The organism is Streptomyces sp. DSM 118878 (assembly GCF_052936595.1).
In genome coordinates this window covers 2,266,428-2,379,263 of sequence record NZ_CP193622.1, presented here as the reverse complement: position 1 = coordinate 2,379,263, position 112,836 = coordinate 2,266,428, and the positions used below count along the sequence as shown (strand labels likewise).

Sequence of the window (112,836 nt, the reverse complement as noted above, 5' to 3'; positions counted from 1 at the left end):
CCTCTCCCGCCTGCCCGGCAACCTCACCGCCACCGTGCAGCTCTCCTCCGACGAGGCGGCGGGCGTGAGCCCCCGCGGCGCCGAACTCCTCGCCGAGGTCACGCCGCTGGCGGGCCGTGTCCTGGTCGACGGCTGGCCCACGGGCGTCGCCGTCGCCCCCGCCCAGCACCACGGCGGTCCCTACCCGGCCACCACGTCCACGTCGACCTCGGTGGGCGGCACGGCCGTCGAACGCTGGCTCCGCCCGGTCGCCTACCAGAGCACCCCGGAGCCCCTGCTCCCGCCGGAGCTGCGCGACGCGAACCCGCTGGGGCTGCCGCGGCGGGTGGACGGCCGACAGGAGAACGGGCGACAGGAGAACGGCCGGCAGGAGAACGGTCGGCAGGAGTCCTGAGAGATCCGGGGCCCCGGCCGCCGGACCGCCGGACCGCCGGACCGCCGGACTCCTGGAATGGAACACTGACGCCATGGACCTCAACCTCCCCCAGCTCCCCTTCCCCCTGCGCGCCTACGGCCCCGACGGCCATTGGTCGTACGAGGACGGGGTGCTCACCGGCCGGGCGGGCGCCCGGCAGGACCGCTTCGTGCCGCCGACCGGCGAGGCGCTCGACCCGGCCGCCGACGCGCCCCGCCTGCTCGGTGCGCCGGAGGGCGACTTCCAGCTGATCGCCCGCGTCACGGTCGGCTTCGCGGCGCCCTTCGACGCGGGCGTGCTCTATCTGCACGTGGGCGAGCGGGAGTGGGCCAAGCTCTGCCTGGAGCGCTCCCCCGACGAGCCGACGATCTGCACGGTCGTGACGCGCGGCCGTTCCGACGACGCCAACTCCTTCATCGTGGACGGCACGAGCGCCTGGCTGCGTATCAGCCGCACGGGCCAGGCGTTCGCCTTCCACGCGTCGGCGGACGGCGAGCGGTGGACGTTCGTGCGGATCTTCTCGCTGGGGGACGAGGAGTCGGCGGGCGCGGCCCTCGTCGGCTTCATGGCGCAGTCCCCGGTGGGGGAGGGGTGCGTGGTCACGTACGACCACATCGCTTTCCGCCCGAGCTGGCCGAACGACCTGCGGGACGGCTCGTAGGGGAATGAGCCGCTTCGCCCGTGCGTTGACGTCGGTGGCGGAGGCACCCTCCGCACCGACCGTCACGCACTCGCGTACCGCACGACCTGGAAAGAGCCACACATGCGCGTCGAGATCTGGGGCGACATCGCCTGTCCCTGGTGTTACGTGGGCAAGGCCCGCTTCGAGAAGGCGCTCGCCGCCTTCCCGCACCGCGACGGCGTGGAGGTCGTGCACCGTTCGTTCGAGCTGGACCCCGGGCGCGCCAAGGGCGACACCGGGCAGGTCCTTCCGATGCTCATGAACAAGTACGGCATGACCGAGGAGCAGGCCCGTGAGGGCGAGCGGCGGCTCGGTGAGAACGCCGCCGCCGAGGGGCTCGACTACCGCACCGAGGGCCGCGACCACGGCAGCACCTTCGACATGCACCGCGTCCTGCACCTCGCCAAGGAGCGGGGGCGGCAGGACGAGCTGATCGGGCTCCTCTACCGCGCGAACTTTGCCGAGGAGCGGTCCGTCTTCGACGGCGACGAGCGGCTCGTCGAGCTCGCCGTCGAGGCGGGTCTCGACGAGGGCGAGGTGCGTGGCGTCCTCGCCGACCCCGGCAGGTACGCCGACGACGTCCGCGCCGACGAGCGCGAGGCCGCCGAGCTGGGGGCGAACGGCGTGCCGTTCTTCGTGCTCGACCGCGCGTACGGCATTTCCGGCGCCCAGCCCGCCGAGGTGTTCACCCAGGCCCTTGAGCAGGCGTGGGGCAGCCGTTCGCCGCTGACCACCCTCGCGGACGCGGGGGACGGCGAGGCGTGCGGCCCCGACGGATGCGCGGTTCCGCGGGCCTGAGCGGCCGCATAGGTTGATCCCCATGACTTCCACGGAGATCGATCACCGCACCGCCGACCGCACCGGCCACCAAGTCCGTTACGGCGACGAGTTCGCACCGGAGACGGTCTTCCTCAACACCGCGGTCCGCGGGCTGCTGCCGCGCCGCGCCGTCGAGGCCGTACAGGCCCTGACGGCGGAGCTCGTCTCCGGTGGGCGGAGCGGCTCCGGCGACTTCGGCAAGGTCGACGAGGCCCGCGGCTCCTTCGCGCGCCTCGTCGGCGTGGCCCCCTCGCGCGTGGCGACGGGCGGCTCGGTCGCCGTGCACGTCGGTCTCATCGCGGCGTCCCTGCCCGCGGGCGCCGAAGTGCTCTTCCCCGAAGGGGACTTCTCGTCCCTGATCAACCCCTTCGTGCTGCGCGGCGACCTGAAGCCGCGGTTCGCGCCGCTGGAGGAGCTCGCCCAAGCGGTACGGCCGGGGACCGCGCTCGTGGCCTTCTCCACCGTGCAGTCCGCCGACGGACGTACGGCGGACTGCGCGGCGATCCGCGAGGCCGCCGCCGCCCATGGCGCGCGCACCCTGGCCGACGCCACGCAGTCGGCGGGCTGGCTGCCGTTCGACGCGGGCGCGTACGACTACTGCGTGACCGGCGCCTTCAAGTGGCTGCTCTGCCCGCGCGGCACGTCCTTCCTGACGGTGGGCGAGGCGGCGCAGGAGACCCTGACGCCGCTGCACGGCGGCTGGCTGGCCGCGGCCGACTCCTGGCGCTCGACCTACGGCCCGATCGGCGAGGTCGTCGCCGACGCCCGCCGCTTCGACGAGCCGCCCGCCTTCCTCGCCTACCACGGGGCCGCGGCGGCGCTCTCGCTCATCGAGGAGGTCGGCGTCGACGCGATCCACCGCCACGACCTGGCCCTGGCCGACCGCTACCGCGCCGGTCTCGCCGCTCTCGGACACGCCCCGGTGCCCGGCACCTCGCCCATCGTCTCGGTCCCCGGGCTCGCCGACCGCGAGCCGGAGCTGGCCCGCGCGGGTGTCCTCACGTCGGGGCGGGCGGGACATCTGCGGGCCGCGTTCCACCTCTACAACACGGAGTCCGACGTGGACCGGCTCCTGGACGTACTGGCCGGCTGAAGCGTGGTTCCCGGCTGAAGCGAAGTTCCCGGCTGAAACGCGGTACGGGAACTCTCAGCCGCGCTCCGGGCAGTCCGACGTCTCCGTGCAGAGATTCGCCTCCACCTTGGCGAGCAGCCGGGTCAGCTCCGCGCGCTCGGTCCCGTCCAGGCCGGCGAGGGTGTGGCCCTCCAACTGGCCCCAGGCGCCCGTCACCTGACTCAGCAGGCCGCAGCTCGCGTCACTGGCCTCGACGAGCACCGCCCGGCGGTCGGCCGGGTCGGGGCGCCGGCGCACGTGCCCGGCCTGCTCCAGGCGCTGGAGCATCTTCGTGACCGTGGAGGGGTCGAGGTCGACCGCCTTGATCAGCTCGGACTGCCGCACCGCGCCCGCGTCCCAGAGGTGCATCATCACGAACTCCTGGCCGGGGTAGAGGCCCACCCCCCGCAGGACCTTGCCCGCGGCGATGCGGTGCAGCCGCGCCACCCGGCTGAGCGCGTGACTGACGGGGCCCGCCGCGGCGACCCGGGAGAGGCCGGGCCGGCAGACGGGGGAGTCGGCCGTGGCGTCTTGTGCTGGGTCGGCCTTCATCGGGTGCTCCTGCGGCTGGATACGTGAACGTCTTCCAGGAGATTACCTTGGTCGGCCAAGAAATGGGTTACAGTGGCCTTCGGTCAATTGATTGGCCGACCACATAAAAGCTGCCCGGGAGTCCCCATGACCACCGCGTTCGATCCGATCGACCTGTCCGGCACGCCCCTCGCCAACCGCATCGCCATGGCCCCCATGACCCGCAGTCGTGCTGGTCAGGACGGTGTGCCCACAGGGCTGACCGTGGAGTACTACGCCCAGCGCGCCTCCGCCGGGCTGATCGTCACGGAGGGCATCCAGCCTTCTGTGGTCGGCCAGGGATACCCGGATACTCCGGGGCTGCACAGCGCGGAACAGATCGCGGGCTGGCGGAAGGTCACCGACGCCGTGCACGCGGCGGGCGGCAGGATCTTCGCCCAGCTCATGCACGTCGGCCGCATCGGTCACCCGGTGCTGCTCCCCGAGGGCATGGTCAACGTCGCCCCCTCGGCGATCACCCCGAAGGGGCAGGTGTTCACCGCCGAGGGCCCCAAGGAGTTCCTCACCCCGCGCGAGCTCACCGCGGCCGAGATCCGCGCCACCATCGGCGACTTCGCCACCGCCGCGCGCAACGCCGTGGACGCGGGCTTCGACGGCGTCGAGCTGCACGGTGCCAACGGCTATCTGATCCACCAGTTCCTGGCGCCCGGCTCCAACCGGCGCACGGACGAGTGGGGCGGCACGGTGGAGAACCGCATCCGGTTCGCCGTCGAGGTGGCCAAGGCCGTGACCGCGGAGATCGGCGCCGACCGCACGGGCATCCGCCTCTCGCCCGGCAACCCCTTCAACGACATCTCCGAGCCCGACCCGGAGCCGGCGTACACCGCCCTGGTGAAGGAGCTGGCCGCGCTCGACCTCGCGTATCTGCACATGGCGGAGGCGAGCGACATCCGCGAGCTGACCGTGAAGCTGCGCGCGGAGTTCGGCGGCACGTTCATCCTGAACCCGGCGACGGAGGGCCCGACCGGCCCCGACGCGCTCGCCCTCGTCGAGGACGGCACCGCGGACATCATCGCGTTCGGCGCGCTGTTCCTGGCCAACCCCGACCTGCCGGCCCGCTTGAAGGCCGGCGGCCCGTACAACGCGCCGGACCCGGCGACCTACTACGGCGGTGCCGAGAAGGGCTACACGGACTATCCCGCGCTGTAGCGGGAGCGGGCGACGACGTGATGCGGCCCGGCACCCCAAGGGGTGCCGGGCCGCATCACGGGTGTCACCTCACCGGGGTGAAGTCCCGCGCGCCGATGAATTCGGGCCTGCGCACCGGCGCCGCGAACGGCTCCACCGCGGTGTTCTCCACGCTGTTGAAGACGATGAAGACGTTGGACCGCGGGTACGGGGTGATGTTGTCCCCGGAACCGTGCATGGCGTTGCAGTCGAACCACGTGGCCGAACCGGCCTCACCCGTGAAGAGGCGGATGCCGTGGTCGGACGCGAGGTGGGTCAGCGTCTCGTCCGACGGGATGCCCGCGTCCTGCATCTGGAGCGACCGCTTGTAGTTGTCCTTCGGCGTGGCGCCCGCACAGCCGAGGAACGTCTTGTGCGACCCCGGCATGATCATGAGGCCACCGTTGGTGTCATGGTTCTTCGTCAGGGCGATCGACACCGAGACGGTCCGCATGTTCGGCAGGCCGTCCTCCGCGTGCCAGGTCTCGAAGTCGGAGTGCCAGTAGAACCCCGAGGCCCCGAAGCCCGGCTTCACGTTGATCCTCGACTGGTGCACGTACACGTCGGACCCGAGGATCTGCCGGGCCCGGCCCACCACGCGCGGGTCGGCGGCCAGCTTGCCGAAGAGCTCGCTGATCTTGTGCACCTCGAAGAGGGAGCGGATCTCCTGCGACCTCGGCTCGACGATGGAACGCTCGTCGGCGCGCATCACCGGATCGTTGACGAGCCGCTCCAGCTCGGCGTGGTACAGGCCCACTTCGTCCGGGGTGATCAGCTGGTCGATGGCCAGGAAACCGTCCCGCTCGAACCCCGTCAGATCCCCGGCCGAGATCGGCCCTTCGGTACCCGGCTCGGACCACACGACGGGGTCCTTGCGTTCGATGAGCACCTCTTCGGCGCCTCGGGTCGGGTACAGGTCTGTGGTGCGTTCGGGTGCGGTGGTCATGGTGTTGCCTGCCTCTCCTCTCGTACGGCCCTGTGCGGGATATCAGCCGACCTCAGCCGACCGGCGCGCGGCCCTCAGGCCTCGTCGTCCTCCGTGAGCAGCGGGTACACGCCGTTCTCGTCGTGGTCCTCACGACCCGTGACGGGCGGGTTGAAGACACAGATGCAGTGGAAGTCCTCCTTGATCCGCATCGTGTGCTTCTCGTGCCCGTCCAGCAGGTACATGGTCCCCGGCGTGATCGTGTACTTCTCGCCGGTCGTGTCGTCGGTCAGCTCGGCCTCGCCCTTGGTGCAGACGACGGCCTCGATGTGGTTGGCATACCACATCGACGTCTCGGTCCCCGCGTACAGGATGGTCTCGTGCACCGAGAAGCCCACTCGCTCCTTGGCCAGGACGATGCGCTTGCTCTCCCAGGTGCCCGACGCGGACTTCACGTGCCGGTCGGTGCCTTCAATGTCCTTGAACGAACGGACGATCACGGTGTTCTGATTCCTTTTCTCTTGCGGTGCGAGGGACTCGGTCAGCCGCGGGCTCAGGCGGTCTCGCGTACCGCGCGGGCCAGCGTGCGCAGCCCCTCGTCCAGCTCGTCGGGGGTGATCGTCAGCGCCGGAAGGAGCTTGACGACCTCGCCCTCGGGGCCGGAGGTCTCGATGAGCAGGCCCAGCTCGAAGGCCCGCTTCGCCACGGCGCTCGCGCGGTCCTTGTCCAGGAACTCGATGCCCCAGACCAGACCGCGGCCGCGGAACTCCTTGATCTCCGCGCGGTTCTCCTCGACGATCGCGGCCAGCACCTGCTCGACCTGCTCACCGCGGGCGCGGGTCTGCTTCTCCATCGCGGAGCCGTCGGCCCAGTAGGCCTCAAGGGCGGCGGCGGCCGTGACGAACGCCGGGTTGTTGCCGCGGAACGTGCCGTTGTGCTCGCCCGGCTCCCACACGTCGAGCTCCGGCTTGAACAGGCAGAGCGACATCGGCATGCCGTAGCCGCTGATGGACTTCGACACCGTCACGATGTCCGGCGTGATGCCCGCCTCCTCGAAGGAGAAGAACGCGCCGGTGCGGCCGCAGCCCATCTGGATGTCGTCGACGATCAGGAGCATGTCCCAGCGCTCGCACACGTCGGCGAGCTTGCGCAGCCACTCGGTACGGGCGACGTTGATGCCGCCCTCGCCCTGCACCGTCTCCACGATCACGGCCGCGGGCTGGTTCAGGCCCGAGCCCTGGTCCTCCAGGAGCCGCTCGAACCAGATGAAGTCCGGGGTCTGCCCGTCGAGGTAGTTGTCGAACGGCATCGGCGTGCCGTGCACCAGCGGGATACCGGCGCCCGCCCGCTTGAAGGCGTTGCCGGTCACCGCGAGCGAACCGAGCGACATGCCGTGGAAGGCGTTCGTGAACGACACGATCGACTCGCGGCCCTTGACCTTGCGGGCCAGCTTCAGCGCCGACTCCACGGCGTTGGTGCCCGTCGGGCCCGGGAACATGACCTTGTACGGAAGGTCGCGCGGGCGCAGGATGATGTTCTGGAACGACTCCAGGAAGGCGCGCTTGGCGGTCGTCGACATGTCGAGCCCGTGCACGATGCCGTCGCGCTCCAGGTAGTCGATGAGCGCGCGTTTCAGGACCGGGTTGTTGTGGCCGTAGTTGAGCGAACCGGCCCCCGCGAAGAAGTCGAGGTATTCGTGGCCGTCCTCGTCGAACATGCGGCTGCCCTGCGCGCGGTCGAAGACCGTAGGCCAACCGCGGCAGTAGCTGCGCACCTCCGACTCCAGGGTCTCGAAGACGCTCAGGTCGGGCTGGGTGATGGTCACAGCAGATCTCCTGGGAGATGGAAAGGCGTGGGAGTGAGGGGTTGCGGACATGTGGGGGGAGCGAAACCGGTCAGTCGCCGATGGGCCCGATGCGGTAGAGCACCTCTGGCTCGTGCCCGTCATCAGGGAAAAGACCCGCGTCGAAGAGGATCTTCCGCTCGACCGACGCGTTGTGGCGCCGCGCGTACGAGAGGAACAGCCGCTCGGACGCCGTGTTCCCCGGCGTGATGGTCGTCTCGACGGCGGTCAGCGCGTGCCCGGCGGCGACCTTCGCGGTCAGCCCGTCGAGCAGGGCGCCGGCCAGGCCGCGGCCGCGCTGTGCGTGATCGACGGCAACCTGCCAGACCAGCAGGGTGTCCGGGCGCTCGGGCCGGAAGTAGCCGGTGATGAAACCGACCGGCTCCCCGTCGGCGCCCCGGGCCACCACGGAGGTGTCCGCGAAGTCGCGGCACCACAGCAGGTAGCTGTACGAGGAGTTGAGGTCGAGCACCTTGGAGTCGCGGGCGATCCGCCAGATGGCGGCGCCGTCGGCGACGGCGGGGCCGTCGAGGCGCAGCCCCTCCGGCATTTCCAGGAATTTCGCTTGCAGGTCGGTCGGTAGATCGGCTTGTGCAGCGGTCATGCGGAGTGAATTTACCGAGCAATTTCTTGAATTGCATCGGGGAAAGGGGTTACACAAGCGCGCCTCGTGTGTTATCACGCGGGGGTGCGCGCCCGCATGAACACCGAAGCTTTTGTCTTGATTTGACCGGGTCATATCGGGCAAAACAATCACAGTGTGGAGTACGTCACAGAGTCGTGGCCCTTACTCGACGCGTCCGGATTGCGGTGATTGACCCTGTCGGAATCTTAGTGTTTAGGTCCCTGGAAAGCGGGCAGAAGAATACGGGAAGCTGTGCTGATAAAGAATTAAAGAGAATGCGCGAGCAAATTGAAGGAGGGGACGCGGAGAGCGCCGCAATAGTGCGCCTGATTCCGCTTCCGGTTCTCGTCCGCCACCGGCTCGGCGGGCACACCGATGCCCGGGGGCAGGCTGACGCCTCCGGGCACGTTCATGTCCCCGTCACGCCGTCGAGGCGCTCCCTGAGCAGGTCCGCGTGGCCGTTGTGGCGCGCGTACTCCTCGATGAGGTGGACCAGGATCCAGCGCAGGCTGACCACGGCGTCGCCGCCGGTGACGGCCGCCTCCTCGGCGCCGAGCCGCCCCGTGTCGTCGAGCGAACGCCCCGCGCAGATCTCCCGGTTCACGGCGACCTCGCGCTCCCACACCGCGAGCACCTCGGCGAACGTCCGCGACCTGTCCACGGTGAAGCCGCCGGGCGGCAGCCCGTACAGCAGCGGGACGTCGCGCCCGGCGAACACCCGCTGGATCCAGTTCCGTTCGACCTCGGCGAGGTGCTGCACCAGCCCGAACAGCGAGAGGGTGGACGGCTCCACCGGAGTGCGCAGCATCTGCTCGTCGTCGAGCCCCGCGCACTTGACCGCCAGCGTGGCGCGGTGCAGATCGAGCCAACCGGTCAGCATGGCGGGCTCGTCGGCGGTCAGCGCGGGGATACGACGCCCATCCGGCAACGTGGTCATGCCCGGCACGCTGCCATGCGGGGGCGCTACGGGGGAAGGGGGCCTGGGAATCTCCTCCCGCGCGAAGCCGCACGGCGACCGGTCCGCCCCGGGGATCGATCGCCGCGCGGGGCCCGGCTTCAGGCGTCGGGCGCCGCGGTCGGCTCGCTCCAGGCGTCCGTCACCGCGCGGCGGGCCGCTTCCAGGTCCACGGTGAGGCCGGTCTCGCTCATCGCCGCGCCCAGGGCGGCCAGGGAGGCGTGGACCACGCCGCGGGTGGCGTCGGGGCCGTAGTGGTTGACCCGGATCATCTCCTTGGCGAGGGCGCCGCCCCCGGCGACCAGCGGAAGCACCGGGTCCGCGGCGAGCGCGGCGGCGACGAGCTCCGAGGCGTCGACGCCCTGCGGCGCGCGCAGCGTGGTGGCGACCGGAGCCGCGTCGGCGGCCTCGTGCACGTACGGCCGCAGACCGCCGCCCAGCGCGAGCGCGCCCGCGCGGGTCGCGGCGGCCGCGGTGGCGTGCCGCGCCATCAGGGCGTCGAGGCCCTCCGTCTCGATGCGCTCCACGCACGCTTCGAGCGCCAGCATCTCCAGCTGCGCCGGCGCGTGCAGCAGAGCCTTGCGCCCGGCGTCGATCCAGCGCTCCTTCCAGTCCAGGAGGGAGAGGTAGGAGCGGCGGGGCGCCCGCGGGTTGGCGGCGATCCGCTGCCAGGCCCGCTCGCTCACCGACACCGCCGAGACACCGGCCGGGCCGCCCATCGCCTTCTGGGCGCCGATCACGCACAGGTCCACGCCCCACGCGTCGGGCAGCAGCGGCTCGGCGGCCACCGAGGCGACCGCGTCCAGCATGAACAGCGCGCCGTGCTCCCGCACGACCGCGCCGATCTCCGCGACGGGGTTGGTGTTGCCGGTGGCGGCCTCCGCGTGCACCAGCGAGACGAAGTCGATCTCCGGGTGCTCGGCGAGGGCGCGGCGCACCTGCTCGGCGGTGACGGCCGTGTGGAACGGCACGGCGAGGTCGACGACGTCCGCGCCGCAGTCCCGCAGCCAGTTCCCGAAGGTCTGCCCGTACGGTCCCGTGATCACGTTCAGCGCGGTCGTGCCGGGCCGCGCCGCGCCCCGGATGCACCCCTCCAGCGGCAGCAGCGCCTCGCCCTGCATGATCACGACGTCCTGCTCGGTGTCGAGCAGCCGGGCCACCCGCGCCTCGATGGCGGCGAAGTGCTGGGCGCTCAGCGGCGCCAGGTCCAGAAAGGGGTGGGTCACAGTACTGCTCACGTCACTGCTCACTTCGCTCACGAGTTCGTCCGGCTGCGCTGCCGAGCCTACCGACCGGCCGCCTGCCGAGCGCCCGCAGCGCCCACAGGCGCCCCCGTAAGGCCCCGTACCGCCTCTCATCAGCGCCTCCTAAGCTGCTGTCATGAGTGATCGCGCGGTGCTGCACGTGAAGGGGCGGGTGCTGGTCGGGCCCGATGACGTACGGGACGAACTGTGGGTGGTCGGCGGCAGGGTGACGTACGACCGTCCCCTCACCCCGGCGACGGAGACGACCGCCGTCGAGGGGTGGGCCCTGCCCGGCCTGGTCGACGCGCACTGCCACGTGGGCCTGGACGCGCACGGCCCCGTGGACGCCGACACCGCGGAGAAGCAGGCGCTGACCGACCGCGAGATCGGCGCGCTCCTCCTGCGTGACGCGGGCTCCCCGTCCGACACCCGCTGGATCGACGACCGCGAGGATCTGCCGAAGATCATCCGCGCGGGCCGGCACATCGCGCGCACGCGCCGCTACATCCGCAACTACGCCCATGAGATCGAGCCCGAGGACCTCGTCGCCTACGTCGCCCAAGAGGCGCGGCGCGGCGACGGCTGGGTCAAGCTCGTCGGCGACTGGATCGACCGCGAGGCGGGCGACCTGACGGCCTGCTGGCCGCGCGACGCGGTCGAAGCGGCCATCGCGGAGGCCCACCGGCTCGGCGCCCGCGTGACGGCCCACTGCTTCGCGGAGGACTCGCTGCGGGACCTGGTGGAGGCGGGCATCGACTGCGTCGAGCACGCGACGGGCCTCACGGAGGACACGATCCCGCTCTTCGCGGAGCGCGGCGTGGCGATCGTTCCCACGCTGGTGAACATCGCGACCTTCCCGGACCTGGCCGCGGGCGGCGAGAAGAAGTTCCCGCGCTGGTCGGCCCATATGCGCCGGCTCCACGACCGCCGCTACGACACGGTCCGCGCGGCCTACGACGCCGGCGTCCCGGTCTTCGCGGGCACCGACGCGGGCGGCTCCCTGGCCCACGGCCTGGTGGCCGCGGAGGTCGCCGAACTGACCCGCGCGGGCATCCCCCCGGTGGCGGCCCTCTCGGCGACGACCTGGGGCGCCCGCACCTGGCTCGGCCGCCCCGGCCTGACCGAGGGCGCCCCCGCCGACCTGGTCGTCTACGGAACGGACCCCCGCGAGGACGTGAAGGTACTCGCGACACCACGAAGGGTGATCCTGAACGGGAAGGTCGTGGCCTAGACCCGGCAGGGTGGCAGGGCCTCGGTCAGGGCTGGGAGGAAGTGGGATGTGGTGGTGCGGTCGCGGACCGCCAGGCGGATCCAGTCGGGCCCCAGGCCGGGAAACGTGTCGCCGCGCCGCACCGCGAAGCCCGCGGTGCGCAGGCGCGCGCGTACCGCCTCCGCCCCTGGTATGCGTACGAGGACGAAGGGGGCCTCAGCGGGGCCCACCACCTGGACACCGCGGGGCGCCAGCGTGGCAAGGCCCGCCAGCAGGTGGGCCCGGTCCGCGGCGACGCGGTGCGCCGCGTGGCCGGCCTCCGCCAGCGCCCGCGGCGCCACACAGGCCCCGGCCGCCACCAGCGCCGGCGTGGACACCGGCCACAGGGGCTGCGCCCGCTCCAGCGTGGCGATCACGTCGGGGGAGGCGAGGACGTAGCCGATCCGCAGCCCCGCGAGACCCCAGGTCTTCGTGAGGCTGCGCAGCACCACGAGCCCGGGGACGTCCGTACGGCCCGCGAGGGCCTCCCGCTCACCCGGCACCGCGTCCATGAACGCCTCGTCCACCACGAGGATCCGCCCGGGGCGCGCCAGCGCGGTGATCGAGGCCGCCGGGTGGAGCACGGACGTCGGGTTGGTGGGATTGCCGATGATCACCAGGTCGGCCGACTCCGGGACCCGGCCCACCGCCGCCGCGTCCAGGCGGAAGCCGTCCGACTCCCGCAGCAGCACCCGCTCCACCTCGTGCCCCGCGTCCCGCAGCGCCGCCTCGGGCTCGGTGAACTGCGGGTGCACGACCACCGGATGCCGCACCTTCAGGGCGCGCGCGAGGAGGACGAAGGCCTCCGCCGCACCCGCGGTGAGCAGGACGCGGTCCGGACTCAGACCGTGCCGCACGGCCACCGCCTCCCGCGCCGCCCGCCCGTCCGGATAGGCCGCCAGATCGGACAGCGAGGCGGCGATCCTCTCCTTCAGCCAGGCGGGAGGAGTGTCGGACCGTACGTTGACCGCGAGGTCGGTGAGATCCGCCCCGTCGTCCCGCACCTCCGCGTCCCCGTGATGCCGCAGATCCGGCCCCGCAGCCACAGCCGCAGCCGCCGCCGCCGGTTCCTCGCGCGGCCCGTCCCCGACGGGGGCCCCCGCCCGGCGGGCGATCGCGCAGGTCGCCATCGGCGGCCGGCCGACGGGCGCCGACTTCCGCTTGGGGACGAGGAGCTCGCCGCCGCCCCGCAGCGCCGCCGCCTCCGCCACGGACGGCGTGCCCACGGCGGCGCGGGACATCGAGGACGGGTTCGGCACGGGCACCTCCGCGAGGTCCCGCGCCGCGTACGCCACCACCGGCACCCCGAGCCGCGCCGCCGCCCCGACGATCCCCGGCTCGGCGGCCTTGACGTCCACCGTCGCCAGCTCGGCGATCGCCCGCTCGGAGAGGCCGGCGGCGCGGACGGTGTCCAGGATCAGCCCGAGCACCTCCTCCTCAGGGGCGGCCTCACAGGCGCCGACACCCACGACGAGAACCTGGGCGTGATCCATGGAGGGGTCCTTTCGTACGAGGTGGTGGGAGACGGGGTGGCAGATGTGCGCCGCGCGGGTCAATCCGCTAGCAAGGGCGCATGGCGGTGTTCGTGGCGCTCGGCGCCTTCCTCATGACCCTGGTGGGCGGCTGGACGGCCCAGCGGGTCACCGACCGGCGCCACCTCGTCCTGGGGCTCGCCGGTGGCCTGATGCTCGGCGTCGTCGGCCTCGACCTGCTGCCGGAGGCGCTGGAGGCCTCGGACGGGCCCGTCTTCGGCGTACCGGCGGCCCTGCTCCTGTTCGTGGCCGGATTCCTCGTCGCCCATCTGGTCGAACGGCTCCTGGCGGGCCGCCAGGCCGCGCACGGCGCCGGCGAGCACGCGGGCGGCCGGGTCCCCCAGGTGGGGCTCACGGCGGCCGCCGCGATGGTCGGGCACAGCGTGATGGACGGCGTCGCGATCGGCGCGGCCTTCCAGGTCGGCGGCGGCATGGGCGTGGCCGTGGCGATGGCCGTGATCGCCCATGACTTCGCGGACGGCTTCAACACGTACACGATCACCAGCCTGTACGGGAACGCCCGCCGCAAGGCGCTCGCGATGCTCTTCGCGGACGCGGCCGCCCCGGTGGTCGGCGCCGCGTCGACGCTGCTCTTCACCATCCCGGAGCCGCTGCTCGGCGGTTACCTCGGCTTCTTCGGCGGGGCGCTGCTCTACCTCGCCGCCGCCGAGATCCTGCCCGAGGCGCACCACGACCACCCGGCGCGCTCGACGCTGCTGTGCACGGTGGCGGGCGCGGCGTTCATCTGGCTCGTGGTGGGTGTCGCGGGCTGAACCGCGCCGCCGCACGGTCACGGCACGCAGCTCTCGACGAAGCGACGCGCGACGCCGGGCTCCGACGCCCAGTGCGTGTGCACGTAACTGGCGTGCACGTTCCCCTGTACGAAGCCTTCGACGCGGCGCCGGGGCGCGTGCAGGCCCCAGGCGGGCGACGCCCCTGCCCCGGGCTCGACCGCGGTGCGGTGGAACTCATGGCCCCGCATCCGGGTGCCCGCGACCGCGAGGACGCTGTCCGACACGGCCACGGCCTCCCGGTAGCCGAGCGTCAGACGCTCCGACATCCGCGCCGCCGCGTCGAGCACCCCGCACATCGGCTTCCCGTCCAGCTCGCGGGTCAGGTACAGCAGCCCCGCGCACTCGGCGGCCACGGGCGCGCCGGAGAACGCCAGCTCCGCCACGGCCTTGCGCAGCCGTTCGTTGGCGGACAGCTCGGGCGCGTACACCTCGGGGAACCCGCCCCCGATGACCAGCCCGGCGGTGCCGTCGGGCAGTTGCTCGTCATGGAGCGGGTCGAACGTCACGACCTCCGCCCCGGCGGCGGTGAGCAGCTCCGCGTGCTCGGCGTAGGAGAAGGTGAAGGCGGCACCGCCCGCGACGGCGACGCGGGGCCGGTGATCGGCCTTGCCCGCGGCCGAGGCCGAACCCGTCGAAGCCGGTGCTGAGCCGACCGGCCGCGCCTCACCGCCGGCCGCGGCCGCGGGGCGCCACGCCTCACCGCCGAGCGCCGTCTCCGCGTGCCACGCCTCGCCCGGCAGCGGTCCCGCGCCGCGTGCCAGCGCCAGCAGGGCCTCCAGGTCGCACCCCGCCCGCACCCGCGAGGCCAGCGCGGCGACGGACTCCACCGCCTCGCCCTGCCGCTCGGCCACCGGGACGAGCCCCAGATGCCGCGAGGGAGCGTGCACCTGCGCCGCCCGGCGCAGCACGCCGAGCACCGGCACGCCGGACTCGTCCAGCGCCTCCCGCAGCAGCGCCTCGTGCCGGTCGGAGCCGACCTTGTTGAGGATGACGCCCGCGATCCGCACCTCGGGGTCCCACGAGGCGAAGCCGTGGACCAGCGCGGCCACCGAGCGCGACTGCGACGACGCGTCGACGACCAGGACGACCGGCGCCCGCAGCAGCTTCGCGACATGGGCCGTGGAGGCCAGCTCGCCCTGCCCCGCGGCCCCGTCGTACATCCCCATCACGCCCTCGACGACGGCCAGGTCGCAGCCGGCCGCGCCGTGCGCGAACAGCGGCGCGATCAGGTCGGGCCCGCACAGGTACGCGTCGAGGTTGCGGCCGGGGCGGCCGGTCGCGAGGGCGTGGTAGCCGGGATCGATGTAGTCGGGCCCGACCTTGTGCGGGGAGACGGCGAGGCCGGCCGCCGTGAAGGCGGCCATCAGGCCCGTCGCGACGGTCGTCTTGCCGCTGCCGGACGACGGCGCCGCGATGACGAGGCGAGCTACCACTCGATGCCCCTCTGGCCCTTCTGGCCCGCGTCCATCGGGTGCTTGACCTTCGACATGTCGGTGACCAGGTCGGCGAAGTCGATCAGCCGCTGCGGCGCGTTGCGGCCGGTGATGACCACGTGCTGGGTGCCGGGCCGCGCGCGCAGGACCTCCACGACCTCGTCGACGTCGATCCAGCCCCAGTGCATGGGGTAGGCGAACTCGTCGAGGACGTACAGCTTGTACGTCTCGGCCGCGAGGTCCCGCTTGACCTGCTCCCAGCCCTCGCGGGCCTTGTCCTCGTTGGTGGGCTCGCCCTCGGCCGGGGCGCGCTGGATCCACGACCAGCCCTCGCCCATCTTGTGCCAGTCGACCGTGCCGCCCTCACCGGAGGCGCCGAGGACCTTCAGCGCGTTCTCCTCGCCGACCTTCCACTTCGCCGACTTCACGAACTGGAAGACGCCGACGGGCCACCCCTGATTCCAGGCCCGCAGCGCGAGCCCGAACGCGGCGGTCGACTTGCCCTTGCCGATGCCCGTGTGGACGAAGACGAGCGGGCGGTTGCGGCGCTGCCGCGTGGTGAGTCCGTCGTCCGGTACGACGCTCGGCTGTCCCTGCGGCATTACGCGGCCTTCCTTGAGTGAGTCCCATGTCCCTGTACGTCCTTGACGAGCCCGGCGATCGAGTCCGCCCGCAGCTCGTCGAGCGTCACGGCGGTCGCGCCGAGTTCGCCCGCCAACTGCCGGGCGAGGCCGAGCCGTACGTAGCCCGACTCGCAGTCGACGACCACCGAGGCCACGCCGTCCGCCGCGAACAGGCGGGCCGCGCGGCCCGCCTGCGCCACCGGTTCCACCCCGCCCGTGGCCCGCCCGTCGGTCACCACGACCACCAGGGGCCGCCGGGCCGCGTCCCGCAGCCGCTCGACGCGCAGCACGTCGTGCGCCTTGAGCAGGCCCTCGGCCAGCGGGGTGCGTCCGCCGGTCGGCAGTGTCTGGAGCCGTGCGGCGGCGGCGTCCACCGACGACGTGGGCGGCAGCGCCACCTCGGCGGCCGAGCCGCGGAACGTCACGAGGCCCACCTTGTCGCGCCGCTGGTAGGCGTCGAGGAGGAGGGAGAGCACCGCGCCCTTGACGGCGCTCATCCGCTGCCGGGCCGCCATCGACCCGGAGGCGTCCACGACGAAGAGCACGAGGTTGCCCTCGCGGCCCTCGCGCGTGGCCTGCCGCAGGTCGTCCCGCCGTATGACGAGGCCGGTGCCCGAGCGCCCGCGAGCCCGCTGGTGCGGGGCGGCGGCCTGCACGGTCGCGGCCAGGTGCAGCTTGGTCAGCGAACCCCGCGGCCGCCGCGAACCCGTCGTACGCCCGTGTTCGGTACGGGCCCGCGAGCGCCGCCCCGCCGCGCCCTCGCCGATGCCGGGGACGCTCAGCATCCTGGTGCGGAAGGGCTCGGCGGCGGGCACGGTCTGCTGGTCGCCGGGGCCGCCGGGAGCGGGGACCCGCGGGGCCGGTGCGTCTTCCTGGCCCGTGCCCTCGCCCTCGCTCTGGCTCTCGTCCTGGTCCCGGGGCGGCGGCTCGGGGGAGTCGGGGCCGCCGTCGGCCGGGGGCCGGCCGCCGCCACCGCCGGGACCGCCGTCGGGGTCGTCGTCGCCGTCCGGGGACTCCGGGGACTCGGGCGGCTCCGGAGGCGTCTCGTCGTCCTCGCGCGCCTCGTCCAGCGTCTCGTCGAGCTTGTCCTCGTCGAGCCCCGGGGCGTCGAACGGGTTGCGGCGCCGCCGGTGCGGCAGCGCGAGCAGCGCGGCCTGCCGCACGTCCTCGCTCTGTACGTCCGTACGCCCCGCCCAGGCGGCCAGCGCGGTCGCCGTGCGGGCCATCACGATGTCGGCGCGCATGCCGTCGACCTCGAACGCCGCGCAGGTCGCGGCGATCTGGCGCAGCGCGCCGTCGCCCAGGGTGACCCGGGGGAGCAGCGCCCGCGCCGCGACGACGCGCTCGCGCAGCGCGGCCTCGTCGTCGGCCCAGCGGCCCGCGAAGGCCTCGGGGTCGTCGTCGTGGGCGAGGCGCCGCCGTACGACCTCCACGCGCTGGTCGGTCTCGCGGGAGGCGGCCACCTCGACGGTGAGCCCGAACCGGTCGAGGAGCTGCGGGCGCAGCTCGCCCTCCTCGGGGTTCATGGTGCCGACCAGCAGGAACCGCGCGGCGTGCCGCACGGAGACGCCTTCGCGCTCGACGTAGGAGGCGCCCATCGCGGCGGCGTCCAGGAGGAGGTCGACCAGGTGGTCGTGGAGGAGGTTGACCTCGTCCACGTAGAGGATGCCGCGGTGCGCGTCGGCGAGGAGCCCCGGCTCGAAGGCCTTCACGCCCTCCGCGAGCGCCCGCTCGATGTCGAGGGCGCCGACGAGCCGGTCCTCGGAGGCGCCGACCGGCAGCTCCACCATGCGCGCGGGCCGCGCGGTCGTGCCGCCCGACTCGTGCGGGCCGTCGGGGCAGTTCGGGTCGGCAGCGGCCGGGTCGCACGAGAACCGGCACCCGGCGACGACCGGCACCTCGGGCAGCAGCGCCGAGAGGGCGCGCACGGCGGTGGACTTGGCGGTGCCCTTCTCACCCCGTACGAGCACGCCGCCGACGGCGGGCGAGACGGCGTTCAGCAGCAGCGCGAGCCGCAGATCGTCCTGCCCGACCAGGGCGGTGAAGGGATACGGGGTACTCACTGGGCCTCCTTGACGGCGGTGACTTCGGGGATGCTCGCGGTGGCGCTCACGACGGCGCTGGGTGCGGCGCTCACGACGGTGCCCCCGGCGGTATGAACGGCAGCCCCGTGGGCGCCCCGTTCTCGATCAGGGCAAGGAGCGCGTCCGTGTCCGCGTGTTCTTCGATCAGGTCGCCGAGCAGGTCGAGTTGCTCCTCCCGCAGTGCGGCGAAGCTGGTGTCGGGCGCGGGCACGAAGCGGCGCCCGGCCGCGCGCGCCACCTCGGCGAGGAAGCGGCGCCGGAAACCGTCGCTCTCCAGCGACCCGTGCCAGTGCGTGCCCCACACCTCCCCGACCCGGCAGCCGTCGAGGAACGCCTCGCCGCCCGCGACGTCGGCCACGCCGTGGTGGATCTCGTACCCCTCGACGGGTTCCCCGAGGGCCTCGCCCACCGGACGGGCGAGCGTCTTCTCGCGGTCGAACCGCACCCGCACCGGCAGCAGACCGAGCCCCTCGACGGAGCCTTCCCGCGACTCGACGTCGTCCTCGATGTGCTCGCCGAGGACCTGGAAGCCGCCGCAGATCCCGAGCACGGGGCGCCCCTCGGCGGCCCGCCGCGCGAGGGCGTCGGCGAGGCCGCGCTCCCGCAGCCAGCGCAGGGCGCGCACGGTCCCGCGGGTGCCCGGCACGACCACCAGGTCGGCGTCGACGAGCTCCTCGGCCCGGTCCACGAACCGCACGACGACGCCCGGCTCGGCGGCCAGCGCGTCCACGTCCGTGAAGTTGGACATCAGCGGCACCGCGCACACGGCGACCCGCAGCACGTCCTCGCCGACCGGCGGGGCGACGGCGGACTCGCGGACCGCGCCCCGCAGCGACACCCGCAGACCGTCCTCCTCGTCGATGCCGAGCCCGTGCTGGAACGGCAGCACGCCGTACGTACGCCGGCCGGTGAGGCCGAGCAGCATGTCGAGCCCCGGTTCGAGGAGGGACACGTCGCCCCGGAACTTGTTGACGAGGTACCCGGCGACGAGCTCCTGGTCGGCCGCGCTCAGCAGCGCCGTCGTCCCGAAGAACGACGCGAACACCCCGCCCCGGTCGATGTCCCCGACCACCAGGACGGGGAAACGGGCCGCGCGCGCGATGCCCATGTTCACGATGTCGGTGCGCCGCAGGTTGATCTCGGCGGGACTGCCCGCGCCCTCACAGATCACGGCGTCATACGTGCCCCGCAACTCCTCCAGGCATCCCACCACGGTGTCGAGCAGGGCGGCCTGGCGTCCCCCGTGGTAGCCGCGCGCGCTCATCTCGCCCACGGGCCTGCCCATCAGCACGACCTGGCTGGAGCGGTCGCCGCCCGGCTTGAGCAGCACCGGGTTCATCAGCGCGGTCGGCTCGACGCGGGCGGCCTGCGCCTGCATGGCCTGCGCCCGGCCGATCTCGGCGCCCTCGCGGGTGACGAAGGAGTTGAGGGACATGTTCTGCGCCTTGAAGGGCGCGACGGACACGCCCTTGCGGGCCAGCCACCGGCAGATGCCCGCGGTGACGACGCTCTTCCCGGCGTCAGAGGTGGTCCCTGCGACGAGCAGTCCACCGCTCATGAGGCGCAGCCCTTCCGTTCGCGGCCGACGGCACGCAGTCCCGCCCGTGCGGCGACCGACACGCCGAGGGCCAGCAGGCCGACCCGGCGGGAGAGCCGCACGGCCCGTTCGATGTCGCCGCCCCGGACGGGGCGGCCGTGGGTGTTCAGGACCGGCCGGTCCTCGACCCGTCCCGCGTACGAGAGGGTCCCGCCGAGCCGTACCCCGAGCGCCCCGGCGAACGCGGCCTCGACCGGGCCGGCGTTCGGGCTCGGATGCTTGGGGGCGTCCGCGCGCCACGCCCGTACCGCCCCGCGCGGTGAGTCGCCCGCCAGGACGGCCAGCGCGGCGGTGAGCCGGGCGCCGGGCCATCCGAAGACGTCGTCGAGGCGGGCGGAGGCCCATCCGTAGCGGCGGTGGCGGGGGGACTTGTGGCCGACCATGGCGTCCAGGGTGTTCACGGCGCGGAAGGCGACGAGCCCCGGCACACCGCCGATCGCGCCCCAGACCAGCGCGCCCACCACCGCGTCGGAGGTGTTCTCGGCGACGGACTCCACCACGGCCCGCGCGATGCCGTCGGCGTCAAGGGCCTGCGGGTCGCGCCCGCACAGGTGCGGCAGCCGCTCGCGGGCCACCTCGATGTCGTGGGACCGCAGGGCGCCGTCGATGGCGCGCGCCTCCCGGCCGAGCGAGGTCCCGCCGACCACGGCCCAGGTCGCGGCGGCGGTCAGCGCGATCGAACCGGCACGTGAACGGCGTACGAGGGAAGAGGCGAGGGCGGCGGCGCCCGCGGCACCTCCGGCGCACACCACGGTGTGCAGCGCGCCCCACCCGCGGTGGTCACGCCACAGCACCCGCTCCACGGCGCCCGCGGCACGTCCGAACGCGGCGACCGGATGGCCTCGGCGGGGATCGCCGAGCAGCAGGTCACCGAGGAAGCCGGCGGCGGCGCCGTACGCGAAGTCGCGATCGGCACTCATGGGCTCAGCCCGTCGTGGTGCCGTAAGAGGAGCTCACGCTCGGAGAGGGGTCCGGCAAAGGGAACGGGCGGCCGCGCATGGCAAAGGTCCTCACTCAGGGTGTCCGCGCCCTGGTACGACGTGATCGGCGGTGAGAGTTCCTGGCTCGCGGGGGAGTTCCCCCGCTGACAGTGGCGGGACCGCGCCGGATTCGCACCGGCTTCCTCTGCTGCCGCCGTAGTTGGCCCGGGCAGTCCACCACGCGCCGCGAACGCCCGTCAACTCGCCGTTGACCTGCGGCGGGAGAGTGTGTTGGGGCCCACACCCGCGCCCGTACGCGAAGGTGGGGCGCGCGGCGTCAGTACGCCACGCGCCCCACCTGTGGGCTCCGGTCGTCGGACGACGAGTCGTCAGACGACGATCAGGAAGATCCCGTACGACACCGCCGCCGCGCAGAGCGCGAAGCAGGCATACGCGCCGGTGCGGGCCAGGGTCGCGGAGCCGCCGCCCGAAGCGGACGCCGTCTCCTGCTTGGAGAGGCCGATGATGCCGAGGGTGAAGAGGCCCACCAGGGCCACCGTGATCACGAGGCTGACCCCGAAGACGGAGCCGAGGGCTGCCCAGTCGATGTCCATGCTGATCCGTCCTTATACCGTCGCGGGCCTGGCGGGGTCCGCCATGGTGCCGGTCGTGGTGGTGGTCGGGCCCGCGATGGTGGCCTTGACCGGTTCGTCCGAGGTGGTGGCGACGGCGGTCACCGGGCCCACCGGGGGCGGGGTGACGGCGGCCATCGCGGTGGTCACGACACCCGCGGGCTCGGCGCTCGCGAGGTCGCCGTCGTGGCGGATCTCGTCGTCGGTGACATTGGTGTGGTCGACGGCGTTGCGCCGGGAGAGCACCCAGATGACGGCCGAGCCCGCGACCAGGAGCGTCGCGGTGGCCGCGATGCCCCAGGGGCCCTGCTTGGTGAGGAACTCGGCGCCCGCGCCGACGAGGCCCGCGGCCGGCAGGGTCAGGCCCCACGCGACGAACATGCGGGTGGCCGTGGACCAGCGCACCACGCCGCCCTTGCGGCCGAGGCCCGCGCCCATGACGGCGCCCGAGCAGACCTGGGTGGTGGAGAGCGAGAAGCCGATGTGCGAGGAGGCGAGGATCGCCGTCGCGGCACTGGTCTGGGCGGCGAAGCCCTGCTGCGGCGCCAGGTCGGTCAGGCCCTTGCCCATGGTGCGGATGATGCGCCAGCCGCCGAGGTAGGTGCCGAGCGCGATGGCCACACCGGCCGAGACGATGACCCACATCGGGGGGTTGGCGCCCGGGTTCAGCGCGCCGCCGGTGATCAGGGCGAGCGTGATGATGCCCATGGTCTTCTGCGCGTCGTTCGTGCCGTGCGCCAGCGAGACGAGGCCGGCGGAGGCGATCTGACCGGTGCGGTAGCCCTTGGAGGTCGCCTTGGCGTCGGTGTTGCGCCCGATGCGGTACGTCAGGCGCGTGGCCAGCGTCGCGGCGACGCCTGCCACGAGGGGCGCGGCGATCGCGGGGATGAGGATCTTGGTGACGACGGTGCCGCCGTTGATCGACGACCAGCCCATCGACATGACCGCGGCGCCGATGAGGCCGCCGAAGAGAGCGTGGGAGGAACTGGAGGGCAGGCCGACCAGCCAGGTCAGCAGGTTCCAGAGGATCGCGCCGACGAGCGCGGCGAATATGACCTCTGTCTTGAGGCCGTCCTCGTTGACGATGCCGCCGGAGATCGTCTTGGCGACCTCGACGGAGAGGAAGGCGCCGACGAGGTTGAGCACGGCGGACATGGCCACCGCCGTCTTGGGCTTGAGAGCGCCGGTCGAGATGGTCGTCGCCATCGCGTTGGCAGTGTCGTGGAAACCGTTCGTGAAATCGAACACGAGAGCGGTAACGATCACGATCCCGAGGAGAAGCGTGATGTGTTCCATTTACCCAGGCTTCTGTTGGACGTCAGTGGCAATTGGAAGTTAGGCAACCCGGGTGAACGGAAGATGAACTGGGCCGGGCGTTGCAGTGACCCGAAGTGGAGTGTCTTCACTCCGCATCGACCGGGCCTCCGTTCGCGAGCGTACGGAAAGACCGTGGGGGTCCCGCAAATCCGCCGGAGTGTCGCCTTCCGCCACCCGGGGCACACCCCCGCGCGCCCGGCCGCGGAGGCCCCGGGGAACCGCGAAGAGATCCTGGTCACGCCGGGTGCGGACAGCGGTGGAAAACCCGGCGCGGCGCCCGCGCGGGTGGGGGCGGACCGAGGCACGGTCCGGCGCACGGACGCCCTTCAGCGCGCCGCGCGCGGCTGGCAGGATCGCCGCATGACTGAGCAGCGGCAGAACCCCGGACACGACACGGAGCGGAACGCCCCTCCGACGGCACCGGACGAGCTGGCCGGGGCGTCGGAGGAGCTGGTGGGGGCGGGGTCGGAGGGGCCCGTGGGGGCGGCGGTGGACGACCTGGCCAGGGAGGCGTCGGGCGAGCCTGTGGGGGCGGGGTCGGGCGGGCTGGTTCAGGGCGTGTCGGGCGAGCTGGTTCGGGCGGCGTCGGAGGGGCCCGTGGGGGCGGCGGTGGACGATCTGGCCAGGGAGGCGTCGGGCGAGCCCGTGGGGGAGGCGTCGGGCGCGCTGGTTCGGGGTGCGTCGGGCGAGCTGGTCCGGGCCGCGTGGGACGAGTTGGTGGAGACCGCCCGCAGGACCGTGCGGGACGGCCTCGTCGTCGGGACCTCGGGCAACGTCTCCGTGCGCGTCGGCGACACGGTCCTGATCACCCCGACCGGAGTCCCCTACGACCGGCTGCTCCCGGCGGACGTGGTCGGCGTCGACCTCGCGGGCCGGCAGGTCATCGGCGCCCTGGAGCCGACCAGCGAGCTGCCCATGCACCTGGCGGTCTACCGCTCCACCGACGCGCGGGCCGTCGTCCACACCCACGCCGTGCACGCCACCGCCGTCTCGCTCCTCGTCCCCGAGCTCCCGCCGGTCCACTACGTGACGGGCCTGCTCGGCGGCCCGGTCCGCGTCGCTCCCTACGCGCTCTACGGGACCGAGGAACTGGCCCGCGCCATGCTGGACGCCCTGCGGGGACGCACCGGATGCCTCCTGCGCAACCACGGGACGGTCACCTACGGGGACTCCCTGGCCCAGGCCTACGACCGCACCGCCCAGCTCGAATGGATGTGCCGCCTCTGGCTCACGGCCAGCTCGGTCCCCGGCCTCTCGCCCACGCTCCTGACCGACGGCCAGCTCCAGGAGGCCCAGGAACGGCTGCGCGGATACGGGCAGCCGCGGGGCTGACCGAGAGCCCACGGAGAGCCCACGGGGAGCCGGTGGGAGCCCGTGGGGGAGGCCGCGGGGAAGGCCGCGCTCACCGCACGGGTGCCGCCCACTGGCCCCGGGGCGCCCGTGCCCGGACACTGGAGCGGTGCGCCCAGCCAAAGCGACGGCAGCGGCCGTCATCGCAGTCACAGCCGCCCTGGGGACGGCCGCAGCCGCGATCGCTGCGGGCCGGTTCGCGAGCGACGCCGCCCTCAGGGCCCCGGCGGGCCGCCCCCTGCCGACGGAGCCCAGACTCACCGTGCACGCCACGACCCCGGACCGGGTCACGCTGACCCGCGCCCTGGCGAGCCGCCGCCCCGGCACCTACGGCCTGGTCGGCGACGGCACCCACGCCGTCGTCGGACCCGTCCTGGAATCGGTGCCGCACAAAGCCGACACCGTCGTACGCCGCCTGGAGACCGTCACCCGCGGCACCCTGCACGCCGGAGCGAAGGTCCGGCTCACCCCGCAGGTCCACGTCGGTGACCCGCGCACCGCGCTCGGCCTCGACCACGAGGACGTGACCGTCCCCGGCGAGCTCGGCGGCCTGCCCGCCTGGCTCCTGCCGGGCACCCGCGACACCTGGGTCATCACCGTGCACGGCCTCGGCACCACCCGGGAACATCCCATGGTCGTCATGGACTTCCTGCGGCGGCTCCGGCTCCCGGTCCTCGACATCGCCTACCGCGGCGACCCGGACGCGCCCCGCTCCACCGACGGCCTCGGCCACCTCGGCGAGAGCGAGTGGCGCGACGTGGACGCCGCCATCCGCTACGCCGTGCGCGGCGGCGCCCGCCACGTCGTGCTGCACGGCTGGTCCACCGGCGCCACCATGTGCCTGCACGCCGCCGCGCACTCGGCCCTGCGCGAGCACGTCAGCGGCCTCGTCCTGGACTCCCCGGTGCTCGACTGGGAGACCACCCTGCGCGCCCTCGCCTCGGCCCGGCGCACCCCCGGGCCGCTCCTTCCGCTTGCGGTGCGCGCCGCCCAGGGGCGCACCGGGCTGCGCGGTGACCGCGCCCTGGCCGTCGTCGACCCCGGCGTGCTCCGGGTGCCGACGCTCCTGGTGCACGGCCCCGACGACGTCGTCGCGCCCTGGGCCCTCTCGCGTCGGCTGGCGGAGCGGCGCCCGGACCTCGTCACGCTGCGCACCGTCCAGGGCGCGCCCCACGGTGCCATGTGGAACGCCGACCCCAAGGGCTACGAAGAGGCGCTGCGCCGCTTCCTCGTCCCCTTGATGTGACCCCCGACCACCGGACCCCCCCCGGGACCACCGGCCCCCCCCGGACCACCGGACCCCCCCGGACCACCGGACCCCCGCCGGACCACCGGACCCCCGCCCCCCTCCGTGTGACCTCTCCACCGCCGTCGGCGCTCACCGTCGAGCCCGCCGCGGCAGGCCTCAAGAGCCGCTGTCGCCATTCCGTTTGGGTTTTCGGACCGTCAACAGGAAGACTGCTCCCGTGACGTCCCGTACCCCGCGCGACTCCAGGCTCCGACTCGTCCGCGCCCCCTACCCGAGGGCCGACCGGCGAGGAGATGCCCAGCGCGACCCAGCGCGACCCCTCTCCGCCGCCCCCGGCGCGGTGAGCCACCGACGCACGCGCCGCCCCGCGCCACGGCCACCCGAGGGCACGCCACCGGCCTCGGAACTGGCCCGCGGGGCACGCGCGGGCCTCGCCGACGCGGTGCGGATCGCCCGCTGGGCCGACGCGGCGCTGCGCCCGGGACCCGGCGGCGCGACACCCGACGGCAAGGGCACCCTCTCCGACGCGACCGCCGAACGGGCCGCCGCCGAGCTGGGGATGACCCCTCATCAGGTGCGGGCCGACTGGGACACCGCACGCCTCGCGGGCCTCATCGAGGTGCACGGCGACAGCGCCCGCCCCGGCTGGCGGCTGCGCGCCTGGAACCGCGACGACACCGCCGTGCTGCGCGGCTGGGTCGCGCTCTTCGACGCCTGGTCGCTGGCCCACCCCGCACCCGCCGACCTGGCCCCCGCCGCGGTCGCCGAGGCCGTCGAGGCCATGCCGCAGGTGCTCTCCTTCCTCCAGCTCTCGGCGGGACCCGTGCCCGTGCCGCAGCTCCTCGACCTCCTGGAGCAGCGCGTCGAGGAACTGCGCACCGAGCGCTGCGAGATCCCCTACGAACAGCCGGGCCCCGCGGCCGACCCGGGCGCGGAGGCGGTCCCGCTGCCCGCCCTCCTCGACTGGGCCCTGCACGGCCTCGCCTCCGTCGGCGCGCTGACCTGCGCCGAGGGCCAGGCCACGCTCACCCCGCTCGGCAGCTGGGCGGTCTGGGTCAAGCTGGAGCAGATCTGCGTCGCCGCGCAGAGCCCCGCCGGGCACATCGAGCAGTCCGCCGAGGACATGCTCCGCGGCTGCGCCCGCCTGCGGCCCAACGCCGCCCGCGCCGAATACCGCGCCTGGCTCGCCGCCCGCCCCGTCGGCAGCGCCGTCACCGACCTGCTCACCGCAGCCCGGGGCGAGGACGCCCTGCTGCGCGGCCTCGCCTTCGAGGCCCTGCGCGTGGTCGGCGCCCCGGCCGAGGCGGACGTCAGGGCCGTCGTCGACGAGGCCTCGCTGCGCCCCTACGCCCTGCTCTGGCTCGCCGAGCAGGAGGGCGCCGACCCCGAGGACGTCCACCTCGTGCTGAGCCGGGAGGAGTCCACCTGGCTCTGGATCGACACCGCGGCGGCCGTCGCGGACCACGGCGAGGCGCAACTCCTCGTACGGCACCTGGAGTCGGCGGTCCAGCCCACGGTGCCCGCCCTGCTCGACGAGGTGCGCCGCGCGGGGCACCCCCGTACGGTCCAGGTCCTGGTCGCGCTCGCCGCGGCGCACCCCGACCCGGCGCTCGCCAAGGCCGTGCGCCGCGCCGCCTTCCAGGTGCACACCGGCGGGGAGTGAGCGGGCCCGCCCGACGCCGGGCGGGGCTCCGAACGGGGGACGGCGGCCACCGCGCCCGCCGTGTCGCCACCGCACCCCGCGGCCCGCGGGGAACCCCGCCGCTACGCTCTGCGCCTGGTCCGTGGCACTGGCACTGGCACCGAAGGGGGGCCTCATGTCCGCTGCGCCGCTCGACGCGGACGGCCTGCCGTGCGAGACGGCCGGGCCCCGGGAGCGCCGACCGGCACGCGGCCCCGCCCCCGGCCGCCGAGGCACCCGTATCGCCCTCCCCGTGGCCCTCGCGCTCCTGGCCGTGCCGCTGATCACCGCCGCCCATCACTCGCGGCCCGCCCCCTACGGAGACCGCCTCACCGTCCACGCGCGCGTGGACGGTGCCGGGCCGCAAGCGCCCCCGGGGCTGCGGACCAGGGGCGGCGCGGTTCAGGCGTACGACCGGGGCAGCGGCGAGGCCCGCTGGACGTACACGAGGAAGGGGCGCACGCCCCTCACGCTGCTCACCGCTCCGGGGCACGCCTTCGCGCTCTGGAGCGACGGCCTGGTCACGGACACGGCCACGGAAACCGGCACCGGCGCCCGCGGCGCCCGCGGCGGCTCCGTGCGCTGGCACCGTGCCATCCCCGCGAGCGCCGCCTGGCTGCGCACCCCCGAGGCGCGTGGCGGCGCCGGGGTGCTGCGGCCCCTGGCCCCCGGCGCCCGCATGCTGGCCGTGGTCACCCCGCACCGCATCGCCGCCTACCGCGCCGCGGACGGGGACCTGCGCTGGGTGCTGCCCGCCCGCCGCGGCTGCGCCTTCGAGCCCGCCCGCTCGGTCCGGCGCGGCGGGGCCCTCATGGTCGCCCAGCCCTGCACGGGACCGGCCGCCTCCTGGACGTCCCAGGTCATCGCGGTGGACGACTACGGAAGAATCGTTCCGGGCCGCACTCCGCTCGGCAACGGAGACCTGGCGGGCGGGGCCGCGCGCGGCGACGGCGGCGGGCGGCCAGAAATTTAATTGCGCTGGGCCGTTAGAATGGCTCTCATGGCAGCTCCTCTCCTCAGTTGGACGGCGTAGACACCGGCCTCGAGCACCCAGTCGTCCCTCTCGCCGTCCACCCTGTTCAGGAGTACCCCCCGTGATCACCGCTTCCGGCATCGAGCTGCGCGCCGGCGCTCGCATCCTCATCGAGAACGCCACCTTCCGCATCGCGAAGGGCGACCGCATCGGTCTCGTCGGCCGCAATGGGGCGGGCAAGACCACCCTCACCAAGTGCCTGGCGGGTGAGGGCACCCCCGCGGGCGGCACCATCTCGCGCTCCGGGGAGGTCGGCTACCTCCCGCAGGACCCCCGCACCGGTGACCTCGACGTGCTCGCCCGCGACCGCATCCTCTCGGCGCGCGGCCTGGACACCCTGATCCGCAAGATGCGCGAGAACGAACAGCGCATCGCGAACGGCTCGGGCGGCACCCGGGAGAAGGCCCTCAAGCAGTACGAGCGCCAGGAGACCGAGTTCCTCACCAAGGGCGGGTACTCCGCCGAGGCCGAGGCCGCCACCATCGCCGCCGCGCTCAACCTCCCCGACCGTGTGCTCGGCCAGCCCCTGCACACGCTCTCCGGTGGTCAGCGCCGCCGCATCGAGCTGGCCCGCATCCTCTTCTCGGACGCCGACACGCTCCTGCTGGACGAGCCGACCAACCACCTCGACGCCGACTCCATCGTCTGGCTGCGGGACTACCTGAAGACCTACCGCGGCGGCTTCATCGTGATCTCCCACGATGTCGACCTCGTCGAGACGGTCGTCAACAAGGTCTTCTACCTGGACGCCAACCGCGCCCAGATCGACGTCTACAACATGGGCTGGAAGCTCTACCAGCAGCAGCGCGAGTCCGACGAGAAGCGCCGCAAGCGCGAGCGTCAGAACGCCGAGAAGAAGGCCGCGACGCTCCACTCGCAGGCCGACAAGATGCGCGCCAAGGCGACCAAGACCGTCGCGGCCCAGAACATGGCGCGGCGCGCGGACAAGCTCCTCGCGGGCCTGGAGGCGGTGCGCCAGAGCGACAAGGTCGCCAAGCTCCGCTTCCCCGAGCCCTCGCCGTGCGGCAAGACGCCGCTCATGGCCGAGGGACTCTCGAAGTCGTACGGCTCGCTGGAGATCTTCACCGACGTCGACCTCGCGATCGACAAGGGTTCGCGCGTGGTCATCCTCGGCCTCAACGGCGCGGGCAAGACGACCCTGCTGCGGCTGCTCGGCGGAGCCGAGACGCCCGACACCGGCCGGGTCATCGAGGGCCACGGCCTCAAGCTCGGCTATTACGCGCAGGAGCACGAGACCCTGGACCCCGAGCGCACGGTCCTGGAGAACATGCGCTCGGCCGCGCCCGACCTCGACCTCGTCGAGGTGCGCAAGACGCTCGGCTCGTTCCTCTTCTCCGGGGACGACGTCGACAAGCCCGCCGGGGTGCTCTCCGGCGGCGAGAAGACCCGGCTCGCGCTCGCGACCCTGGTCGTCTCGTCGGCCAACGTCCTGCTCCTCGACGAGCCCACCAACAACCTCGACCCGGCGAGCCGCGAGGAGATCCTCGGCGCCCTGCGCACCTACAAGGGCGCGGTCGTCCTCGTCACCCACGACGAGGGCGCGGTGGACGCCCTCCAGCCGGAGCGGATCATTCTGCTGCCGGACGGCGTGGAGGACCTGTGGGGCCAGGACTACGCGGACCTGGTCGCCCTCGCCTGACCCGCGCGTCCACTCAGCGTGATCGAACCACTGATCCACTGCGTATGGATCATTCGGCCGATCCGTGATCCCTCATCTGTGTGAGCTGTCCTCGTACCGAGGTGTGTCCTACACGGATTTTGTCGCCGCGCTGTGGGATGTGGAAGGCGCCGACCTTGGACGTCTCTGACCTGCTGGTTCTCCGTGGCGCCAGTGCGTACAAGGAAATTCTCTCGTGCGGAATCGTTAATTCCACTCGTGGTGGACGCTTCCGGAACGACGAACATCGTCGTACGGACCTTGCCGAATGGGTGGCCAGGAAGCCCATGAGGGGTGATCATGAGAAGTCCAGAGCGCACTTCCCATGAGGAGGCACGGGTGGCCGAGACTCTGAAGAAGGGCAGCCGGGTAACCGGCGCCGCGCGCGACAAGCTCGCGGCAGACCTGAAGAAGAAATACGACGGCGGTGCGAGCATCCGGGCGTTGGCCGAAGAGACCGGCCGTTCGTACGGTTTTGTGCACCGGATGTTGAGCGAGTCCGGCGTCACGCTGCGGGGACGTGGCGGGGCGACGCGAGGCAAGAAGGCCGCAGCCGGCTGATCGCGGCGGCGCGCTGTTCCATGGTCCGATGTTCCACGGTCCGATGGTGGCCACCCGGTCGATCACGTGATCGGTCGGGTGGTTACTGTGCAGTCACTTACGGGCGCTTCCACGCGTCCGGCCCGACCGCACCCCACCGGAGGCATCCATGGCTTCGACCGACAGCGAGTTCGCACCGGTTCTTGACAAGGACGGCGTACGCCTCACCATCGACGAGGCCGTCGCCACGGTGACGCTGACCAACCCGGCCAAACGTAACGCCCAATCTCCCGCGCTGTGGAGGGCGTTGGCCGAGGCGGGTCAGCTGCTGCCGGGCAGCGTCCGTGTCGTGGTGCTGCGCGGAGAGGGCAAGTCCTTCTCCGCGGGCCTCGACCGGCAGGCGTTCACGCCCGAGGGCTTCGACGGCGAGCCGTCCTTCATCGATCTCGCACGCGGTGAGGACGGCGTCCTCGACGCCACGATCGCCGAGTACCAGGAGGCGTTCACCTGGTGGCGGCGGAGCGACATCGTGTCCATCGCCGCCGTCCAGGGGCATGCCATCGGCGCCGGCTTCCAGCTCGCCCTCGCCTGTGATCTGCGGATCGCGGCGGACGACGTGCAGTTCGCCATGCGCGAGACCAGCCTGGGCCTGGTCCCCGACCTCACCGGCACACATCCGCTGGTGGGGCTCGTCGGCTATGCCCGCGCCCTGGAGATCTGCGCCACCGGACGTTTCGTCCACGCGGACGAGGCCGAGCGGGTGGGCCTCGCCAATCTCGTCGTGCCCGCGGACCAGCTCGGCTCCGCCGCCGAGGACCTGGCCGCCGCGCTCGTCGCCGCGCCGCGCGACGCCGTCATCGAGACCAAGGCGCTGCTCCAGGGCGCCACGGGCCGCACGTACGAGGAGCAGCGCGCCGCCGAGCGGGCCGCGCAGGGCCGCAGACTCCGCGACCTCGCGGGCCTCGACGACTGAGAGCCTGCGTCATGGCCCCGGCCGTCCTCACTCCACCGCGGTGATCAGTACCGCCACCGAGGGGTGGTCCGGCAGGGCCTTCGTCACCGCCGCGCGGACCGCGAGCGCCACATCGAGGGGGCGGTGCCCGCCGCCGGTCGCGAGCTCCACGCGCGCGTGGCGGCGCGGCAGCGCGTTGGCCGCGGGGCTCTCCTCGATGTGCACGGCCGGGCCCAGCGCGCGGCTCAGCCGGGTCACCCCCGGCACGGCGAGCGCGGCCCGTCCGGCGCGCGTCGCGTCGCTTTGGCCATCGGCCGCCGCCGAGCCCACGTCCGGCTCCTGCCGTACGCCGGCCGAGCCCATGTCCGGCTCCTGCCGTACGCCGTCCCCGGCCTCGGACGTCACCCGTTCGGCGCCATGCGCCTCGTCGAGCAGTGCCGTCACCCGCAGGTCCACCTCGGGAGCCACCAGGCCGAGCCGGTGCGCCGCCGCCAGGAGCGCCGCGCGCAGCCGGTCCGCCGCCACCGGCAGGGGCTCGCTCGCCAGGGCCGCGAAGTCCGCCGTGATCCGCAGCGGCCCCGGCGGCAGCGCGCTCGGCGGGGGCGGCACGGCCGGGGCCCGCGCTCGCTCCGGATCGGCCGGGGCGATGCGGAGCGTGCCCAGGCGTACGCCGGTGACCTCGTGTGTCGCCCGGCGCAACGCGCCGTCCGCCGCCGCCTCCGTCACCCATGTGCCGTCCTCGGCGCCGCCGAGCGGCAGCACCCTGCCGAGCCCGAGCTGCCGCCGTACCGCCTGGGTCCAACCGTCACCCGTCATGGCCCCAGCCTGCCGCATCCCGGGAGCGCTGCCGCGTAACCGGACTTAATGTGGCCAGGGAAAGCAGTTCCCCTTTCGGAACGGACGGGACGGCGATGACCGACATCGGACAGCGGAAGACGTCTCAGACACTGCGGCAGGACTCTCCGACGGAGGCGTCGGCGAGAGGCCCGGCCGGGCGCGGCACCAGCGGCGGTGCCCCCGCGGGCCGCGGCCGGACCACCATCGCGGACGGCGTCGTCGAGAAGATCGCCGGGCTCGCCGCGCGTGACGTCGAGGGCGTGCACGCGATGGGCGGCGGGTTCGCGCGGACCTTCGGGGCCGTGCGCGACCGGGTGCCCGGCGGTTCGAAATCCGTCTCGCGCGGCGTGAAGGCAGAGGTCGGCGAGGTACAGACCGCGCTCGACCTGGAGATCGTCGTCGAGTACGGCGTCGCCATCGCGGACGTCGCCCGTGACGTACGGGAGAACGTGGTCGCCGCCGTGGAGCGCATGACCGGTCTTGAGGTCGTCGAGGTCAACATCGCCGTGAGCGACGTGAAGCTGCCCGACGAGGAGGACGAGGAACCCGAGGGCCGCCTCCAGTAGGCCCGCGGCGCAACCGCGTCCCGAGAAGCAGCGCCCACAAGCAGCGCCCACAAGCAGCGCCCGATGAGCAGTGCACGATGAGGAGCGCACGATGAGCATGGCCGTGATCGGCATGGTGGCAGGGATGGCGCTCGGCTTCGCCGGATACTTCGGCGGATTCGGTGCGTTTCTTCTGGTGGCCGCCCTGGGCGCCATCGGCTTCGTGGCCGGCCGGTTCCTCGAGGGGGACCTGGAACCCGGCGAATTCTTCCGTACCCGCGGCGACCGGCGGCGGTGAGCGGTGGCGGCACAGGTCGCGCCCGGGGAGCGCGGCGCCACCCGGATCGCCGACCGGGTCGTCGCGAAGATCGCCGCACAGGCGGCGCGTGAGGCCGTGGACGAGGTACCGGCCGACGGCTCACCGCCGCACGCCACGGTCAACGTGAACCAGGGCACCGCCCGCGTCCGCGTCAGCCTCGAACTGGACTATCCCTGCGACATCGGCGGCCGCTGCGGCGCCGTGCGTCGCCATGTCGCCGAGCGGGTGAAGGCGTTGGCGGGAATGGACGTGCCCGAAGTGGCGGTCCAGGTGGAGCGGCTGCACTCGGCGCGGATCCGCGCCGCGGCACAGGGGAGGACACGATGAGGGAGGCCAAGGGGGGCGACGGCACGCAGTCGCCGCCGGCCGTCGAAGAGGCCGCCGCCGACCACCGGTCACCGCCCACGTTCGCCGGGGACGGCACCGGGACCGGACGGTTCTGGTCCCGCCGCCGGGTGCCCGCAGCGCTGCTCGCCGTGCTGCTCCTCGCCGGTACGGGACTGCTCCTGTACGACATCGTCGCCGTACGGGCAGGCCACCCCGCGATGCGCTGGCGGCGCGAGCTCGCCCGGGGCCTCGCGGAGCGGCCCCTCGACGACACGGCGGTGCTCGTCGGGGCCGGCGTCGCCGCGGCTCTCGGCCTCTGGCTGCTCGTGCTCGCCGCGACCCCCGGGGAGCGCGGGCTCCTGCCGATGCGGCGCGCCCACCCCGACGTGCGCGCGGGCATCGAACGCGGCGCCGCCACCATGATGCTGCGCGACCGCGCGATGGACGTGCCCGGCGTGCAGTCCGTGCGGATCCGCATGAAGCGCTCCAAGGTGAAGGTGCGTGCCGTCTCGCACTTCCGCGAACTCGACGACGTACGCGACGACCTGGACACGACGATGGCCGACGGCATCCACGACCTCGGGCTCACCCGGGAGCCCGGCCTCGCGGTCCACGTCGCCCGGCCCGGCAGGAAGGGGTGAGCGCCGTGCCGCGCACGGTCAACCGCGTGCTCCTGGCCCTGGCCGGGCTCGTCCTCGTCGTCCTCGGCGGCTCCGTGCTCGCCGTGGGACTCGGCGCGTCGCCGCCCTCCTGGTGGATCCACGACGGCCGGCACGACGTGCTGCTCAGCGCCGCCGACCGGACCCGCCGGCGGGACGCCGGATGGTTCTGGCCGGTGGTCATCGGCGCCCTCGCGCTGCTCCTGCTGCTCACGCTCTGGTGGCTCGCGGCGCAGCTCCGCAGGCGCCGTCTCGCGGAGGTCCTGGTGGATACCGGCGACGGCGAGGGCGCCCTGCTGCGCGGGCGCGCCCTGGAGAACGTCCTGGCCGGCGAGGCCGAGACGCAGGACGGCGTCGAGCGGGCCCGGGCGGTCCTGACCGGGCGGCGGAGTGCGCCGCGGGTGCGCGCGGAGCTCGCCCTGGAACCCCACGCCGCGCCCGCCGACGCACTGCGCCGCTTCTCCGACGAAACCCTCGCCCGCGCCCGTGACTCGGCGGGCCTGGCCGCCCTGCCCGCCACGCTCCGGCTGCGCGGCGTCAAACACCGGGCCCGTCGCGTGAGCTGAGGACGGGGCCTCAGAACCCGCTGCGGGCCCCGCCGTCCACCGGCACCATGATTCCCGTCAGGTAGGAGGCCGCGGGCGAGAGCAGGAACGCGGCCGTGCGGCCGAACTCCTCCGGGGTGCCGTAGCGGCGCAGGGGGATGCTCGCCTCGTTGGCGGCGCGGGTGGCCTCCGGGTCCGGCGAGAGGCCGTCGAGCTGACGCATGCGGTCGGTGCCGATGCGGCCGGGGAGCACGCCCACGACGCGGATGCCGCGCGGGCCGAGCTCGTCGGCCAGCGACTTGGCGAACCCGGCGAGGCCCGGGCGCAGGCCGTTGGAGATCGTGAGGCCCGCGATCGGCTCGTACACCGAACCGGAGAGCACGAACCCGATGACGCCGCCCTCACCCAGCTCCGCGGCGGCGGAACGGGCGAGCCGCACGGCACCGAGGAAGACCGAGTCGAAGGCCGCCTGCCACTGCTCGTCGGTGTTGTCGGCGACGAAGCCGGGCGCGGGCCCGCCGACGCTGATCAGTACGCCGTCGAAGCCGCCGAAGTGCTCGCGCGCCGCCGCGATCAGACGGTCGGCGACAGCCGGGTCCGCGTTGTCGGCGGCGACGCCCACCGCGTTCTCGCCGAGCTCGGCGGCGGCCTCCGCGACGGTCTTCTCGTCGCGCCCGGTGACGACGACCTTCGCGCCGTCCGCGACGAGCTGACGCGCGGTGGCGTTGCCGAGGCCGCGGGTGGCGCCGGTGACTACGTAGACACGGTTTTCCAGTCCAAGATCCATGCGCCTATCCTCCCGCGTCCGGCCCGTAGAGCGCGAGGGCCGTGTTCACCAGGCCGATGTGGCTGAACGCCTGGGGGAAGTTGCCGAGCTGGCGGCCGCTCACCGGGTCGTACTCCTCCGCGAGCAGGCCCACGTCGTTGCAGAGCCCCACCAGGCGCTCGAACAGCTCGCGCGCCTCTTTCGTGCGCCCCGTCATGTGCAGGGCGTCCGCCAGCCAGAAGGAGCAGACGAGGAAGGTGCCCTCCTCGCCGGGCAGGCCGTCGACCGTGTTCTCCGCCGAGGTGTAGCGCAGCATCAGGCCGTGGTGGTCCAGCTCGGCGCGGACCGCGTCGATCGTGCCGATGACGCGCGGGTCGTCGGGGGGCAGGAAACCCGTACGGGGGATGAGCAGCAGCGAGGCGTCCAGTGCGGTGGAGCCGTAGTACTGGGTGAAGGTGTTGCGCTCGGCGTCGTAGCCGCGCTCGCAGACCTCGCGGTGGATCTCGTCGCGCATCTCGCGCCAGCACTCGACGTCGCCGGGGAGGTCCGGGTGCTCCTCCAGGGTGCGGACCGCGCGGTCCGCGGCGACCCACGCCATCACCTTGGAGTGCACGAAGTGGCGGTCGGGGCCGCGCATCTCCCACAGGCCCCGGTCCGGCTCACGCCACTTCCCGCGCAGGAACTGAAGGAGGCAGAGCTGGAGGTTCCAGGCGTGCGGGCGGCGGTGCAGGCCCGCGGCGCGCGCGAGGAACAGGGAGTCGGTGACCTCGCCGTACACGTCGAGCTGGAGCTGGTTCACGGCGTCGTTGCCGATGTGCACCGGGCGGGAGCCCTCGTAGCCGGCCAGCCACGGGATCTCGTACTCCGGCAGGCGCCGCTCACCGGCGAGGCCGTACACGATCTGGAGGTCGTCGGCGTTGCCCGCGACCGCGCGGAGCAGCCAGTCGCGCCAGGCCTCGGCCTCCTCCAGATAGCCGACCGCGAGCAGGGCGTTCAGCGTGAGGGTGGAGTCGCGCAGCCAGCAGTAGCGGTAGTCCCAGTTCCGTACGCCGCCGATCTCCTCGGGCAGGGACGTGGTGGGGGCGGCCACGATGCCGCCGGTCGGGGCGTAGGTGAGGGCCTTGAGGGTGATGAGGGAGCGGACGACCGTGTCGCGGTGCGGTCCTTCGTAGTCGCAGCGGGCGACCCAGGTGTGCCAGTCGGACAGGCTGTCGCGCAGCGCCTCGTGCGGGTCGACCAGGGGCGGGCGCGGCTCGTGCGAGGGGTGCCAGGTGAGGACGAACGCCACCTTCTCGCCCGCTTCGACGGTGAACTCGGAGTGGGTGCCGTAGGCGTGGCCCCAGGTGTGCACCTGGGGCTCGCTGCGCAGCCAGATCGAGTCGGGGCCCGCGATGGCGACGCGGTGGCCGTCCACCTGGCGCACCCACGGCACGATCGAGCCGTAGTCGAAGCGGAGCCGCAGCGTGCTGCGGACGGTGACGCTGCCCCTGAGGCCTTCGACGATGCGTACGACGTCGGGGGCGCGGTCACGCTGCGGCATGAAGTCGGTGACGCGCACGGAGCCGTCCGCCGTGTCCCACTCCGAGTCGAGGACGAGGGAGTCGGGCCGGTAGGCGCGGCGGGTGCAGGCGCCCGCGTCCTTCGGGGCGATGCGCCAGTGGCCGTTCTCCTCGTCGCCCAGCAGGGCGGCGAAGCAGGCGGCGGAGTCGAAGCGGGGCAGGCACAGCCAGTCCAGCGAGCCGTCACTGCCGATGAGGGCGGCGGTCTGATGGTCGCCGATGAGCGCGAGGTCTTCGATGGGGCGAGGCACGCAGAACGCGTTCCCGCGAGTCGGCTCCGTCAATCCGTCGGCGAGTCGGCTCCGCCAATCCGTCAGACGGTCGCGGGCGTCGACTCGCGCGTGGTGGCCGCGGCGGCCTCCCGGCGGTCCTGGCGCTCCCTGCGGACCAGGACGACCCAGCCCACCGGGACGCCCGCGGCGAACAGCCACCACTGGACCGCGTACGCCATGTGCGAGCCGATACTGCTGTGGTCGGGCTCGCCGATCAGCTCGGGGGTGTCGCCCGCGGGCTCGGGCGAGGTCTGGTCGACGTATCCGCCGAGGACCTCCTTGCCGAGGCTCTGGGCCTGCTGGCCGCTGCTGATCAGCATGATCTGACGGTCCGGCAGGCCGCGGAGGTCCTTGATGCCGCTCTCCGCGGACGTCTCGTCGGCCATCAGGCGGCCGGTGACGACGGTCTCGCCCTTGGGCGGCGCGGGGATCTCGGGGAAGGCGGTCTGCGGCCCGTCGGCCGGGATCCAGCCGCGGTTGACGAGCAGGACCTTGCCGTCGTCCATGACGAAGGGCGTCAGGACGTGGAAGCCGACCTTGTCGTCGGAGTTCGTGCGGCGCCGCACGACGACCTCGTGCTTCGTGTCGAACCTGCCCTCGGCGCTCACCCTGCGGTACAGGTGCTCCTTGGGCACCTCGTGCCCGGGGGAGGTGATCTCCTCGGCCGGGACCGGGTCGGCGGCCAGCGCCTCGGAGATCCGCTCGTTCTGCGCGACGCGGTGCTCGTGCCGGTGGAACTGCCAGAAGCCCAGCTCGACCATCACGGGGATGAGAACGAGGGCGATGAGGGTGAGGATCACCCACTGCCGGGACAACAGGAAGCGGTACACCCCACGACCGTACAACTCGGTCATGGGGTGTCCGGAGGTGGGGTCGGGTCCGGCGGGCCGGCCCCGGGCGAGGGGCGGGGAGAGCGGGTCAGAGCCTGTGTCATCATCCCGGTCGGATCAGCGTGCGGCGTCTGGTGCGTGCGATCGCAAGGCGCCGGAGAGTCCTCGTGGCGGAGCCACGTGGGCTTTTCGGCAACGCCGATGGGGGTCCCCCCGCGCCGTTCAGGCGTGGGGGAGTGCGTGCCAGGCGTCGCGCGCCCGGCCGGGGTGATGACACAGGCTCTCAGACCTTGTCGATGATGCCCACCCGGCCCTCCGCGCGTGAGCAGTGGGCGCCGCAGTACCAGTGTCCGTCGACCTCGACGCCCTGGCCGATGATCCGGCACCGGCAGTGCTCGCAGATGGGCGCCATGCGGTGGATGGCGCAGGAGAAGCAGTCGAAGACGTGCACCGCGCCCTGCGCGTGCACCTCGAAGGACATGCCGTAGTCGTTTCCGCAGACCTCGCAACGTGCCATGCGCCACAGGGTGGGACGGAGCGGCGGTGCGGGGCGAGCCGTCGGCGGGCGAGTCGCCCGGCAATCACCCGTCCGAGGGTCGCCGCTCCGCCGACCCGCCGTCACCCGCCCGGCACCCGGGACCCGCCTGCGTCACCCGCCCGGCACCCGGGCCGCGCCCGGCGTCACTGCTCCGAGGCGGGCGCCACGTCCGGGAGGAGCTGGCCGAAGGCGGCCTCGTCGATCACCGGCGTGCCGAAGGAGCGCGCCTTGACGGTCTTGGAGGTGCCGGAGTCCGGGTCGTTCGTGACGAGCAGGCTGGTGAGGCGCGACACGCTCGTGGCGATGTGCAGGCCCGCCTCGACCGCCCGGTCCTCAAGCAGGTCGCGCTCGACGGAGGTGTCACCGGAGAACGCGATCCGCATGCCCTGCTTGAGCGGTTTGCCCGCTTCGTAACGCCCCGGGTTCGGGTACGGGCACGGCGGGCGCTTGCGCGAGGGGCGCCAACTCGTGGGCCGGTACGCGGCGGAGGGCGCGGGCCCCGTCGACTGGCGTACGACGCGGGGCGGGCCGTCGGACCACTCGGTGAGCGGACGGCATTCGAGCAGCGGCAGCCGGACATTGCCGCCCGCGGCCGCGAGCAGGCTGGGGCGGAACGCCTCGGCGAGCACGCGCGCGTCGTCGAGCGCGTTGTGCGCGTGGCGCTGCTCGACGCCGAAGTGCGCGGCCAGCGACTCCAGCTTGTGGTTGGGCAGCGGGAGCGCGAGCTCCTTGGAGAGCGCGATGGTGCACAGCCGCTGCCGGACGGGGGCGGTGCGCTCCGCGCGCGCGTACTCCCTGGCGATCATCGACCAGTCGAAGACCGCGTTGTGCGCGACCAGGACGCGGCCGTCGAGGCGGCTCGCGAACTCCTCGGCGACGTCCTTGAACAGCGGCGCGTCCGCGAGCATCGCGGTGGTGAGTCCGTGGATCCAGACGGGCCCCGGGTCACGCTGGGGGTTGACCAGGGTGTACCAGTGGTCCTCGATCTCACCCCGGGCGTCCACCCGGTAGACGGCGGCCGACACTATGCGGTCGTCGCGGGCCAGGCCGGTGGTCTCGACGTCGACGACCGCGTACCCCGTTGGATACGCGGCCGGCCAGGGGGTGGCGGACGCTGCGGTCGTGCGGTCTTCGAGCATGGTCCATGAGGATACGGGCCGCGACTGACAGTCAGCTCCCCGGTCCGAGAAGCCCGGCCACCAGAGCCGTGACGGACGTGGTGAAGAGCGCCTCCGGATCGAGCGGCGCGGCGAGCGCGCGGGCGAGCGCGCCGTCCCGCTCCGCCGTCTCCGCCGTCCACAGCTCCTCCTCGCCGGGGCGCTGGACAGGGGCGCGTTCACGGTTGCGTTCGACCAGGACGTGGCCGACGACGTGCACCTGGACGGCGCGCACGGCGTCGGCGGCGCGGGCGCCGCGCAGCCCTGCCTCGTGCGCCTCGTGCACCAGGGCACGCTGGGCGGGCAGGAACATCCGTTCGGTCAGTCCGCGTTCGTGGACCATCGCCACCAGGTGCGGATGGCCGCGCAGGAGACGGCGCAGCTCGCGGGCCACGGAGACGATCCGCCGGGCGGGCGTGCGGCCGGTGGGGCGGATCTCGCCGAGGTCGGCCAGCGTGCGCTCCACCAGGGCGTCCAGGAGCGACTCGCGGTTGCCGACGTGCCAGTAGATCGAGGTGACGGCGGTGCCGAGCTCGGCGGCGAGGCCGCGCATCGTCAGCGCCCGCGGACCGTGCCGCTTCACCAGACCCTCGGCGGCGGCGAGCACGTCCTCCCGGTTCAGCGTGCGCGTCTCTTTACCCTTCACGGCTCCTGTTGTAACAGTGTTACAGGCACGTCGCAAGCCTCTGCCGACCCGCAAGCCGAAGGGTGGTACGACATGGCACGCGTACGGTACGGAGCGCGCGGCGAGGCGGAGATCGCCGCCTCGCGCACCGCGAGCTCCAGACTCCCCGACATCTGGTCCACGGGCGTCGCGGCCGTCTGGGAGAGCGATCCCGACGCGGTCGCGGCCGTGCTGCCGCCGCCGCTGAAGCCCACGGGCCAGCCCCTGGTGCGGGCCAACATCAGCAAGGTGGACCTGCCCGGCTACCCGCTCGGCGCGGGCTCCGTGGCCGTCGCCGCCGAGCACGGGGGAGTGCGGGGCTGGTATCCGCTGGTGATGCCGATGACCCACGAGCGCGCCCTGACCGGCGGGCGCGAGGTCTTCGGGGAGCCGAAGAAGCTCGGCGAGGTGGAGGTCGAGCGCGACGGCCTGGTCGTGCGCGCCTCGCTGGCCCGGCACGGCATCGCGTTCGTGGAGGTGCGCGGCGCGGTCAGCGGAGCCCTGCCGCTCCCCGCGCCGACGGCCAGGACGGACTTCTACTTCAAGTTCCTGCCCGCGGTGGACGGTTCGGGCTTCGACGTCGACCCAGTGCTCGTGCACTGCGTACGGAACGAGAAGGTCCGCAAGCTGGAGGGCATCACCGGAGACGTCGTCCTGCGCGAGTCGATGTACGACCCCGTGGCCGATCTGCCGGTCCGCGCGGTCGTCGGGATCACCATCGCCGAGAAGACCACCGACCAGCGGGGCCGCGTCGTCGAGCGCGTCGACGCGCGGTCCCTGCTGCCCTACATCCACCAGCGCTACGACGACCCCGCCCAGATCCTCGACGGCCCGCCCGAGGGGAGCACCTGACATGGAGCTGCGCGAGGGGCAGGTCGCCGTCGTGACGGGCGCGGCGAGCGGCATCGGCCTCGCCATGGCCCGCCGGTTCGCGGCGGACGGCCTCAGGGTGGTCCTGGCCGACGTCGAGGAGGACGCCCTGGAGAAGGCCGCCGCGAGCCTGCGCGAGGACGGCGCCACCGTGCACGCGCGCGTGGTCGACGTCGGGCGGCGCGAAGAGGTCGTCGCCCTGGCCGACGCGGCGTACGACACGTTCGGCGCCGTCCACGTGCTCTGCAACAACGCGGGGGTCGGCTCGGGCGCCGAGGGCCGCATGTGGGAGCACGAACCGAACGACTGGAAGTGGGCGTTCGAGGTCAACGTCTGGGGCGTCTTCCACGGCGTCCAGGCCTTCGTGCCACGCATGATCGCGGGCGGCGAGCCGGGGCACGTCGTCAACACCTCCTCCGGGGACGGCGGCATCGCGCCGTTGCCCACCGCCTCCGTGTACGCGGTCACCAAGGCGGCCGTCGTGACGATGACCGAGTCGCTGTACGCCCACCTGAAGGCGGAGCACGCGCGCGTGGGCGCCTCCGTGCTCTTCCCCGGCCCCCACATGCTGCGCACCGGCCTATGGGAGTCGCACCGCAACCGGCCCGAGCGGTACGCCAAGTCCCGCCCCCGCAAGGCCCCTTACCGCAGCCTCGCCCAGTGGGAGGCCGCGATGCGGGACGCGGGCAAGGAGGTGGAGTTCACGCCCGTCGAGGAGGTCGCGGACTTCGTGGCCGAGGGCATCGCGGCCGGGCGCTTCTGGCTGCTTCCGGCGAGCGAGCACAGCGACCGGCAGATCACCGCGAGGGCCCGGTCGATGCTCGACCGCGCCGACCCGGCGTACCTGGAGAGCTTCATCCTGGACTGAAGGGAGCGCCACCCATGAGCGACGACGGCAAGGGGCACCAGCACCAGGACCAGGACCAGAACCCGGACCAGGACCAGGACCCGTACCGCGACCCGTACCTGATCATCTCCTCCGACTGCCACGCCGGACTGCCCACCGAGGAGTACCGGCCCTACCTCGACAGCCGTTTCCACCGTGCCTTCGACGCATTCCTCGGGGAGCGCGGTGCCCGCCGCGAGGAGGCGACCCGGCTCGGCATCCGCAACGACGCTTTCGCCGAGAAGTGGTTCAGGGACAACGAGGAGGGGCTGCGCGGCGGTTGGGAGAGCGCGCGGCGCCTGAAGGAGCTGGACGGCGACGGCGTGGCCGCCGAGGTCGTCTTCCCCGACGCGGACGCCGTGGACAGCCGCACGGCCGCGCCCTTCGGCGTGGGCCTCGGCCTCTCCGGCGACCAGGACCCCGAGCTCGGCATGGCGGGCGCCCAGGCGCACAACCGCTGGCTCGCCGACTTCGTGTCCGAGCACCCCGAACGGCACTGCGGTGTCGCCCTGCTGCCCATCACCGGCGAGGTCGGCCGGGTCGTGGCCGAGGTCCACCGCGCCAAGGAGTCGGGGCTCGGGGCGCTGATGATCCCCTCCATGTGGGTCGACAAGGCGCCCTACCACGACCGGCGTTACGACCCGGTGTGGGCGGCGGCGGCCGCGTGCGCGATGCCCGTGGTCACCCACTCCGGGGCGGCGCCCCGCCACGAGTACGGCGACCACCTCGGGATCTACGTCTGTGAAGTGACGTGGTGGCCCGCGCGGCCCCTGTGGTTCATGCTCTGGTCGGGCGTCTTCGAACGGCACCCGGGGCTGAGGTTCGGCGTCGCCGAGTCGGGCTGCTGGTGGCTGCCGAACCTGCTGTGGTTCATGGACCGCCTCTATCTGGGCGCGCACGGCGGCAAGAAGCTCTCCCCGTTCGCCGAGCTCGGGCGGCCCCCGCACGAGTACCTCGACCGGCAGATCTTCGTCTGCGCCACCAACACCAAGCGCCGCGAGCTCGCCCAGCGCCATGAGATCGGCGTCGACAACATCCTGTGGGGCAGCGACTTCCCGCACCCCGAGGGCACCTGGCCCGACACGCGCGCGTGGCTGCGGAAAACCTTCCACGACATTCCCGTGGCGGAGACCCGCCGCATGCTCGGCCTCGCCGCGGCCGACGTCTTCGGCTTCGACACCGACAGGCTCGCGCCGCTGGCCGCCCGCATCGGCCCCACGCCCGCCGACCTCGGCCAGGACCCCGACCAGGCGGCCGTCGAGGCGTCCTGGGCGCGCTCGCGCGAGGTGGGCCGCCACTGGCTGACCGACCACGACTTTCCCGTGCTGGGGAGGGACTCATGACCGAGGACCGCTACACCGTCATCTCCGCGGACTGCCACGCGGGAGCCGATCTCCTCGACTACCGGCCCTACCTGGAGTCCCGGCACCACGACGCCTTCGACGCCTGGGCGGCCACCTACGTCAACCCCTACGAGGACCTCCTCGCCGACACCGCCGACCGCAACTGGAACTCGGAGCGCCGCATCGCCGAGCTGGAGGCGGACGGCATCGTCGCCGAGGTCGTCTTCCCCAACACCATCCCGCCCTTCTTCCCCTCCGCCTCGCTGATGGCGCCGGCCCCCACCCGCGAGGAGTTCGAGCAGCGCCGGGCGGGGCTGCGCGCCCACAACCGCTGGCTCGCCGACTTCTGCGCCGCCGCGCCGGGCCGCAGGGCGGGTGTCTTCCAGATCCTGCTCAACGACGTGGAGGAGGCGGTCGAGGAGATCCGCCGGTCGGTGCGGGCGGGTCTCACGGGCGGCGTCCTGCTGCCGGGCACCCCGCCGGGTTCCGGTCTGGCGGAGCTGTACTCGTCGGCGTACGACCCGATCTGGGCGACCTGTGCGGAGCTGGGCGTCCCGGTCAACCACCACGCGGGCTCCGCCTCGCCGCCGCTCGGCGACGAGCCCGCCGCGCGCGCGGTGTTCATGGTCGAGACGACGTGGTTCTCGCACCGGGCGCTGTGGCACCTCGTCTTCGGCGGCGCCTTCCGCCGCCACCCGGAACTGCGGCTCGTCCTCACCGAACAGGGCTCCGGCTGGATACCGGGGGTGCTCGACATGCTGGACTACTACCACGCGCGGCTGGTCGCGGCGGCGACGAAGCGCTCACCCGCGGCAGGGACGGCCGAGTCGAAGTTCGGCGCCGGCCTCGCCGAGGCGATGGGCAAGGGCCCCTCTCAGATCTGGCGCGAGAACTGCTTCGTGGGCGCCAGCTTCATGCGCCCGCACGAGGCGGCCCTGCGCGACCGCATCGGCCTCGACAAGATCATGTGGGGCAGCGACTACCCGCACGACGAGGGCACCCACCCGTACTCCCGCGAGGGCCTGCGCATCAGTTACGCGGGCCTGCCGAGGGACGAGATCGCGGCCATGGTCGGCGGCAACGCGGCCCGCGTCTACGGCTTCGACCTCCAGCGGCTCGGCCGCCTCGCCGCGCGCGTGGGCCCCACGGTCCGGGAACTGGACGAGCCCCTCAAGGAACCCCCGCCCGACGCGACGAGCCCGGTCTTCGCGCCGGGAGGTTCGGCACGGATCTGGTGAGCCGGCCGGACCATTGGCGGAGACCACCAACATCCACCCCCGTACCGGCGGTAATACTTGTCGGTAACAACCTCTAGTCGCGGGCCACCGGCCGTTCTACGGTGCACGCATGTCCCCGAACCTGCCCGATGTCGTGCTGTGGTCCATCCCGGCCTTCGTGCTGCTCACCGTCGTCGAGATCGTGAGCCACCGCGTCCACCCCGACGAGGACGACGCGGGGTACGAGACCAAGGACGCCGCCACCAGCGTGACCATGGGCCTCGGCAGCCTCGCCTTCGACTTCCTGTGGAAGATCCCGATCGTCGCGATCTACACCGGGGTGTACGCGCTCACGCCGCTGCGCGTGCCCGTGCTGTGGTGGACGATCCCGCTGATGCTGCTCGCGCAGGACTTCTTCTACTACTGGTCGCACCGGGGCCACCACGTGATCCGCATCCTGTGGGCCTGCCACGTGGTGCACCACTCCAGCCGCAAGTTCAACCTCACCACCGCGCTGCGCCAGCCCTGGACCAGCCTCACCGTGTGGCCGTTCTACCTGCCGGTCATCGCCTGCGGCGTCCACCCGGCGGCGCTGGCCTTCTGCTCGTCGGCCAACCTGGTCTACCAGTTCTGGATCCACACCGAGCGCATCGGCAAGCTGCCGCGCCCCTTCGAGTACGTCTTCAACACGCCCTCGCACCACCGCGTGCACCACGCGTCCCAGGGCGGCTACCTGGACCGCAACTTCGGCGGCATCCTGATCATCTGGGACCGCTTGTTCGGCTCCTGGGTCGCCGAGACCGACCGGCCCGTCTACGGCCTGACCAAGAACATCACGACGTACAACCCGCTGCGCGTCGCCACCCACGAGTACGCCGCCATCGCCAAGGACCTCCGGGCGGCCGCCGACTGGCGCGAGCGGGCCGGACGGGTCTTCCGCGGCCCCGGCTGGCAGCCCGAGGCGCCGGAGCCACCTGAGCCCGCCGAGGCACCGGAGCCCGCCGAGGCGCCGGCGGCGGGGCGGGCGGCGTGAGCGGACGCCCGCGGCCGGCGCCGCGGCCGGCGCCGCGGCTGCTCCTCGGCGCCTTCGGCCTCGCCGCGCTGGGCGACCTCGGCGCGCTCCTCGCGGGCTCCGACGCCGCCCACGCCGTGTTCAAGCCGCTGCTCATGCCGCTCCTCGCCGCGTACGTGCTGACGCGGCGCGGCCCCCGGCTGCTGCTCGCCGCCCTCCTCCTCGGCTGGGGCGGCGACACCCTGCTGCTCTTCGACGCCGACCTCGCCTTCCTCGCCGGCATGGGCTCCTTCGCGGCCGGGCACGTCTGCTACCTCGTGCTCTTCAAGAGGTACGGCGACGAGGGACGCCGCCGGGGCGCGGCCGGTGCCGCGCTCGTGGCCGCGTACGCCCTCGCGCTCGTCGGCACCGTGGCGCTGCTCTGGCCGGACCTGCCCGCCGACATGCGGGGGCCCGTGGCGGGCTACAGCCTGCTGCTCACCGCCATGGCCCTCGGCGCCACCGCGCTGGGCCCCGCGGCGGCGGCCGGCGGGGCGCTGTTCCTGCTGTCCGACACGCTCATCGCGACCGGCGTCGCCGAGTGGCCGCAGTTGCCGCGCCCGGACTTCGCGATCATGCTCACCTACATCCTGGCGCAGTCCCTGCTGGCCAGGGCCGTGCTCGCGGCTCACCAGCGGATCGGCACCGGCACCGCGGTGAGCAGCGCGGACAGCGCCACGACGACGCCGAGCGCGATCACCTCGCCCCGCGCGGGCGCATAGGCCGACGCCCGGCCCGCCGAGCGGCGCATCCGGCGGCGGGCGAGGACCGCGAGCACGGTGACGACGGCCACCAGGAGGACCTTGGCGAGCAGCACCCGGCCGTAGGCCGTCCCGGTGAGCTGGTCGGCGACCGTGTCCGGCGGCATCCTGCGCAGGGTGCTGCACGTCCCGGTCACCGTCATCGCGGCGAACAGGACGGCGGCCACGCGCGCGTAGAGGCCGAGTACGGCGACGCCCGCCTCCGGGTGGGTCGCCCGCCAGCGCCGCAGTATCCGCAGCACGCCGAGCAGTCCGCCCGCCCACAGCGCCCCGCACGTCAGGTGCACCAGCGTGAGGCCGCTGCCGGTCAACGGGGAGTCCTCCACCGGGGGGTGGGCCCGCAGCGCCTCCGCGACGACGATCGCGGCCAGCGGGAGCGCGGCCGTCCCCGGACGCCGCGTGCGGGCGCACAGGGCCGCCGCGATGAAGGCGTTGACCTCCACCAGGGCGAGCCTGCCGTCCCGGGTGTCGTAGAGGCGCCCGAGGTCCAGGTCGGCGAGGTCCTGCGGTACGAGATTGCCGTTCGCCACGATCGCGGCGAGCCCGAGCGCGGCGGCGAACCCCGCCCATGCCGCGTACGCGCCCCACGCGCGCGGCACCCTGCCCAGCGGCGCCCCGGGGACGCGCCGGGCGAGCCGCACCGCGAACACCTCACCCGCCTGTACGCACAGGGCGGCGAAGAGCACCGCGCGCAGGAACGTGATCCCGCCGGTACCCGGCGCCTGCGCCTCGCCGGTGCCGCGCAGCGCGGCCGAGGGGCCGAACAGCGGGATCAGGGCGGCCACGGCCACCAGGACGAGCACGGCCACGGTGCGCCCCACGGGCGGGCGGCGGCGCGGTGCGCGGTGCGAGAGGGGGGCGGCGGGTATACCGGTGGTGGCTTCGCCCCCGGGCTCGGCGGTCGGTTCTGTCGGGCTCACCACAAGATCTTCACCAGGCGGCCACCGGCGGGCAAGTCCAGGGGGACAAGCAGCGCAATACGGTTCCGATCGGACGCGCCCGCTCAGGGGCGCCGAACGGCCTCGCGGGCCTGGTGACAGCGGAGGGGCCGGGCGGTCACACCGCCCGGCCCCTCGTCACGCACGTGGACTACTTGCGCACGGCGTCCAGCGCGTCGGTCATCCCCACGCCGTAGAAGCTGTTCTTGTTCTTGCCGCCCTCGCAGACAGCGTCGGCCTTGCCGTCACCGTCGATGTCGTACGGGTCGGTGCAGGCGATCGCGTCCGCCTGGCGGCCGAGCAGCGCCTTGAGGCGGGCCGCAGAGGCGTACGGGTGCGTCGACTTCAGCAGGGCGACGACGCCCGCCGCGTGCGGCGCCGCCATCGACGTACCGCCCTTGTAGCCGAACTTGCCGCCCGGCAGCGTCGACAGGATGCGCCCGTCCACGGCCGGCGCGGCCGGTGCCTGGTACTTCGTGGAGTCACCGCCCGGCGAGGTGACGTCGATGACGCCCTTGCCGTAGTTGGAGTACGACGCCTTGATGCCCTTGGCGCCGGTGGCCGAGACCGTCACGACGCCCGGAAGCTGCGACGGCAGGTCGAAGCAGTCCTTGGTCTTGATGGTCCGCGGCACCGGAGTGGTGTCGCCCGGGCTGGAGTCGTCCAGTATCTCGTCCTGGGCCAGGTCGGTGCGCGCGTTGCCCGCGGCCGCGACGTTCACCGCGCCCTTGCGCTCCGCGTACTTCGTGGCCCTGCCCACCGCGTCGACCAGTGCCCTCTGGTCGGCGTCCGTGGTGCAGTTGAACAGCCACGGGTCGGTGTAGTAGCTGCTGTTGGTGACGTCGACGCCGTGGTCGGCCGCCCACATGAAGCCGCAGACGACGGCCTCCGTGTAGTACATGCCGGTCGCGGGCTCGGCCACCTTCAGGCTCGCCACCTTCACGCCGGGCGCCACGCCCGTGACGCCGGTGCCGTTCTTCGCGGCGGCGATCGTGCCCGCCACGTGCATGCCGTGGTCGCTCTCCCCGGCCACCGGACGCCAGGCGTCGCCCTTCTGGACGGGCACGCCGCCCAGGCAGCTCGCCGAGGCCCCGCGGTCGAAGTTGGGCGCGATGTCGGGGTGCGTGTCGTCGACCCCGGAGTCGAGCACGCCGACCGTGACGCGGCGGCTGCCGAGCGAGATCTCGTGCGCCTTGTCCGCCTTCATGGCGGGCAGGTCCCACTGGAGCGGCTCCAGCTCGTCCTGGCCCGCCGACGCCTTGCCCGCGGCGGCCGCGGCCTCGGCGGCGGTCAGCGGCCGCTCGGACTCCAGGGCGTCGTCGGCCTGCGCGAGGAGCGGGGCGGTGCGGGTCGAGCCCGCCGACTGGACGCCGCGCGCCTTGCGGATCGTCTTCGCGAAGTCCGCGTTCGCCGAGTGGACGACGATGACGCCGATCTTGTCGTACGCGATGACGACCTTGCCGCCCGCCTTGGTGATGGCGCGCTCGGCGAGCCTGGCGGACGCCTTGCCCGGGCGGACGTTCACCACGTAGCTCAGCGACTTCGCCTCGGCGGACGCCGTGGCCGCCGAGGCCGGGGCGTCCGGCAGCGCGGCGGGCCGCGCCGACGCCGAACCCGGCAGGAAGGCGACGGCCGAGGCCACCGCCAGGCCGAGGGGCAGGGCGATCGCCTTGCGCGAGCGCGGCAGGGCGGCGGTCTTGCTGTGGAACCTCGTCACGTTCTCTTCCCCCGTCACTTCTTCTTCACGGCGTCGAGCGCGTCGACCAGACCGCTGCCGTAGAAGCCGTTCTTGTTCTTGCCGCCGCTCTCGCACACCGCGTCGGCGTCGCCGTCACCGTCCGGGTCGTACGGCGTGGCCGGGCAATCCAGGCGGTCTGCCTGGGACTTGAGGAGCCGCTGGAGCTCGGCGGGGCCCGCCTTGGGGTGCGTGGACTTCAGCAGCGCGGCGACCCCTGAGGCGTGCGGCGCGGCCATCGACGTACCGCGGAGCCAGCCGTACTCGCCGCCCGGCAGGGTGGAGAGGATGTTGCCGTTCTTCGACGGGGTGTCGGTGGGAAGCTGGTACTTGTCGCCGCCCGGAGCCGTCACGTCGACGACGCCCTTGCCGTAGCTGGAGTACGACGACTTGAGGTTCCGCACACCCGTCGCGCTGGTGGTGACGACGCCCGGGAGCTGGGTGGGCACGTCCAGGCACTCGCTCGGGTCGATCGTGCGGGTCACCGGCGTGGAGTCGTCCGGGCTCGACGAGTCCACGATCGCGTCGGAGGCCAGGTCGTGGTTGGAGTTGCCCGAGGAGGCGATGTTGAGGGTGCCCTTCTTCTGGGCGTAGAGCTGGGCGCGGTTGACCGCGTCGAGGATCGCCTTCTGGTCCGGGTCGTCCTCGCAGTTGTACAGCCACGGGTCCACGTAGTAGCTGTTGTTGGTGATCTCGACGCCGTGCTCGGCGGCGAACACGAAGGCGCAGACCACGTTCTCCGGGTAGAACAGCTCGTCGACCGGGTCGGCCACCTTGATGCCGGCGATCTTCACGCCGGGTGCCACGCCCGCCACGCCGACGCCGTTGCGCGCGGCGCCGATCTCACCGGCCACATGGGTGCCGTGGTAATGGTCCTTGTTCTCCGGGCGCCAGGCTCCGGCGGAGGTGTCCGCCTTGCCGCCGACGCAGCTCGCGGACTGCGACGCCGAGAAGTTCGGGGCCAGGTCGGGGTGGGTGTCGTCGACGCCGGTGTCGATCACGGCGACGGTCACCTTCCTGCTGCCCGGGTTGATCTTCGCCGCCTTGTCGGCGCCGATCGCCCGCAGGTCCCACTGGTCGGCCTCCATCGGCTCGGCGCCCGGAGCGGCGCTCTGCTTCAGGGACTTGGCGTCGGCCTCGGAGAGCCGCTCGGCCTTGCCGTCGTCGGTGGTGCCCGCCGCCCGCAGCGGCGCGGTGTGCGTGGCGCCCGCCGACCGGACGCCGCGCGCCTGGCGTATCCGCTCGCCGAAGGCGGGGTCCGAGGAGTGGGCGACGATGACGCCTATCTTCTCGTGCGCGACGACGACGGAGCCGCCGGCCTCGGCTATCGCCCGCTTCACCTGGGCGATGGTCTTGCGGTCCGTCCGGGTGTTGACGACGTACGCGAAGACGGGGGCGTCCTTCGCGGGCTTCGCCGACACGGCGGCGGGGGCGTCGTCCGGGGCCGCCGACGCGGCGCCGGGCACGAAGCCGACCGAGGCGGCGAGTGCGACACCGAGGGGCACGATCAGCGCCGCGCGACGTCTGGAACGCAGATGAGCCATGGGATCTCCACATCATCCGGAGAGGAACCGCACACGAAATCGCATACGGAAACTGCCCGAACACAGACGGCGCTCGGGCAGGTACATGACGGGTCGTTCAGGGTGAAGCTAACCCGGAAACTCCCAGGCCAGCAATGACCTGTTGAAGAAACCGGCAGCCTCGACCACGTCGCCCACGGTGTGAAGACGTTGAGCAGACAACAGAAGCAACATCAACCCCCTGTCGGATCACGTCCTATGGCCTTAGCATCGCCAACCGTGGCTCACGTGATCCGCGTCACGCCGGAAGGTGAGACCACCCCTGATGGAAGAACTGACCGTCCCCACCGCACCCGCACCACGAGGAGACTCCGTGGCCACCGACGCACCGCCCCCTTCGAAGGGTGGCGCAGCAAACGATCCCGCTCCCCACGCGCCCTCCACGGAGGAGTTCGCCCAGGTGCAGGAGAGCGCGGAGTTCGGTGAACTGCGCCGCTCCCACCGCTCGTTCGCCTTCCCGCTCACCGTCGCCTTCATCGCCTGGTATCTCGTGTACGTCCTGCTCTCCAACTACGCGGGCGACTTCATGGGCACCAAGCTCTTCGGCAACATCAACGTCGCCCTGGTGCTCGGCCTCGGGCAGTTCCTGACCACCTTCCTCATCGCCTGGTTCTACTCCCGGCACGCCGCGGCGAAGCTCGACCCCAAGGCCGAGGCGATCAAGTCCCGCATGGAGACCCGTATGGACACCCGCACGGAGGGCGACGCATGAGCCCCGCGCACAACGCCGTCATCGAACTCGCGGCGGCGTCCGACGCCTCGGAGCACCGGACGCTGATCATCAGCCTCTTCTCGGTCTTCGTCGTCGCGACCTTGATCATCACCGTCTGGGCGGGCCGGCAGACCAAGAGCGCCGCCGACTTCTACGCCGGCGGTCGCCAGTTCACCGGCTTCCAGAACGGCCTGGCGATCTCCGGCGACTACATGTCCGCCGCGTCCTTCCTCGGCATCGCGGGCGCCATCGCCCTCTTCGGCTACGACGGCTTCCTGTACTCCATCGGCTTCCTGGTCGCCTGGCTGGTCGCGCTGCTCCTGGTCGCCGAGCCGCTGCGCAACTCCGGGCGCTACACGATGGGCGACGTCCTCGCGTACCGCATGCGCCAGCGCCCGGTCCGCACGGCCGCGGGCACCTCCACCATCGTCGTCTCGATCTTCTACCTGCTCGCGCAGATGGCGGGCGCCGGCGTCCTGGTCTCGCTGCTGCTCGGCATCACGTCCGACGCGGGCAAGATCCTCATCGTCGCCCTCGTCGGCGTCCTGATGATCGTCTACGTCACCATCGGCGGCATGAAGGGCACCACCTGGGTGCAGATGGTCAAGGCCGTCCTGCTCATCGCGGGCACGGTCCTCATCACCTTCCTGATCCTCCTGAAGTTCAACTTCAACGTCTCCGACCTGCTCGGCACCGCCGCCTCCAACAGCGGCAAGGGCTCGGCGTTCCTGGAGCCCGGCCTCAAGTACGGCGTGAGCGCCACCTCCAAGCTCGACTTCATCTCGCTCGGCATCGCCCTGGTCCTCGGCACCGCGGGACTCCCGCACATCCTGATCCGCTTCTACACCGTGCCCACGGCCAAGGCCGCCCGTAAGTCCGTGAACTGGGCGATCGGCATCATCGGCGCCTTCTACCTGATGACCATCGTGCTCGGCTTCGGCGCCGCGGCCCTGCTCAAGCCCGGCGACATCATCGCCTCCAACAAGGCGGGCAACACGGCGGCGCCGCTGGCCGCCCTGGAGATCGGCGGCGGTGGCGACTCCACCGGCGGCGCGATCCTGCTCGCGGTGATCTCCGCGGTCGCCTTCGCCACGATCCTCGCGGTCGTCGCGGGCCTCACGCTGGCCTCCTCCTCGTCCTTCGCGCACGACATCTACGCGAACGTCATCCGCAGGGGCAAGGCCACCGAGAAGGAGGAGATGAAGGCCGCGCGCTGGGCGACCGTCTTCATCGGCATCGTCTCCATCGCCCTCGGCGCCCTGGCCCGCGACCTGAACGTGGCGGGGCTCGTCGCCCTCGCCTTCGCCGTCGCGGCCTCCGCCAACCTGCCGACGATCCTGTACAGCCTCTTCTGGAAGCGGTTCACCACCCAGGGGGCGCTCTGGTCCATCTACGGCGGTCTGGCCGCCGCCGTCGGCCTGGTGCTGTTCTCGCCGGTCGTCTCCGGCAAGGCCACGTCGATGTTCCCCGGCGCGAACTTCGACTTCTTCCCGCTGGAGAACCCGGGCCTGATCTCCATCCCGCTCGGCTTCCTGCTGGGCTGGCTCGGCTCGGTCCTCTCCAAGGAGAAGCCCGACAAGGGCAAGTACGCCGAGCTGGAGGTCAAGTCCCTCACCGGCGTCGGAGCCCACTGAACGGACCGTGTTCACACGCGCGTAGCGGCCGCGTCGTAGAGTCCTACGACGCGGCCGCACCGTTCCTCGTGGCAAATGGCCCATGGCGTTGTCAGAGGCGTCGCGTAAGGTCGGAGCCAGTGGACCAACAGCATCCAACCGTCGGGGAGGGGGCCGAAATGCTCATCGACACCTATGGCCGTGTAGCCACTGACCTGCGTGTATCGCTGACAGATCGCTGCAATCTGCGCTGCACGTACTGCATGCCGGAAGAGGGCCTGCAGTGGCTGGCCAAGCCCGACCTGCTCACGGACGACGAGATCGTCCGCCTCGTGCGCATCGCCGTCACCCGGCTCGGCGTCACCGAGGTCCGCTTCACCGGCGGTGAGCCGCTCCTGCGCCCCGGCCTCGTCGGCATCGTCGAGCGCTGCGCCCGCCTTGAGCCGCGCCCCCGGATGTCCCTGACGACGAACGGCATCGGCCTCAAGCGCACCGCCGAGGCCCTCAAGGCCGCGGGCCTCGACCGGGTCAACGTCTCGCTCGACACGCTGCGCCCCGACGTCTTCAAGACCCTCACCCGCCGTGACCGCCACAAGGACGTCCTCGAAGGACTCCAGGCGGCACGCGACGCGGGCCTCACCCCGGTCAAGGTCAACACCGTCCTGATGCCGGGGCTGAACGACGACGAGGCCCCCGACCTCCTCGCCTGGGCCGTGGAGAACGACTACGAACTCCGCTTCATCGAGCAGATGCCCCTGGACGCCCAGCACGGCTGGAAGCGCGACGGCATGATCACCGCGGGCGACATCCTGACGTCCCTGCGCACCCGCTTCGCGCTCACGGAAGAGGGCTCGGGGGAGCGCGGCTCCGCGCCCGCCGAGCGCTGGATCGTGGACGGCGGCCCGCACCGCGTCGGCGTCATCGCCTCGGTGACCCGCCCCTTCTGCTCGGCCTGCGACCGCACCCGCCTCACGGCCGACGGACAGGTGCGCACCTGCCTCTTCGCCACCGAGGAGACCGACCTGCGCGGGGCGCTGCGCGCCGCCCCCGAGGACAGCGAGGACGGCTCGGACGAGGCGATCGCCCGCATCTGGAAGCTCGCGATGTGGGGCAAGAAGGCGGGCTCGGGCCTGGACGACCCGTCGTTCCTCCAGCCGGACCGCCCGATGTCGGCGATCGGAGGCTAGGGCCCGTCGTCGGGGTCAGGCCGGCGGCTGGTCCGGCTGGTCCTGCCGGGCTTCCCACTCCGCCAGGGGCACGACTTCCTTGAGCATGCCGCGGACGCCGAGGAACTGGGAGAGGTGCTCGCGGTGTTCGTCACAGGCGAGCCACGTCTTGCGCCGCTCCGGGGTGTGGATCTTGGGGTTGTTCCACGCGAGCACCCAGACCGCGTCGGAGCGGCAGCCCTTGGCGGAACAGATCGGCTTCTCGTCACTCACAGTCGCGTCCAAGCATCCAGAACAAGGCGACGCCGAGCAGCCACGGGGGGAGCTGCCCGGCGTCGGTCTGTCGCTCCGACGGGGGATGCGGAGCGCGTACGAAGTATGTCACGCGGGACCCCGTAGCCGGGACCGGAACTACATGATTGATCTGAGCTTTTCCTGAGCTTGGCGCATCGTCGACGGTCAGGCCTTTTCGTGCTCGGCGTCCCGCCGCTGGTCGTACGCGGGCCCCGAGGAATCTTCCGGGACGGATTCCGCGGCCACGGCCGAATCGGGCGGAGCCAGCATTGGCCGAGAAGGGGTGGGTACGAACGTCGAAGGAAGCGAGGGGTTTCCCTCACGCCCCGCGTTGGCGATGACCACGGAGACGTAGGGCAGCAGTATGCCGAGGACCAGCGCGACGATGGCCACGTGGCGCTCGACGTTCCAGAGCACGGCCGCGGCGATGACGGCCAGGGTCCGCACCGACATCGAGATCACATACCGGCGCTGCCGGCCCCGCACGTCCTCCGCGAGCCCCTGACGGGCCCCCGTGATCCGGAAGACCTGGCCGTCGCTCCGCTTCCGCATCACGTTCCACCACCCAGTCCGATGTGCCGGACTCTCCCCGGTCTCTGCCCCGGTCCGGCACGCCCCACGTTACGCCTGGGCTGCGCAACCCACGAGAGCGGGGGCGGCCTCTCCTCGGTGCGAACGCTGCGCCGTGCCACGTATGGAACCGCCCGACATGCGCCGTACGGGGTACGGGCCGACACTGGCCGTAATGCTCACGTAGAGCCGTACAAGGAGGCAGCTATGGGCTGGTTGTGGGCGATCATCGTGGGATTCGTGCTGGGGCTGATTGCCAAGGCGATCCTGCCCGGTAAGCAGCACAGTCCGATCTGGCTCACCACGGTGTTCGGCATCATCGGGGCCGTCCTGGGCAACTGGCTCGCGACCCAGTTCGGCATCAACGAGACCAAGGGCATCGACTGGGGCCGTCACGCGCTGCAACTGGTCGCGGCGCTCGTGGTCGTCGGCATCGGCGACGCGATCTACAAGGCGGTCCGGGGCAACAGACGTACGGCCTAGCCGCGCGCCCCATGGTTCAAGGGCGAAGGCCCGGCCCCCGGACATCACCCGTGGGCCGGGCCTTCGCACGCGCACGGATCAGCTCGCGGCGTTCCCCGTGACCTCGACCGCGGCCAGGTTCTTCTTGCCGCGGCGCAGCACGAGCCAGCGCCCGTGGAGCAGGTCGTCGGCGGCCGGCACGGCGTCCTCGGCGGCGACCTTGACGTTGTTCACGTAGGCACCGCCCTCCTTGACCGTGCGCCGGGCGGCGGACTTGCTCGCCACCAGGCCGACCTCGGCGAGCAGGTCGACGACCGGGCCGAGCTCGGCGACCTCGGCGCGCGGCAGCTCGGAGAGGGCCGCGGCCAGCGTCGCCTCGTCGAGACCGGAGAGCTCGCCCTGGCCGAAGAGGGCCTTGGACGCGGCGATGACCGCGGCGCACTGGTCGGCGCCGTGCACCAGCGTCGTCAGCTCCTCGGCGAGCGCGCGCTGGGCGGCGCGCGCCTGCGGACGCTCCTCGGTCTGCTTCTCGATCTCCTCCAGCTCCTCGCGGCTCTTGAAGGAGAGGATCCGCATGTAGGTGGAGATGTCCCGGTCGTCCACGTTCAGCCAGAACTGGTAGAACGCGTACGGCGTCGTCATCGCCGGGTCGAGCCAGATCGCGCCGCTCTCGCTCTTGCCGAACTTGGTGCCGTCCGCCTTCACCATCAGCGGCGTGGCGATCGCGTGCACGGCGGCGTCCGGCTCCAGGCGGTGGATCAGATCGATGCCGGCCGTGAGGTTGCCCCACTGGTCGCTGCCGCCCTGCTGGAGGGTGCAGCCGTAGCGCCGGTAGAGCTCCAGGAAGTCCATGCCCTGGAGGAGCTGGTAGCTGAACTCGGTGTACGAGATGCCCTCCTGCGACTCCAGGCGCCTGGCGACGGAGTCCTTGGTGAGCATCTTGTTCACGCGGAAGTGCTTGCCGATGTCCCGCAGGAACTCGATCGCGGACAGGCCCGCGGTCCAGTCCAGGTTGTTGACCATGACCGCGGCGTTCTCGCCCTCGAAGGACAGGAAAGGCTCGATCTGCGTGCGCAGCCGGGCCACCCAGTTCGCGACGGTCTCCGGGTCGTTCAGGGTGCGCTCGGCGGTCGGCCGCGGGTCGCCGATCTGCCCCGTGGCCCCGCCCACCAGGGCCAGCGGGCGGTGCCCCGCCTGCTGGAGCCTGCGGACGGTGAGGACCTGCACGAGGTGTCCGACGTGCAGGCTCGCCGCGGTCGGGTCGAAGCCGCAATAGAACGTGACGGGACCGTCCGCGAGCGCCTTGCGCAGTGCGTCTTCATCGGTGGACAGGGAGAAAAGCCCCCGCCACTTCAGCTCGTCGACGATGTCCGTCACGGGTCTCGCGTCTCCTTGGATGTACTGGTCCATGTACTGATGGGCTGCACGGACGTGCAGGGTCCGAGGTTATACGCCCTGGCTGACCGAACTCATGTTGAAGTCGGGGACGCGGAGCGCGGGCATCGCGGCCCGGGTGAAGTAGTCGCCCCACTCGCGCGGCAGCGTCCTCTCCGTACGGCCCGCCTCCGAGGCGCGGCCGAGGAGGTCGACCGGCGACTCGTTGAAGCGGAAGTTGTTCACCTCGCCCACGACCTCGCCGTTCTCGACGAGGTAGACGCCGTCCCGGGTCAGGCCCGTCAGGAGCAGTGTCGCGGGGTCGACCTCGCGGATGTACCAGAGGCAGGTGAGCAGGAGGCCGCGCCCGGTGGCCGCGACCATCTCGTCCAGGGAGCGCTCGCCGCCGCCGTCCAGGATGAGGTTGTCGACCGCGGGCGTCACCGGCAGGCCGGTCAGGCCCGCGCTGTGCCTGCTGGTGACCAGGTGCGCGAGGTCACCGCCGCGGACCCACTCGGTGGGCGCCAGCGGCAGCCCGTTGTCGAACACGGAGGAGTCGCCGGCCGAGGTGTGCGCGAGCACGAACGGCGCCGACTCCAGGCCCGGCTCACGCGGATCGCTGCGCAGCGTCAGCGGGAGCCCGGCGACGCGCTCGCCCAGGCGCGTGGCGCCCCCGGGCTTGGAGAAGACCGTGCGGCCCTCCGCGGCGTCCCGCGCCGACGACGACCAGAACTGGTAGATCAGCAGGTCGGCCACCGCGGTCGGCGGCAGCAGCGTCTCGTACCGCCCCGCGGGCAGGTCGACGCGCCGCCGGGCCCACGCCAGGCGTTGCGCCAGCTCCGCGTCGAGCGCCCCCGGATCGACGTCCGTGAAGTCACGGGTGGAGCGTCCCGCCCACGCCGACTTCGTGCGGTCAGGCGACTTGGCGTTGACTTCGAGGGTGCCGTTGGGCTGGTCGTGCCGCAGGCGCAGCCCCGTCGAGGTGCCGAGGTAGCTCGACACGTACTCGTGGTTCGCGAAGCCGTACAGCTCGCGGCCGCCCGCGCGCGCCCTCGCGAAGGCCTCGCCGAGCGCCGGGGCGAAGTCGGCGAAGACCGCGGAGGAGGTCTCGGCGGGGGCGTCCGTGAAGTCGGCGGAGGGCGCGGTGCCGGACACCAGCGGCTGCGCGTCCTCGGCGGGAGCGGCCCCGCGGGCGGCCGCCTCGGCGGCGCGTACCAGCGGCTCCAGGTCGTGCGCGGTGACCGCCGAGCGTGAGACGACTCCGGAGGCGGTGCCCTCCTTGCCGTCGACCGTGGCGATGACGGTCAGGGTGCGGCCGCGGGTGACGCCGTTGGTGGTGAGGGCGTTGCCCGCCCAGCGCAGGTTCGCCGTCGACTCCTCGTCGGCGATCACGACACAGCCGTCGGCGGTGGACAGCTCCAGGGCACGCTCGACGATCTCGTGCGGCTTGGTGGCGCTGCGGCTCATCGGCCGGCCTCCTGCGTGGTGTTGAGGATGTTGACGCCCCGGAACAGGGCGGAAGGGCAGCCGTGCGAGACCGCGGCGACCTGCCCCGGCTGGGCCTTGCCGCAGTTGAAGGCGCCACCCAGGACGTACGTCCGCGGGCCGCCGACCGCGGCCATGGAGCCCCAGAAGTCGGTGGTCGTCGCCTGGTAGGCGACGTCACGGAGCTGCCCGGCGAGCCGCCCGTTCTCGATCCGGTAGAAGCGCTGCCCGGTGAACTGGAAGTTGTACCTCTGCATGTCGATGGACCACGAGCGGTCTCCGACCACGTAGATGCCCCGGTCGACGCCCGCGATCAGATCCTCGGTGGAGAGCCCGCCGGGGTCCGGCTGGAGCGACACGTTCGCCATCCGCTGCACCGGTACGTGGCCGGGGGAGTCGGCGTACGCGCAGCCGTTGGACCGATCGAATCCGGTGAGCCGCGCGATGCGCCGGTCGAGCTGGTAGCCGACCAGGGTGCCGTCCTTGACCAGGTCCCAGGACTGTCCGGCCACGCCCTCGTCGTCGTACCCGATGGTCGCGAGCCCGTGCTCGACGGTCCGGTCGCCCGTCACGTTCATCAGCGACGAGCCGTAGGCGAGCTTGCCGAGCTGGTCGAAAGTGGCGAACGAGGTGCCCGCGTACGCCGCCTCGTAGCCGAGCGCGCGGTCGAGCTCGGTGGCGTGGCCGATGGACTCGTGGATCGTCAGCCAGAGGTTCGACGGGTCGACGACCAGGTCATACGTGCCCGCGCGGACGCTCGGGGCCCGCATCTTTTCCGCCAATTGCTCGGGGATGCGCTCCAGCTCGCCCTGCCAGTCCCAGCCGGTCCCGGTGAGGTACTCCCAGCCGCGTCCGACCGGCGGCGCCAGGGTGCGCATGGAGTCGAACTCCCCGCTCGTCCCGTCGACGGCGACCGCGGTGAGCTGCGGGTGCAGCCTGACCCGCTGCTGCGTGGTCACCGTGCCCGCCGTGTCCGCGTAGAACTTGTTCTCGTGCACGGCGTGCAGCGAGGCGTCGACGTGCGCGACCCCGTCGGCGGCGAGCAGCCGCGCGCTCCAGTCGGCGAGCAGCGCCGCCTTCTCCTCCTCCGGCACGGAAAAGGGGTCGATCTCGTAGCTGGACACCCACGTCCTGTCGGCGTGCACGGGCTCGTCGGCGAGCTCCACTCTCTCGTCCGACCCGGCGGCCTTGATCACCTGCGCGCTGAGCTTCGCCATCGCCACGGCCTGCGAGGCGACTCTGGCCGCCGCGTCCATCGTCAGGTCGACGCCGGAGGCGAATCCCCAGGTCCCGCCGTGCACCACCCGCACCGCGTACCCCAGGTCGGTGGTGTCCGAGGTACCGGACGGCTTGGCGTCGCGCAGCCGCCAGGAGGCGTCGCGGACCCGCTCCAGGCGGAAGTCCGCGTGGTCCGCGCCGAGCGCACGCGCGCGGGCGAGCGCGGCGTCGGCGAGAGGCCGCAGCGGCAGCGCCGTGAAGGCTTCATCGATGGAATGAGGCACGGAGGTCTCCCTGCTGTCGGCTCCGGTCGGATCTGATGATGACGTGCGGGACGGCCTCACGGCCAGGCCTTTCTGTAGGGACCCGACAGGGAGTCCTCTGAGCCACTGTCGGTCGCCGATTCTCCGTATCCCGGAAGGTACCGATAGGTTTTCGAGGTACCAGACCGCTATCGAAAGGGTGATCCGTTGAGCCGCTCGGTTCTCGTCACCGGAGGAAACCGGGGCATCGGCCTCGCCATCGCCCGCGCTTTCGCCGACGCCGGCGACAAGGTCGCGATCACCTTCCGCTCGGGTGAGCCGCCGAAGGCCCTCACCGACGCCGGCGTCCTCGCCGTCAGGTGTGACATCACCGACGCCGAACAGGTGGAGCAGGCCTACAAGGAGATCGAGGAGAAGCACGGGAACGTCGAGGTCCTGGTCGCCAACGCGGGCATCACCAAGGACCAGCTCCTGATGCGCATGTCCGAGGAGGACTTCACGTCCGTCCTCGACACCAACCTCACCGGCACCTTCCGCGTGGTCAAGCGCGCCAACCGCGGCATGCTGCGGGCCAGGAAGGGCCGTGTCGTCCTGATCTCCTCCGTGGTGGGCCTCATGGGCGGCCCCGGGCAGGCCAACTACGCCGCCTCCAAGGCGGGTCTGGTCGGCTTCGCGCGTTCGCTCGCCCGCGAGCTCGGATCGCGCAACCTCACCTTCAACGTCGTCGCGCCCGGTTTTGTCGACACCGACATGACCAAGGTGCTGACGGAGGAGCAGCGCAAGGGCATCGTCGCCCAGGTGCCGCTCGGCCGTTACGCGCAGCCCGAGGAGATCGCCGCCGCGGTGAAGTTCCTCGCGTCCGACGACGCCTCGTACATCACTGGAGCCGTCATCCCCGTTGACGGCGGATTGGGCATGGGTCACTGATCACATGAGCGGAATTCTCGACGGCAAGCGCATCCTTGTCACCGGCGTGCTGACGGAGGCGTCCATCGCCTTCCACACGGCCAAGGTCGCCCAGGAGCAGGGTGCCGAGGTCATCCTGACCGCCTTCCCGCGGCCCACGCTCACCGAGCGCATCGCCAAGAAGCTCCCCAAGCCCGCCAAGGTCATCGAGCTCGACGTGACCGACCAGGAGCACCTGGACCGCCTCGCGGGCGTCGTGAAGGACGAGCTGGGCGGCCTCGACGGCATCGTGCACTCCATCGGCTTCGCGCCGCAGGGCGCCTTCAACTTCCTCGAGGCCACCTTCGAGGACGTCGCGACGGCCATGCACGTCTCCGCGTTCTCCCTGAAGTCGCTCACCATGGCGTGCCGCCCGCTCTTCGGGGACGGCGCCTCGGTCGTCGGCCTCACCTTCGACGCGCAGTACGCCTGGCCCAAGTACGACTGGATGGGCCCGGCCAAGGCCGCCCTGGAGGCCACCAGCCGCTACCTCGCCCGTGACCTGGGCAAGGAGAACGTCCGCTGCAACCTGATCTCCGCGGGGCCGCTCGGCTCCATGGCGGCCAAGTCCATCCCGGGCTTCGGCGAACTCGCGGACGTCTGGAACAGCCGCTCCCCGCTGAGCTGGGACATGGCCGACCCGGAGCCCGCGGGCCGCGGCGTCGTCGCCCTGCTCTCGGACTTCTTCCCGAAGACCACCGGCGAGATCATCCACGTCGACGGCGGCGTCCACATGATGGGTGCCTGACCAGCTCTTCGTAAGGCTCTTCGTACGGCTCTTCGTACGTGGCTGAGGCCCCGTCCCCCGCAGTGCGCGGGGGCGGGGCCTCACCCGTTCGGCTCACCGGCCGGGCGGCGGCGGGCGAGTGCCGCCCATGGTGGAGTGTGCGTCTCCCCGGTGCGGTGCTCGCCGCTCTCGCCCTCCTGGTCGCTGTGCCCTCCGGCGCCGCGTCCCTGGCCGTGGACGGCCGCGGGGAGAAGGAGAGGCCACGTCCCTTCGGCTCGGAGTGCCGCACCGGGATCAGTGGCTCCAACGTCGTCGCGTACTGCCACAACCCGTACCCCGAGACGGACCATGTCCGCCTGCACGTCGAGTGCGACCGGTGGTGGGACATCGACGTCGACAGCGCCCCGACCGCCGCGGGGCCCGCCGAGACCGTGCGGCTGACCGGGCGGTGCTGGAAAGAGGTCCGCTCGGCCTGGGTCAGCCATGAGAGGTGAGGGTGCCGCCGCCGGCGGCGGTCAGCGCGTGTCGCGCGCCTCGGTGAACCGCTCGGGGCGGCACATGAACGGGTAGCTCCCCGCCTCGATCCCCGCGGCCTCCGCGTCCTGATCCCGGATCGCGTCGATCAGACGGGCGTGGTCCATGTGCGACTCGGGGGTGAGGTCCTTGCCGATGTCGTCGCGCAGCCAGTCCCGCAGAACCTCGCCCAGGTCCGCGTACAGGGCCGTCATGACGTCGTTGTGCGAGGCGGCCACCACGGCCATGTGGAGCGTCGCGTCGGCCGTCACGAACTCCTCCGCGTTCCCCGAGGCCCAGGCCTCCTCGCGCCGTACGAGGAGGGCGTCCAGCTGCTTCAGGTCGCGGTCGGTGCGCCGCCGGGCGGCGAGCTCGGCGGCGCTCGACTCCAGCGTGCTCCGCAGCTCCGCGATGTGCCTCGGATCCGCGTCGGCGAACCTGCGGTGCATCACGCCCGCCAGCTCGCTGGTCGCCACGACGAAGGTGCCGGAGCCCTGCCGGATGTCGAGCAGGCCGTTGTGCGCGAGGGCGCGCACCGCCTCCCTGACCGTGTTCCGCGCCACGCCGAGCTGCTCGACCAGCTCGGGCTCGGTGGGGATGCGGGAGCCGACCGGCCACTCGCCCGAGGAGATCTGATTGCGCAGCTCGGAGATGACCTGTTCGGAGAGCGCCGAGCGGCGAGGGGTGGTCAGCGGCATGACGGTCCTTCGTACGGGGCGGGGTGCCGGGCCGGGGTCGACGTGTGACGCGATCGGATTGGACAGCCAATCATCCCATGATTCTATGATGGCCCCATGGCTAGTGAGGACACCGGGACGATGACACCCGCAGCGGCAGTGGAGCGCACCGAGACGGCGGACGTGGAGCAGGCGAAAGGGACCCCCACGCGCGCGTGGGCGACGCGACTGATCACCGTCGGCATCGTCCTCGCGGCCCTCAACCTCCGCCCGGCCATCACCAGCCTCGGCGCACTCCTCGAAGAGGTGCGCGACGGCCTCGGCATGAGCGGCAGCCTCGCCGGACTGCTCACCTCCGTGCCGCCGCTCTGCTTCGCGGTCTTCGGCGTCATGGCTCCCCGGTTCGCCCGGCGCTTCGGGCCCAGCGCGGTCGTCTGCGTGGGCATGATGGCCATCGCCGCCGGCCTGGTCATACGCCCCTTCATCGGCGGTACGGCCGGCTTCCTCGCCGCCACCGCGCTCGCCCTCATGGGCATCGCGGTCAGCAACGTCCTGATGCCGGTGATCGTCAAGCGCTGGTTCCCCGACCGGGTCGGCTCGATGACCGGCCTGTACTCGATGGCGCTCGCGCTCGGCACCTCCCTCGCCGCGGCCCTCACCGTCCCCATGACCGACGCCCTCGGCGGACGCTGGCAGACAGGGCTCGCCGTGTGGGCGGGGCTCGCCGTCGTCGCCGTCGTCCCGTGGATACCGCTCGTCCGCGACCGGGGCACCGCCTCCGCCGCCCCCGAGCACGTCAGCGCCGGCGTCCGCCAGGAGGACGCCGGGCTGCGTATCACCCACAGCCGCACCGCCTGGGCGCTCGCCGTCTTCTTCGGGCTCCAGGCCACGGCCGCGTACATCACGATGGGCTGGATGCCGCAGATCTTCCGTGACGCGGGCGTCCCCGCGGGCGAGGCGGGCGTCCTGCTCGCCATCACGATGGCCATGGGCGTGCCGCTGGCGTTCGTCATCCCGCGCGTGGCCACCCGGTTGACCAACCAGGGCCCCGTGGTGATCGTCCTCGGCGCCTGCGGCCTCACGGGGTACGCGGGCCTCTACCTCGCCCCCGCGGGCGGCGCGTGGGCCTGGGCGATCCTGCTCGGCATCTCCAACTGCGCCTTCCCGCTCGCCCTCACCATGGTCGGCATGCGGGCCAAGAGCAGCGTCGGCGTGGGCAAGCTGTCGGCCTTCGCGCAGAGCACCGGCTACCTGATCTCGATCCCGGGCCCGCTCCTGGTCGGCGTCCTCTACCAGCACAGCGGCGGCTGGGGCCTGCCCATCGCGCTCATGGCGGGCCTGATGGTGCCGCAGATCATCATCGGTACGCTCGCGGGCCGCGACCGCACGGTCGAGGACGAGGTGGCCGCCAGGGCGGCGAGGGCCTGACCCAGGTGAATGCCTGACGCGGGTGAATGCCTGACGCGGGTGAAGGCCTGACCCCGGCGGCGGCCGCGGGGCAAAGGGTGCGAGACTGACCGTATGCCCGTCCTTGACCCGAACCCCCAGAACGGCCAGAAGAAGCTGCTCCTCGTGCTCGGCGCGATGCTGGCCATCACCGTGATCATCGGCATCATCGCCTCGATAGCCTCACCGTGAGCCGGTGAGCCGGTGAGCCGGTGAGCCGGTGATCTGTGATCCGCGATCTGTGATCCGTGATCTGGGTGTAATGCCCGGTTTGGGGTGAGGTCTGGTGGGGCTGGCACCCCCATCCCCTAGGGGGCCAGTGTCAGGGTCAAGTGGGTGGGTCACCTGATGGGTTGACGGCCGCCGATCGCCTAGTTTCGAGATGTGCCCGCGACGACGCGGCACGGACACTCGAATCACGGAGGCGGCATGTCGGCCCGTTCGCACACCCGGCGCGACCCCGTGGGGTCGTCCGGCGTCGAGATCCAGCTCCCCTGGTGGGCGATCGCCCTGCCCGCCGTGGCCTTCGCGGCCCTGCTCCTGTTGATATTGAACCCGGTGGACGCGCACGCCGCGGGCAGCGAGCCCGTCGTCGCCAACCTCATGGAGCGCGTCCAGGCGATGGTGCAGCGCATGGCCCCGTGACCCCTCCCCGACAGGCCCCGGTCCACCACCTCGGGACACCGCGCCAACTACCCGCGCCCCATGGCTCGTTTCATGCGAAGCTGGGATGCATGAGCGTCGCAGAACCCCGCAAGATTGTCCTCTTCCGGCATGCGAAGGCCGACTGGCCCCAGGTGGCCGACCACGAGCGGCCGCTCGCTGATCGAGGCCGCAGGGACGCCCCCGTCGCCGGACGCAAGCTGGCCGACAGCGGCATCGCCTTCGATCTGGCCCTCTGTTCTTCCGCTGCCAGGACCCGCGAGACCTGGAAGCTCGCCGTCCACGAGCTGCCGCAGCGGCCGAAGACCGTCTACGAGGAGCGGCTGTACGAAGCCTCTCCCGGCGAGCTGATCGCCGTGCTCAACGAGACCCCGGACGACGTGCGGAACGTTCTCCTGATCGGGCACAACCCCGGAGTGCAGGGACTGACCGACGTCCTCGCCGGAGACGCCGAGGGCGACGCGCGGCAGCGGCTCGACCGCCGGGGCTTCCCGACCGCGACCTTCGCCGTCCTGACGTACTCCGGTTCCTGGAAGGCGCTGGAGCCGGGCGTCGCCACCCTTGTCGACTACTGGGCGCCGTCCGAGTAACGCGTCCACCGTTTCCTGTGCGGCAGGGCCCCGCGCCGGTGGCGCGGGGCCCGTGGTCATGGTCTGGCCGGGGGGGCAGTCAGTCCGCGTGGGTCTCTGCCGCCTCGACCTCTTCGCGGGTGATGCCGAGGAGGTAGAGGACGGTGTCGAGGAACGGCACGTTCACCGCGGTGTGCGCGGCCTCGCGGACCAGGGGCTTGGCGTTGAAGGCGACGCCGAGACCGGCCGCGTTCAGCATGTCGAGGTCGTTCGCACCGTCCCCGATCGCGACGGTCTGCTCCAGCGGGACCCCGGCCTCCGCGGCGAAGCGGCGCAGCAGCCGCGCCTTGCCCGCGCGGTCCACGATCTCGCCGGTCACCCTGCCGGTGAGCTTGCCGTCGACGATCTCCAGGGTGTTGGCCTGGGCGAAGTCGAGGCCGAGGCGTTCCTGAAGATCATCGGTGACCTGTGTGAAGCCGCCGGAGACGACTCCCACTTGGTAGCCGAGGCGCTTGAGGGTGCGGATGAGGGTGCGGGCGCCCGGGGTGAGCCTGACCTCGGAGCGGACCTTGTCGACGACCGACGCGTCGAGGCCCGCGAGCAGCCGCACGCGCGCGTGCAGGGACTGCTCGAAGTCCAGCTCGCCGCGCATCGCCGCGGAGGTCACCTCGGCGACCTCGTCCTCGCACCCGGCGTGGGCGGCGAAGAGTTCGATGACCTCGTCCTGGATGAGCGTCGAGTCGACGTCCATCACGACCAGGCGCTGCGCACGGCGGTGCAGGCCCGCGGCCACGACCGCGACGTCCACGCCGAGCTTCGCGGCCTCTATGGCCAGAGCGGTGCGCAGGGGCTCGGTCTCCGTGCCGGACACCGCGAACTCCACGGCGGTGACCGGGTACTTGGCGAGCCGGAAGATGCGGTCGATGTTGCCGCCGGTCGACGTGATGCTGGCGGCGATGGCCGCCGTCGACTCCGAGGTCAGGGGGTGGCCGAGGACGGTGACGTGCGAACGCCCCAGACCGCGCGGCAGGTTGTCGCCGATGCCCGAGATGATCTCGGCCTGCATCTTCATGGACTCCGCCCAGCTGTGGACGGTGGCGCGCAGGTCTCCCTCCAGGCCGGAGGGCGGCTCGGTCACGAGCGCGCACAGCACTATGCGGCCACGGGTGACGACCTGCTCGATGTCGACCACGTCGACGGAGTAGGCGGCGAGGGTGTCGAAGAGGCCGGCGGTGAGGCCGGGGCGGTCCTTGCCGAAGATCTTGACGAGGAGCGTCGGGACGTCTGCGGGCTGGGGGGGCTGCGAAGCACTCATGGTGCCGCTTACGGTAGCGGCCGCTTTCTTTCCTCCGTCCGTCGGTCCGGCCCTCGGACACGTGAACGCCCCCGTGAGTGGGGGTCCACCCCGCACCTCGGGCAGCCGGCGGGACCACCTGACGGGCGCCGTCGAGGGGCAGGTGGGTCCGGTGCTTGTTGTCCGCGGGTCGTCCTGGGCTGGTCGCGCAGTTCCTCGCGCCCCTGGGGTGCCCGGCGGTCAGCGCGAGCCCCGCGGCTTTCCCGGTGGTGGGGGGCCGGTCGCAGGGGGCGGTGGTGGAGGTGGGGGAGGCGGGGGCCAGTCTCCGGAGCGGGGGCGTGGGCGTGGGCGTGGCGGGGGGACGACCGGGCCCGCCACCGTGGGCGCGCCGTATACGTCCTCGGGCGGGGACTCTCCGCTCGGTGGCCGCGACGACTGCCCTCGCGGACGCAGGTAGGGATTCGTGTCGGGGTTCGGCGGGCGGTGCGGGGCCCGGGGGCGATAGGGCCCGACCTCAGCCCCGGCTCCGGTCCCGGCCCCGCCCCCGGCTCCAGCCCCGGTTCCGGCCCCGGTCCTGGCCCCGCCCCCGGCTCCAGCCCCGGTTCCGGCCCCGGCCCCGGCCCCGGCCCCGGCTCCAGCCCCGGCCTCAGCTCCCGTCCCCGTCCCCGTTCCGGCCCTGGTCCCGGCCTCAGCCCCGGTTCCGGCCTCAGCCCCCGTCCCAGTCCCGGCCCCGGCTCCAGTCCCGGCCCCGGCTCCAGCCCCGGCCCCAGCCCCGGCCCCAGCCCCGGCCCCAGCCCCGGCCCCAGCCCCGGCCCCAGCCCCGGCCCCGGCTCCGGTTCCGGCCTCAGCCCCCGTCCCTGTCCCCGTCCCCGGAGTGGGGGGCACGGACATGCCCTCGCCCGAGAGCGCCAACGGCGAGCTCCGGCCCCCCGCGGCCCCCGTGGCACACGCGAGCAGCGCCCCCAGTAGCCCCGCCCCGAAACCCCAGGCCGCCCCGAGCAACGCAGCCATCCCGAGCCGACCGTGCAGCTCCAACCCGGCCCCGAACGCGTCGAAGCCGAACACGGAGAGCGAGGCATCGGCGGAGACCCCCGTCACCCACACCATCAGCGGAAGGCCCACCGCCGCGGCGACCCCGAGCCGTACCCCGCAGCGCCCCGCGAACCCCAGGACGCGCAGGCCACGTAATGGAGTCCGCGCAGCGGTGAGCACCCCGGCGAACAGCATCATCAGCCCGGCGGCGACACCCAGCAGCCAGATCCGCCCGTCGAGTTCGGCGAGCCGCCCCAGCGTGAGCGCCTGGTCCGAGTCCCCCCCGAGCAGGTCGTCCACCGGGTCCGGCAGGACCTGGGTGAGCGCACCCGTGGCGCGGCCGTCGAACGGTACGAAGAGCCCCACGGGAACCCCGAGCCACACCCCGTTCGGCGCCCCCAGCAGCGCGGCGCCGGCGATCCGCTTCGGATGGTCGTCGCCGACCATGGCGTACGCCGCCGCGGCGAGCCCCGCGACGACCGCCGTCAGAGCCACCGTGACCAGCGCGGACACCGCGGGCCGCACCACCCGGTGCAGCACGTCGAGGCCGCGCGGCAGCGGTGTGCGGCGCGCGGCGAGCAGCGCGATGAGCAGGACCACGACCACCCAGCCCGCCCCGCCGAGCAGCGTCGCCGCCGTGTCGACGGTGAAACCGACCGACGCCTTCGCCTCCGCCAGGTCCCCGAGCCGGTCGGGCAGCAGCCCGCCGACCCCGTCGGGCAGCTCGTCCCCGATCCCGCCGGGCAGCTCGTCGAGTCCCTTGTCGAGTCCCTCGTCGATGCCGAGCCGCTTCCCGTCGATCGTGACGACGTCGTGACCGACATAGGCGAGGCCGCCGAGCATCGCCACGAAGAGGGCGATCACCGCGCCCGCGCGGGCGGCGAGTTCGGCGGGCCGGACGAACGCCCCGGCCGCGCGCAGCGAGCGCAGGAAGAAGTGGGCGAGGAGCAGCGCCCCGGCGAGGCCGACGCCGAGTGGCGCGATGTCGACTGCCGTGGCCGCCTCCGCCCCCTCCAGGCCGAACGCCGACACGTCCCCGGACGGCGTGACCGAACCTCCCGCTCCCAGGGCCACCGTCGCCGCCGTCATCGGGCCGAGGGAACCCACCTCGTCGGCGCCGAGCAGACGCAGCGCGAGCGCGGCGGTCCCCGCCATGCCGACCAGCGCCCAGCTCACCGCGGCGATCGCGGACAGCAGTACGTCGCCCCACCGCACACCCCGGGCAACGCCCCTGTCTTCACCGGCCTGCATCAGAGGACCCCCCGAAACCGCAGTGCGTCGCCCATGATCCGTATGCGCTGATTGCGGCTGATGGGCGTTGATGGGCCCTTACTACTCTCCGGGGCGGTTTCTTCCCCGTCAACGGGATGCGCTGAAGGGCGCCTACGCAGTCTTCACAAGGCCCGACTTTCGGTCAGAGCCCTCCGCCTGAAATAGTTCCTCCCGATGTTCGACATCCCTAGACTCCCCACATGGGGGCTAGCTCGGGGGACAACTCAGTGGGGCATGGAGTGCCGGAACTCGTACTGGAATTGAATGGAAGGACCTGGACGCTAGATCCGTCCAGGTCGTACTCGCTCGGACGGGATCCGCAGGGAGACATCTCGCTCGACGACGCCAGGGTGTCCTGGCGTCACGCCACGATCAGCTGGAGCGGGCGCAGTTGGGTCATTGAGGACCACGGCAGTACCAACGGCACCTTTGTGCAGGGCCAGCGGATCCAGCAGAGGGAAATCGGCCCGGGCTCGGCCGTGAACCTCGGAAACGCGAACGACGGGCCGCGGCTGAATCTGGCCGGTGGTGGCGCCGCCGCCGCGGCGTCCGTACCGCAGCAGCACGCCCAGCAACAGAACGCACAGCAGCAGCCCGCCCAGCAGTACGCGGCGCCGCAGCAGCACGCGCAGCAGGAGGCTCCGGGCTGGGCCGCACAGCAGCAGGTCCCGCACCAGCAGCAGGCCCCGCAGCAACCGCAGCAGCACGGCTGGCAGCAGCCGCCTCAGCACCAGCAGCCTCAGCACCAGCACCAGCAGCCGCACGTGCCGCAGCAGCAGGGCGGTCCGGCCGAGCAGTACACGCAGAAGACCCCGGGTTCCGGCGGTGCCGCGGGGGCCCCGCCGGTCTACGGCGAACGCAGCCCGACGACGTTCCACCAGCTCGCGCTCGGCCGCAAGATGCGCATCGGCCGTGCGCTGGAGAACGAACTGGTCGTCTCCGACCTCCAGGTCTCGCGTCACCACGCCGAGTTCACGGCGACGCCGGACGGCCGCTTCGAGATCCACGACCTCGGGTCGCACAACGGCACGTACGTCAACGGCCAGCCGATCGCGAAGTCCTCGACGGTGCTCCTCGGCCCGAACGACATCGTCGGCGTCGGCCACTCGACCTTCCGTCTCGTCGGCGGGCAGCTCGAGGAGTTCGTCGACACCGGTGACGTCTCCTTCTCGGCCCGCCACCTCACGGTCACGGTCGACGGCGGCAAGCAGATCCTCAAGGACGTCTCCTTCGGCGTCCCGGAGAAGTCGCTCATCGCGGTCATCGGACCCTCGGGTTCCGGCAAGTCCACCCTGCTCAAGGCGCTCACCGGCTACCGGCCCGCCAACCAGGGCGACGTCCTCTACGACAACCGGAACCTCTACAAGCAGTTCGCCGAGCTGCGCCAGCGCATCGGTCTGGTCCCGCAGGACGACATCCTGCACAAGGAACTGACCGTCAAGAAGGCCCTCAAGTACGCGGCCAAGCTCCGCTTCCCCGCGGACACGACGGACGCCGAGCGCGACTCCCGTATAGATGAGGTGCTGCGCGAGCTCAAGCTGGACATCCACAAGGAGAAGAGGGTCACCTCCCTCTCCGGTGGCCAGCGCAAGCGCGTCTCGGTCGCCCTGGAGCTGCTCACCAAGCCCTCGCTGATCTTCCTGGACGAGCCGACCTCCGGTCTCGACCCGGGCATGGACCGCGACGTCATGCAGCTCCTGCGCGGCCTCGCCGACGACGGCCGTACGGTCCTCGTCGTCACGCACTCGGTCGCCGAGCTGGCGATCTGCGACAAGCTGCTCGTCATGGCGCCGGGCGGTTCGGTGGCGTACTTCGGCCCGCCGGAGGAAGCGCTCAACTTCTTCGGCTACAAGACCTGGGCCGACGTCTTCTCCGCCTTCGAGGAGTACCGCGACTACGACTGGGCGGGCCGCTGGAAGGGCTCGCAGCACTACCAGATGTACGCCGCGGACATCGACGCCGTCGCCGCGCAGTCCGTACCGATGCCGTCGCCGCAGGCGGTGAAGCCGCCCAAGCCGCAGGGCTGGGGTTCGCAGCTATGGACCCTGATCCGCCGCTATGTGTCGGTGATCGCCTCCGACAAGGGCTTCATGGGCCTGATGGTGATCCTGCCCGCGGTCCTCGGCATCGTCAGCGTCGTCATCCCGGCCGACTTCGGGCTCGGACCGCCGAAACCGCCGGCCAAGTTCAACGGCGACGCGGGCACGATCATGCTGATCCTCGCGGTCGGCATGTGCTTCTCGGGTGCCGCCAACTCCGTACGCGAGCTGATCAAGGAACGGGTCATCTACGAGCGGGAACGGGCGACCGGCCTCTCCCGTTCCGCGTACCTGATGTCCAAGGTCATCGTCCTCGGCGTGATCACGGCCATCCAGGGCGTCATCATCTGCGGCATCGGCTTCGCCCCGCGCGAGCTGCCGGAGGAGGGCCTGATCATGCCCCCCGCCGCGGAGATCTGCTTGACGATCATCGCGCTCGGCTTCACGTCGATGATGTTCGGCCTGGTCATCTCCTCGCTGGTGAAGACCTCCGAGAAGACCATGCCGCTCCTGGTGATGTTCGCGATCGTCCAGGTCGTCTTCACCGGCGTCCTCTTCCAGGTCTACGGCTCGCCGGGCCTGGAGCAGTTCGCCTGGCTGATGCCGTCCCGCTGGGCCATCGCGGGCGCGGGCGCCACGCTGGACCTCGCGCACCTGATGCCGCCGTGGGACCAGAAGAACCCCACGGACCTGGACCCGCTGTGGGAGCACTCGGCCGGACAGTGGGGCATGAACCTCACGATCCTGCTGGCGCTCGGCGTCCTCTGCGGCTTCGCGGTCGCGCGCCTGCTGCGCCGCCACGAGCCGGAGGTCATGCGCAAGTAAGCGCGCCATGACGTACGAGAAGGGCGGCACCCCGTGCGGGGTGCCGCCCTTCGGCGTCTGCGAACCTCATCTTCGGCTGAAGAGGTCCAGTGATCAGGCGATCAAGGTCAGTAGGCGCCGTTCACGTTGTCCATCGAGCCGTAGCGGTCGGCGGCGTAGTTGGCCGCGGCCGTGATGTTGGCGACCGGGTCGTAGATGTTCGTGGAGGTGCCGTCGACGTGGTACGCGTCGAACGTCGGCTTGATGACCTGGAGCAGGCCGATCGACGGGGTGCCGTTGATGGCGTTGATGTCCCAGCCGTTCACGGCCTGCGGGTTGCCCGCGGACTCACGGATGATGTTGCGGTGCAGACCCTCGTAGGAGCCGGGGATGCCCTTGCTCTTCATGATGTCCAGGGACTGGCGGATCCAGCCGTCCAGGTTGTTGGTGTAGGTGGGCTTGCGGGCGGCGGTGCGGCTGGCGGCGGCAGCGGCGTTGCGCTCGTCCTCGGCCTTCTTCTTCGCGGCGGCCTCGTCGGCGGCCTTCTTGTCGGCGGCCGCCTTCTTGTCCGCGGCGGCCTTCGCGGCGGCGGCGTCCTTGGCCTGCTTGTCGGCGTGCGACAGCTGCTTGGCCACGTTGGCGTGGACCGCCTGCTGCGCGTCGGTGGAGACCGCGAAGGAGGCGGGCGCGGCGCCGGCCGCCCGGGTGTCAGCGGCGTCGGAGTTGCCGGGCACGAGGGAGAACGCGAGGGCGGCGGCACCGAGCGCGGCGACACCGGCGATCGAGTACTTCTGGTTCTTGGTCACGGCGCCACGACCGGGGCCGGGGAGGTGATGCTGGGACATGCGAGTTGGACCTCTTCGAATAGCGGAGGTCGCTCTGGTCCGGCGGGGGGACATTGCTTCTCCGGCACAAACGCCGCGGTGCGATGACCGCGGCGCCGAGCGACGTGAGCCATTGTTAGCGGCCGCAAAATCGGGTGGCAAAGGTGTGACGTACGACCCCAGGTAGTGGATCAGGGGGGTCGTCGACGCCTCCGTACGGGCCCGCAACCCCACGCATTAGGGGCTTGTTGCCGTACATAAACGGATATTTGGTGCACTTCACTCACAACTAGGGACGTTCGTACGTGACGTGCACCCTATGCGCGGGCTCACACCGGCCCCGCGCCGGTCTCGCTGTGGGTTGCTCTTGCGATGCTCTCAGTGAGCGTTCTCCTCCCGCAGTATGAGGTGGACGTCGCCGAACTCGTGCCAGAGGTAGAGACGCCGTACCGCCTCCGCGTACCCGCGCTCGATCGCCGCCCGCCCCGCGACCGCCTCCAGCATCAGCAGATGCGAGGCCTCCGGCTCGTGCAGCCCGGTCAGCAGGCCGTCCACCACCCGCACACCCCGCTCCGGGGTCACCACGAGCTCGGTCCGCCCGCCCGCCGCCCGCACGACACCGTCGGCCCCCGTGGCGGACTCCACGGCCCGCACGGCCGTCGTGCCCACCGCGATCACCCGGCCGCCGCCCGCCCGCGCGGCGTTGATCAGCCTCGCCGACGTCCCCGGCACCTCGAAGGGCTCCGGGTACGGCGGCTCGTGCGCCTCCTGCGAGGCCACCCCGGTGTGCAGCGTGACGGGTGCGAACTGCACGCCCCTGCTCACCAGCTCCGCCACCATCGCCGCCGTGAACGGCCGCCCCGCGCTCGGCATCTCCGCGCTCCCCGCCCCGTCCGCCGAAGGCAGCGCGAACACGGTCTGATGGGCGGCGAGCGGCTGGTCCCTGTCCGTGTAGCGGTAACGGATGGGCCGCCCGTGCCGCCGCAGCAGCGCGGGCACATCGGCCCCCACCCGCGCCCACCACAGCCGCCGGCTCTCCGCCGCCAGCGGCTCCTCACAGACAAGGGGTACGTCTCCGGGGAGCCGCACGGTCACCCCCGCAGGACCACCGCCACGCGCACGCGTGGTCCCCTTCCCGTCCGGGTCCCGCAGCTCCACCGCCCAGCGGCCGTCCGCGCCCCGCGTCGAGAAATGCACCACCACGCGTGCGTGCCCGAGCCGCCCGTCCACGGCCGCGGCCAGCGTCCGCGAGGTGTTGACGACCAGGAGATCCCCGGCCCGCAGCAGTACGGGCAGCTCCCTGAACGCGTGGTGCGAGACCTCCGTACCGCGCGACAGGAGCAGCCGCACGTCGTCCCTGCCGAGGCCCGGCCCCCGCTGCTCGGCGGGCACGCGCGCGTGCAGGTCCTCCGGCACGCGCGGCCACGCCCCGAGCACGCTCATCGGGCGTCCACGAGCAGCGCGTGCGCCGCATGGCGACCACTGGCGGGACGCTCAGCGATCAGCCGCAGGAACGCGGGCACCACGCTCCGCGGCAACGGCCGGCCCGAGACGTCGTCGAGGGGCACCGCCGCCCGGTACAGGTCCGTCCGCATGTCACCGGGGTCCACCGCCCACACCCTGATACCGGGCTCCTCCACCGCGAGGACCGCCGAGAGCTGGTCCAGGGCGGCCTTGGAGGCCCCGTACCCGCCCCACGTCTCGTACGCCTCGACGGCCGCGTCCGAGCTGACGTTCAGCACCGCGCCCGCCGACTCCCGCAGCAGCGGCAGCGCCTCGTGGACCAGGCCGAGCGCCGCCACCACGTTCGTCTCGAACGCCACCCGCAGCCCGTCGAGCGCGAGCCCGTCGAGCCGTACCAGGGGCTCCGCGCCCAGGGCGCTCGCGTTGTTCACCAGGAGATCGAGACCGCCGAGCCGCCGCGCCGCCGCCACCAGCTCCGCGCGGTGCCCCGCGTCGGTGACGTCCCCCGGCAGTGCCTCCACGCGCGTGCCGTACTCGCGCAGCTCGCTGGCCGACTCCCCGAGCACGGAGGCGGTCCTCGCGTCGAGCACGAGGTCCCAGCCGCTCTCCGCGAGCGCCGCGCCCAGCGCGCGCCCCAGCCCCTTCGAGGCCCCCGTGATGATCGCTACCGGCATGACATCCGTCCCCTCACAGTCCGCGCCCACATCCCCGGCGCCCAGCAGATGACCTCACCGTAGGAACGCGGGCCGCACCCGCACCTCGTACGCGGGACGCAACCGGGCAGGGCCCTTCGTCCTGGTCCCGGACCTGCGACCTAGGCCGCGAGCCCTAGTCGACGGCGGCCACAGGGCCGATACGGACTGTCACACCCCGCCGGTACGGTGTGACCATGAGTCAAGGACCCCGAACGGGGCTGGACGCGGTAAGTTCCGCGCTGCTCGCCATGAGCAGGCACCTGGAGGTGCGCGACGTCCTCAAGACGATCGTCGCCTCCGCCCGCGAGCTCCTCGACGCCGAGTACGCCGCGCTCGGAGTCCCCGACGACCACGGCGGCTTCGCCCAGTTCGTCGTGGACGGCGTCAGCGAGGAGCAGTGGAAGGCCATCGGCCCGCTGCCCCGCCAGCACGGCATCCTCGCCGCCATGCTCCAGAAGGCCGAGCCCGAGCGCCTCGCCGACGTGCGCGAGGACCCGCGCTTCGGGGGCTGGCCCGACGCCCACCCGGACATGTCCGACTTCCTCGGCCTCCCGATCCGCCACGACGACGAGACGCTCGGCGCGCTCTTCCTCGCCAACAAGCGCTGCCCCAGGATCGAGGGCAGATGCGGCTTCACCGCGGACGACGAGGAACTGCTGGCCCTCCTCGCGCAGCACGCCGCGATCGCCCTGACCAACGCCCGCCTGTACGAACGCAGCCGCGAGCTGACCATCGCCGAGGAGCGCTCGCGGCTGGCCCACGAGCTGCACGACGCCGTCAGCCAGAAGCTCTTCTCGCTGCGCCTGACGGCTCAGGCCGCGGCCGCCCTGGTGGACCGCGACCCGTCCCGCGCCAAGGGCGAGCTCCAGCAGGTCGCGGCGCTCGCCGCCGAGGCCGCGGACGAACTGCGGGCCGCCGTCGTCGAGCTGCGCCCCGCCGCCCTGGACGAGGACGGCCTGGTGGCCACCTTGCGTACGCACATCCAGGTGCTGCACCGCGCGCACTCCGCGCGGGTCACCTTCGACAGCAAGGGCGTACGGGCCCTGCCGGCCGCGCAGGAGGAAGCCATGCTGCGGGTCGCCCAGGAAGCCCTGCACAACGCCCTGCGCCACTCGCAGGCGGAGTGCGTCACGGTGACCCTGGACAAGCGGGGCACCGGAGCCGTCCTGCGCGTCACCGACGACGGCACGGGCTTCGACCCACAGGTCATACGGCGCGCGGGACGGCACCTGGGCCTCGTGTCCATGCGCGACCGCGCGAGCGGGGTCGGCGGACGGCTGACCGTGGAATCGGCGCCCGGCAAGGGCACGACGATCGAGATGGAGGTCCCCGGTGGCTGACGCGGTGCGCGACGCGAGGACAGGGATCCGGGTGCTACTGGTCGACGACCACCAGGTGGTCCGCCGGGGCCTGCGGACGTTCCTGGAGGTCCAGGACGACATCCGGGTCGTGGGGGAGGCATCGGACGGCGCCGAGGGAGTCGCGCTGGCCGAGGAGCTGCAGCCGGACGTCGTCCTGATGGACGTGAAGATGCCCGGCATGGACGGCGTCGAGGCGCTGCGCAAGCTCCGCGAGCTCGCCAACCCCGCGCGCGTGCTCATCGTCACCAGCTTCACCGAGCAGCGCACGGTGGTCCCCGCCCTGCGCGCGGGCGCCGCGGGGTACGTATACAAGGACGTGGACCCGGACGCCCTCGCCGGTGCCATCCGCTCGGTGCACGCGGGACACGTCCTGCTCCAGCCGGAGGTGGCGGGCGCGCTGCTCTCCCAGGAGGAGGCGCACGGCGGCCAGGGCAGAGGCGGCTCACTGACCGAACGCGAGCGGGAGGTCCTCGGCCTCATCGCCGACGGCCGCTCCAACCGCGAGATCGCGCGCGCCCTGGTCCTCTCCGAGAAGACCGTCAAGACGCACGTGTCGAACATCCTGATGAAGCTGGACCTCGCCGACCGCACCCAGGCCGCCCTGTGGGCCGTGCGGCACGGCGTCGCCGGCTGAAATCCGCAGGCCGGCGCCGCCGACTCCCGGCGCTCCCGAACAGTTGCGCTCCGGGATGAGATTCATACCGTCGTGTGGATGTCCCCCATATGGCGCAACCCGAGCGCCGCCCGGGCGTTCTCCAGGGCGTGCTGCGGCGGTCGGCCGCAGCCTTCGTCCAGGAGGATCCCGAAGTGAAGAAGCTGAAGAAGGCCGCCGTCGTCACGTTGATGACGGGCGGCCTCATCGCGGCCGGGGCCGGCATGGCCTCCGCGGCGCACGGCGGTGCCCAGGCCGACGGCGTGGCCAAGAACAGCCCGGGTGTCGGCAGCGGCAACGTCATCCAGATCCCGATCCACATCCCGGTGAACCTCTGCGGCAACACCGTCACGGTCATCGGCGGCCTGAACCCCGCGTTCGGAAACGCCTGCGCCAACGCCTGACCGCACCCGCGCGGTCACCCCTTCGACCCCGCAGCCGGGGTCGTCCCACGCCAGCAGGAGGAGCACCACCCATGAACAGCATCGCCAAGAAGGCCGCCCTGGCCGTCGCCGCCGCCGGACTCGCCGCGGGTGCCTCCGCCGGAGCCGCCTCCGCCACCTCGGGCGCCGACGGCGTGGCCACGAACTCCCCGGGCGTCGGCTCGGGCAACCTGGGCCAGGCCCCGGTCCACGCGCCGGTCAACGTCACCGGCAACAGCGTCAACGTCATCGGTGCCCTCAACCCGGCGTTCGGCAACGCCTCAGGGAACCACTGACGCGACACCCGATGCGGGCCCCGCGGACCACACAGGACCGCGGGGCCCGCGGCATGCTCACGCCACCCTCGGGTCCCAGAGCTGTGACACAGGCTCTCAGCCCCCGTCCCGCTTCCGCTCCCGGTCCTCGACGTACGCGTTGTACGCGGCCACCTGGGCCCGCCGGGCCGTCCGCTCCACCGGCCTCAGCGCCTGACCCCGCGCGGCCATCTCCGAGGCGCTCACGGCACCGCCGTGCCCGTTCTCGTGCGCCAGGGACACCAGCATTCCGACCCGCTGCGCCAGTTCGAGCACCCGTACCGCACGCGGCGGATACCCCGGCGCCAGCACCTCGCGGCCCCGCTCCGCCCGCGCCCGGTACGCGTCGAGCGCCGCCTCGGCCATCGGCCCCGAGCCCGCCACATCCAGCCGCGAGAGCACCTCCGTGGCCTCCCGCAGCGCCTCCGCGAGCTCACGCTCCGCCTCGCCGAGCGACGGCACGTCGGCGGGCGGCGCCTCCCGCACCGGCAGGCAGTGCCAGACGACGTCCACGTGCACATCGCCCTCGGGCCCCGCCTCGTACACCTCGGGCACAAGACCGTACGGAGCGCCGAACCCGACCACGGCCTCCTCCGCGGCGAGCGCCCGCGCGTTGAACTCGGGTGGCCCACTGAGACCCAGCGGATGGCCGGGGGCGGGCAGCGCCACCCGCAGGCCCGTCACACCGAGCGAGCGCAGACGGCCCATGGCGAGCGACAGGCCGACCCGGCCCGGCTCACCGGGCAGGCCTTCGACCCGGTGCACCGCGTCCTCGCCGACCATGGCGAGCACCGCGTCATCCGGAGAAACAAGTCCGGCCAAAAGGGCGTTTCCCCAAGCGGCCAGGCGTCCTGAGCGTGGTTCCGAGAGCATGCGTACAGCCTAAGGACCGGCCTCACGACAGGAACGCTCGGCCGGTGGCGTAGGTTTTATCCGGGGGCCGCGTTAACCGGCGCGAGCGAAGACCGAGACTGCAATGGGAGACAGCGCGCTCATGAGCGATGTACTGGAGCTTGAGGACGTATCTGTGGTCCGCGAGGGCCGGGCTCTGGTGGACCAGGTCTCCTGGTCGGTCAAGGAGGGGGAGCGCTGGGTCATCCTCGGCCCGAACGGCGCGGGCAAGACCACCCTCCTCAACGTCGCGTCGAGCTACGTCTTCCCGAGCACCGGCAGCGCCACCGTCCTCGGCGAGACCCTCGGCAAGCCGGGCACCGACGTCTTCGAACTGCGCCCGCGCATCGGCGTCGCGGGCATCGCGATGGCCGAGAAGCTGCCCAAGCGCCAGACGGTCCTCCAGACGGTGCTCACCGCGGCCTACGGCATGACCGCCGGCTGGCACGAGAACTACGAGGAAATGGACGAGCTGCGCGCCCGCGCCTTCCTCGACCGCCTCGGCATGAGCGACTACCTCGACCGCAAGTTCGGCACCCTCTCCGAGGGCGAGCGCAAGCGCACCCTGATCGCCCGCGCCCTGATGACCGACCCCGAGCTGCTGCTCCTCGACGAGCCCGCCGCCGGCCTCGACCTCGGCGGCCGCGAAGACCTCGTACGCCGCCTCGGCCGTCTCGCGCGCGACCCGATCGCCCCCTCGATGATCATGGTCACGCACCACGTCGAGGAGATCGCCCCCGGCTTCACCCACGTCCTGATGATCCGCCAGGGCAAGGTGCTCGCCGCGGGACCCCTGGAGCTTGAGCTCACCTCCCGCAACCTCTCCCGCTGCTTCGGCCTCCCGCTCGTCGTCGAGCAGCGCAACGACCGCTGGACCGCCACCGGCCTGCCCCTCGGCTGAGGCGCGCCCTCCGGCCCCGCCGACCGGCGGCCCCTGTCGGCGAAGGGACCCGCGGTCCTACGATGACCACGTGGACATCGACGCATGGGTGTGGTGGCTGATCGGAGCCGCCGCGCTCGGAATCCCGCTCGTATTGACCGCGATGCCGGAGCTCGGCATGCTCGCCGTGGGCGCCGTCGCGGCCGCCGTGACCGCGGGCCTCGGCGGTGACACGGTCCTCCAGGTCCTTGTCTTCGCCGCGGTCTCGGTCGCCCTCATCGCCGTCGTGCGCCCCGTCGCGGCCCGGCATCGGGCCCAGCGGCCCGAACTGGCCACCGGAGTCGAGGCGTTGAAGGGCAGATCGGCCCTCGTGCTGGAACGGGTCGACGCCACCGGCGGCCGCATCAAGCTCGCCGGCGAGATCTGGTCGGCCCGCTCACTCGACTCCGACCTCGCCTACGAGACGGGCCAAGAGGTGGACGTCGTCGAGATCGACGGGGCGACGGCCATCGTCATGTGAATCCCGCACGGGCCGTGCGGAGGTCTGACAGACTCCACCCACAAGATCTTTCCGGAACGCCGAAGCATGAAGGGTACGGGGAGCCACGATGCAACCCATCATCATCGTCCTGATCATTCTGGTGGTGCTGGTCTTCATCGCCCTGATCAAGACCATCCAGGTCATCCCACAGGCGAGCGCCGCCATCGTCGAGCGCTTCGGCCGCTACACACGCACCTTGAACGCCGGCCTCAACATCGTCGTCCCGTTCATCGACTCGATCCGCAACCGCATCGACCTCCGTGAACAGGTCGTCCCCTTCCCGCCCCAGCCGGTGATCACCCAGGACAACCTGGTGGTCAACATCGACACGGTCATCTACTACCAGGTGACCGACGCCCGGGCCGCGACCTACGAGGTCGCCAGCTACATCCAGGCCATCGAGCAGCTCACCGTCACCACCCTGCGCAACATCATCGGTGGCATGGACCTGGAGCGGACCCTCACCTCCCGCGAGGAGATCAACGCGGCCCTGCGCGGCGTCCTCGACGAGGCCACCGGCAAGTGGGGCATCCGCGTCAACCGCGTCGAGCTGAAGGCGATCGAGCCGCCGACCTCCATCCAGGACTCGATGGAGAAGCAGATGCGCGCCGACCGCGACAAGCGCGCCGCGATCCTCCAGGCCGAGGGTGTACGGCAGTCGGAGATCCTGCGGGCCGAGGGCGAGAAGCAGTCCGCGATCCTGCGCGCCGAAGGTGAGGCCAAGGCCGCGGCCCTGCGCGCCGAGGGCGAGGCCCAGGCGATCCGCACCGTCTTCGAGTCCATCCACGCCGGAGACGCGGACCAGAAGCTCCTCGCGTACCAGTACCTCCAGATGCTCCCGAAGATCGCCGAGGGCGACGCGAACAAGCTCTGGATCGTCCCCAGCGAGATCGGCGACGCCCTCAAGGGCCTCGGCGGCGCGTTCGGCAACTTCAACGCGATGGGCGGCGATGCGAACTCCCGCTCCGGCACGGAGCGCCGCGAACAGCCACCGATCGACTGACCGGCCCCGCAGGGGGCGCTAAGCGGCGGGGACGGGCTGTGCCAGCCAGTGGGGCAGTGAGGCCAGGTCGTCCCGCCCGAGCGCCAGGAGCATCGCGTCCGCGGGAGTGGGCTCGAACGGCATCCGCAGCAAGGGCATCCCGGCCTCCTCGGGCGTCCTGTTGGCCTTGCGGTGATTGTCCATCGCGCACGAGGCCACCGTGTTCAGCCACGAGTCCGCGCCGCCCTGCGACCGCGGCACCACATGGTCCACCGTCGTCGCGCGCCTGCCGCAGTACGCGCACCGGTGCCGGTCCCTGACGAGGACCCCCCGCCTCGACCACGGCGCCTGTCTCCGGAACGGCACCCGGACGTATCTGCAGAGTCTGATCACCCGTGGCACCGGTATGTCGACCGCCGCCGCACGCACGCGCAGTCCGGGGTGGGCCTGTTCGACCACGGCCTTGTCCTGGAGCACCAGAACGACGGCACGGTTGAGCGTCACCGTCGAGAGCGGCTCGAAGCTCGCGTTCAGCACCAGCGTGTCCCGCATCAACCTGCCCACCTCCCGTATGCACCGGCCCACCCCCTGGCGGGCTTGGATCAACTCTGGCCGGGCACGCCGAGATGGACAACGCAATAAAAAATGCCCGTCCCCGATCACTTCCATGACCGGAGACGGGCGAACAAGAGATGAACGCTCAGTTCACTGCGGGCGGCTCAGCCCTCGGCAGGCGCACCGTACTCGGCGACGAGCTGCGCACGCGCGAGGGTGTGGAACCGCAGGTTGAAGCCGACCGCCGCGGGCGGCGTGTCCGCGTCCGGGCCCAGCTTCTCCTCGTCCACCGCGTACACGGTGAACACATAGCGGTGCGCCGGGTCGCCGGGCGGCGGGGCCGCACCCCCGAACTCCTTGGACCCGTAGTCGTTGCGCGCCTGCACCGCACCCTCGGGCAGCCCCTCGAACTTGCCGCTGCCCGCACCGGCCGGCAGCTCGGTGACCGAGGCCGGGATGTCGAAGACGGTCCAGTGCCAGAACCCGCTGCCCGTAGGGGCGTCCGGGTCGAAGCACGTCACGGCGAAGCTCTTGGTCTCCGGCGGAAACCCCTCCCACCGCAGGTGCGGCGAGGTGTTCCCCGCCGCGTGGACCTGAGCTTCCTTCAGGACCGCCCCCTGCCGGACGTCCTCACTCGTGACCGTGAACGATGGCACGGGCGGGTGGAAGTCATGGGGGAGCGGCGGCCTCTTCGGCTCGGTCACGTGAGCACCTCCTGGTCGATTGCTGTGCCCCCGAGCCTAGGACCAGTTGCGCTTGGAGCCGACCTGCGACAGCCACTCGTTCAGGTAGGCGCTCCAGTCGGTGCCCTGGAAGTCGTTCAGACCCACCTTGAACGAACGGAAGGAGTCGCTGCCCTCGCTGAACAGGCCCGGCTTCTTGTCCATCTCCAGGATGACGTCCATCTCGCGGTCGTCGGCGACGAAGCTCAGCTCCACCTGGTTCAGCCCGCGGTACTGCTGCGGCGGGAAGAACTCGATCTCCTGGTAGAACGGCAGCTTCTGCCGCGTACCGCGGATGTGGCCGCGCTCCATGTCGGCGCTCTTGAAGCGGAAGCCGAGCTGGATGAAGGCGTCGAGAATGGCCTGCTGCGCCGGCAGCGGGTGCACGCTGATCGGGTCCAGATCCGTGGAGTCCACGGCCCGCGCGATCTCCAGCTCGGTGGTGACACCGATGTTCATGCCGCGCAGTTCCTGGCCGTCGATGCTCGTGACCGGCGTCTCCCAGGGGATCTCCAGGCCGAACGGCACGGCGTGCACCTGGCCGGCCTGAAGCGTGAAGGCGCCACCGAGCCGCACCTTGGTGAACTCGATGTCCTGCTTCGTCTCCTGGTCCTGGCCCTCGACCTCGACCCGCGCCTGGAGCCCCACGGACAGCCCCTCGATCTGCTGGTCGACGGAACCACCCTGGATCCGCACCTCACCCTGGACCACACCGCCCGGGACCACATTGGCCTCGGTCAGCACGGTCTCGACCGAAGCGCCGCCGGCTCCCATACTCGCGAGCAGCTTCTTGAACCCCATGACTCTCCTCCCCCAGGCCGCCGCCTGTGGTTCGTATCGACTTGAATCCTTGATCGGTACATACGCCGGGAATCCGCGCGCGGTTCCGCGCACTCACCCTGGCAACCGAGCGGCCCGAAGGCCATCCGCGTGCGCACACCGAGTGCGTTACGCTCGGATGGCATGATCGCGGAGCCTGACCGTACGCCCTTGACCCGAGACTTCTTCGACCGCCCTGTCCTGGAGGTCGCCCCCGACCTGCTGGGGCGCGTCCTCGTACGCGACTCGGAGCACGGCCCGATCGAGCTCCGTCTGACAGAGGTCGAGGCGTACGCGGGAGAGGCCGACCCCGGCTCCCACGCGTATCGCGGCAAGACCGCACGCAACGGCGTGATGTTCGGCCCGCCCGGCCATGTGTACGTCTACTTCACGTACGGCATGTGGCACTGCATGAACCTGGTGTGCGGCCCGGAGGGCATGGCGAGCGCCGTCCTCCTGCGCGGCGGCGAGATCACCGAGGGCGCGGAACTGGCTCGCAAGCGTCGACTCTCGGCCCGAAACGACAAGGAACTGGCCAAAGGCCCGGCCCGCCTGGCCACGGCACTCGACGTGGACCGGAGCCTCGACGGCGCGGACCTCTGCGGCGACCCGGACAGCCCCTTCTCGATCCTCACCGGCACTCCGGTCGAAGCCATCCAGGTCAGCGAGGGTCCGAGGACCGGCGTAGGAGGGGAGGGCGCCGTCCACCCCTACCGCTTCTGGACGACCGGCGACCCCACGGTGAGCCCGTATCGGGCCCACGCGCCACGCCGCCGCCGAACTTGACGCGGCCCGGGGGCCTCCGTAATGTAGTCCGAGCCGCTTGAACCGGTCACGGCAGTCTGCCGACAGCCGGAAGCGGCCAACCACTACCTACGACTTCCTCCCAGTGAGGGCCTATTCGGCGTGTCCGCATGCCGAATTTGGAACTCACGGACTCGATTATGAGTCGCGGAGGGAATCCGCTAAAGTAGTGAACACGCCGAAAGGCAAAGGCCCTCCAACGGCCACCGGAAATGAAATCCGAACCGGAAACGGAACGGAAAACGGATCTGGTAGAGTTGGAAACGCAAGAACAAAAGAAACACCGAAGGGAAGCGCCCGGAGGAAAGCCCCAGAAAATGTTCTGTGGGTGAGTACAAAGGAAGCGTCCGTTCCTTGAGAACTCAACAGCGTGCCAAAAGTCAACGCCAGATATGTTGATACCCCGGCTCACTTCGGTGAGTTGAGGTTCCTTTGAAAAAGTCCTGTACGGCATTTGTTCGTGCAGGCGACACAGCGAGGACGCTGTGAACCGGGAGATTATTCCTCTCCTTGGTTCCGCTCTCGTGGTGTTCATCCCGATTACGGGAAAACATTCACGGAGAGTTTGATCCTGGCTCAGGACGAACGCTGGCGGCGTGCTTAACACATGCAAGTCGAACGATGAAGCCCTTCGGGGTGGATTAGTGGCGAACGGGTGAGTAACACGTGGGCAATCTGCCCTTCACTCTGGGACAAGCCCTGGAAACGGGGTCTAATACCGGATAATACCGTCTCTCGCATGGGAGAGGGTTGAAAGCTCCGGCGGTGAAGGATGAGCCCGCGGCCTATCAGCTAGTTGGTGAGGTAGAAGCTCACCAAGGCGACGACGGGTAGCCGGCCTGAGAGGGCGACCGGCCACACTGGGACTGAGACACGGCCCAGACTCCTACGGGAGGCAGCAGTGGGGAATATTGCACAATGGGCGAAAGCCTGATGCAGCGACGCCGCGTGAGGGATGACGGCCTTCGGGTTGTAAACCTCTTTCAGCAGGGAAGAAGCGAGAGTGACGGTACCTGCAGAAGAAGCGCCGGCTAACTACGTGCCAGCAGCCGCGGTAATACGTAGGGCGCAAGCGTTGTCCGGAATTATTGGGCGTAAAGAGCTCGTAGGCGGCTTGTCACGTCGGTTGTGAAAGCCCGGGGCTTAACCCCGGGTCTGCAGTCGATACGGGCAGGCTAGAGTGTGGTAGGGGAGATCGGAATTCCTGGTGTAGCGGTGAAATGCGCAGATATCAGGAGGAACACCGGTGGCGAAGGCGGATCTCTGGGCCATTACTGACGCTGAGGAGCGAAAGCGTGGGGAGCGAACAGGATTAGATACCCTGGTAGTCCACGCCGTAAACGGTGGGAACTAGGTGTTGGCGACATTCCACGTCGTCGGTGCCGCAGCTAACGCATTAAGTTCCCCGCCTGGGGAGTACGGCCGCAAGGCTAAAACTCAAAGGAATTGACGGGGGCCCGCACAAGCAGCGGAGCATGTGGCTTAATTCGACGCAACGCGAAGAACCTTACCAAGGCTTGACATATACCGGAAAGCATCAGAGATGGTGCCCCCCTTGTGGTCGGTATACAGGTGGTGCATGGCTGTCGTCAGCTCGTGTCGTGAGATGTTGGGTTAAGTCCCGCAACGAGCGCAACCCTTGTTCTGTGTTGCCAGCATGCCCTTCGGGGTGATGGGGACTCACAGGAGACTGCCGGGGTCAACTCGGAGGAAGGTGGGGACGACGTCAAGTCATCATGCCCCTTATGTCTTGGGCTGCACACGTGCTACAATGGCAGGTACAATGAGCTGCGAAGCCGCAAGGCGGAGCGAATCTCAAAAAGCCTGTCTCAGTTCGGATTGGGGTCTGCAACTCGACCCCATGAAGTCGGAGTTGCTAGTAATCGCAGATCAGCATTGCTGCGGTGAATACGTTCCCGGGCCTTGTACACACCGCCCGTCACGTCACGAAAGTCGGTAACACCCGAAGCCGGTGGCCCAACCCCTTGTGGGAGGGAGCTGTCGAAGGTGGGACTGGCGATTGGGACGAAGTCGTAACAAGGTAGCCGTACCGGAAGGTGCGGCTGGATCACCTCCTTTCTAAGGAGCACTTCTTACCGAGTCCGCTCGGTCAGAGGCCAGTCCATCAGCGAACGTCTGATGCTGGTTGCTCATGGGTGGAACGTTGACTATTCGACCGGTGTTCACGGGTCGGAGGCTGCAAGTACTGCTCTTCGGGGCGTGGAAAGCATGATCTTCGGACGGGACCGGGTCGGGCACGCTGTTGGGTATCTGAGGGTACGGGCTTGTTTGAGCCTGTCCTTCGGGATGCCGACCCCAGTGAAAGTCTGCTTTGGCGGGCTGTGATGGGTGGTTGGTCGTTGTTTGAGAACTGCACAGTGGACGCGAGCATCTGTGGCCAAGTTTTTAAGGGCGCACGGTGGATGCCTTGGCACCAGGAACCGATGAAGGACGTGGGAGGCCACGATAGTCCCCGGGGAGTCGTCAACCAGGCTTTGATCCGGGGGTTTCCGAATGGGGAAACCCGGCAGTCGTCATGGGCTGTCACCCACTGCTGAACACATAGGCAGTGTGGAGGGAACGCGGGGAAGTGAAACATCTCAGTACCCGCAGGAAGAGAAAACAACCGTGATTCCGGGAGTAGTGGCGAGCGAAACCGGATGAGGCCAAACCGTATACGTGTGATACCCGGCAGGGGTTGCGTGTGCGGGGTTGTGGGATCTCTCTTTCACAGTCTGCCGGCTGTGAGGCGAGTCAGAAACCGTTGGTGTAGACGAAGGACATGCGAAAGGTCCGGCGTAGAGGGTAAGACCCCCGTAGTCGAAACATCAACGGCTCGTTTGAGAGACACCCAAGTAGCACGGGGCCCGAGAAATCCCGTGTGAATCTGGCGGGACCACCCGTTAAGCCTAAATATTCCCTGGTGACCGATAGCGGATAGTACCGTGAGGGAATGGTGAAAAGTACCGCGGGAGCGGAGTGAAATAGTACCTGAAACCGTGTGCCTACAAGCCGTGGGAGCGTCGCGCATCAAGCTTGCTTGGTGCGTCGTGACTGCGTGCCTTTTGAAGAATGAGCCTGCGAGTTTGCGGTGTGTTGCGAGGTTAACCCGTGTGGGGAAGCCGTAGCGAAAGCGAGTCCGAATAGGGCGATTTAGTAGCGCGCTCAAGACCCGAAGCGGAGTGATCTAGCCATGGGCAGGTTGAAGCGGCTGTAAGAGGTCGTGGAGGACCGAACCCACCAGGGTTGAAAACCTGGGGGATGACCTGTGGTTAGGGGTGAAAGGCCAATCAAACTCCGTGATAGCTGGTTCTCCCCGAAATGCATTTAGGTGCAGCGTCGTGTGTTTCTTGCCGGAGGTAGAGCACTGGATAGGCGATGGGCCCTACCGGGTTACTGACCTTAGCCAAACTCCGAATGCCGGTAAGTGAGAGCACGGCAGTGAGACTGTGGGGGATAAGCTCCATGGTCGAGAGGGAAACAGCCCAGAGCATCGACTAAGGCCCCTAAGCGTACGCTAAGTGGGAAAGGATGTGGAGTCGCACAGACAACCAGGAGGTTGGCTTAGAAGCAGCCACCCTTGAAAGAGTGCGTAATAGCTCACTGGTCTAGTGATTCCGCGCCGACAATGTAGCGGGGCTCAAGCGTACCGCCGAAGTCGTGTCATTGCAGCAATAGGGCCAACGCCCGCTGTGATGGGTAGGGGAGCGTCGTGTGCCGGGTGAAGCTGCAGCGGAAGCTAGTGGTGGACGGTTCACGAGTGAGAATGCAGGCATGAGTAGCGATACATACGTGAGAAACGTGTGCGCCGATTGACTAAGGGTTCCTGGGTCAAGCTGATCTGCCCAGGGTAAGTCGGGACCTAAGGCGAGGCCGACAGGCGTAGTCGATGGATAACCGGTTGATATTCCGGTACCCGCTGTGAAGCGTCAAACATCGAGCCCATTAATGCTAAGGCCGTGAAGCCGTCCTGGAGCCTTCGGGCAAAGGGAAGTGGTGGAGCCGCCGACCCAAGGTGGTAGTAGGTGAGTGATGGGGTGACGCAGGAAGGTAGTCCAGCCCGGGCGATGGTAGTCCCGGGGTAAGGGTGTAGGCCGTGTGATAGGTAAATCCGTCGCACATCAAGGCTGAGACCTGATGCCGAGCCGATTGTGGTGAAGTGGATGATCCTATGCTGTCGAGAAAAGCCTCTAGCGAGTTTCATGGCGGCCCGTACCCTAAACCGACTCAGGTGGTCAGGTAGAGAATACCGAGGCGTTCGGGTGAACTATGGTTAAGGAACTCGGCAAAATGCCCCCGTAACTTCGGGAGAAGGGGGGCCATCACCGGTGATGAGTCTTGCACTCTGAGCTGGGGGTGGCCGCAGAGACCAGCGAGAAGCGACTGTTTACTAAAAACACAGGTCCGTGCGAAGCCGTAAGGCGATGTATACGGACTGACGCCTGCCCGGTGCTGGAACGTTAAGGGGACCGGTTAGTGCGCTTTCGGGCGTGCGAAGCTGAGAACTTAAGCGCCAGTAAACGGCGGTGGTAACTATAACCATCCTAAGGTAGCGAAATTCCTTGTCGGGTAAGTTCCGACCTGCACGAATGGCGTAACGACTTCTCGACTGTCTCAACCATAGGCCCGGTGAAATTGCACTACGAGTAAAGATGCTCGTTTCGCGCAGAAGGACGGAAAGACCCCGGGACCTTTACTATAGTTTGATATTGGTGTTCGGTTCGGCTTGTGTAGGATAGGTGGGAGACTTTGAAGCGGGCACGCCAGTGTTCGTGGAGTCGCCGTTGAAATACCACTCTGGTCGTGCTGGATGTCTAACCTCGGTCCGTGATCCGGATCAGGGACAGTGTCTGATGGGTAGTTTAACTGGGGCGGTTGCCTCCTAAAGAGTAACGGAGGCGCCCAAAGGTTCCCTCAGCCTGGTTGGTAATCAGGTGTTGAGTGTAAGTGCACAAGGGAGCTTGACTGTGAGACCGACGGGTCGAGCAGGGACGAAAGTCGGGACTAGTGATCCGGCGGTGGCTTGTGGAAGCGCCGTCGCTCAACGGATAAAAGGTACCCCGGGGATAACAGGCTGATCTTCCCCAAGAGTCCATATCGACGGGATGGTTTGGCACCTCGATGTCGGCTCGTCGCATCCTGGGGCTGGAGTCGGTCCCAAGGGTTGGGCTGTTCGCCCATTAAAGCGGTACGCGAGCTGGGTTTAGAACGTCGTGAGACAGTTCGGTCCCTATCCTCTGTGCGCGTAGGAATATTGAGAAGGGCTGTCCCTAGTACGAGAGGACCGGGACGGACGAACCTCTGGTGTGCCAGTTGTCCTGCCAAGGGCATGGCTGGTTGGCTACGTTCGGAAAGGATAACCGCTGAAAGCATCTAAGCGGGAAGCCTGCTTCGAGATGAGTATTCCCACCCCCTTTGAGGGGTTAAGGCTCCCAGTAGACGACTGGGTTGATAGGCCAGATCTGGAAGCCCGGTAACGGGTGGAGGTGACTGGTACTAATAGGCCGAGGGCTTGTCCTCAGTTGCTCGCGTCCACTGTGTTGTTCTGAAACAACGAACAGTTGTGTCGGCTGAACAGCGTCACTATCTAAATTGAAAAGTGTGCTTGTTCGCTGCCCTGTTTGAGATCTCGCTTCATCGGCGAGATATTTCATAGGGTTTCGGTGGTCATAGCGTGAGGGAAACGCCCGGTTACATTTCGAACCCGGAAGCTAAGCCTCAAAGCGCCGATGGTACTGCAGGGGGGACCCTGTGGGAGAGTAGGACGCCGCCGAACAATCTTTGGAGGACCCCTGGTCCCAGCGTCCACGCTGGGGCCAGGGGTCCTTTTGTTTTTGTCGAAGCGCGCCGTCACCCCGGCTGCGCGAGAATGACTGCGGTACCGAAGACTAGGAGTCACCCATGTCCACCAACTCTCCCGACGAGCGACCGGAGCGCGACCAGCGCCGCCGGGAAGGTGGCGACCGGGGCGGCTCCCAAGGGGCGCCGAGGCGCGACAACGACCGTGGCGGTTTCCGCCGTGACGGTGACCGGCCGGCCTTCCGTCGCGATGACCGCCGCGGCGGGGACAGCCGTGGTGGGGACAACCGCGGTGGTGGTGGTTTCCGTGGGCGTGATGACCGTGAGGGTGGGCGTCCGCCGTTCCGTCGTGACGATCGGCCGAGCGGGCCGCGTCGTGATGACCGTGGTGAGGGTGGGCGTCCGCCGTTCCGTCGTGACGATCGGCCCAGTGGGCCGCGTCGCGATGACCGTGGCGGTAGCGGTGGCTCTGGCGGTGACCGTGGTGGGTTCCGTCGTGAGGGTGACCGGCCGGCCTTCCGCCGCGACGACCGCAGGGACGACCGTCGCGATGACCGTCGCGACGACCGCGGTGATCGTGGTGGGTTCCGTCGCGATGACCATCGTGGTGGGGACAGCCGTGGTGGCGATAACCGCGGTGGTGGTGGTTTCCGTGGGCGTGATGACCGTGAGGGTGGGCGTCCGCCGTTCCGTCGTGATGACCGGTCCAGTGGGCCGCGTCGCGATGACCGTGGTGAGGGTGGGCGTCCGCCGTTCCGTCGTGATGACCGGTCCAGTGGGCCGCGTCGTGATGACCGTGGTGAGGGTGGGCGTCCGCCGTTCCGTCGTGACGATCGGCCCAGTGGGCCGCGTCGTGATGACCGTGGTGAGGGTGGGCGTCCGCCGTTCCGTCGTGACGACCGGTCCAGTGGGCCGCGGCGCGATGACCGTGGTGAGGGTGGGCGTCCGCCGTTCCGTCGTGACGACCGGCCCAGTGGGCCCCGTCGCGATGACCGTGGCGGTAGCGGTGGCGCTGGCGGTGACCGTGGCGGATTCCGTCGTGAGGGTGACCGGCCGGCCTTCCGCCGCGACGACCGCAGGGACGACCGGCGCGATGACCGTCGCGATGACCGACGGGACAGCAACGATCGAGGCGGCTTCCGTCGCGACGATCGCGGTGGCGACAACCGTGGCGGCGGATACCGTGGCCGTGACGACCGCGGGCGCGACGACCGTGGACGTGACGACCGCGGTCCGCGGCGTGATGACAGCCGTGGTGGCGGCGGGTTCCGTGGGCGGGACGACCGCAGGGACGACCGGCGTGACGGCGGCGACCGCGGGGGCTACCGCGGTGGGCGTGACGACCGCGACCGGGACCGCGAGCCGATCCGGCGGCTGCCGATCCCTGACGACGTCACGGGGCGCGAGATCGACAAGGACGTGCAGCAGGAGCTCCAGAGCCTCCCCAAGGGTCTCGCCGAGGAGGTCGCACGGAACCTGGTGATGGTCGCCAACCTCCTCGACGAGGACCCCGAGCAGGCCTACGCGTACTCGCGGATCGCCCTGCGGCTGGCCTCCAGGGTCGCGGCGGTGCGCGAGGCGGCGGGCTTCGCCGCGTACGCGAACCAGAAGTACAGCGAGGCGCTCGCCGAGTTCCGGGCCGCGCGGCGGATGACCGGCGGTGTCGACCTGTGGCCCGTCATGGCGGACTGCGAGCGCGGCATGGGCCGGCCCGAGAAGGCGCTGGACATGGCCGGTGCGCCCGAGGTGCAGAAGCTCGACAAGGCGGGACAGGTCGAGATGCGGCTCGTCGCCGCCGGGGCACGTCGCGACATGGACCAGATCGATGCCGCCATCGTGACCCTGCAGAGCTCCGAGCTGGCCTCGAACTCCGTACAGCCCTGGACCCCGCGGCTGCGGTACGCCTACGCCGACGCGCTGCTCGCGGCCGGTCGTGAGGACGAGGCCCGGGAGTGGTTCGCGAAGGTCGTCGAGTCCGACAAGGACGGCAGCACCGACGCCTCCGACCGACTGGCCGAGCTCGACGGTGTCGAGTTCGTCGACGCCCTTGAGGGCGACGAGGACGAGCAGGGCGGCATCAGTGTCGACGACGTCGAGCCGGTCGAGCCGGTCGAGCCGGTCGAGCCGGGCGAGGAGCGTACCGAGAGCCGCGAGACCGTGGCCGACGACACGGCTGACGAAGAGGTCGACGGCGACCAGGCCTGATCGTCTGGGTGGCTAGAGACTGAGAACGGGCGGGGCTGCCTTCAAGGAGCCCCGCCCGTTCGGCATGTCCGGGGTAGGGAAGAAGCGCCCGCCGCGTCAGAACGCGAGGCCACGCAGGACCAGGCCCGTCGCCGGCTTCGGGCCGAAGGAGGTCGACTTGCGCGGCATCGTCACGCCCTGGCGGGCCAGGTCGCGGACGACCTCCTCGCGGACCGGATGCATCAGGACGGCCGTGCCGCCGTCGCGCTCGGCCTTCTCGACCGTCGCCTCGGTGTCGTGGATGTACGCGATGTGCTCGGGGGCGTCCGGGATGCTCCAGACATGGTCGAGCAGGGTCGAGTGCAGGACCGTCGCGTCCAGGGTCCGCCAGGCCTCGGGGTGATCGTCGGGGATCGTACGGGCGAGGAGGTCCGGGGACGGGCGGTCGATGAGATGGAAGGCGCCGTCGCCCGCCAGGAGAAACGCGTTGCTCTCGGCGGCGGCCTCGGCGAGGACGTCGAGCGCGTGGCCGAGGGTGCCCTCCACCGTGCGTACGCGGAAGGAGCCGCCGATGGCCGCGAGGGCCTCGGCGACCGGCAGGCGGTGGAGGTAGCGGTGGATGGCGCGGACCCGCAGCGGGTAGTGCGCGGTGTCGACCAAGAGGACCAGGCCGTAGTCCCAGGCGCTCGGCGTGGGGTGCTCGGCACGCAGGCGCAGGTTGGTCGCCCAGCGGTGGTGACCGTCGGCGATGAGCGCCTGGTGGGCGGCGAGATTCGTCTGGATCTCGGTGATCTCCGCGGGGTCCGTCACCGACCAGAGGCGGTGGTGGAAGCCGTCCTCGGTGGTGGTGGCGAGCAGCGGCTCGCGGCGGGCGACGCGTTCGATGACGGCTATGGCGCCCTCTGCCCGCTCCTCGGCGTCGCTGCGGTAGGTCAGGAGCAGCGGCTCCAGGTTGGCGGAGGTCGCCCGCATCAGGGCCGCGCGGTCCTCGACGACGTGCGGCATCACGTCCTCGTGGGGCAGGACGATGCCGTCCCGGGCCTCGGAGAGGCGGAGCGCGCCGATGATGCCGCGCTGGAGGATGTCGCCGTCGCGCTGTTCGTAGACGTACAGGCTCGGCTCGTCGTCGGGGGCGAGGATGCCTTCGGCGAGCCAGTCGCGCAGGGTGTCGGCGGCCTGCTGGTTGCGCGCGGCGGGGGTGGTGGCCTGCGGGAGGATCAGCCGGACGATGTTGTGCGGGTCGGCGGACTCCAGGTGGAGCAGGCCGTCGGGGCGGACCACCACGTCGTACGGGGGTGAGGTCACCGCGGCGAGGTTGCCGACCCGTTCGGGGACGTAGCGCACGCCCCGGAAGGGGATCAGGTCGAGTCCGGCTGCGTCCGTGTGACCCGCTGTGTTCATTGGGGCATCGTATGTGTGTCAGTGGCATGAGCGATGATCGGGGGAGTGGTATCGAGCGAGGAGCGATGTGTAATGAGCCAGACCGCAGGCAAGGGCGCGGGCGACGGCGTCAGGACGCGGCCGGCGGGCAGCGGCGAGGCGCTGAGCGAGGCGTATGACACCGCGCTGCTCGACCTGGACGGGGTCGTCTACGCGGGCGGGCTCGCCATCAAGTACGCCGTCGAGTCCCTCGGCACGGCCCGCAAGGGCGGCATGCACCTCGCGTACGTCACGAACAACGCGCTGCGGACGCCGGACGCGGTGGCGGAGCATCTGACGGAGCTGGGTATCGAGACGGCCGCCGCGGACGTCATCACCTCGGCGCAGGCCGCGGCCCGGCTGGTCAGTGAGCGGGTGCCGGTCGGGGCGCGGGTGCTCGTGATCGGCGGTGAGGGGCTGCGGGTGGCGCTGCGGGAGCGGGGCCTTGAGCCGGTCGAGTCGGCCGACGAGGATCCGGCGGCGGTCGTGCAGGGGTACGGCGGTCCGGACATGGCGTGGGGGCGCTTCGCCGAGGCCTGCTATGCGATCGCGCGCGGGGTGCCGTGGTTCGCGTCGAACACGGACCTGACGATTCCGAGCGCGCGGGGCATCGCGCCGGGCAATGGCGCGGCCGTGGAGGTCGTCCGTATCGCGACGAACGCCGAGCCGACGGTGGCGGGCAAGCCGCTGCCGCCGATGCACCGGGAGACGATCCTGCGGACGGGTGCCGAGCGGCCGCTGGTCGTGGGCGACCGCCTGGACACGGACATCGAGGGCGCGTTCAACGGCGAGGTGGATTCCCTGCTCGTCATGACCGGCGTCACGGACGCCGCGCAGCTCCTCGCGGCGCCGCCGCGGCACCGGCCGACGTACGTGGACGCGGACCTGCGCGGCATGCTCACCGGGCAGCCCGAGGTGACCGGGTCCGAGGGCGGCTTCGCCTGCGGCGGCTGGACGGCGTCGGTGCGCGACGGCGAGCTGGCCCTGGACGGCGCCGGCGAGGCCATGGACGGGCTGCGCGCCCTGTGCGCGGCGGCCTGGACCGAGGCCGGGAACGGCCCCTGCACGCTGGACACGGCCAAGGCGGTGAGTCGGCTGGGGCTGTGACGCGGCGGGGGCTGCGAGTCGCCGGGGCTGCGACCCGGCGGGGATTGCGACCCGGCGGGGACTGTGAGCCGCCGGGGCTGCGGGTCCGGCCGGGTGTGAGCCGCCGGGACTGACCCGGCGAGGGCTGCGGCTCGGCGGAGGCTGTGAGCCGGCGGGGACAGCGGAGCCGCCGGGGCTGCGAGTCCGGCCGGGGCTGCGAGCCGCTGTCGGGGGCGGCCGCCGGCCACGGGGTGCGGCTTGTGGTGAGGTTTCGCCGGAGGGTTCGCTTCCGGTGGTCAGGCCGTTTCGCCTCGGTCGATCAGCTCGTCGGTGGTCGTGTTCCTGCGCCAGTAGCCGGAGAACGACACCCGTTCACGGGCGAAGCCGCGGTCGCCGACGAGGTGGCGGCGGACGGCCCTGACGGTCGCGGACTCGCCCGCGATCCATGCGTAGGGCGTGCCTTCGGGAAGGTCCGCGCCGCGGATCCCCTCCGTGGTGGCGCCCTCCCTGGTGAGCCAGTGGATCTCGGTGTCCGCCCTGCTGGGCAGCGCCTGGCGGTCCGCCAGGTCGTGGACCTCGACCCAGACGCGTGTCGTCAGGCCGGGCGGCAGAGTCTCCAGGATGCCCGCGACGGCCGGGAGCGCCGATTCGTCGGCGGCCAGAAGCAGCCAATCGGTGTCCTCCGGCGGCCGGAAGTCGTACGCCGCGTTCTCCTCCTCGACCGGGGCGAGGACGCCGATGCGGGCGCCGGGCCGTGCCGTCCGGGCCCAGCTCGTGGCGGGGCCGTCCATGGGGGAGGGGGCCGGGCCGTGGACGGCGAAGTCGACGATCAGCTCATGCGGGTCACGGCGGAGGTCACGGGTCGTGTACGTACGCATGATGCCCCGTACCGAAGGGTCGAGGGCGCACCAGGCGGCGTACCAGTCGCCGGCGTCACCGGTGCCGGTGTCCGGCATGACCGGGGCGTCCTGGCCCGGGTGCGGCAGGAAGATCTTGATGCGCTGGTCCCGGCCGCCCGAGGCCATGCGCGGCAGGTCGGGGCCGCCGAAGGCCACGCGGATCATGGCGGGGGTGAGCCGTTCGGCGCGCAGCACCCGGACGTCGAAGTACTGGTACGGGGAGTCGGTCATCGCTTGGCCTCTTCGGCTTCTCGTTCGGCTTCTCGACGTGGCGGGAGCGGCATGGACAGCGGAGCAAGGACAGCGGCATGGACAGCGGAGCAAGGACAGCGGCAAGGACAGCGGAGCAAGGACAGCGGCATGGATGGTGAGCGCGACGGTGACGACGCGACGATGACCGACGCGACGATGACTGCGGCGCGAGTTCGGCCCCGCCTTCCCTCGGGTTCACCCCGCTCTGCCCGGCGGGTTCCCCCGTCGAGAGGCGCCGGAAGGGTAGGCTAACCTAACCCGGGTGTTGGTCGACAGTCCCCAAGAAGGTCCCCAAGAAGGTCCCCAAGAAAGTCCCTCGGAGAGCCCGCGAGAAAGCGTCCCGGAGCCCCGCGCGGAGACCGCCCCCGCACCCCCCGGACGCCACGCGACACGCACCGCGATACGCACCGCGACACGCACCGCAGGGCTCCTCGTGGCGGTGGCCGTGCTCGTGGTCGTCTTCCTCGTGAGCATCGCGGTCGGCGCCAAGTCCATGCCCATGGAGCAGGTCTGGCACGGTCTTTTCCACGACACCGGAACCTACGGCGACGTCGTGGTCGGTGAGCGGCTCTCGCGCAGCGTGCTCGGACTCCTCGCGGGCGTCGCGCTCGGTCTCTCCGGCGCGGTCCTGCAAGCGCTCACCCGCAACCCGCTGGCCGACCCCGGACTGCTCGGCATCAACCTGGGCGCGTCCGCGGCGGTCGTCACCGCGATCAGCTTCTTCGGCGTCACCTCGCTGAGCGGCTATGTGTGGTTCGCCTTCGTGGGGGCGGCGCTCGTCGGCGTCCTGCTCCACGCCCTGGGCGGAGCGCGCGGCGCGACCCCGGTGCGGCTCGCGCTCGCCGGCACCGCGATCAGCGCGGCGCTCTACGGCTATCTCCAGGCCGTCATGATCATGGACGGTGCGGCGCTCAACAAGATGCGCTTCTGGACGGTCGGTTCGCTGGCCTCCGCCGGCATGGACACCATCCAGCAGGTCCTGCCCTTCCTCGCGGTCGGCACGGTACTGGCGCTCGGCCTCGCCCGGCCGCTGAACGCCATGGGCATGGGCGACGACACCGCCCGCGCGCTCGGCGCCCACCTCGCCCGTACCCGCGCGCTGTCCATGGCGGCGGCCACCCTGCTGTGCGGGGCGGCGACCGCGGCCTGCGGGCCGATCGTGTTCGTCGGCCTGATGGTGCCGCACGTCGTGCGCTCCTTCACCGGGCCCGACATGCGCTGGATCCTGCCGTACGCGGCTGTTCTCTCGCCCGTGCTGCTGCTCGGCGCCGACGTCGTGGGCCGCGTCGTGGCGCGCCCCGCGGAGCTCCAGGTCGGCATCGTGACGGCGGTCATCGGCGCGCCCGTCTTCGTCTTCCTCGTGCGCCGGCGGAAGGTGGCCCAACTGTGAGGGCGCTACGCACCAAGGGCGGCTTCTCCGTCAGGGTCGACGTCCGCGCCACGGTGGTCGTCACCCTGCTCGTGCTGGCCGCGCTCACCGCCGGCGTCGTCCTGATCGGCACCGGCGACTTCGCGATCCCGGCCGGCGACGTCGTCCGTACGCTGCTCGGCGACGGTGACGCCGGGCAGGAGTTCATCATCAACGAACTGCGGCTGCCGCGGGTACTCGTCGGGCTCCTGGTGGGCGCGGCGCTCGGCCTCGGCGGCGCCCTCTTCCAGTCCATCGCGCGCAACCCGCTGGGCAGCCCCGACGTGCTCGGCCTCGGGCAGGGCGCGACGGCCGGGGCGCTCACCATGATCGTCCTGTTCAAGGGCAGCGCGGCCGAGGTCGCGGGCGGCGCGCTCGTCGGCGGCCTCCTCACCGGCCTCGCCATCTACCTGCTGGCCTGGAAGCGCGGCGTGCACGGTTACCGGCTCGTCCTCGTCGGCATCGGCGTCTCCGCCTTCATCACGGCGGTCAACGGTTACCTGCTCACCAAGGCGGACTTCGTCGACGCCGCGCGTTCCGTGGTCTGGATGACCGGCTCCCTCGACGGCCGCGACTGGGACCAGGTGTGGCCGCTGCTGGCGCTCGTCACGGTCCTGGTGCCGGTCGTCCTCGTCCACGGGCGTCCGCTGCGGATGCTGGAGATGGGCGACGACGCCGCCCACTCGCTCGGCGTGCCGGTCGGGCGCACCCGCTTCGCCCTGCTGACCGCCTCCGTGTTGCTCACCGCCGTGGCCACCGCCGCCGCGGGCCCCGTCAGCTTCGTCGCGCTCACCGCGCCCCAGCTCGCCCGCCGCCTGACCCGCTCACCGGGGCCGAACCTCATGCCCTCGATGTTCATGGGCGCCGCCCTCCTGGTCGTCGCGGACTGGGCCTCGCAGCGGGCCTTCGGCGCGGACCGGCTTCCCGTCGGCGTCGTCACCGGCGTACTCGGCGGCTGCTATCTGCTGTGGCTCCTCGTCACCCAGCGCAGGGCGGGCCGCATATGAGCCGGCGTGAGGTTGCCATGCCGCCCGTCATGACCAGGAACGACCCCCAGAAGCAGGAGCTCGCTGCCGTGAACCGGCTCATCGCCGACGACGTCACCCTCGGCTACGACCAGCGCGTCATCGCGGAGAAGCTGTCCGTCGAGATACCCGACAACTCCTTCACCGTGATCGTGGGCCCCAACGCCTGCGGCAAGTCCACGCTCCTGCGCGCCCTGTCGCGGATGCTCAAGCCGTCCGCAGGACGCGTCCTGCTCGACGGGAACGTCATCCAGTCGATGCCGGCGAGGAAGGTCGCCAAGACGCTGGGCCTGCTGCCGCAGTCCTCCGTCGCGCCCGACGGCATCACCGTCGGCGACCTCGTCGCGCGCGGCCGCTACCCCCACCAGGGGCTCCTGCGGCAGTGGTCGCGGGACGACGAGCGGATCGTGGACGAGTCGATGGAGGCGACGGGCGTACGGGGGCTCGCCGACCGCCATGTCGACGAGCTCTCCGGCGGCCAGCGCCAGCGCGTGTGGATCGCCATGGCCCTCGCCCAGCAGACCCCGCTGCTGCTCCTGGACGAGCCGACGACCTTCCTCGACATCCAGCACCAGCTCGACGTCCTGGACCTGTGCGCGCGGCTCCACGAGGACCAGGGCCGTACCCTCGTCGCCGTCCTGCACGACCTCAACCACGCCGCGCGCTACGCCACGCACCTCATCGCCCTGCGCGACGGCGCGGTCATCGCTGAGGGCGCGCCGGCCGACATCGTCACGGCGGAGCTGGTGGAGGAGGCGTTCGGCATCCGGTGCCGGATCATCGAGGACCCCGAGACGGGGACGCCGCTGGTGATCCCGGCCGCCCGCACGGGGCGCGAGGCCGCCGCTAGAGCAGCGACCTGAGCTTGAGCAGGTCCCGGAAGCCCGCCTCCAGTCTGACCCTGCCCGAGGCCCACGCCTTCGCGAACTTCAGCTCGCCGTCGACCATCGCGACGAGGTCGTCGCCGGTCATCGCCAGGCGGATCTCGGCCTTCTCGCGGGGCGGCCCCGGGTGGCTGTCGCGCACCGTGATCCGGCCGTTTTCCAGGCGCCCGGTGAAGGTGGCGTCGAGGTCGGTGATGTGGCAGCTCAGCGAGCGGTTCAGGGCAGCCGCGCTGCGCACGTCGCCGTCGGCGGACGCGAGATCGTCCGAGAGCCTGTCGAGTGCGGTACGGCACTCCGCCATGGTCACCATCGTGATCGACGGTACCGCAGGGCTTCGCGGTAGCGTCATGCCATGAGCGACTCATACGCGGGCCGGGACGCGGCGGCGGAGGCTGCGGCGCAGGCTGCGGAGCCACAGGTTCCGGACGAGCCGTCGTACGACCCGGCGGGACCCGCCCCCCTCGGCGTCGAGCGCGCGCCCACCGGCGACGCGGACGTGGACGCCCACCTCGCCCGGCTCGGCGACGCCGACCACCTCGCCACCGACGGCCACATCGAGGTGTACGAGGATGTACACCGGGGTCTGCGCTCCGCGCTGACCGCGCTCGACGCGCGCCCCGGCCTCCCGGCCCCCACCGGGGTGCCCACCCCCTCGTACGACAGGAGCTGAACCGAACGTGGCAGGAGTGGCACGACGCCGACTCGACGCCGAGCTCGTCCGCAGGAAGCTGGCGCGCTCGCGCGAGCACGCGAGCCAGCTGATCGCCGCAGGCCGGGTCTCGGTCGGCAAGTCCGTCGCGACCAAGGCCGCGACCCAGGTCGAGACGGCCGCCGCGATCGTGGTCGCGCAGGACGGCGACGACCCGGACTACGTATCGCGCGGCGGGCACAAGCTCGCGGGCGCCCTCGCCGCGTTCACGCCGCGGGGCCTGGTGGTCGAGGGGCGGCGCGCGCTGGACGCGGGGGCGTCCACCGGCGGCTTCACGGACGTGCTGCTGCGGGCCGGCGCGGAGCGCGTCGTCGCCGTCGACGTGGGGTACGGCCAGCTCGCGTGGTCGTTGCAGAGCGACGACCGGGTCACCGTGAAGGACCGTACGAACGTACGAGAGTTGACGCTCGAAGCGATCGACGGCGTCCCCGTGGACCTGGTCGTCGGCGACCTCTCCTTCATCCCGCTCGGCCTGGTGCTGCCCGCCCTCAAGCGGTGCGCGGCCCCCGACGCGGACCTCGTCCTCATGGTCAAGCCGCAGTTCGAGGTCGGCAAGGAGCGGCTGGGCAGCGGTGGCGTGGTGCGCAGCACGGAGCTGCGGGCCGAGGCCGTGCGCGGCGTGGCGCGGCAGGCGTGGGGGCTCGGGCTCGGGGTGCGCGGTGTGACCGCGAGCCCGTTGCCAGGACCCTCCGGGAACGTCGAGTACTTTCTGTGGCTGTGCGCCGGGGCCGACGAACTCGACCCGGCGGATGTTGACCGTGCCGTGGCGGAGGGGCCCCGTTGACCCAGACCCGAGTGACCCAGACCCGAGTGACGCAGACCCGGGCTCGTACCGTTTTCCTGCTCGCCCATACCGGACGGCCCGCGGCCATCCGCAGCGCCGAACGCGTCGTCCAGGGGCTGCTGAGCCACGGCATCGGCGTACGGGTCCTCAAGGCGGAGGCGGCGGATCTGCCGCTGCCCTCCGAGGTCGAGTCGGTCCAGGAGGCGACGGCCGACTGCATAGACGACTGCGAGCTGATCGTCGTCCTCGGCGGCGACGGCACACTGCTGAGGGGCGCGGACTTCGCGCGCGCCTCCGGGGTGCCCATGCTCGGCGTCAACCTCGGGCGCGTGGGCTTCCTCGCGGAGGCCGAGCGGGACGACCTGGACAAGGTCGTCGACCGGGTGGTCAGCAAGAACTACGAGGTCGAGGAGCGCATGACGATCGACGTCCTCGTGCTCAGCAACGGCGACGTCGTGCACCGCGACTGGGCGATGAACGAAGCGGCCGTGCAGAAGGTGTCGCCCGAGCGGATGCTCGAAGTGGTCCTGGAGATCGACGGGCGGCCCGTCACCGGATTCGGCTGCGACGGCATCGTCTGCGCCACGCCGACGGGATCGACGGCGTACGCGTTCTCGGCGGGCGGGCCCGTGGTGTGGCCGGAGGTCGAGGCGCTCCTCATGGTGCCGATCAGCGCGCACGCCCTGTTCGCCAAGCCGCTGGTGACCTCGCCGGACTCGGTGCTCGCCGTGGAGGTCCAGCCGCACACTCCGCACGGCGTGCTCTGGTGCGACGGGCGGCGGACCGTGGAGCTGCCCTCGGGGGCGCGCGTGGAGGTGCGCCGCGGGGCGGTGCCGGTGCGGCTCGCGCGGCTGCACCACGCCTCGTTCACCGACCGCCTCGTCGCCAAGTTCGCCCTGCCGGTGCAGGGGTGGCGCGGGGCGCCGCAGTAGGCGTACGGGTACGGGGCCTCGGCGGGCTCAGAGCCTGTGTCATACGCCCCGACCGGGGCCATGACACAGGCTCTCACGTCGCGCCGAGGACGGTGATGGCACGCCGACGCAGCACCGCCCGCACCGGCAGGCCCGTGGCGAGCAGGGTGAGCAGCAGCGTGCCCGCCGCGATGGCCGTCGGCACGGCCCAGGGGAGGTACGGCACGGCGGTGCCGAACGCCGACGTGAGCATCGGCGCCAGGGTGGTGAACGCGATCACGCCGCCGAGCAGCAGCGCCGTACCCGCCACGACCACGGCCTCCCAGGCGGCCATGGCGCCGAGCTGACCGCGCCCGCTGCCCACCACGCGCAGCAGGGCGACATCGCGGCGGCGCTCGAAGGAGATCATGGCGAGGGTGTTCGCCGCGGCGATGGCGGCGAAGCCCGCGTAGAGGCCGGTGCCGACGTAGTCGAGCCAGACCTCGCCCGCGCCGCCCGCCGAGCCGGTGTGGTGCCGGGCCGTCGTCCGCATGCCGATCTTGGTGAGGCCGAAACCGACGACGAGGATCAGCGGGACGACCGCGGCGGAGAAGCGCCGTGGCTGGGAGCGGACGTTGCGCATGGCGAGGCGCGCGCTCGGGCCGCAGCGGCCGACCACCGCCGAGACCAGCACGGCCGCGGGGCCGATGAGACGCGGGCCGAGGAGCCCGGCGCCGACGCAGAAGAGGATGAGTACGAGGAAGGCGCCCTGGCCCGCCTCGTCGGCGGGCTGCCGCGACAGGAGCACGGAGACGACGCACGCCCCCGCGACCGCGATCACGCCCAGGGGCGCCCTCAGGAGGCCGAGCCCGCGCCGCCCGGTCGCCGCCTCGGCGAGGGCGCGCGCCGGACGCAGCAGCGAGAAGCGCACCGCCGCGAGCAGGGCGGCGAGCGTCGACGTCACCACGGCCACGCCGACGCACACCGGCAGGGCGAGCCAGCCGAACCGGAAGGTGGCCTCCCCGGGGAGCAGCCCGTGGGAGACCATGCCGGCGTGCCACCACCGGGCGACGAGCCCGCCGAGGACGAAGCCGGCGAGGGCGGCGGGGACCGACGCCGCGAGGGCCTGGACGGCCACCGCGCGGCGGACCTGGCGGGGTCTCGCGCCGATGGCGCGCACCAGGGCGATCTCGCGGTGCTGCTGGGCGACGGCGGTGCCCATGGTCGACGCGACCACGAATATCGACATGTAGATGGAACCGATCAGAAGGACGACGGCCATGTCGCCGACGCCGTTCTCCGTGATCTGCCGGCGGGCCGCGGGGGAGAGCCCGTCGACGCTCCCGCCGCTCGTCGAGCCGAGCATCATCGTCGACGCGCTCACCACCGTCGCCGCGAAGAGAGCGGCCACCGCGGTGCCCACGAATGCCGGGCGGTGTGCGCGCAGCGCCGCCTGTGCCAGTCCTGTCGCCATGTCGATCATGGTCGTGCCGGGGCGGGTACGGGGACCATGCGGCGGGCAGGTGGATCTTGCTGGGGTTAACCCCACCCCGGCGCCCGGCACCGTTTCGCGGGGGCGGCGGCGCGCCCACTCCCGCGAGTGACAGCGGGGCGCGTGGCCCCGCCGCCACCTGCGCCTTCGCCGAAGGAGCGCGGGGGCCGTCGCACACCGGGCCCGTGACCTCGTAAGGTCTTGTCCGTGTTGGAGGAGATGCGGATACGGTCGCTCGGAGTCATCGACGACGCTGTCGTCGAGCTCTCGCCAGGCTTCACCGCCGTGACGGGTGAGACCGGCGCGGGCAAGACGATGGTGGTCACCAGCCTTGGCCTGCTGCTCGGCGGGCGCGCGGACGCCGCCCTGGTGCGGATCGGCGCGAAGTCGGCGGTGGTCGAAGGGCGCATCGCCGTGCCCGCGGACGCCCCCGCGGCCGTGCGCGCGGAGGAGGCCGGGGCCGAACTGGACGACGGGGCGTTGCTCATCAGCAGAACCGTCTCGGCGGAGGGGCGCTCCAGAGCGCACCTCGGCGGGCGCTCGGTGCCGGTCGGGCTGCTCTCCGAACTCGCCGACGACCTCGTCGCCGTGCACGGCCAGACCGACCAGCAGGGCCTGCTGAAGCCGGCCAGGCAGCGCGGCGCCCTCGACCGGTACGCGGGCGACGCGGTCGCCGTGCCGCTGGCCAAGTACACCTCCGCCTACCGCAGGCTGCGGGCCGTCACCGTCGAGGTCGAGGAGATCACCACGCGCGCGCGGGAACGCGCCCAGGAGGCGGACCTGCTGCGCTTCGGCCTCGACGAGATCGCGGGCGTCGAACCGCGGGCCGGCGAGGACGTCGAGCTCGCGGCCGAGGCCGAGCGGCTCGGGCACGCCGAGGCGCTCGCCTCCGCCGCCACGTCCGCGCACGCCGCGCTCGCGGGCAACCCCGAGGACCCCGAGGTCATCGACGCCTCGACGCTGGTCGCGGGCGCCTCACGGGCCCTGGAGGCCGTGCGGTCGCACGACCCCGCCCTGTCCGCGCTCGCCGACCGCCTCGGCGAGATCGGCATCCTCCTGGGCGATGTGGCGGGCGAGCTCGCCGGATACGCCGATGACCTGGACGCCGATCCGCTGCGGCTCGCCGCCGTCGAGGAGCGGCGGGCCGCGCTGACCCAGCTCACCCGGAAGTACGGCGCCGACATCGACGCGGTCCTCGCCTGGGCCGAGGAGGGGTCGGCCCGCCTCGCCGAACTGGAGGGCGACGACGACCGCCTCGGCGAGCTGACCGCCGAACGCGACGCCCTGCGGGGCGAGCTGGCCGGGCTCGCGCAGGCGCTGACCGACGCCCGGCAGGAGGCGGCGTCGCGGTTCGCGGCGGCCGTCACCGAGGAACTGGCCTCGCTGGCCATGCCCCACGCGCGCGTGTCGATCGCCATCAGTGCCACCGAGGTCCCCGAGGGGTCGGACGGTGTCGTGGTCGACGGGCGCACGGTCGCCTACGGGCCCTCCGGCGTCGACGAGGTGGAGCTCCTCCTCGCCCCGCACCCCGGGGCGCCGCCCCGGCCCATCGCCAAGGGGGCGTCCGGCGGTGAGCTCTCGCGCGTGATGCTCGCCGTCGAGGTGGTCTTCGCCGGGACCGACCCCGTCCCCACCTACCTCTTCGACGAGGTCGACGCCGGCGTCGGCGGCAAGGCCGCCGTCGAGATCGGACGGCGCCTCGCGCGGCTCGCCAAGTCGGCGCAGGTCGTGGTCGTCACGCACCTGCCGCAGGTCGCGGCCTTCGCGGACCGGCAGCTCCTGGTCGAGAAGACCAACGACGGCATGGTCACCCGCTCCGGGGTGCAGGTGCTGGAGGGCGAGGACCGGGTCCGGGAGCTGTCGCGGATGCTGGCGGGGCAGGAGGACAGCGAGACCGCGCGGGCGCACGCGGAGGAGCTGTTGGCCACGGCCCGCGGGGACGTGTGAGCCCGGGGCGGGACGTGTGACCCCGGGGCGTGATGGGAACGTACGAGCCCCGTTGGCGTCACCCGTGTGGGTGAACCCGGGCCGGGAGTTGCCCGTCGGTACGCGGAAGTGACCTTTCGGCAGTGCCGGAACGTCCGTGCGGGCTGGCATCCTTGGCGCACCATCTGCTCGACCCCGTCCCCTGCCCGACGCACGACCAGGAGCCTTCGCCACGTGAGCCACGTGAGCAGCCACTCGCCGCACGGACTGACGCCACTGCACACCGTGCAAGTCCTCGGCGGTGGCAGCGCGGGCAGCGGCGTGCACGTCAGATCGCTGGCCGCGGGGCTGGCCGCCAGAGGCGTACGGGTCACCGTGTGCGCCCCTGAAGAGGCCGCCCGCGTCTACGACTTCGCCGGCGCCGGAGCCCGGCACATCCACGTGCCCCGCAGCGGCGACCCCGCCGCCGTGGCCGCCCTGCGCACCGCCTGCGCCGACGCCGACCTCGTGCACGCCCACGGACTGCGCGCCGCCCTGCGCGCCACCCTCGCCCTCACCGGACGCGGCGTCCCGCTCGTCGTCACCTGGCACGACCACACGCACGCCGAGGGCGCCCGCGTGAGGCTGGTCCGGCTCCTGGAACGACGGGTGGCGAGGGCCGCCACCGTGCTGCTCGGCACCTCGTCCGAGCTCGTCGACCGGGCCCGCAGCAGGGGCGCCAGGGACGCCAGGCTCGCGGCGGTCGCGCTGCCCGGACAGCGCCGCACCCGCGTCCCCGTGACGGAGGAGCCCGACCGCCTGCTGCACAAGTCCCGTGCCGAACTCGGCGCCGTGGACCGCCCGTTGGTCATGGCCGTCGGCGCCCTCGAACAGGGCCGGGGCCACACGCTCCTCCTGGACGCCACGCGCTCGTGGCGGCACCTGGACCCGCTGCCGCTCCTCGTCGTGGCGGGGGAGGGGCCCGAACGCCCGGCCATGCTGCGCCGCATCGAGACCGAGCGGCTGCCGGTCCGTCTGATCGGGCGGCGCGACGACATCCCCGACCTCCTCGCGGCGGCCGACATCGCGGTGCTGCCCGACAGCCGGGAGGCCCGCTCCGTACTCGCCCAGGAAGCGCTGCACGCCCGCGTGCCGCTCGTCGCGGTGGCGACGAGCGGTCTCGCCGAACTGGTCGGCGACGCCGCGGAACTCGTCTCCCCGGGCGACGCGGAGGCGCTCGGCACCGCCGTGGCGCGCCTGCTCGCCGACCCGGCCCGCCGCGCCCGGCTCCGGGAGAAGGGCGCGGCCCAGGCGGAGACGTGGCCGACCGAGGACGAAACGGTCACACAAGTGCTCAGCGTGTACGACGAGTTGACGCAGCCGCTGCCGTACAGCTGACGTCCGCCCCGCCCGGCGCTACGCCACGTGTCTGCGGGCCCGGAGCGCCAGGCTGAGCGCGAGCACCGTCTGCGGGTCGTCGAGGTCCGTGCCGAGGAGCTCGCTGATGCGGGCGAGGCGGTTGTAGAGCGTCTGCCGGTTGAGATGCAGCTCCCGCGCGGTCTCCGCCTTGCGGCCCGCGTGCGCCAGATACGTCTGGAGCGTGGGCAGGAGCGGCGGCTTCGAACGCTGGTCGTGGTCGCGCAGCGGGCCGATCGCGCGGTCCACGAACGCCGCGAGGTCGGGGTGGTCGCGCAGCCGCCAGAGCAGCAGGTCGGTGTCGAGGCGCCGCGCGTCGTACCAGGGGCGGTCGCCGAGGCCCTGCGCGGCCGTCGCCGTCTCCGCCGCGTGCCGCAGGCCCGCCGACGCCGCGGCCCAGCCGCCCGCGACGCCGACCACCACGACCGGCGGCTGCGCCCCGGGGCGCTGCAACCCGGCGCGCTCCACACCGGCCCGCAGCGCGGCGGCGACCCGGTCGGCGACCGAGGTCCGCTCGGACTCCGCGCGCAGCCCGAGGAGCAGCGGTACGCGGCCCTCGACGGGACGCACGCCGAGCAGCACCGGCACGCCCACCGACGCCAGCTCCTCCGCGACGGCCCGCGCGAGCACCGCCAGGCCGCCGCCGGTCGGCAGCCCGTCGGCGAGCCGCATCACCACCGGCAGGAGCGGGCTCCCGGTGGGCCCCGGCCTGAAGCCGAGCACGCGCGCCTGGGCGGGGGCGTCCTCGGCGGCGATCCGTCCCTCCGCGAGGTCGGTGAGGAAGTCGCCACGGCCCCGCGCGGCGAGCTCCTCCTCCTGGCGGGCCTGCATGAGCACCACCGCCAGGCTGCTCGCCGCCCGCTCCGCCGCGACGCGGTGCACCGGCAGCGGCGCGGACTCCACGGCGAGCAGCACGAGCCTGGCCCGTACGGAACCGGCGCCGGGCCCGCCGCCCGGCACGTCCACGATCACCGCGGCGGCCGGAGGGCCCTCCCGGTCCACGGCACGGCCCCGCAGCCCCTCCCAGACCTGGAGCGGGTCGGCGCACTCGGTGCCCGCCCCCGCGGCGTACAGGAGCTGCCCGTCCGCGGTCTCCAGGAACACCGGGTTGCCGCTGAACTCGGCGAGGATGCCGAGGACCTGCGGCACACCGCCCCCGCCGAGCAGCGCCTGCGTGCACCGCCCGTGCACCTCCTCGGCCCGCTGGAGCAGCGCGTAGTGGCCGTTGACGATCTCGGTGTGCACCTCTTCGGTGACCGTCACGAACGGCACCTCGCGGTGGAGCTGCACCAGCGGGAGCCCGGCCGACCGTGCCGTCTCCACGATCGCCGCCGGGAGCCGGTCGAAGCGCGGCCCCAGCTCGACGACCAGGGCGGCGATGCCGCGCTCGGCCAGCTTGCGCACGAAGGCCCGCTGGTCGGCCGGGCGGGTGCCGAGCCCGAGCCCCGTGGTGAGCAGCAGCTCGCCGCCCTTGAGCAGCGAGGCCATGTTGGGCACCTCGCCCGCGTGCACCCAGCGCACCGTCCGCTGAAGCCGCTCGGCGCCCGCGACGACCTCGGGGAGCCCGCCGCGCAATCCCGGAAGTTCCAGCGCGCGCTGCACGGTGATGCCGCCCCGGGGGCCCTGACTGTCCATGGCGCGGACGCTACCGGGGCGCGGGGGGAGACGGCATCCCCGTCCCCCCGCGCCCCGTACGGCCTCAGCCGCCGTACGCCCCCGAGGCCGTCAGCCTGAGGGCCGTGTCGATCAGCGGGACGTGGCTGAACGCCTGCGGGAAGTTGCCGACCTGCCGCTGGTTGACGGAGTCCCACTCCTCGGCGAGGAGCCCCAGGTCGTTGCGGAGCGCGAGGAGCTTCTCGAAGAGCTTGCGGGCCTCGTCGACCCGGCCGATCATCGCGAGGTCGTCGGCCATCCAGAACGAGCAGGCGAGGAACGCGCCCTCGTCGCCCTCCAGGCCGTCCAGGTTCTCCTCGTCGTCCGCCGTGGGGTAGCGCAGGATGAAGCCGTCCGGGGTGGACAGCTCCCGCTGGATCGCCTCGATGGTGCCGATGACGCGCTTGTCGTCGGGCGGCAGGAAGCCCATCTGCGGGATCAGGAGCAGCGAGGCGTCCAGCTCCTTCGAGCCGTACGACTGCGTGAAGGTGTTCCGCTCCGCGTCGTACCCCTTCTCGCACACGTCCCGGTGGACGTCGTCGCGCAGCTCGCGCCACTTCTCCAGGGGGCCGTCCACGTCCCCGGACTCCAGGAGCTTGATGGTGCGGTCGATGGCGACCCAGACCATCACCTTGGAGTGCACGAAGTGGCGGCGCGGGCCGCGCACCTCCCAGATGCCCTCGTCCGGCTCGTCCCAGTGGTCCTCCAGGTAGCGGATCAGCTTGAGCTGGAGCATCGAGGCGTAGTCGTTGCGGGCCAGGCCGGTCATGTGGGCCAGGTGGAGGGCCTCGGTGACCTCGCCGTAGACGTCGAGCTGGAGCTGGTTGGCCGCGCCGTTGCCCGCCCGGACCGGTGTGGAGCCCTCGTAGCCCGGCAGCCAGTCCAGCTCGGTCTCGCCGAGCTCGCGCTCGCCCGCGATGCCGTACATGATCTGGAGGTTCTCCGGGTCGCCGGCCACCGCGCGAAGGAGCCACTCGCGCCAGGCGCGGGCCTCGTCGCGGTAGCCCGTGCGCAGCAGCGACGACAGCGTGATCGCGGCGTCACGCAGCCACGTGAAGCGGTAGTCCCAGTTGCGGGAGCCGCCGATGTCCTCGGGCAGCGAGGTGGTGGGCGCGGCGACGATGCCGCCGGTCGGCGCGTAGGTGAGCGCCTTCAGCGTGATCAGCGAGCGGATCACGGCCTCCCGGTAGGGCCCGTGGTACGTACAGTGCTCGACCCACTCCCGCCAGAAGTCCTCCGTGGCCTCCAGGGCGTTCTCGGGCTCCGGCAGCGCGGGCTGGTCCTTGTGCGAGGGCTGCCACGAGATGGTGAACGCGATGCGCTCACCGGGCGAGACCGTGAAGTCCGAGTACGTGGTCAGGTCCTTGCCGAAGGTCTCGGCCTCGGTGTCGAGCCAGACGGAGTCGGGGCCCGCGACGGCCACCGTGCGGTGGTCGACCTTGTGCACCCAGGGCACCACACGGCCGTAGCTGAACCGCATCCGCAGCGCGGAGCGCATCGGCACCCGGCCGCTGACCCCCTCGACGATCCGCACGAGCTGCGGGGCGTCGGTGTCGCGGGGCGGCATGAAATCGATCACGCGGACCGTGCCGCGCGGTGTGTCCCACTCGGATTGAAGGACCAGGGAATCGCCGCGATAGGTGCGGCGCGCGGCCGTGGGCGGCTGCGCTTCCGGGTCGTGGGCCGGCCCGAGGCGCCAGAAGCCGTGCTCCTCGGTGCCCAACAGGCCGGCGAAAATGGCATGAGAGTCGAAGCGGGGCAGGCACAGCCAGTCGACTGTCCCGTCCCGGCAGACCAGGGCTGCGGTCTGCATGTCTCCGATGAGTGCGTAGTCCTCGATGCGCCCGGCCACGTGCATCTCCAGTCGAACGGCCACGTTCGCCCCGCGGGGCGCTTACTTACTGGTCAGCGGTCAAGTGATCGTTGACGAGCGCTTGTTCCGGGTGCAAGGCGGGTGGTGCCGTGTGCCGGATGGGGCTCGGCAGCGAGCGTCCGAGCAGGATACGACGCGCTTTGGTGATCTGCGCGCCCCTCCCGGCAACGAGGTGCGGCCGAACGGGTGAGCGGCAGGTGAGAGGCGGTGTACCTGCGCGTTTATGGCGCGGGCGTGTCTGTGACGGTGTGGTGCCCACCCAATGGCGGAGCGTGGCCGGAAGCGTCCCCCTCAGGTCGCTGATACCCTGGTAGCCCGTGAGCCGGTGGTCATTAGAACCCCCGAACCGCAGCGACGACACCTCCCCAGGATCCCCGGGTGAGCGTGCCGGAACGCATCCTTCAGACCGCGACACGGGAGCCCCCTCTTGGCCATGCAGCCCAAATCCAAGACGACCAAGCACATCTTCGTCACCGGGGGTGTCGCCTCGTCCCTCGGCAAGGGTCTGACTGCCTCCAGCCTGGGTGCGCTCCTGAAGGCGCGCGGCCTGCGCGTCACGATGCAGAAGCTCGACCCGTACCTGAACGTCGACCCCGGCACGATGAACCCCTTCCAGCACGGTGAGGTGTTCGTCACCAACGACGGCGCCGAGACGGACCTGGACATCGGCCACTACGAGCGCTTCCTCGACGTCGACCTCGACGGCTCGGCGAACGTGACCACCGGCCAGATCTACTCCCAGGTGATCGCCAAGGAGCGGCGCGGCGAGTACCTCGGCGACACCGTCCAGGTCATCCCGCACATCACCAACGAGATCAAGCACCGCATCCGCCGCATGGCGACGGACGACGTGGACGTCGTGATCACGGAGGTCGGCGGCACGGTCGGCGACATCGAGTCGCTGCCGTTCCTGGAGACCGTCCGCCAGGTCCGCCACGAGGTCGGCCGCGACAACGTCTTCGTCGTGCACATCTCGCTGCTGCCCTACATCGGCCCCTCCGGCGAGCTGAAGACCAAGCCGACCCAGCACTCCGTCGCCGCCCTGCGCAACATCGGCATCCAGCCGGACGCCATCGTCCTGCGCGCCGACCGCGAGGTGCCGACCGCCATCAAGCGCAAGATCTCGCTGATGTGCGACGTCGACGAGGCCGCCGTGGTCGCCGCCATCGACGCCCCGTCGATCTACGACATCCCGAAGGTGCTGCACACCGAGGGCCTGGACGCCTACGTGGTGCGCAAGCTCGACCTGCCCTTCCGCGACGTGGACTGGACCCAGTGGGACGACCTCCTGGACCGCGTCCACAGCCCGCGGCACGAGGTCACGGTCGCGCTGGTCGGCAAGTACATCGACCTGCCCGACGCCTACCTCTCGGTGACCGAGGCCATGCGCGCGGGCGGCTTCGCCAACCGCGCCCGCGTCAAGGTCAAGTGGGTCACCTCCGACGACTGCAAGACCCCGGCGGGCGCCGCCAAGCAGCTCGGTGACGTCGACGCCATCCTGATCCCCGGCGGCTTCGGCGAGCGCGGCGTCAACGGCAAGGTCAGCGCCATCCAGTACGCCCGCGAGAACAAGGTGCCGCTGCTCGGCATCTGCCTCGGCCTCCAGTGCATCGTCGTCGAGGCCGCCCGCAACCTCGCCGACATCCCGGACGCCAACTCCACGGAGTTCGACGCGGCCACCGCCCACCCGGTGATCTCCACCATGGCCGAGCAGCTCGACATCGTCGCGGGCGAGGGCGACATGGGCGGCACGATGCGCCTGGGCATGTACCCGGCCAAGCTCGCCGAGGGCTCCATCGTGCGCGAGGTGTACGAGGGCAAGGAGTACGTCGAGGAGCGCCACCGTCACCGCTACGAGGTGAACAACTCCTACCGCGCCGACCTGGAGAAGAAGGCGGGCATCCTGTTCTCCGGCACCTCCCCGGACGGCAAGCTCGTCGAGTACGTCGAGTACCCCCGCGAGGTCCACCCCTACCTGGTCGCCACGCAGGCCCACCCGGAGCTGCGCTCGCGTCCGACGCGTCCGCACCCGCTCTTCGCCGGGCTCGTGAAGGCCGCCGTCGAGCGCAAGACGGGCGCCAAGTCCGCCAAGTGACCTCAGGCGATACGGTTGCCGGGGTACGTGCCTCTCGGGGCGCCTACCCCGGTTTCTGTTTGCACGTGTGGGAGGACAGGTCGACATGACGATCAAGGACACCGCCGAGGAGTGGCAGGTCACGGCGAGCGCGACGCCGTTCGTCGGGAACAAGACCTCCGTGCGCACCGACGACGTCGTGATGCCCGACGGGAGCGTCGTCCGGCGTGACTACCAGGTCCACCCCGGCTCCGTCGCCGTCCTCGCGCTCGACGGCGAGGGCCGCGTCCTGGTCCTGCGCCAGTACCGCCACCCGGTCCGCCACAAGCTCTGGGAGATCCCCGCGGGCCTGCTCGACGTCCCCGGTGAGAACCCCCTGCACGCCGCGCAGCGCGAGCTCTACGAAGAGGCGCACGTCAAGGCCGAGGACTGGCGTGTCCTCACCGACGTCTACACCACCCCCGGCGGCTGCGACGAGGCCGTGCGGATCTTCCTCGCCCGTGACCTCGCCGAGGCCGAGGGCGAGCGCTTCGAGGTCGAGGAGGAGGAGGCCGACATGGAGCTCGCCCGCCTCCCGCTGGAAGAACTCGTACGCGGCGTGCTCGCCGGGGAGCTGCACAACAACTGCCTCGTCGTCGGCGTCCTCTCGCTCTTCGCGGCCCTGAACGGCGACGGCGTCGACGCGCTCCGCCCGGCCGAGGCCCCCTGGCCCGCCCGGCCCTTCGAGGCCTGAGACGCCGGGCCGGGACGAGCTCTCGTACCGGTATGACGATCCACTGATCCGATCGGGCGACTTGCGCGCGCCGCGCGGCCGGGAGGGCGACAGGGCCTGAACTAGGCTCTGAAAGCGTCCCGCCCGGAGTTCCGGGCGGACTCGTGCGCAGGCGGACGGGAGCGTGGCCCGTGACGGATCAGGCGGTCGACACCGACGGTGCGGCGGCGGGTGGCACGGTGCCGTTGCCGGCCGGTGCCGTGCCGGAGCCCACGGCGGTTCGATTCGTCGGCCGGCGGCGGGAGCTGAAGGAGCTCAGGGCCGACATCGACCGCGCCGGACTCGACACCCTGTCGGGCCGCAAGGCGCCCCGCGCACGCGTCCTGCTGGTGGCGGGCCGCCCCGGTTCGGGCCGCACCTCGCTCGCCGAGGCGCTGGTGCGCGGCATCGCCCGCGAGTACCCCGACGGAGTGGTCCGCGCCTGTCTCACCGAACCCGACGGCACCCGCGTCCCCACCGAACGCACCGCCCGGGCGCTCCTGGACGCCCTGTCCGTCCCCGCGCCGGCCGGGGCGCACGAGGACGAGCTGACCGACATCCTCAGGGACGCGCTCGCCGAACGCAGGGCGCTGCTGCTCCTCGACGACGCGGCCGACGCCGAACAGGTCGAGCCGCTGCTCCCCGACACGCCCGACTGCCTGGTCGTCGCCGTCTCCGAGGGCCCGCTCACCGGCATCCCCGACGTGCGGCCCTGCACCCTCGGCGGCCTCGACAAGGAGGCCGCGGTGCAACTGCTGGCCCGCGCCGCGGGGCCCGTGCGCATCACCGTGGACCCGCGCTCCGCGGAGGCGCTCGTCGAGACCTG

General features: G+C 71.7%; 105 protein-coding genes, 3 rRNA genes and 1 riboswitch (2 of these 109 running past the window's edge). Of the genes, 62 read left to right on the top strand and 46 right to left on the bottom strand.

Features of this window, described 5'->3' with window-relative positions; genetic code table 11:
• The 4 genes from ACRAKF_RS10305 to ACRAKF_RS10290 form a co-directional block, all read left to right on the top strand.
• On the top strand, positions 1-394 hold the 3' portion of the coding sequence (locus ACRAKF_RS10305; protein ID WP_447036638.1) for an aldehyde dehydrogenase (NADP(+)). The gene continues 1,184 nt to the left of window position 1, outside the view; 394 of the gene's 1,578 nt are visible here — the last part of the coding sequence; its start codon lies off the left edge, out of view; the stop codon is at positions 392-394.
• 73 nt (positions 395-467) lie between these two features.
• Positions 468-1,076: a DUF1349 domain-containing protein gene (locus ACRAKF_RS10300; RefSeq protein ID WP_447036637.1), complete on the top strand. Its 609-nt coding sequence runs from the start codon at positions 468-470 to the stop codon at positions 1,074-1,076.
• Positions 1,077-1,178: 102 nt separating this feature from the next.
• On the top strand, positions 1,179-1,895 hold the full coding sequence (locus ACRAKF_RS10295) for a DsbA family oxidoreductase (protein ID WP_447036636.1): 717 nt from the start codon (positions 1,179-1,181) through the stop codon (positions 1,893-1,895).
• 22 nt (positions 1,896-1,917) lie between these two features.
• Positions 1,918-3,009, top strand: coding sequence for an aminotransferase class V-fold PLP-dependent enzyme (locus ACRAKF_RS10290; RefSeq protein WP_447036635.1), 1,092 nt, complete (start codon positions 1,918-1,920; stop codon positions 3,007-3,009).
• Positions 3,010-3,063: 54 nt separating this feature from the next.
• Here ACRAKF_RS10290 and ACRAKF_RS10285 read toward each other — a convergent pair whose 3' ends face one another.
• A complete protein-coding gene (locus tag ACRAKF_RS10285) occupies positions 3,064-3,579 on the bottom strand; it encodes a MarR family winged helix-turn-helix transcriptional regulator (protein ID WP_447036634.1) in 516 nt (171 codons plus the stop codon).
• Positions 3,580-3,705: 126 nt separating this feature from the next.
• Between ACRAKF_RS10285 and ACRAKF_RS10280 the strand changes: the two genes are divergently transcribed.
• Positions 3,706-4,767, top strand: a complete 1,062-nt coding sequence (locus ACRAKF_RS10280; RefSeq protein ID WP_447036633.1) for an alkene reductase — start codon at positions 3,706-3,708, stop codon at positions 4,765-4,767.
• Between the two features lie 64 nt (positions 4,768-4,831).
• Here the strand turns inward: ACRAKF_RS10280 and thpD are convergent, their stop codons facing one another.
• The 6 genes from thpD to ACRAKF_RS10250 all read right to left on the bottom strand — a co-directional run bounded on the left by thpD (position 4,832) and on the right by ACRAKF_RS10250 (position 10,359).
• On the bottom strand, positions 4,832-5,731 hold the full coding sequence (gene thpD, locus ACRAKF_RS10275) for an ectoine hydroxylase (protein WP_447036632.1): 900 nt from the start codon (positions 5,729-5,731) through the stop codon (positions 4,832-4,834).
• A 74-nt stretch (positions 5,732-5,805) separates the two neighbouring features.
• Positions 5,806-6,210, bottom strand: coding sequence for an ectoine synthase (locus ACRAKF_RS10270; protein WP_447036631.1), 405 nt, complete (start codon positions 6,208-6,210; stop codon positions 5,806-5,808).
• A gap of 53 nt (positions 6,211-6,263) precedes the next feature.
• Positions 6,264-7,535 carry a diaminobutyrate--2-oxoglutarate transaminase gene (ectB, locus tag ACRAKF_RS10265; protein WP_447036630.1) on the bottom strand — a complete coding sequence of 424 codons (1,272 nt, stop codon included), beginning with the start codon at positions 7,533-7,535 and terminating at the stop codon, positions 6,264-6,266.
• 70 nt (positions 7,536-7,605) lie between these two features.
• Positions 7,606-8,157, bottom strand: coding sequence for a diaminobutyrate acetyltransferase (gene ectA / locus ACRAKF_RS10260; protein ID WP_447036629.1), 552 nt, complete (start codon positions 8,155-8,157; stop codon positions 7,606-7,608).
• Positions 8,158-8,587: 430 nt separating this feature from the next.
• Positions 8,588-9,115, bottom strand: a complete 528-nt coding sequence (locus ACRAKF_RS10255) for a DinB family protein (RefSeq protein WP_447036628.1) — start codon at positions 9,113-9,115, stop codon at positions 8,588-8,590.
• A 119-nt stretch (positions 9,116-9,234) separates the two neighbouring features.
• Positions 9,235-10,359 (bottom strand): pyridoxal-phosphate-dependent aminotransferase family protein, encoded by a 1,125-nt coding sequence (locus ACRAKF_RS10250; protein ID WP_447041909.1) that lies wholly within the window; start codon positions 10,357-10,359, stop codon positions 9,235-9,237.
• A 154-nt stretch (positions 10,360-10,513) separates the two neighbouring features.
• On the opposite strand from ACRAKF_RS10250, the gene ACRAKF_RS10245 reads away from it, so the two are divergent.
• On the top strand, positions 10,514-11,608 hold the full coding sequence (locus tag ACRAKF_RS10245; RefSeq protein WP_447036627.1) for an amidohydrolase family protein: 1,095 nt from the start codon (positions 10,514-10,516) through the stop codon (positions 11,606-11,608).
• On the opposite strand, the gene cobC is transcribed toward ACRAKF_RS10245, so the two are convergent.
• The gene (cobC, locus tag ACRAKF_RS10240; protein ID WP_447036626.1) at positions 11,605-13,119 is read right to left on the bottom strand and encodes an Rv2231c family pyridoxal phosphate-dependent protein CobC; all 1,515 of its coding nucleotides are present in this window, start codon (positions 13,117-13,119) and stop codon (positions 11,605-11,607) included. The two genes, ACRAKF_RS10245 and cobC, sit on opposite strands and share 4 nt — an antisense overlap.
• 80 nt (positions 13,120-13,199) lie before the next feature.
• On the opposite strand from cobC, the gene ACRAKF_RS10235 reads away from it, so the two are divergent.
• Complete coding sequence (locus tag ACRAKF_RS10235) at positions 13,200-13,931, top strand: ZIP family metal transporter (protein ID WP_447036625.1); 732 nt, start codon at positions 13,200-13,202, stop codon at positions 13,929-13,931.
• 17 nt (positions 13,932-13,948) lie between these two features.
• Here ACRAKF_RS10235 and ACRAKF_RS10230 read toward each other — a convergent pair whose 3' ends face one another.
• The 7 genes from ACRAKF_RS10230 to ACRAKF_RS10200 form a co-directional block, all read right to left on the bottom strand.
• The gene (locus ACRAKF_RS10230; protein ID WP_447036624.1) at positions 13,949-15,385 is read right to left on the bottom strand and encodes a cobyrinate a,c-diamide synthase; all 1,437 of its coding nucleotides are present in this window, start codon (positions 15,383-15,385) and stop codon (positions 13,949-13,951) included.
• Positions 15,379-15,987, bottom strand: a complete 609-nt coding sequence (cobO, locus tag ACRAKF_RS10225; RefSeq protein WP_447036623.1) for a cob(I)yrinic acid a,c-diamide adenosyltransferase — start codon at positions 15,985-15,987, stop codon at positions 15,379-15,381. The genes ACRAKF_RS10230 and cobO overlap by 7 nt, the downstream gene beginning before the upstream one ends.
• Positions 15,987-18,071, bottom strand: coding sequence for a putative cobaltochelatase (locus tag ACRAKF_RS10220; protein WP_447036622.1), 2,085 nt, complete (start codon positions 18,069-18,071; stop codon positions 15,987-15,989). Before ACRAKF_RS10220 ends, cobO begins: the two co-directional genes overlap by 1 nt.
• A gap of 70 nt (positions 18,072-18,141) precedes the next feature.
• Positions 18,142-19,650: a cobyric acid synthase gene (locus ACRAKF_RS10215; RefSeq protein ID WP_447036621.1), complete on the bottom strand. Its 1,509-nt coding sequence runs from the start codon at positions 19,648-19,650 to the stop codon at positions 18,142-18,144.
• Entirely contained in the window at positions 19,647-20,609 is a 963-nt protein-coding gene (locus tag ACRAKF_RS10210; protein WP_447036620.1) for a cobalamin biosynthesis protein, read from the bottom strand. The genes ACRAKF_RS10215 and ACRAKF_RS10210 overlap by 4 nt, the downstream gene beginning before the upstream one ends.
• Before the next feature lie 134 nt (positions 20,610-20,743).
• Positions 20,744-20,815: riboswitch (cobalamin riboswitch) on the bottom strand.
• Between the two features lie 183 nt (positions 20,816-20,998).
• Positions 20,999-21,223 (bottom strand): hypothetical protein, encoded by a 225-nt coding sequence (locus ACRAKF_RS10205; RefSeq protein WP_447036619.1) that lies wholly within the window; start codon positions 21,221-21,223, stop codon positions 20,999-21,001.
• A gap of 12 nt (positions 21,224-21,235) precedes the next feature.
• On the bottom strand, positions 21,236-22,537 hold the full coding sequence (locus tag ACRAKF_RS10200; protein ID WP_447036618.1) for an anion permease: 1,302 nt from the start codon (positions 22,535-22,537) through the stop codon (positions 21,236-21,238).
• A gap of 666 nt (positions 22,538-23,203) precedes the next feature.
• Between ACRAKF_RS10200 and ACRAKF_RS10195 the strand changes: the two genes are divergently transcribed.
• The 7 genes from ACRAKF_RS10195 to ACRAKF_RS10165 all read left to right on the top strand — a co-directional run bounded on the left by ACRAKF_RS10195 (position 23,204) and on the right by ACRAKF_RS10165 (position 31,062).
• A complete protein-coding gene (locus ACRAKF_RS10195) occupies positions 23,204-23,890 on the top strand; it encodes a class II aldolase/adducin family protein (protein WP_447041908.1) in 687 nt (228 codons plus the stop codon).
• 127 nt (positions 23,891-24,017) lie between these two features.
• A complete protein-coding gene (locus tag ACRAKF_RS10190; RefSeq protein ID WP_447036617.1) occupies positions 24,018-25,154 on the top strand; it encodes an alpha/beta hydrolase in 1,137 nt (378 codons plus the stop codon).
• Between the two features lie 220 nt (positions 25,155-25,374).
• Entirely contained in the window at positions 25,375-26,820 is a 1,446-nt protein-coding gene (locus tag ACRAKF_RS10185; RefSeq protein WP_447036616.1) for a hypothetical protein, read from the top strand.
• A 154-nt stretch (positions 26,821-26,974) separates the two neighbouring features.
• Positions 26,975-27,811: an outer membrane protein assembly factor BamB family protein gene (locus ACRAKF_RS10180; protein WP_447036615.1), complete on the top strand. Its 837-nt coding sequence runs from the start codon at positions 26,975-26,977 to the stop codon at positions 27,809-27,811.
• A gap of 121 nt (positions 27,812-27,932) precedes the next feature.
• Entirely contained in the window at positions 27,933-29,531 is a 1,599-nt protein-coding gene (locus ACRAKF_RS10175; RefSeq protein WP_447036614.1) for an ABC-F family ATP-binding cassette domain-containing protein, read from the top strand.
• A gap of 357 nt (positions 29,532-29,888) precedes the next feature.
• Complete coding sequence (locus ACRAKF_RS10170) at positions 29,889-30,110, top strand: helix-turn-helix domain-containing protein (protein WP_055550175.1); 222 nt, start codon at positions 29,889-29,891, stop codon at positions 30,108-30,110.
• Between the two features lie 148 nt (positions 30,111-30,258).
• Complete coding sequence (locus ACRAKF_RS10165; protein ID WP_447036613.1) at positions 30,259-31,062, top strand: enoyl-CoA hydratase/isomerase family protein; 804 nt, start codon at positions 30,259-30,261, stop codon at positions 31,060-31,062.
• Positions 31,063-31,089: 27 nt separating this feature from the next.
• On the opposite strand, the gene ACRAKF_RS10160 is transcribed toward ACRAKF_RS10165, so the two are convergent.
• Positions 31,090-31,857, bottom strand: a complete 768-nt coding sequence (locus ACRAKF_RS10160) for a nucleopolyhedrovirus P10 family protein (protein ID WP_447036612.1) — start codon at positions 31,855-31,857, stop codon at positions 31,090-31,092.
• Positions 31,858-31,952: 95 nt separating this feature from the next.
• Here ACRAKF_RS10160 and ACRAKF_RS10155 point away from each other — a divergent pair, with 95 nt between their 5' ends.
• The 5 genes from ACRAKF_RS10155 to amaP all read left to right on the top strand — a co-directional run bounded on the left by ACRAKF_RS10155 (position 31,953) and on the right by amaP (position 34,294).
• Positions 31,953-32,444, top strand: coding sequence for an Asp23/Gls24 family envelope stress response protein (locus tag ACRAKF_RS10155; RefSeq protein WP_447036611.1), 492 nt, complete (start codon positions 31,953-31,955; stop codon positions 32,442-32,444).
• A gap of 91 nt (positions 32,445-32,535) precedes the next feature.
• A complete protein-coding gene (locus ACRAKF_RS10150) occupies positions 32,536-32,721 on the top strand; it encodes a hypothetical protein (protein ID WP_369212482.1) in 186 nt (61 codons plus the stop codon).
• A gap of 3 nt (positions 32,722-32,724) precedes the next feature.
• The gene (locus ACRAKF_RS10145; protein WP_447036610.1) at positions 32,725-33,069 is read left to right on the top strand and encodes a hypothetical protein; all 345 of its coding nucleotides are present in this window, start codon (positions 32,725-32,727) and stop codon (positions 33,067-33,069) included.
• Positions 33,066-33,710: a DUF6286 domain-containing protein gene (locus ACRAKF_RS10140; RefSeq protein WP_447036609.1), complete on the top strand. Its 645-nt coding sequence runs from the start codon at positions 33,066-33,068 to the stop codon at positions 33,708-33,710. Before ACRAKF_RS10145 ends, ACRAKF_RS10140 begins: the two co-directional genes overlap by 4 nt.
• The gene (gene amaP / locus ACRAKF_RS10135) at positions 33,707-34,294 is read left to right on the top strand and encodes an alkaline shock response membrane anchor protein AmaP (RefSeq protein WP_447036608.1); all 588 of its coding nucleotides are present in this window, start codon (positions 33,707-33,709) and stop codon (positions 34,292-34,294) included. Before ACRAKF_RS10140 ends, amaP begins: the two co-directional genes overlap by 4 nt.
• Positions 34,295-34,304: 10 nt before the next feature.
• Here amaP and ACRAKF_RS10130 read toward each other — a convergent pair whose 3' ends face one another.
• The 6 genes from ACRAKF_RS10130 to ACRAKF_RS10105 all read right to left on the bottom strand — a co-directional run bounded on the left by ACRAKF_RS10130 (position 34,305) and on the right by ACRAKF_RS10105 (position 40,041).
• The gene (locus tag ACRAKF_RS10130; RefSeq protein WP_447036607.1) at positions 34,305-35,060 is read right to left on the bottom strand and encodes an SDR family oxidoreductase; all 756 of its coding nucleotides are present in this window, start codon (positions 35,058-35,060) and stop codon (positions 34,305-34,307) included.
• Positions 35,061-35,064: 4 nt separating this feature from the next.
• The gene (locus tag ACRAKF_RS10125; protein ID WP_447036606.1) at positions 35,065-36,849 is read right to left on the bottom strand and encodes a glycoside hydrolase family 15 protein; all 1,785 of its coding nucleotides are present in this window, start codon (positions 36,847-36,849) and stop codon (positions 35,065-35,067) included.
• Positions 36,850-36,911: 62 nt separating this feature from the next.
• The gene (locus tag ACRAKF_RS10120; protein WP_447041907.1) at positions 36,912-37,700 is read right to left on the bottom strand and encodes an SURF1 family cytochrome oxidase biogenesis protein; all 789 of its coding nucleotides are present in this window, start codon (positions 37,698-37,700) and stop codon (positions 36,912-36,914) included.
• A 283-nt stretch (positions 37,701-37,983) separates the two neighbouring features.
• Positions 37,984-38,217, bottom strand: coding sequence for a hypothetical protein (locus ACRAKF_RS10115; RefSeq protein WP_076686896.1), 234 nt, complete (start codon positions 38,215-38,217; stop codon positions 37,984-37,986).
• Positions 38,218-38,381: 164 nt separating this feature from the next.
• On the bottom strand, positions 38,382-39,377 hold the full coding sequence (locus tag ACRAKF_RS10110) for a DEDDh family exonuclease (protein WP_447036605.1): 996 nt from the start codon (positions 39,375-39,377) through the stop codon (positions 38,382-38,384).
• Positions 39,378-39,408: 31 nt separating this feature from the next.
• Positions 39,409-40,041, bottom strand: coding sequence for a TetR/AcrR family transcriptional regulator (locus ACRAKF_RS10105; RefSeq protein ID WP_447036604.1), 633 nt, complete (start codon positions 40,039-40,041; stop codon positions 39,409-39,411).
• Between the two features lie 72 nt (positions 40,042-40,113).
• Here ACRAKF_RS10105 and ACRAKF_RS10100 point away from each other — a divergent pair, with 72 nt between their 5' ends.
• From ACRAKF_RS10100 to ACRAKF_RS10075, 6 genes are all read left to right on the top strand, one after another.
• Positions 40,114-40,911, top strand: coding sequence for an acetoacetate decarboxylase family protein (locus tag ACRAKF_RS10100; RefSeq protein WP_447036603.1), 798 nt, complete (start codon positions 40,114-40,116; stop codon positions 40,909-40,911).
• 1 nt (position 40,912) lies between these two features.
• A complete protein-coding gene (locus ACRAKF_RS10095; protein ID WP_447036602.1) occupies positions 40,913-41,797 on the top strand; it encodes an SDR family NAD(P)-dependent oxidoreductase in 885 nt (294 codons plus the stop codon).
• A gap of 14 nt (positions 41,798-41,811) precedes the next feature.
• On the top strand, positions 41,812-43,158 hold the full coding sequence (locus ACRAKF_RS10090; RefSeq protein ID WP_447036601.1) for an amidohydrolase family protein: 1,347 nt from the start codon (positions 41,812-41,814) through the stop codon (positions 43,156-43,158).
• A complete protein-coding gene (locus ACRAKF_RS10085) occupies positions 43,155-44,396 on the top strand; it encodes an amidohydrolase family protein (protein ID WP_447036600.1) in 1,242 nt (413 codons plus the stop codon). The genes ACRAKF_RS10090 and ACRAKF_RS10085 overlap by 4 nt, the downstream gene beginning before the upstream one ends.
• A gap of 109 nt (positions 44,397-44,505) precedes the next feature.
• Positions 44,506-45,408: a sterol desaturase family protein gene (locus ACRAKF_RS10080; RefSeq protein WP_447036599.1), complete on the top strand. Its 903-nt coding sequence runs from the start codon at positions 44,506-44,508 to the stop codon at positions 45,406-45,408.
• Positions 45,405-46,148, top strand: a complete 744-nt coding sequence (locus ACRAKF_RS10075) for a lysoplasmalogenase (protein ID WP_447036598.1) — start codon at positions 45,405-45,407, stop codon at positions 46,146-46,148. The genes ACRAKF_RS10080 and ACRAKF_RS10075 overlap by 4 nt, the downstream gene beginning before the upstream one ends.
• Here the strand turns inward: ACRAKF_RS10075 and ACRAKF_RS10070 are convergent.
• The 3 genes from ACRAKF_RS10070 to ACRAKF_RS10060 all read right to left on the bottom strand — a co-directional run bounded on the left by ACRAKF_RS10070 (position 46,055) and on the right by ACRAKF_RS10060 (position 50,404).
• Positions 46,055-47,056, bottom strand: a complete 1,002-nt coding sequence (locus ACRAKF_RS10070) for a CopD family protein (protein ID WP_447041905.1) — start codon at positions 47,054-47,056, stop codon at positions 46,055-46,057. The genes ACRAKF_RS10075 and ACRAKF_RS10070 overlap by 94 nt on opposite strands.
• 220 nt (positions 47,057-47,276) lie before the next feature.
• Positions 47,277-48,842, bottom strand: coding sequence for a S8 family peptidase (locus ACRAKF_RS10065; protein ID WP_447036597.1), 1,566 nt, complete (start codon positions 48,840-48,842; stop codon positions 47,277-47,279).
• A gap of 14 nt (positions 48,843-48,856) precedes the next feature.
• Complete coding sequence (locus tag ACRAKF_RS10060; protein ID WP_447036596.1) at positions 48,857-50,404, bottom strand: S8 family peptidase; 1,548 nt, start codon at positions 50,402-50,404, stop codon at positions 48,857-48,859.
• A gap of 352 nt (positions 50,405-50,756) precedes the next feature.
• Here ACRAKF_RS10060 and ACRAKF_RS10055 point away from each other — a divergent pair, with 352 nt between their 5' ends.
• The 3 genes from ACRAKF_RS10055 (at position 50,757) to moaA (ending at position 53,955) form a co-directional block, all read left to right on the top strand.
• A complete protein-coding gene (locus tag ACRAKF_RS10055; RefSeq protein ID WP_447036595.1) occupies positions 50,757-51,155 on the top strand; it encodes a DUF485 domain-containing protein in 399 nt (132 codons plus the stop codon).
• Positions 51,152-52,789: a solute symporter family protein gene (locus ACRAKF_RS10050; RefSeq protein WP_447036594.1), complete on the top strand. Its 1,638-nt coding sequence runs from the start codon at positions 51,152-51,154 to the stop codon at positions 52,787-52,789. The genes ACRAKF_RS10055 and ACRAKF_RS10050 overlap by 4 nt, the downstream gene beginning before the upstream one ends.
• 158 nt (positions 52,790-52,947) lie before the next feature.
• On the top strand, positions 52,948-53,955 hold the full coding sequence (gene moaA / locus ACRAKF_RS10045) for a GTP 3',8-cyclase MoaA (protein ID WP_447036593.1): 1,008 nt from the start codon (positions 52,948-52,950) through the stop codon (positions 53,953-53,955).
• A gap of 15 nt (positions 53,956-53,970) precedes the next feature.
• On the opposite strand, the gene ACRAKF_RS10040 is transcribed toward moaA, so the two are convergent.
• Together ACRAKF_RS10040 and ACRAKF_RS10035 are read right to left on the bottom strand one after the other, a co-directional pair.
• Positions 53,971-54,207: a hypothetical protein gene (locus ACRAKF_RS10040; protein WP_447036592.1), complete on the bottom strand. Its 237-nt coding sequence runs from the start codon at positions 54,205-54,207 to the stop codon at positions 53,971-53,973.
• A 186-nt stretch (positions 54,208-54,393) separates the two neighbouring features.
• On the bottom strand, positions 54,394-54,780 hold the full coding sequence (locus ACRAKF_RS10035) for a DUF3099 domain-containing protein (protein ID WP_447036591.1): 387 nt from the start codon (positions 54,778-54,780) through the stop codon (positions 54,394-54,396).
• Positions 54,781-55,005: 225 nt separating this feature from the next.
• Here ACRAKF_RS10035 and ACRAKF_RS10030 point away from each other — a divergent pair, with 225 nt between their 5' ends.
• Positions 55,006-55,281 carry a GlsB/YeaQ/YmgE family stress response membrane protein gene (locus ACRAKF_RS10030; protein WP_363252505.1) on the top strand — a complete coding sequence of 92 codons (276 nt, stop codon included), beginning with the start codon at positions 55,006-55,008 and terminating at the stop codon, positions 55,279-55,281.
• 78 nt (positions 55,282-55,359) lie between these two features.
• On the opposite strand, the gene tyrS is transcribed toward ACRAKF_RS10030, so the two are convergent.
• From tyrS to ACRAKF_RS10015, 3 genes are all read right to left on the bottom strand, one after another.
• The gene (gene tyrS, locus ACRAKF_RS10025) at positions 55,360-56,637 is read right to left on the bottom strand and encodes a tyrosine--tRNA ligase (protein WP_447036590.1); all 1,278 of its coding nucleotides are present in this window, start codon (positions 56,635-56,637) and stop codon (positions 55,360-55,362) included.
• Positions 56,638-56,706: 69 nt separating this feature from the next.
• Positions 56,707-58,101, bottom strand: a complete 1,395-nt coding sequence (locus tag ACRAKF_RS10020) for a metallopeptidase TldD-related protein (protein ID WP_447036589.1) — start codon at positions 58,099-58,101, stop codon at positions 56,707-56,709.
• Positions 58,098-59,621 carry a TldD/PmbA family protein gene (locus ACRAKF_RS10015; protein WP_447036588.1) on the bottom strand — a complete coding sequence of 508 codons (1,524 nt, stop codon included), beginning with the start codon at positions 59,619-59,621 and terminating at the stop codon, positions 58,098-58,100. Before ACRAKF_RS10015 ends, ACRAKF_RS10020 begins: the two co-directional genes overlap by 4 nt.
• Before the next feature lie 186 nt (positions 59,622-59,807).
• Here ACRAKF_RS10015 and fabG point away from each other — a divergent pair, with 186 nt between their 5' ends.
• The 3 genes from fabG to ACRAKF_RS10000 all read left to right on the top strand — a co-directional run bounded on the left by fabG (position 59,808) and on the right by ACRAKF_RS10000 (position 61,766).
• Positions 59,808-60,527 carry a 3-oxoacyl-[acyl-carrier-protein] reductase gene (gene fabG, locus ACRAKF_RS10010; RefSeq protein WP_447036587.1) on the top strand — a complete coding sequence of 240 codons (720 nt, stop codon included), beginning with the start codon at positions 59,808-59,810 and terminating at the stop codon, positions 60,525-60,527.
• 4 nt (positions 60,528-60,531) lie between these two features.
• Complete coding sequence (gene fabI, locus ACRAKF_RS10005; RefSeq protein ID WP_447036586.1) at positions 60,532-61,293, top strand: enoyl-ACP reductase FabI; 762 nt, start codon at positions 60,532-60,534, stop codon at positions 61,291-61,293.
• Positions 61,294-61,430: 137 nt separating this feature from the next.
• On the top strand, positions 61,431-61,766 hold the full coding sequence (locus ACRAKF_RS10000) for a hypothetical protein (RefSeq protein WP_447036585.1): 336 nt from the start codon (positions 61,431-61,433) through the stop codon (positions 61,764-61,766).
• Positions 61,767-61,787: 21 nt separating this feature from the next.
• Here ACRAKF_RS10000 and ACRAKF_RS09995 read toward each other — a convergent pair whose 3' ends face one another.
• On the bottom strand, positions 61,788-62,483 hold the full coding sequence (locus ACRAKF_RS09995; protein ID WP_447036584.1) for a FadR/GntR family transcriptional regulator: 696 nt from the start codon (positions 62,481-62,483) through the stop codon (positions 61,788-61,790).
• 96 nt (positions 62,484-62,579) lie between these two features.
• Between ACRAKF_RS09995 and ACRAKF_RS09990 the strand changes: the two genes are divergently transcribed.
• The 4 genes from ACRAKF_RS09990 (at position 62,580) to ACRAKF_RS09975 (ending at position 65,161) form a co-directional block, all read left to right on the top strand.
• Positions 62,580-63,890 (top strand): CynX/NimT family MFS transporter, encoded by a 1,311-nt coding sequence (locus tag ACRAKF_RS09990; RefSeq protein ID WP_447036583.1) that lies wholly within the window; start codon positions 62,580-62,582, stop codon positions 63,888-63,890.
• A gap of 93 nt (positions 63,891-63,983) precedes the next feature.
• A complete protein-coding gene (locus tag ACRAKF_RS09985; protein ID WP_263974370.1) occupies positions 63,984-64,100 on the top strand; it encodes an SGM_5486 family transporter-associated protein in 117 nt (38 codons plus the stop codon).
• Positions 64,101-64,337: 237 nt separating this feature from the next.
• Positions 64,338-64,553 carry a hypothetical protein gene (locus tag ACRAKF_RS09980; protein WP_447036582.1) on the top strand — a complete coding sequence of 72 codons (216 nt, stop codon included), beginning with the start codon at positions 64,338-64,340 and terminating at the stop codon, positions 64,551-64,553.
• A gap of 89 nt (positions 64,554-64,642) precedes the next feature.
• Positions 64,643-65,161 (top strand): SixA phosphatase family protein, encoded by a 519-nt coding sequence (locus ACRAKF_RS09975; protein ID WP_447036581.1) that lies wholly within the window; start codon positions 64,643-64,645, stop codon positions 65,159-65,161.
• A gap of 79 nt (positions 65,162-65,240) precedes the next feature.
• On the opposite strand, the gene serB is transcribed toward ACRAKF_RS09975, so the two are convergent.
• Entirely contained in the window at positions 65,241-66,455 is a 1,215-nt protein-coding gene (serB, locus tag ACRAKF_RS09970; protein WP_447036580.1) for a phosphoserine phosphatase SerB, read from the bottom strand.
• Between the two features lie 219 nt (positions 66,456-66,674).
• Complete coding sequence (locus ACRAKF_RS09965) at positions 66,675-68,717, bottom strand: streptophobe family protein (protein ID WP_447036579.1); 2,043 nt, start codon at positions 68,715-68,717, stop codon at positions 66,675-66,677.
• Positions 68,718-68,938: 221 nt separating this feature from the next.
• Here ACRAKF_RS09965 and ACRAKF_RS09960 point away from each other — a divergent pair, with 221 nt between their 5' ends.
• On the top strand, positions 68,939-71,602 hold the full coding sequence (locus ACRAKF_RS09960; RefSeq protein ID WP_447036578.1) for an FHA domain-containing protein: 2,664 nt from the start codon (positions 68,939-68,941) through the stop codon (positions 71,600-71,602).
• A gap of 107 nt (positions 71,603-71,709) precedes the next feature.
• Here the strand turns inward: ACRAKF_RS09960 and ACRAKF_RS09955 are convergent, their stop codons facing one another.
• From ACRAKF_RS09955 to ACRAKF_RS09945, 3 genes are all read right to left on the bottom strand, one after another.
• Positions 71,710-72,426 carry a transglycosylase SLT domain-containing protein gene (locus ACRAKF_RS09955; protein ID WP_447036577.1) on the bottom strand — a complete coding sequence of 239 codons (717 nt, stop codon included), beginning with the start codon at positions 72,424-72,426 and terminating at the stop codon, positions 71,710-71,712.
• A 357-nt stretch (positions 72,427-72,783) separates the two neighbouring features.
• Positions 72,784-73,848 carry an S-adenosylmethionine:tRNA ribosyltransferase-isomerase gene (locus ACRAKF_RS09950; protein WP_447036576.1) on the bottom strand — a complete coding sequence of 355 codons (1,065 nt, stop codon included), beginning with the start codon at positions 73,846-73,848 and terminating at the stop codon, positions 72,784-72,786.
• A complete protein-coding gene (locus tag ACRAKF_RS09945) occupies positions 73,845-74,543 on the bottom strand; it encodes an SDR family NAD(P)-dependent oxidoreductase (protein WP_447036575.1) in 699 nt (232 codons plus the stop codon). The genes ACRAKF_RS09950 and ACRAKF_RS09945 overlap by 4 nt, the downstream gene beginning before the upstream one ends.
• Before the next feature lie 215 nt (positions 74,544-74,758).
• On the opposite strand from ACRAKF_RS09945, the gene ACRAKF_RS09940 reads away from it, so the two are divergent.
• From ACRAKF_RS09940 to ACRAKF_RS09925, 4 genes are all read left to right on the top strand, one after another.
• Positions 74,759-75,904, top strand: a complete 1,146-nt coding sequence (locus tag ACRAKF_RS09940; RefSeq protein ID WP_447036574.1) for a GAF domain-containing sensor histidine kinase — start codon at positions 74,759-74,761, stop codon at positions 75,902-75,904.
• Positions 75,897-76,559, top strand: coding sequence for a response regulator (locus tag ACRAKF_RS09935; RefSeq protein WP_447036573.1), 663 nt, complete (start codon positions 75,897-75,899; stop codon positions 76,557-76,559). The genes ACRAKF_RS09940 and ACRAKF_RS09935 overlap by 8 nt, the downstream gene beginning before the upstream one ends.
• Before the next feature lie 173 nt (positions 76,560-76,732).
• Positions 76,733-76,981, top strand: a complete 249-nt coding sequence (locus ACRAKF_RS09930; RefSeq protein ID WP_447041904.1) for a chaplin — start codon at positions 76,733-76,735, stop codon at positions 76,979-76,981.
• Between the two features lie 71 nt (positions 76,982-77,052).
• Positions 77,053-77,295 (top strand): chaplin, encoded by a 243-nt coding sequence (locus tag ACRAKF_RS09925; RefSeq protein WP_447036572.1) that lies wholly within the window; start codon positions 77,053-77,055, stop codon positions 77,293-77,295.
• Positions 77,296-77,391: 96 nt separating this feature from the next.
• Here the strand turns inward: ACRAKF_RS09925 and ACRAKF_RS09920 are convergent, their stop codons facing one another.
• Positions 77,392-78,186, bottom strand: coding sequence for a hypothetical protein (locus ACRAKF_RS09920; protein ID WP_447036571.1), 795 nt, complete (start codon positions 78,184-78,186; stop codon positions 77,392-77,394).
• A gap of 121 nt (positions 78,187-78,307) precedes the next feature.
• Here ACRAKF_RS09920 and ACRAKF_RS09915 point away from each other — a divergent pair, with 121 nt between their 5' ends.
• The 3 genes from ACRAKF_RS09915 to ACRAKF_RS09905 all read left to right on the top strand — a co-directional run bounded on the left by ACRAKF_RS09915 (position 78,308) and on the right by ACRAKF_RS09905 (position 80,628).
• Positions 78,308-79,105: an ABC transporter ATP-binding protein gene (locus ACRAKF_RS09915; RefSeq protein WP_447036570.1), complete on the top strand. Its 798-nt coding sequence runs from the start codon at positions 78,308-78,310 to the stop codon at positions 79,103-79,105.
• Between the two features lie 70 nt (positions 79,106-79,175).
• Entirely contained in the window at positions 79,176-79,604 is a 429-nt protein-coding gene (locus ACRAKF_RS09910; protein ID WP_447036569.1) for an NfeD family protein, read from the top strand.
• An 88-nt stretch (positions 79,605-79,692) separates the two neighbouring features.
• Positions 79,693-80,628 carry an SPFH domain-containing protein gene (locus ACRAKF_RS09905; RefSeq protein ID WP_447036568.1) on the top strand — a complete coding sequence of 312 codons (936 nt, stop codon included), beginning with the start codon at positions 79,693-79,695 and terminating at the stop codon, positions 80,626-80,628.
• 18 nt (positions 80,629-80,646) lie between these two features.
• Here the strand turns inward: ACRAKF_RS09905 and ACRAKF_RS09900 are convergent, their stop codons facing one another.
• The 3 genes from ACRAKF_RS09900 to ACRAKF_RS09890 all read right to left on the bottom strand — a co-directional run bounded on the left by ACRAKF_RS09900 (position 80,647) and on the right by ACRAKF_RS09890 (position 82,685).
• On the bottom strand, positions 80,647-81,159 hold the full coding sequence (locus ACRAKF_RS09900; RefSeq protein ID WP_447036567.1) for an HNH endonuclease: 513 nt from the start codon (positions 81,157-81,159) through the stop codon (positions 80,647-80,649).
• Positions 81,160-81,326: 167 nt separating this feature from the next.
• Entirely contained in the window at positions 81,327-81,866 is a 540-nt protein-coding gene (locus ACRAKF_RS09895; RefSeq protein WP_447036566.1) for a YbhB/YbcL family Raf kinase inhibitor-like protein, read from the bottom strand.
• 36 nt (positions 81,867-81,902) lie between these two features.
• Positions 81,903-82,685, bottom strand: coding sequence for a sporulation protein (locus tag ACRAKF_RS09890; RefSeq protein WP_447036565.1), 783 nt, complete (start codon positions 82,683-82,685; stop codon positions 81,903-81,905).
• Positions 82,686-82,847: 162 nt separating this feature from the next.
• Between ACRAKF_RS09890 and ACRAKF_RS09885 the strand changes: the two genes are divergently transcribed.
• The 6 genes from ACRAKF_RS09885 (at position 82,848) to ACRAKF_RS09860 (ending at position 91,511) form a co-directional block, all read left to right on the top strand.
• Positions 82,848-83,489, top strand: coding sequence for a DNA-3-methyladenine glycosylase (locus ACRAKF_RS09885; protein ID WP_447036564.1), 642 nt, complete (start codon positions 82,848-82,850; stop codon positions 83,487-83,489).
• Positions 83,490-84,060: 571 nt separating this feature from the next.
• A 16S ribosomal RNA gene (locus tag ACRAKF_RS09880) occupies positions 84,061-85,586 on the top strand.
• A gap of 317 nt (positions 85,587-85,903) precedes the next feature.
• Positions 85,904-89,027: ribosomal RNA gene (locus ACRAKF_RS09875) — 23S ribosomal RNA — on the top strand.
• A 139-nt stretch (positions 89,028-89,166) separates the two neighbouring features.
• Positions 89,167-89,283 (top strand): 5S ribosomal RNA (gene rrf, locus ACRAKF_RS09870).
• The 16S, 23S and 5S rRNA genes sit together here, the layout of an rRNA operon.
• Before the next feature lie 228 nt (positions 89,284-89,511).
• The gene (locus ACRAKF_RS09865; protein ID WP_447036563.1) at positions 89,512-90,789 is read left to right on the top strand and encodes a hypothetical protein; all 1,278 of its coding nucleotides are present in this window, start codon (positions 89,512-89,514) and stop codon (positions 90,787-90,789) included.
• Positions 90,726-91,511 (top strand): tetratricopeptide repeat protein, encoded by a 786-nt coding sequence (locus ACRAKF_RS09860; protein ID WP_447036562.1) that lies wholly within the window; start codon positions 90,726-90,728, stop codon positions 91,509-91,511. Before ACRAKF_RS09865 ends, ACRAKF_RS09860 begins: the two co-directional genes overlap by 64 nt.
• Before the next feature lie 96 nt (positions 91,512-91,607).
• Here the strand turns inward: ACRAKF_RS09860 and ACRAKF_RS09855 are convergent, their stop codons facing one another.
• Positions 91,608-92,891, bottom strand: a complete 1,284-nt coding sequence (locus tag ACRAKF_RS09855) for a DUF1015 domain-containing protein (protein WP_447036561.1) — start codon at positions 92,889-92,891, stop codon at positions 91,608-91,610.
• A 72-nt stretch (positions 92,892-92,963) separates the two neighbouring features.
• Here ACRAKF_RS09855 and ACRAKF_RS09850 point away from each other — a divergent pair, with 72 nt between their 5' ends.
• Complete coding sequence (locus ACRAKF_RS09850) at positions 92,964-94,016, top strand: HAD hydrolase-like protein (protein ID WP_447036560.1); 1,053 nt, start codon at positions 92,964-92,966, stop codon at positions 94,014-94,016.
• Between the two features lie 275 nt (positions 94,017-94,291).
• On the opposite strand, the gene ACRAKF_RS09845 is transcribed toward ACRAKF_RS09850, so the two are convergent.
• Positions 94,292-95,125: a siderophore-interacting protein gene (locus ACRAKF_RS09845; RefSeq protein ID WP_447036559.1), complete on the bottom strand. Its 834-nt coding sequence runs from the start codon at positions 95,123-95,125 to the stop codon at positions 94,292-94,294.
• 283 nt (positions 95,126-95,408) lie between these two features.
• On the opposite strand from ACRAKF_RS09845, the gene ACRAKF_RS09840 reads away from it, so the two are divergent.
• From ACRAKF_RS09840 to ACRAKF_RS09830, 3 genes are read left to right on the top strand one after another with little or no spacing between them, the layout of a single operon-like run.
• Complete coding sequence (locus ACRAKF_RS09840) at positions 95,409-96,536, top strand: FecCD family ABC transporter permease (protein ID WP_447036558.1); 1,128 nt, start codon at positions 95,409-95,411, stop codon at positions 96,534-96,536.
• A complete protein-coding gene (locus ACRAKF_RS09835; protein ID WP_447036557.1) occupies positions 96,533-97,561 on the top strand; it encodes a FecCD family ABC transporter permease in 1,029 nt (342 codons plus the stop codon). Before ACRAKF_RS09840 ends, ACRAKF_RS09835 begins: the two co-directional genes overlap by 4 nt.
• Positions 97,562-97,590: 29 nt before the next feature.
• A complete protein-coding gene (locus ACRAKF_RS09830; RefSeq protein ID WP_447036556.1) occupies positions 97,591-98,442 on the top strand; it encodes an ABC transporter ATP-binding protein in 852 nt (283 codons plus the stop codon).
• Here the strand turns inward: ACRAKF_RS09830 and ACRAKF_RS09825 are convergent.
• Positions 98,426-98,773 carry an alkyl sulfatase C-terminal domain-containing protein gene (locus ACRAKF_RS09825; protein ID WP_447036555.1) on the bottom strand — a complete coding sequence of 116 codons (348 nt, stop codon included), beginning with the start codon at positions 98,771-98,773 and terminating at the stop codon, positions 98,426-98,428. The genes ACRAKF_RS09830 and ACRAKF_RS09825 overlap by 17 nt on opposite strands.
• A gap of 42 nt (positions 98,774-98,815) precedes the next feature.
• Between ACRAKF_RS09825 and ACRAKF_RS09820 the strand changes: the two genes are divergently transcribed.
• From ACRAKF_RS09820 to ACRAKF_RS09810, 3 genes are read left to right on the top strand one after another with little or no spacing between them, the layout of a single operon-like run.
• A complete protein-coding gene (locus ACRAKF_RS09820) occupies positions 98,816-99,133 on the top strand; it encodes a hypothetical protein (protein WP_447036554.1) in 318 nt (105 codons plus the stop codon).
• A gap of 7 nt (positions 99,134-99,140) precedes the next feature.
• A complete protein-coding gene (locus ACRAKF_RS09815) occupies positions 99,141-99,956 on the top strand; it encodes a TlyA family RNA methyltransferase (RefSeq protein WP_447036553.1) in 816 nt (271 codons plus the stop codon).
• Positions 99,957-99,982: 26 nt separating this feature from the next.
• Positions 99,983-100,888, top strand: a complete 906-nt coding sequence (locus ACRAKF_RS09810) for an NAD kinase (RefSeq protein WP_447041903.1) — start codon at positions 99,983-99,985, stop codon at positions 100,886-100,888.
• A gap of 73 nt (positions 100,889-100,961) precedes the next feature.
• On the opposite strand, the gene ACRAKF_RS09805 is transcribed toward ACRAKF_RS09810, so the two are convergent.
• The gene (locus ACRAKF_RS09805) at positions 100,962-102,320 is read right to left on the bottom strand and encodes an FtsX-like permease family protein (RefSeq protein WP_447036552.1); all 1,359 of its coding nucleotides are present in this window, start codon (positions 102,318-102,320) and stop codon (positions 100,962-100,964) included.
• A 237-nt stretch (positions 102,321-102,557) separates the two neighbouring features.
• Between ACRAKF_RS09805 and recN the strand changes: the two genes are divergently transcribed.
• Complete coding sequence (gene recN, locus ACRAKF_RS09800; protein WP_447041901.1) at positions 102,558-104,285, top strand: DNA repair protein RecN; 1,728 nt, start codon at positions 102,558-102,560, stop codon at positions 104,283-104,285.
• A gap of 213 nt (positions 104,286-104,498) precedes the next feature.
• Complete coding sequence (locus ACRAKF_RS09795; protein ID WP_447036551.1) at positions 104,499-105,641, top strand: glycosyltransferase family 4 protein; 1,143 nt, start codon at positions 104,499-104,501, stop codon at positions 105,639-105,641.
• 18 nt (positions 105,642-105,659) lie between these two features.
• On the opposite strand, the gene ACRAKF_RS09790 is transcribed toward ACRAKF_RS09795, so the two are convergent.
• Both ACRAKF_RS09790 and ACRAKF_RS09785 read right to left on the bottom strand, forming a co-directional pair.
• The gene (locus ACRAKF_RS09790; RefSeq protein WP_447036550.1) at positions 105,660-107,294 is read right to left on the bottom strand and encodes a PucR family transcriptional regulator; all 1,635 of its coding nucleotides are present in this window, start codon (positions 107,292-107,294) and stop codon (positions 105,660-105,662) included.
• 64 nt (positions 107,295-107,358) lie between these two features.
• On the bottom strand, positions 107,359-109,188 hold the full coding sequence (locus tag ACRAKF_RS09785) for a glycoside hydrolase family 15 protein (RefSeq protein ID WP_447036549.1): 1,830 nt from the start codon (positions 109,186-109,188) through the stop codon (positions 107,359-107,361).
• A gap of 430 nt (positions 109,189-109,618) precedes the next feature.
• On the opposite strand from ACRAKF_RS09785, the gene ACRAKF_RS09780 reads away from it, so the two are divergent.
• The 3 genes from ACRAKF_RS09780 to ACRAKF_RS09770 form a co-directional block, all read left to right on the top strand.
• Entirely contained in the window at positions 109,619-111,280 is a 1,662-nt protein-coding gene (locus ACRAKF_RS09780) for a CTP synthase (RefSeq protein WP_447036548.1), read from the top strand.
• 85 nt (positions 111,281-111,365) lie between these two features.
• Positions 111,366-111,992, top strand: a complete 627-nt coding sequence (locus ACRAKF_RS09775; protein WP_447036547.1) for an NUDIX domain-containing protein — start codon at positions 111,366-111,368, stop codon at positions 111,990-111,992.
• A gap of 170 nt (positions 111,993-112,162) precedes the next feature.
• A protein-coding gene (locus ACRAKF_RS09770; protein WP_447036546.1) for a tetratricopeptide repeat protein crosses the window boundary here: on the top strand, positions 112,163-112,836 show its beginning. 1,420 nt of this gene lie beyond the right edge of the window; 674 of the gene's 2,094 nt are visible here — the first part of the coding sequence; it begins with the start codon at positions 112,163-112,165; the stop codon falls past the right edge of the window.

Coding starts and splice junctions, on each gene's coding strand:
- ACRAKF_RS10300 (WP_447036637.1), top strand. CDS start 468: ATGGACCTCAACCTCCCCCAGCTCCCCTTCCCCCTGCGCGCCTACGGC.
- ACRAKF_RS10295 (WP_447036636.1), top strand. CDS start 1,179: ATGCGCGTCGAGATCTGGGGCGACATCGCCTGTCCCTGGTGTTACGTG.
- ACRAKF_RS10290 (WP_447036635.1), top strand. CDS start 1,918: ATGACTTCCACGGAGATCGATCACCGCACCGCCGACCGCACCGGCCAC.
- ACRAKF_RS10285 (WP_447036634.1), bottom strand. CDS start 3,579: ATGAAGGCCGACCCAGCACAAGACGCCACGGCCGACTCCCCCGTCTGC.
- ACRAKF_RS10280 (WP_447036633.1), top strand. CDS start 3,706: ATGACCACCGCGTTCGATCCGATCGACCTGTCCGGCACGCCCCTCGCC.
- thpD (WP_447036632.1), bottom strand. CDS start 5,731: ATGACCACCGCACCCGAACGCACCACAGACCTGTACCCGACCCGAGGC.
- ectA (WP_447036629.1), bottom strand. CDS start 8,157: ATGACCGCTGCACAAGCCGATCTACCGACCGACCTGCAAGCGAAATTC.
- ACRAKF_RS10255 (WP_447036628.1), bottom strand. CDS start 9,115: ATGACCACGTTGCCGGATGGGCGTCGTATCCCCGCGCTGACCGCCGAC.
- ACRAKF_RS10245 (WP_447036627.1), top strand. CDS start 10,514: ATGAGTGATCGCGCGGTGCTGCACGTGAAGGGGCGGGTGCTGGTCGGG.
- cobC (WP_447036626.1), bottom strand. CDS start 13,119: ATGGATCACGCCCAGGTTCTCGTCGTGGGTGTCGGCGCCTGTGAGGCC.
- ACRAKF_RS10235 (WP_447036625.1), top strand. CDS start 13,200: ATGGCGGTGTTCGTGGCGCTCGGCGCCTTCCTCATGACCCTGGTGGGC.
- cobO (WP_447036623.1), bottom strand. CDS start 15,987: ATGCCGCAGGGACAGCCGAGCGTCGTACCGGACGACGGACTCACCACG.
- ACRAKF_RS10215 (WP_447036621.1), bottom strand. CDS start 19,650: ATGAGCGGTGGACTGCTCGTCGCAGGGACCACCTCTGACGCCGGGAAG.
- ACRAKF_RS10210 (WP_447036620.1), bottom strand. CDS start 20,609: ATGAGTGCCGATCGCGACTTCGCGTACGGCGCCGCCGCCGGCTTCCTC.
- ACRAKF_RS10205 (WP_447036619.1), bottom strand. CDS start 21,223: ATGGACATCGACTGGGCAGCCCTCGGCTCCGTCTTCGGGGTCAGCCTC.
- ACRAKF_RS10200 (WP_447036618.1), bottom strand. CDS start 22,537: ATGGAACACATCACGCTTCTCCTCGGGATCGTGATCGTTACCGCTCTC.
- ACRAKF_RS10180 (WP_447036615.1), top strand. CDS start 26,975: ATGTCCGCTGCGCCGCTCGACGCGGACGGCCTGCCGTGCGAGACGGCC.
- ACRAKF_RS10165 (WP_447036613.1), top strand. CDS start 30,259: ATGGCTTCGACCGACAGCGAGTTCGCACCGGTTCTTGACAAGGACGGC.
- ACRAKF_RS10160 (WP_447036612.1), bottom strand. CDS start 31,857: ATGACGGGTGACGGTTGGACCCAGGCGGTACGGCGGCAGCTCGGGCTC.
- ACRAKF_RS10155 (WP_447036611.1), top strand. CDS start 31,953: ATGACCGACATCGGACAGCGGAAGACGTCTCAGACACTGCGGCAGGAC.
- ACRAKF_RS10150 (WP_369212482.1), top strand. CDS start 32,536: ATGAGCATGGCCGTGATCGGCATGGTGGCAGGGATGGCGCTCGGCTTC.
- ACRAKF_RS10140 (WP_447036609.1), top strand. CDS start 33,066: ATGAGGGAGGCCAAGGGGGGCGACGGCACGCAGTCGCCGCCGGCCGTC.
- ACRAKF_RS10130 (WP_447036607.1), bottom strand. CDS start 35,060: ATGGATCTTGGACTGGAAAACCGTGTCTACGTAGTCACCGGCGCCACC.
- ACRAKF_RS10115 (WP_076686896.1), bottom strand. CDS start 38,217: ATGGCACGTTGCGAGGTCTGCGGAAACGACTACGGCATGTCCTTCGAG.
- ACRAKF_RS10110 (WP_447036605.1), bottom strand. CDS start 39,377: ATGCTCGAAGACCGCACGACCGCAGCGTCCGCCACCCCCTGGCCGGCC.
- ACRAKF_RS10100 (WP_447036603.1), top strand. CDS start 40,114: ATGGCACGCGTACGGTACGGAGCGCGCGGCGAGGCGGAGATCGCCGCC.
- ACRAKF_RS10095 (WP_447036602.1), top strand. CDS start 40,913: ATGGAGCTGCGCGAGGGGCAGGTCGCCGTCGTGACGGGCGCGGCGAGC.
- ACRAKF_RS10090 (WP_447036601.1), top strand. CDS start 41,812: ATGAGCGACGACGGCAAGGGGCACCAGCACCAGGACCAGGACCAGAAC.
- ACRAKF_RS10085 (WP_447036600.1), top strand. CDS start 43,155: ATGACCGAGGACCGCTACACCGTCATCTCCGCGGACTGCCACGCGGGA.
- ACRAKF_RS10080 (WP_447036599.1), top strand. CDS start 44,506: ATGTCCCCGAACCTGCCCGATGTCGTGCTGTGGTCCATCCCGGCCTTC.
- ACRAKF_RS10060 (WP_447036596.1), bottom strand. CDS start 50,404: ATGGCTCATCTGCGTTCCAGACGTCGCGCGGCGCTGATCGTGCCCCTC.
- ACRAKF_RS10050 (WP_447036594.1), top strand. CDS start 51,152: ATGAGCCCCGCGCACAACGCCGTCATCGAACTCGCGGCGGCGTCCGAC.
- moaA (WP_447036593.1), top strand. CDS start 52,948: ATGCTCATCGACACCTATGGCCGTGTAGCCACTGACCTGCGTGTATCG.
- ACRAKF_RS10035 (WP_447036591.1), bottom strand. CDS start 54,780: ATGCGGAAGCGGAGCGACGGCCAGGTCTTCCGGATCACGGGGGCCCGT.
- ACRAKF_RS10030 (WP_363252505.1), top strand. CDS start 55,006: ATGGGCTGGTTGTGGGCGATCATCGTGGGATTCGTGCTGGGGCTGATT.
- ACRAKF_RS10020 (WP_447036589.1), bottom strand. CDS start 58,101: ATGAGCCGCAGCGCCACCAAGCCGCACGAGATCGTCGAGCGTGCCCTG.
- fabI (WP_447036586.1), top strand. CDS start 60,532: ATGAGCGGAATTCTCGACGGCAAGCGCATCCTTGTCACCGGCGTGCTG.
- ACRAKF_RS09995 (WP_447036584.1), bottom strand. CDS start 62,483: ATGCCGCTGACCACCCCTCGCCGCTCGGCGCTCTCCGAACAGGTCATC.
- ACRAKF_RS09990 (WP_447036583.1), top strand. CDS start 62,580: ATGGCTAGTGAGGACACCGGGACGATGACACCCGCAGCGGCAGTGGAG.
- ACRAKF_RS09985 (WP_263974370.1), top strand. CDS start 63,984: ATGCCCGTCCTTGACCCGAACCCCCAGAACGGCCAGAAGAAGCTGCTC.
- ACRAKF_RS09980 (WP_447036582.1), top strand. CDS start 64,338: ATGTCGGCCCGTTCGCACACCCGGCGCGACCCCGTGGGGTCGTCCGGC.
- ACRAKF_RS09975 (WP_447036581.1), top strand. CDS start 64,643: ATGAGCGTCGCAGAACCCCGCAAGATTGTCCTCTTCCGGCATGCGAAG.
- serB (WP_447036580.1), bottom strand. CDS start 66,455: ATGAGTGCTTCGCAGCCCCCCCAGCCCGCAGACGTCCCGACGCTCCTC.
- ACRAKF_RS09965 (WP_447036579.1), bottom strand. CDS start 68,717: ATGCAGGCCGGTGAAGACAGGGGCGTTGCCCGGGGTGTGCGGTGGGGC.
- ACRAKF_RS09960 (WP_447036578.1), top strand. CDS start 68,939: ATGGGGGCTAGCTCGGGGGACAACTCAGTGGGGCATGGAGTGCCGGAA.
- ACRAKF_RS09955 (WP_447036577.1), bottom strand. CDS start 72,426: ATGTCCCAGCATCACCTCCCCGGCCCCGGTCGTGGCGCCGTGACCAAG.
- ACRAKF_RS09950 (WP_447036576.1), bottom strand. CDS start 73,848: ATGAGCGTGCTCGGGGCGTGGCCGCGCGTGCCGGAGGACCTGCACGCG.
- ACRAKF_RS09945 (WP_447036575.1), bottom strand. CDS start 74,543: ATGCCGGTAGCGATCATCACGGGGGCCTCGAAGGGGCTGGGGCGCGCG.
- ACRAKF_RS09940 (WP_447036574.1), top strand. CDS start 74,759: ATGAGTCAAGGACCCCGAACGGGGCTGGACGCGGTAAGTTCCGCGCTG.
- ACRAKF_RS09925 (WP_447036572.1), top strand. CDS start 77,053: ATGAACAGCATCGCCAAGAAGGCCGCCCTGGCCGTCGCCGCCGCCGGA.
- ACRAKF_RS09920 (WP_447036571.1), bottom strand. CDS start 78,186: ATGCTCTCGGAACCACGCTCAGGACGCCTGGCCGCTTGGGGAAACGCC.
- ACRAKF_RS09915 (WP_447036570.1), top strand. CDS start 78,308: ATGAGCGATGTACTGGAGCTTGAGGACGTATCTGTGGTCCGCGAGGGC.
- ACRAKF_RS09905 (WP_447036568.1), top strand. CDS start 79,693: ATGCAACCCATCATCATCGTCCTGATCATTCTGGTGGTGCTGGTCTTC.
- ACRAKF_RS09900 (WP_447036567.1), bottom strand. CDS start 81,159: ATGCGGGACACGCTGGTGCTGAACGCGAGCTTCGAGCCGCTCTCGACG.
- ACRAKF_RS09890 (WP_447036565.1), bottom strand. CDS start 82,685: ATGGGGTTCAAGAAGCTGCTCGCGAGTATGGGAGCCGGCGGCGCTTCG.
- ACRAKF_RS09885 (WP_447036564.1), top strand. CDS start 82,848: ATGATCGCGGAGCCTGACCGTACGCCCTTGACCCGAGACTTCTTCGAC.
- ACRAKF_RS09855 (WP_447036561.1), bottom strand. CDS start 92,891: ATGAACACAGCGGGTCACACGGACGCAGCCGGACTCGACCTGATCCCC.
- ACRAKF_RS09850 (WP_447036560.1), top strand. CDS start 92,964: ATGAGCCAGACCGCAGGCAAGGGCGCGGGCGACGGCGTCAGGACGCGG.
- ACRAKF_RS09845 (WP_447036559.1), bottom strand. CDS start 95,125: ATGACCGACTCCCCGTACCAGTACTTCGACGTCCGGGTGCTGCGCGCC.
- ACRAKF_RS09830 (WP_447036556.1), top strand. CDS start 97,591: ATGACCAGGAACGACCCCCAGAAGCAGGAGCTCGCTGCCGTGAACCGG.
- ACRAKF_RS09825 (WP_447036555.1), bottom strand. CDS start 98,773: ATGGTGACCATGGCGGAGTGCCGTACCGCACTCGACAGGCTCTCGGAC.
- ACRAKF_RS09820 (WP_447036554.1), top strand. CDS start 98,816: ATGAGCGACTCATACGCGGGCCGGGACGCGGCGGCGGAGGCTGCGGCG.
- ACRAKF_RS09805 (WP_447036552.1), bottom strand. CDS start 102,320: ATGGCGACAGGACTGGCACAGGCGGCGCTGCGCGCACACCGCCCGGCA.
- recN (WP_447041901.1), top strand. CDS start 102,558: ATGCGGATACGGTCGCTCGGAGTCATCGACGACGCTGTCGTCGAGCTC.
- ACRAKF_RS09790 (WP_447036550.1), bottom strand. CDS start 107,294: ATGGACAGTCAGGGCCCCCGGGGCGGCATCACCGTGCAGCGCGCGCTG.
- ACRAKF_RS09780 (WP_447036548.1), top strand. CDS start 109,619: ATGCAGCCCAAATCCAAGACGACCAAGCACATCTTCGTCACCGGGGGT.
- ACRAKF_RS09775 (WP_447036547.1), top strand. CDS start 111,366: ATGACGATCAAGGACACCGCCGAGGAGTGGCAGGTCACGGCGAGCGCG.